The sequence below is a fragment of the Phytobacter sp. SCO41 genome (assembly GCF_003073275.1).
In the GTDB taxonomy this organism is placed as follows: domain Bacteria; phylum Pseudomonadota; class Gammaproteobacteria; order Enterobacterales; family Enterobacteriaceae; genus Phytobacter; species Phytobacter diazotrophicus.
In genome coordinates this window covers 4542575-4657917 of sequence record NZ_CP027225.1, presented here as the reverse complement: position 1 = coordinate 4657917, position 115343 = coordinate 4542575, and the positions used below count along the sequence as shown (strand labels likewise).

The 115343-nt window shown below is 52.6% G+C and carries 95 protein-coding genes, 4 tRNA genes, 3 rRNA genes and 2 pseudogenes (1 of these 104 cut by a window edge); 71 read left to right on the top strand and 33 right to left on the bottom strand.

The window, feature by feature from the left end:
- From panC to thpR, 8 genes are all read right to left on the bottom strand, one after another.
- Window positions 1-32: the 5' portion of a pantoate--beta-alanine ligase gene (gene panC, locus C5523_RS22680; protein WP_108702020.1), read on the bottom strand. The gene continues 823 nt to the left of window position 1, outside the view; the window shows 32 of its 855 coding nt (coding positions 1-32); the start codon lies at window positions 30-32; the stop codon falls past the left edge of the window.
- Window positions 33-43: 11 nt separating this feature from the next.
- Window positions 44-835 carry a 3-methyl-2-oxobutanoate hydroxymethyltransferase gene (panB, locus tag C5523_RS22675; RefSeq protein ID WP_108702019.1) on the bottom strand — a complete coding sequence of 264 codons (792 nt, stop codon included), beginning with the start codon at window positions 833-835 and terminating at the stop codon, window positions 44-46.
- Window positions 836-952: 117 nt separating this feature from the next.
- Window positions 953-1438, bottom strand: coding sequence for a 2-amino-4-hydroxy-6-hydroxymethyldihydropteridine diphosphokinase (gene folK, locus C5523_RS22670; RefSeq protein ID WP_108702018.1), 486 nt, complete (start codon window positions 1436-1438; stop codon window positions 953-955).
- 68 nt (window positions 1439-1506) lie between these two features.
- Window positions 1507-2904 (bottom strand): polynucleotide adenylyltransferase PcnB, encoded by a 1398-nt coding sequence (pcnB, locus tag C5523_RS22665; protein WP_222557120.1) that lies wholly within the window; start codon window positions 2902-2904, stop codon window positions 1507-1509.
- 69 nt (window positions 2905-2973) lie between these two features.
- A complete protein-coding gene (gluQRS, locus tag C5523_RS22660; protein ID WP_079497231.1) occupies window positions 2974-3870 on the bottom strand; it encodes a tRNA glutamyl-Q(34) synthetase GluQRS in 897 nt (298 codons plus the stop codon).
- Between the two features lie 125 nt (window positions 3871-3995).
- Window positions 3996-4451 carry an RNA polymerase-binding protein DksA gene (gene dksA / locus C5523_RS22655; RefSeq protein WP_001155227.1) on the bottom strand — a complete coding sequence of 152 codons (456 nt, stop codon included), beginning with the start codon at window positions 4449-4451 and terminating at the stop codon, window positions 3996-3998.
- Between the two features lie 180 nt (window positions 4452-4631).
- Entirely contained in the window at window positions 4632-5336 is a 705-nt protein-coding gene (sfsA, locus tag C5523_RS22645; protein WP_039078412.1) for a DNA/RNA nuclease SfsA, read from the bottom strand.
- Between the two features lie 12 nt (window positions 5337-5348).
- Window positions 5349-5879, bottom strand: coding sequence for an RNA 2',3'-cyclic phosphodiesterase (gene thpR / locus C5523_RS22640; protein WP_108702017.1), 531 nt, complete (start codon window positions 5877-5879; stop codon window positions 5349-5351).
- A gap of 136 nt (window positions 5880-6015) precedes the next feature.
- Here thpR and hrpB point away from each other — a divergent pair, with 136 nt between their 5' ends.
- From hrpB to fhuB, 6 genes are all read left to right on the top strand, one after another.
- Window positions 6016-8445 (top strand): ATP-dependent helicase HrpB, encoded by a 2430-nt coding sequence (gene hrpB / locus C5523_RS22635; protein WP_108702016.1) that lies wholly within the window; start codon window positions 6016-6018, stop codon window positions 8443-8445.
- Window positions 8446-8623: 178 nt separating this feature from the next.
- Window positions 8624-11161 carry a bifunctional glycosyl transferase/transpeptidase gene (gene mrcB / locus C5523_RS22630; RefSeq protein ID WP_108702015.1) on the top strand — a complete coding sequence of 846 codons (2538 nt, stop codon included), beginning with the start codon at window positions 8624-8626 and terminating at the stop codon, window positions 11159-11161.
- A gap of 250 nt (window positions 11162-11411) precedes the next feature.
- Window positions 11412-13661 (top strand): ferrichrome porin FhuA, encoded by a 2250-nt coding sequence (gene fhuA / locus C5523_RS22625; protein ID WP_108702014.1) that lies wholly within the window; start codon window positions 11412-11414, stop codon window positions 13659-13661.
- A 47-nt stretch (window positions 13662-13708) separates the two neighbouring features.
- Window positions 13709-14506, top strand: coding sequence for a Fe3+-hydroxamate ABC transporter ATP-binding protein FhuC (gene fhuC / locus C5523_RS22620; RefSeq protein ID WP_039078417.1), 798 nt, complete (start codon window positions 13709-13711; stop codon window positions 14504-14506).
- Complete coding sequence (gene fhuD, locus C5523_RS22615) at window positions 14506-15396, top strand: Fe(3+)-hydroxamate ABC transporter substrate-binding protein FhuD (RefSeq protein ID WP_039078418.1); 891 nt, start codon at window positions 14506-14508, stop codon at window positions 15394-15396. The genes fhuC and fhuD overlap by 1 nt, the downstream gene beginning before the upstream one ends.
- Window positions 15393-17375 (top strand): Fe(3+)-hydroxamate ABC transporter permease FhuB, encoded by a 1983-nt coding sequence (gene fhuB, locus C5523_RS22610; protein WP_108702013.1) that lies wholly within the window; start codon window positions 15393-15395, stop codon window positions 17373-17375. The genes fhuD and fhuB overlap by 4 nt, the downstream gene beginning before the upstream one ends.
- Window positions 17376-17524: 149 nt before the next feature.
- Here the strand turns inward: fhuB and hemL are convergent, their stop codons facing one another.
- Window positions 17525-18805: a glutamate-1-semialdehyde 2,1-aminomutase gene (gene hemL / locus C5523_RS22605; protein ID WP_108702012.1), complete on the bottom strand. Its 1281-nt coding sequence runs from the start codon at window positions 18803-18805 to the stop codon at window positions 17525-17527.
- Between the two features lie 193 nt (window positions 18806-18998).
- On the opposite strand from hemL, the gene erpA reads away from it, so the two are divergent.
- On the top strand, window positions 18999-19343 hold the full coding sequence (gene erpA / locus C5523_RS22600; protein ID WP_039078421.1) for an iron-sulfur cluster insertion protein ErpA: 345 nt from the start codon (window positions 18999-19001) through the stop codon (window positions 19341-19343).
- Between the two features lie 48 nt (window positions 19344-19391).
- Here the strand turns inward: erpA and C5523_RS22595 are convergent, their stop codons facing one another.
- The 3 genes from C5523_RS22595 to mtnN are packed head-to-tail and all read right to left on the bottom strand — an operon-like array spanning window position 19392 to window position 21521.
- Window positions 19392-20015 (bottom strand): TRIC cation channel family protein, encoded by a 624-nt coding sequence (locus C5523_RS22595; RefSeq protein ID WP_108702011.1) that lies wholly within the window; start codon window positions 20013-20015, stop codon window positions 19392-19394.
- A gap of 14 nt (window positions 20016-20029) precedes the next feature.
- Complete coding sequence (gene btuF, locus C5523_RS22590; RefSeq protein ID WP_039078423.1) at window positions 20030-20830, bottom strand: vitamin B12 ABC transporter substrate-binding protein BtuF; 801 nt, start codon at window positions 20828-20830, stop codon at window positions 20030-20032.
- Window positions 20823-21521 (bottom strand): 5'-methylthioadenosine/S-adenosylhomocysteine nucleosidase, encoded by a 699-nt coding sequence (mtnN, locus tag C5523_RS22585; RefSeq protein ID WP_071193676.1) that lies wholly within the window; start codon window positions 21519-21521, stop codon window positions 20823-20825. Before mtnN ends, btuF begins: the two co-directional genes overlap by 8 nt.
- Window positions 21522-21629: 108 nt before the next feature.
- Between mtnN and dgt the strand changes: the two genes are divergently transcribed.
- From dgt to cdaR, 3 genes are all read left to right on the top strand, one after another.
- Window positions 21630-23144 carry a dGTPase gene (gene dgt, locus C5523_RS22580; RefSeq protein WP_039078425.1) on the top strand — a complete coding sequence of 505 codons (1515 nt, stop codon included), beginning with the start codon at window positions 21630-21632 and terminating at the stop codon, window positions 23142-23144.
- Between the two features lie 135 nt (window positions 23145-23279).
- Window positions 23280-24728 carry a serine endoprotease DegP gene (degP, locus tag C5523_RS22570; protein WP_039078426.1) on the top strand — a complete coding sequence of 483 codons (1449 nt, stop codon included), beginning with the start codon at window positions 23280-23282 and terminating at the stop codon, window positions 24726-24728.
- A gap of 162 nt (window positions 24729-24890) precedes the next feature.
- Window positions 24891-26048: a DNA-binding transcriptional regulator CdaR gene (gene cdaR, locus C5523_RS22565; RefSeq protein ID WP_039078427.1), complete on the top strand. Its 1158-nt coding sequence runs from the start codon at window positions 24891-24893 to the stop codon at window positions 26046-26048.
- A 100-nt stretch (window positions 26049-26148) separates the two neighbouring features.
- Here cdaR and C5523_RS22560 read toward each other — a convergent pair whose 3' ends face one another.
- The 4 genes from C5523_RS22560 to map form a co-directional block, all read right to left on the bottom strand.
- Complete coding sequence (locus C5523_RS22560; RefSeq protein ID WP_039078428.1) at window positions 26149-26538, bottom strand: DUF3461 family protein; 390 nt, start codon at window positions 26536-26538, stop codon at window positions 26149-26151.
- 121 nt (window positions 26539-26659) lie between these two features.
- A complete protein-coding gene (gene dapD / locus C5523_RS22555) occupies window positions 26660-27484 on the bottom strand; it encodes a 2,3,4,5-tetrahydropyridine-2,6-dicarboxylate N-succinyltransferase (RefSeq protein WP_108702010.1) in 825 nt (274 codons plus the stop codon).
- Window positions 27485-27514: 30 nt separating this feature from the next.
- Window positions 27515-30190 (bottom strand): bifunctional uridylyltransferase/uridylyl-removing protein GlnD, encoded by a 2676-nt coding sequence (glnD, locus tag C5523_RS22550; RefSeq protein ID WP_039078430.1) that lies wholly within the window; start codon window positions 30188-30190, stop codon window positions 27515-27517.
- 183 nt (window positions 30191-30373) lie between these two features.
- Window positions 30374-31165 (bottom strand): type I methionyl aminopeptidase, encoded by a 792-nt coding sequence (gene map, locus C5523_RS22545; protein ID WP_108702009.1) that lies wholly within the window; start codon window positions 31163-31165, stop codon window positions 30374-30376.
- 377 nt (window positions 31166-31542) lie between these two features.
- Here map and rpsB point away from each other — a divergent pair, with 377 nt between their 5' ends.
- The 20 genes from rpsB (at window position 31543) to tilS (ending at window position 55021) form a co-directional block, all read left to right on the top strand.
- Window positions 31543-32268: a 30S ribosomal protein S2 gene (gene rpsB, locus C5523_RS22540; RefSeq protein WP_039078432.1), complete on the top strand. Its 726-nt coding sequence runs from the start codon at window positions 31543-31545 to the stop codon at window positions 32266-32268.
- A gap of 139 nt (window positions 32269-32407) precedes the next feature.
- Window positions 32408-33259, top strand: a complete 852-nt coding sequence (tsf, locus tag C5523_RS22535; RefSeq protein ID WP_039078433.1) for a translation elongation factor Ts — start codon at window positions 32408-32410, stop codon at window positions 33257-33259.
- Window positions 33260-33405: 146 nt separating this feature from the next.
- Complete coding sequence (gene pyrH, locus C5523_RS22530; protein WP_039078434.1) at window positions 33406-34131, top strand: UMP kinase; 726 nt, start codon at window positions 33406-33408, stop codon at window positions 34129-34131.
- 152 nt (window positions 34132-34283) lie between these two features.
- Complete coding sequence (gene frr / locus C5523_RS22525; RefSeq protein ID WP_039078435.1) at window positions 34284-34841, top strand: ribosome recycling factor; 558 nt, start codon at window positions 34284-34286, stop codon at window positions 34839-34841.
- A 95-nt stretch (window positions 34842-34936) separates the two neighbouring features.
- Window positions 34937-36136: a 1-deoxy-D-xylulose-5-phosphate reductoisomerase gene (gene ispC / locus C5523_RS22520; protein ID WP_108702008.1), complete on the top strand. Its 1200-nt coding sequence runs from the start codon at window positions 34937-34939 to the stop codon at window positions 36134-36136.
- A gap of 183 nt (window positions 36137-36319) precedes the next feature.
- A complete protein-coding gene (ispU, locus tag C5523_RS22515; RefSeq protein WP_039078437.1) occupies window positions 36320-37078 on the top strand; it encodes a (2E,6E)-farnesyl-diphosphate-specific ditrans,polycis-undecaprenyl-diphosphate synthase in 759 nt (252 codons plus the stop codon).
- Between the two features lie 12 nt (window positions 37079-37090).
- Window positions 37091-37948 (top strand): phosphatidate cytidylyltransferase, encoded by an 858-nt coding sequence (cdsA, locus tag C5523_RS22510; protein WP_039078438.1) that lies wholly within the window; start codon window positions 37091-37093, stop codon window positions 37946-37948.
- Window positions 37949-37959: 11 nt separating this feature from the next.
- On the top strand, window positions 37960-39309 hold the full coding sequence (rseP, locus tag C5523_RS22505; protein WP_039078439.1) for a sigma E protease regulator RseP: 1350 nt from the start codon (window positions 37960-37962) through the stop codon (window positions 39307-39309).
- A 31-nt stretch (window positions 39310-39340) separates the two neighbouring features.
- Window positions 39341-41755 carry an outer membrane protein assembly factor BamA gene (gene bamA, locus C5523_RS22500; protein WP_071193679.1) on the top strand — a complete coding sequence of 805 codons (2415 nt, stop codon included), beginning with the start codon at window positions 39341-39343 and terminating at the stop codon, window positions 41753-41755.
- A 119-nt stretch (window positions 41756-41874) separates the two neighbouring features.
- On the top strand, window positions 41875-42369 hold the full coding sequence (gene skp / locus C5523_RS22495) for a molecular chaperone Skp (RefSeq protein ID WP_039078473.1): 495 nt from the start codon (window positions 41875-41877) through the stop codon (window positions 42367-42369).
- Between the two features lie 3 nt (window positions 42370-42372).
- Window positions 42373-43398 (top strand): UDP-3-O-(3-hydroxymyristoyl)glucosamine N-acyltransferase, encoded by a 1026-nt coding sequence (lpxD, locus tag C5523_RS22490; RefSeq protein ID WP_108702007.1) that lies wholly within the window; start codon window positions 42373-42375, stop codon window positions 43396-43398.
- Between the two features lie 104 nt (window positions 43399-43502).
- The gene (gene fabZ / locus C5523_RS22485; RefSeq protein ID WP_004145858.1) at window positions 43503-43958 is read left to right on the top strand and encodes a 3-hydroxyacyl-ACP dehydratase FabZ; all 456 of its coding nucleotides are present in this window, start codon (window positions 43503-43505) and stop codon (window positions 43956-43958) included.
- A 3-nt stretch (window positions 43959-43961) separates the two neighbouring features.
- A complete protein-coding gene (gene lpxA, locus C5523_RS22480; RefSeq protein ID WP_039078442.1) occupies window positions 43962-44750 on the top strand; it encodes an acyl-ACP--UDP-N-acetylglucosamine O-acyltransferase in 789 nt (262 codons plus the stop codon).
- Window positions 44750-45898, top strand: coding sequence for a lipid-A-disaccharide synthase (gene lpxB / locus C5523_RS22475; protein WP_108702006.1), 1149 nt, complete (start codon window positions 44750-44752; stop codon window positions 45896-45898). The genes lpxA and lpxB overlap by 1 nt, the downstream gene beginning before the upstream one ends.
- Complete coding sequence (gene rnhB / locus C5523_RS22470; protein ID WP_039078444.1) at window positions 45895-46491, top strand: ribonuclease HII; 597 nt, start codon at window positions 45895-45897, stop codon at window positions 46489-46491. The genes lpxB and rnhB overlap by 4 nt, the downstream gene beginning before the upstream one ends.
- A 25-nt stretch (window positions 46492-46516) precedes the next feature.
- Complete coding sequence (gene dnaE, locus C5523_RS22465) at window positions 46517-49999, top strand: DNA polymerase III subunit alpha (RefSeq protein ID WP_108702005.1); 3483 nt, start codon at window positions 46517-46519, stop codon at window positions 49997-49999.
- Between the two features lie 12 nt (window positions 50000-50011).
- A complete protein-coding gene (accA, locus tag C5523_RS22460; RefSeq protein ID WP_039078446.1) occupies window positions 50012-50971 on the top strand; it encodes an acetyl-CoA carboxylase carboxyl transferase subunit alpha in 960 nt (319 codons plus the stop codon).
- 106 nt (window positions 50972-51077) lie between these two features.
- Window positions 51078-53216, top strand: coding sequence for a lysine decarboxylase LdcC (locus C5523_RS22455; RefSeq protein ID WP_039078447.1), 2139 nt, complete (start codon window positions 51078-51080; stop codon window positions 53214-53216).
- A gap of 56 nt (window positions 53217-53272) precedes the next feature.
- Window positions 53273-53662 carry a VOC family protein gene (locus tag C5523_RS22450; RefSeq protein WP_039078448.1) on the top strand — a complete coding sequence of 130 codons (390 nt, stop codon included), beginning with the start codon at window positions 53273-53275 and terminating at the stop codon, window positions 53660-53662.
- Between the two features lie 69 nt (window positions 53663-53731).
- A complete protein-coding gene (tilS, locus tag C5523_RS22445; RefSeq protein WP_071193696.1) occupies window positions 53732-55021 on the top strand; it encodes a tRNA lysidine(34) synthetase TilS in 1290 nt (429 codons plus the stop codon).
- Between the two features lie 29 nt (window positions 55022-55050).
- On the opposite strand, the gene rof is transcribed toward tilS, so the two are convergent.
- Together rof and C5523_RS22435 are read right to left on the bottom strand one after the other, a co-directional pair.
- The gene (rof, locus tag C5523_RS22440; protein WP_039078449.1) at window positions 55051-55311 is read right to left on the bottom strand and encodes a Rho-binding antiterminator; all 261 of its coding nucleotides are present in this window, start codon (window positions 55309-55311) and stop codon (window positions 55051-55053) included.
- A complete protein-coding gene (locus C5523_RS22435; protein WP_039078450.1) occupies window positions 55298-55498 on the bottom strand; it encodes a YaeP family protein in 201 nt (66 codons plus the stop codon). Before C5523_RS22435 ends, rof begins: the two co-directional genes overlap by 14 nt.
- A gap of 193 nt (window positions 55499-55691) precedes the next feature.
- On the opposite strand from C5523_RS22435, the gene C5523_RS22430 reads away from it, so the two are divergent.
- Genes C5523_RS22430 through nlpE form a run of 3 tightly spaced genes read left to right on the top strand, consistent with a single transcriptional unit; the run spans window position 55692 to window position 57390 of the window.
- Window positions 55692-56237, top strand: coding sequence for a YaeQ family protein (locus tag C5523_RS22430; RefSeq protein WP_079497214.1), 546 nt, complete (start codon window positions 55692-55694; stop codon window positions 56235-56237).
- A complete protein-coding gene (arfB, locus tag C5523_RS22425; protein ID WP_039078452.1) occupies window positions 56234-56656 on the top strand; it encodes an alternative ribosome rescue aminoacyl-tRNA hydrolase ArfB in 423 nt (140 codons plus the stop codon). Before C5523_RS22430 ends, arfB begins: the two co-directional genes overlap by 4 nt.
- 35 nt (window positions 56657-56691) lie before the next feature.
- Complete coding sequence (nlpE, locus tag C5523_RS22420) at window positions 56692-57390, top strand: envelope stress response activation lipoprotein NlpE (protein ID WP_108702004.1); 699 nt, start codon at window positions 56692-56694, stop codon at window positions 57388-57390.
- Between the two features lie 32 nt (window positions 57391-57422).
- On the opposite strand, the gene proS is transcribed toward nlpE, so the two are convergent.
- The 6 genes from proS to metN all read right to left on the bottom strand — a co-directional run bounded on the left by proS (window position 57423) and on the right by metN (window position 63006).
- Window positions 57423-59141 carry a proline--tRNA ligase gene (gene proS / locus C5523_RS22415; protein WP_079497212.1) on the bottom strand — a complete coding sequence of 573 codons (1719 nt, stop codon included), beginning with the start codon at window positions 59139-59141 and terminating at the stop codon, window positions 57423-57425.
- A gap of 112 nt (window positions 59142-59253) precedes the next feature.
- Window positions 59254-59961, bottom strand: a complete 708-nt coding sequence (tsaA, locus tag C5523_RS22410) for a tRNA (N6-threonylcarbamoyladenosine(37)-N6)-methyltransferase TrmO (RefSeq protein ID WP_108702003.1) — start codon at window positions 59959-59961, stop codon at window positions 59254-59256.
- Window positions 59958-60362, bottom strand: coding sequence for an Rcs stress response system protein RcsF (gene rcsF / locus C5523_RS22405; protein WP_039078456.1), 405 nt, complete (start codon window positions 60360-60362; stop codon window positions 59958-59960). The genes tsaA and rcsF overlap by 4 nt, the downstream gene beginning before the upstream one ends.
- A 107-nt stretch (window positions 60363-60469) precedes the next feature.
- Entirely contained in the window at window positions 60470-61285 is an 816-nt protein-coding gene (metQ, locus tag C5523_RS22400; protein ID WP_108702002.1) for a methionine ABC transporter substrate-binding lipoprotein MetQ, read from the bottom strand.
- Window positions 61286-61328: 43 nt separating this feature from the next.
- The gene (locus C5523_RS22395) at window positions 61329-61982 is read right to left on the bottom strand and encodes a methionine ABC transporter permease MetI (RefSeq protein WP_039078458.1); all 654 of its coding nucleotides are present in this window, start codon (window positions 61980-61982) and stop codon (window positions 61329-61331) included.
- Entirely contained in the window at window positions 61975-63006 is a 1032-nt protein-coding gene (gene metN, locus C5523_RS22390; RefSeq protein WP_039078459.1) for a methionine ABC transporter ATP-binding protein MetN, read from the bottom strand. Before metN ends, C5523_RS22395 begins: the two co-directional genes overlap by 8 nt.
- Window positions 63007-63194: 188 nt before the next feature.
- On the opposite strand from metN, the gene gmhB reads away from it, so the two are divergent.
- The 7 genes from gmhB to C5523_RS22350 all read left to right on the top strand — a co-directional run bounded on the left by gmhB (window position 63195) and on the right by C5523_RS22350 (window position 69821).
- Window positions 63195-63761 carry a D-glycero-beta-D-manno-heptose 1,7-bisphosphate 7-phosphatase gene (gmhB, locus tag C5523_RS22385; protein ID WP_039078460.1) on the top strand — a complete coding sequence of 189 codons (567 nt, stop codon included), beginning with the start codon at window positions 63195-63197 and terminating at the stop codon, window positions 63759-63761.
- 372 nt (window positions 63762-64133) lie between these two features.
- Window positions 64134-65673, top strand: a 16S ribosomal RNA gene (locus tag C5523_RS22375).
- Between the two features lie 70 nt (window positions 65674-65743).
- A tRNA-Ile gene (locus C5523_RS22370) sits at window positions 65744-65820 on the top strand.
- A gap of 108 nt (window positions 65821-65928) precedes the next feature.
- Window positions 65929-66004, top strand: a tRNA-Ala gene (locus tag C5523_RS22365).
- A 333-nt stretch (window positions 66005-66337) separates the two neighbouring features.
- Window positions 66338-69239: ribosomal RNA gene (locus tag C5523_RS22360) — 23S ribosomal RNA — on the top strand.
- A gap of 197 nt (window positions 69240-69436) precedes the next feature.
- Window positions 69437-69552 (top strand): 5S ribosomal RNA (gene rrf, locus C5523_RS22355).
- Together the 16S, 23S and 5S rRNA genes with 3 tRNA genes alongside form the textbook arrangement of a ribosomal RNA operon.
- A gap of 192 nt (window positions 69553-69744) precedes the next feature.
- Window positions 69745-69821, top strand: a tRNA-Asp gene (locus C5523_RS22350).
- Window positions 69822-69922: 101 nt separating this feature from the next.
- Here the strand turns inward: C5523_RS22350 and fabF are convergent.
- The 5 genes from fabF to yafC all read right to left on the bottom strand — a co-directional run bounded on the left by fabF (window position 69923) and on the right by yafC (window position 75398).
- Complete coding sequence (fabF, locus tag C5523_RS22345; RefSeq protein ID WP_108702001.1) at window positions 69923-71206, bottom strand: beta-ketoacyl-ACP synthase II; 1284 nt, start codon at window positions 71204-71206, stop codon at window positions 69923-69925.
- Window positions 71207-71229: 23 nt separating this feature from the next.
- A complete protein-coding gene (locus C5523_RS22340) occupies window positions 71230-72789 on the bottom strand; it encodes a DHA2 family efflux MFS transporter permease subunit (RefSeq protein WP_108702000.1) in 1560 nt (519 codons plus the stop codon).
- On the bottom strand, window positions 72786-73829 hold the full coding sequence (locus C5523_RS22335; protein ID WP_079498869.1) for an HlyD family secretion protein: 1044 nt from the start codon (window positions 73827-73829) through the stop codon (window positions 72786-72788). The genes C5523_RS22340 and C5523_RS22335 overlap by 4 nt, the downstream gene beginning before the upstream one ends.
- On the bottom strand, window positions 73813-74370 hold the full coding sequence (locus C5523_RS22330; protein ID WP_039076785.1) for a helix-turn-helix domain-containing protein: 558 nt from the start codon (window positions 74368-74370) through the stop codon (window positions 73813-73815). The genes C5523_RS22335 and C5523_RS22330 overlap by 17 nt, the downstream gene beginning before the upstream one ends.
- Before the next feature lie 143 nt (window positions 74371-74513).
- Entirely contained in the window at window positions 74514-75398 is an 885-nt protein-coding gene (gene yafC / locus C5523_RS22325) for a DNA-binding transcriptional regulator YafC (protein ID WP_039076786.1), read from the bottom strand.
- Between the two features lie 229 nt (window positions 75399-75627).
- On the opposite strand from yafC, the gene C5523_RS22320 reads away from it, so the two are divergent.
- A complete protein-coding gene (locus C5523_RS22320; protein ID WP_107224682.1) occupies window positions 75628-76428 on the top strand; it encodes an endonuclease/exonuclease/phosphatase family protein in 801 nt (266 codons plus the stop codon).
- Between the two features lie 78 nt (window positions 76429-76506).
- Window positions 76507-77277, top strand: coding sequence for a class I SAM-dependent methyltransferase (locus C5523_RS22315; RefSeq protein WP_108701999.1), 771 nt, complete (start codon window positions 76507-76509; stop codon window positions 77275-77277).
- Between the two features lie 46 nt (window positions 77278-77323).
- Here C5523_RS22315 and mltD read toward each other — a convergent pair whose 3' ends face one another.
- Window positions 77324-78691 (bottom strand): murein transglycosylase D, encoded by a 1368-nt coding sequence (gene mltD / locus C5523_RS22310; protein WP_071195939.1) that lies wholly within the window; start codon window positions 78689-78691, stop codon window positions 77324-77326.
- A 71-nt stretch (window positions 78692-78762) separates the two neighbouring features.
- On the bottom strand, window positions 78763-79518 hold the full coding sequence (gloB, locus tag C5523_RS22305) for a hydroxyacylglutathione hydrolase (RefSeq protein WP_108701998.1): 756 nt from the start codon (window positions 79516-79518) through the stop codon (window positions 78763-78765).
- A gap of 32 nt (window positions 79519-79550) precedes the next feature.
- On the opposite strand from gloB, the gene C5523_RS22300 reads away from it, so the two are divergent.
- A complete protein-coding gene (locus tag C5523_RS22300; protein WP_039076791.1) occupies window positions 79551-80267 on the top strand; it encodes a class I SAM-dependent methyltransferase in 717 nt (238 codons plus the stop codon).
- Here the strand turns inward: C5523_RS22300 and rnhA are convergent.
- Window positions 80258-80728 carry a ribonuclease HI gene (rnhA, locus tag C5523_RS22295; protein ID WP_039076792.1) on the bottom strand — a complete coding sequence of 157 codons (471 nt, stop codon included), beginning with the start codon at window positions 80726-80728 and terminating at the stop codon, window positions 80258-80260. The two genes, C5523_RS22300 and rnhA, sit on opposite strands and share 10 nt — an antisense overlap.
- A gap of 65 nt (window positions 80729-80793) precedes the next feature.
- Between rnhA and dnaQ the strand changes: the two genes are divergently transcribed.
- The 26 genes and pseudogenes from dnaQ (at window position 80794) to C5523_RS22155 (ending at window position 112177) form a co-directional block, all read left to right on the top strand.
- Window positions 80794-81525, top strand: coding sequence for a DNA polymerase III subunit epsilon (dnaQ, locus tag C5523_RS22290; RefSeq protein ID WP_039076793.1), 732 nt, complete (start codon window positions 80794-80796; stop codon window positions 81523-81525).
- A gap of 132 nt (window positions 81526-81657) precedes the next feature.
- Window positions 81658-81734, top strand: a tRNA-Asp gene (locus C5523_RS22285).
- A 603-nt stretch (window positions 81735-82337) separates the two neighbouring features.
- Entirely contained in the window at window positions 82338-82829 is a 492-nt protein-coding gene (gene tssB / locus C5523_RS22280) for a type VI secretion system contractile sheath small subunit (protein ID WP_108701997.1), read from the top strand.
- Window positions 82830-82890: 61 nt separating this feature from the next.
- Window positions 82891-84423, top strand: a complete 1533-nt coding sequence (gene tssC / locus C5523_RS22275) for a type VI secretion system contractile sheath large subunit (RefSeq protein ID WP_172960910.1) — start codon at window positions 82891-82893, stop codon at window positions 84421-84423.
- Window positions 84424-84442: 19 nt separating this feature from the next.
- A complete protein-coding gene (gene tssK, locus C5523_RS22270) occupies window positions 84443-85783 on the top strand; it encodes a type VI secretion system baseplate subunit TssK (RefSeq protein ID WP_108701995.1) in 1341 nt (446 codons plus the stop codon).
- The gene (tssL, locus tag C5523_RS22265) at window positions 85780-86445 is read left to right on the top strand and encodes a type VI secretion system protein TssL, short form (protein ID WP_108701994.1); all 666 of its coding nucleotides are present in this window, start codon (window positions 85780-85782) and stop codon (window positions 86443-86445) included. Before tssK ends, tssL begins: the two co-directional genes overlap by 4 nt.
- A gap of 11 nt (window positions 86446-86456) precedes the next feature.
- Window positions 86457-88157: an OmpA family protein gene (locus C5523_RS22260; protein WP_108701993.1), complete on the top strand. Its 1701-nt coding sequence runs from the start codon at window positions 86457-86459 to the stop codon at window positions 88155-88157.
- Between the two features lie 5 nt (window positions 88158-88162).
- Window positions 88163-88654, top strand: coding sequence for an Hcp family type VI secretion system effector (locus C5523_RS22255; protein ID WP_039076799.1), 492 nt, complete (start codon window positions 88163-88165; stop codon window positions 88652-88654).
- A gap of 189 nt (window positions 88655-88843) precedes the next feature.
- The gene (gene tssH / locus C5523_RS22250; RefSeq protein ID WP_108701992.1) at window positions 88844-91510 is read left to right on the top strand and encodes a type VI secretion system ATPase TssH; all 2667 of its coding nucleotides are present in this window, start codon (window positions 88844-88846) and stop codon (window positions 91508-91510) included.
- Entirely contained in the window at window positions 91507-93996 is a 2490-nt protein-coding gene (locus C5523_RS22245) for a type VI secretion system Vgr family protein (protein WP_108701991.1), read from the top strand. The genes tssH and C5523_RS22245 overlap by 4 nt, the downstream gene beginning before the upstream one ends.
- 100 nt (window positions 93997-94096) lie before the next feature.
- On the top strand, window positions 94097-94987 hold the full coding sequence (locus tag C5523_RS22240; RefSeq protein ID WP_108701990.1) for a hypothetical protein: 891 nt from the start codon (window positions 94097-94099) through the stop codon (window positions 94985-94987).
- Between the two features lie 12 nt (window positions 94988-94999).
- A complete protein-coding gene (locus C5523_RS22235) occupies window positions 95000-95650 on the top strand; it encodes a hypothetical protein (RefSeq protein WP_223878737.1) in 651 nt (216 codons plus the stop codon).
- A gap of 801 nt (window positions 95651-96451) precedes the next feature.
- Window positions 96452-96820: pseudogene (locus C5523_RS22225) on the top strand (hypothetical protein); the annotation flags it as partial.
- Window positions 96798-97904 (top strand): T6SS immunity protein Tli4 family protein, encoded by a 1107-nt coding sequence (locus C5523_RS22220; RefSeq protein WP_108701988.1) that lies wholly within the window; start codon window positions 96798-96800, stop codon window positions 97902-97904. The pseudogene C5523_RS22225 and the gene C5523_RS22220, both read left to right, overlap by 23 nt.
- Before the next feature lie 96 nt (window positions 97905-98000).
- Window positions 98001-99119 carry a T6SS immunity protein Tli4 family protein gene (locus C5523_RS22215; RefSeq protein ID WP_108701987.1) on the top strand — a complete coding sequence of 373 codons (1119 nt, stop codon included), beginning with the start codon at window positions 98001-98003 and terminating at the stop codon, window positions 99117-99119.
- Window positions 99120-99375: 256 nt separating this feature from the next.
- Window positions 99376-99636, top strand: a complete 261-nt coding sequence (locus C5523_RS22210) for a PAAR domain-containing protein (RefSeq protein ID WP_075203660.1) — start codon at window positions 99376-99378, stop codon at window positions 99634-99636.
- Window position 99637: 1 nt separating this feature from the next.
- Window positions 99638-100534 carry a hypothetical protein gene (locus C5523_RS22205; RefSeq protein ID WP_223878736.1) on the top strand — a complete coding sequence of 299 codons (897 nt, stop codon included), beginning with the start codon at window positions 99638-99640 and terminating at the stop codon, window positions 100532-100534.
- Between the two features lie 250 nt (window positions 100535-100784).
- On the top strand, window positions 100785-104111 hold the full coding sequence (locus C5523_RS22200; protein WP_108701986.1) for an ImcF-related family protein: 3327 nt from the start codon (window positions 100785-100787) through the stop codon (window positions 104109-104111).
- A complete protein-coding gene (gene tssA / locus C5523_RS22195; RefSeq protein WP_108701985.1) occupies window positions 104104-105720 on the top strand; it encodes a type VI secretion system protein TssA in 1617 nt (538 codons plus the stop codon). Before C5523_RS22200 ends, tssA begins: the two co-directional genes overlap by 8 nt.
- A gap of 5 nt (window positions 105721-105725) precedes the next feature.
- Window positions 105726-106034 (top strand): annotated as a pseudogene (locus tag C5523_RS22190) (PAAR domain-containing protein); the annotation flags it as partial.
- 77 nt (window positions 106035-106111) lie between these two features.
- Window positions 106112-106435: a hypothetical protein gene (locus tag C5523_RS22185; protein ID WP_108701984.1), complete on the top strand. Its 324-nt coding sequence runs from the start codon at window positions 106112-106114 to the stop codon at window positions 106433-106435.
- 891 nt (window positions 106436-107326) lie between these two features.
- On the top strand, window positions 107327-109087 hold the full coding sequence (gene tssF, locus C5523_RS22175; RefSeq protein ID WP_108701982.1) for a type VI secretion system baseplate subunit TssF: 1761 nt from the start codon (window positions 107327-107329) through the stop codon (window positions 109085-109087).
- Window positions 109051-110133: a type VI secretion system baseplate subunit TssG gene (gene tssG, locus C5523_RS22170; RefSeq protein WP_108701981.1), complete on the top strand. Its 1083-nt coding sequence runs from the start codon at window positions 109051-109053 to the stop codon at window positions 110131-110133. Before tssF ends, tssG begins: the two co-directional genes overlap by 37 nt.
- Window positions 110114-110650, top strand: coding sequence for a type VI secretion system lipoprotein TssJ (gene tssJ, locus C5523_RS22165; RefSeq protein WP_041852649.1), 537 nt, complete (start codon window positions 110114-110116; stop codon window positions 110648-110650). Before tssG ends, tssJ begins: the two co-directional genes overlap by 20 nt.
- Window positions 110651-110653: 3 nt before the next feature.
- Window positions 110654-111079 (top strand): type VI secretion system baseplate subunit TssE, encoded by a 426-nt coding sequence (gene tssE / locus C5523_RS22160; RefSeq protein ID WP_108701980.1) that lies wholly within the window; start codon window positions 110654-110656, stop codon window positions 111077-111079.
- A gap of 3 nt (window positions 111080-111082) precedes the next feature.
- Window positions 111083-112177 carry a VasL domain-containing protein gene (locus C5523_RS22155; protein WP_108701979.1) on the top strand — a complete coding sequence of 365 codons (1095 nt, stop codon included), beginning with the start codon at window positions 111083-111085 and terminating at the stop codon, window positions 112175-112177.
- A gap of 71 nt (window positions 112178-112248) precedes the next feature.
- Here C5523_RS22155 and C5523_RS22150 read toward each other — a convergent pair whose 3' ends face one another.
- Window positions 112249-113721 (bottom strand): NCS1 family nucleobase:cation symporter-1, encoded by a 1473-nt coding sequence (locus C5523_RS22150; protein WP_041852646.1) that lies wholly within the window; start codon window positions 113719-113721, stop codon window positions 112249-112251.
- A 146-nt stretch (window positions 113722-113867) separates the two neighbouring features.
- Between C5523_RS22150 and C5523_RS22145 the strand changes: the two genes are divergently transcribed.
- Window positions 113868-114587: a GntR family transcriptional regulator gene (locus C5523_RS22145; protein ID WP_041852645.1), complete on the top strand. Its 720-nt coding sequence runs from the start codon at window positions 113868-113870 to the stop codon at window positions 114585-114587.
- Entirely contained in the window at window positions 114584-115321 is a 738-nt protein-coding gene (locus tag C5523_RS22140; RefSeq protein ID WP_079497627.1) for an aspartate/glutamate racemase family protein, read from the top strand. The genes C5523_RS22145 and C5523_RS22140 overlap by 4 nt, the downstream gene beginning before the upstream one ends.
- The last annotated feature ends 22 nt before the right edge of the window (window positions 115322-115343 follow it).

The window sequence follows — 115343 nt, the reverse complement described above, 5'->3', positions numbered from 1 at the left end:
CGCAGTAACGGCAGGGTTTCGATAATCAACACAACGGCACTCCTTAATGGAAACTGTGTTCTTCGCCCGGATAGACCCCGGACTCAACGTCGGCAATATACTGGCGCACGGCAGCGCGCATGTCGCCTGCCTCGCTCAGAAAGTTTTTCGCAAATTTGGGGATATGACCACCGGTAATGCCGAACGCGTCGTGCATCACCAGAATCTGGCCGTCTGTGACGTTACCTGCGCCGATACCAATGACCGGAATGGTCAGCGCGTCCGTGACACGCTTTGCCAGCTCAACCGGCACACACTCCAGCACCAGCAACTGCGCACCAGCGGCTTCCAGCGCCAGCGCGTCGTCCAGCAGCGTTTGTCCGGCATCGCCGCGCCCCTGAACTTTGTAGCCACCGAAGATATTTACGGACTGTGGCGTTAACCCCAGGTGCCCGCACACTGGCACAGCGCGTTCGGTGAGCATTTTCACCGTATCACTCAACCAGCGACCGCCTTCGATTTTTACCATATTGGCCCCGGCGCGCATCACGGCGGCGGCGTTTTCAAAGGCCTGCTCCGGTGTGGAATACGCCATAAACGGCAGGTCGGCCAGTAGCAAACAATGAGGGGCGCCACGGCGCACCGCGCGCGCGTGATAGGCAATGTCGTCTACCGTCACGGGCAGGGTGGAATCATGACCTTGTACCGTCATCCCTAACGAGTCGCCAACCAACATCACATTGATGCCTTCTTCGGCGAACAGTTTAGCGAAGCTGTAATCGTAGGCTGTGATGGTAGCGAAGCGTTTTTTTTCCTGTTTGCACTTAAGCAGCCAGGAGATGGTGGTGGGTTTCATAACGTTTCCTGATGGCTAAAAACGAATTCTGGCGCATTCTAACAGCAACATTCAGGTGAACAATGATTTTAGGCAATCGTTTAACACCGATCACATCAGAAGCGCCAGAAAAGCGTTTTACCACAAGGCAGGTTTGTCCGCTGCGCATTCTGTGAGGGCGGCGCTCAGCGTCATACCATCAGGGAATCGCAGGGCAGGGGCAATTTCAAATAACGGCCACAGCATAAAGCCGCGATTTTTCATGTCGTAATGGGGAACGGTGAGACGCGGCGTCTGAATAACCTGATCGCCAAACAGCATGATATCCAGGTCCAGCGTGCGTGGCCCCCAGCGCTCGGCTTTACGCACGCGCCCTTGCTGCAGTTCAATGCGCTGGGTGTGGTCAAGCAGCGCTTCGGCCTCAAGGGTCGTTTCCAGCGCGACGGCGGCGTTGAGATAGTCAGGCTGATCCTGCGGGCCAAGCGGAGGCGTGCGGTAGAACGAGGAGACGGTGACCACGCGGCTTTGCGGGATCTCCCCAATGGCGTCCAGCGCTGCCTTTACCTGCTCCAGAGGCGATGCGAGATTACTGCCGATGGCGATATAGCAAAGGATCGGGGACATACAGGCTCCTGCGTTTTTCATTCTCTATAGCATCAGGCCTGCGCGTGGCAGGCCTGAAAGGGATAACATTATGCGCTGCCTTCACGGCGCGGCGCGCGTTTGCGCGGGCGGCGATGGCGACGGCGAACGGCGGGTTCATCGCCCAAGTCGTCAAGCATATCTTTCTGCTCCGGCGGTGCGGAAACCTGAAATTCTCCCCACCATTTCACCAGCCGCTGCAGTTCGCCGTTGTTTTCAACCTCGGCACGCAGGGCCAGCAGATCGTAAGCTGCGCGGAATTTCGGATGCTCCATCAGTTTCCACGCGCGTTTACCCTGACGACGGGACATACGCAGTTGTAGCTGCCAGATATCGCGAATCAGCGAGGTGATGCGTTTCGGGATGGCCAGTGAACGGCAGGCTTCATCCAGCACATCGTTCATGGCAAGCGCAAAGGCGTCGTAATATGCCAGACCGCCTTCCTGAGTAATGCGCTGCGCGGTTTCCAGCAGCGGATACCAGAACATAGCCGCAAACAAAAACGCCGGGTTAACCCGCATATCGTTGTGAAGGCGGGTATCGGTGTTTTTCAGCACCTGCGCAATGATGCGTTCCATCGGGCTGTCACCGTTTTCGGTGAAGAAGCGACTGATGGTAGGGAACAGAGGCTGGAAGAGGTTGTATTCGCGCAGCAGCATGTAGGTATCGAAACCATAGCCCGCTTGCAATAATTTCAGCGACTCTTCAAACAGGCGCGCAGGGGGGACGTCATTAATCAGGGCGGCCAGACGAGGAATCGGTTCGGCCGTTTCAGCGCTGATGTTCATACCCAGCTTGGCGGCGAAACGCACCGCGCGCAGCATACGTACCGGGTCTTCGCGATAGCGGGTTTCCGGGTTGCCAATCAGGCGAATGACGCCCTCATCCAGATCGCGCATGCCGCCGACATAATCACGCACGGTGAAGTCAGCAACGCTGTAATAAAGGCTGTTAATGGTGAAATCGCGACGCTGAGCATCTTCTTCGATAGAACCGAAAATATTGTCGCGCAGCAACATGCCATTCTGGCCACGCTGAGACGTGGTGCGGTCGGCTTCGGTATCTTCGTGATGACCGCGAAAGGTGGCGACTTCAATGATTTCCGGCCCGAACATGACGTGGGCCAGGCGGAAACGGCGACCCACCAGGCGGCAGTTGCGAAATAATTTACGCACCTGGTCCGGCGTGGCGTTCGTCGTGACGTCGAAATCTTTTGGTTTTTTGCCCAGCAATAAATCACGCACGCCACCACCGACGAGATAAGCCTCGTAACCGGCTTTGTTCAGGCGGTAGAGGACTTTGAGCGCATTTTCACTGATATCTTTGCGAGAAATAGCGTGCTGTTCACGCGGGATAACCGTCATCTGAGGTTGTACGCTAGCCTCAACGACCATGCTCTCTTCGCGACTTAGCACCTTACGGCAAAAATTAGCGACTCGGGTAAAAATAGTGCACCTCGGTAGTGTCAAACGTCAGGACAAAAAAATAAGGACAAAAAAATAGCGGCTAATCATAGCTCAGCGCGAGGCGTTTGAGAATGCCGTATTCACATCCACTGCAATGGGCACGTTAGCGAGCGTCCAGTTTGCCACCGCATTTTTCAACAAATCGTCGACGCTGAGATCCTGCCACTCATTTGTTGCGCTCTGGTTTAAGAATTGTAACGCCCTGATTATTATGGGGCGCGGATCGCCACCGGGCAAGGCTGGCGCATGGTTTTGCTTGGAGAGTTTATTCCCTTGCGCATTGAGCGCCAGCGGCAGATGGACATACTGTGGCACTGGCCAGCCAAATTGTCGGTAGAGCGAAATTTGCCTGACCGTGGGTTCAATTAAATCTGCGCCGCGCACAATTTCCGTGATGCCCTGAAAATGGTCGTCAACCACGACGGCGAGGTTATAGGCAAACAGGCCATCCCGGCGGTGGATAATAAAATCCTCGCGCGCCAGTTTTTCATCCGCATAGAGTTCGCCGCGTAGCCTGTCGTGAAAATGGAGCACCGGATGTTGCTGCACCAGACGTACAGCCGCATTTTCCGGGCCATTATTAGCGCTACGGCAGTGGCCGTCATAGGTGCCGCCCACGCTCTGAATGCGCGCCCGCGTACAGGTACAGTAGTAACTCAGCCCACGGGTATGAAGCCAGGCCAGCGCGTCGCGGTAGGCCTCATGACGTTGTGATTGCCAGAGTACATCGCCATCCCAGTGCAGGCCGTAATGCTCAAGCTGGCGCAAGATGGTGTCTGCGGCACCGGGAACTTCACGCGGGGGATCAATGTCTTCGATACGCACTCGCCAGGTACCCTGCTGCGCGCGCGCCTGCAGGTAGCTGCCAAGTGCAGCAATGAGCGAGCCAAAATGGAGTTCACCGGACGGTGACGGCGCAAAGCGCCCAATATAGTGAGAGTCAGACATAAAGACAGGAAACGCCGACAATACGGGAAATTTTCCCCGACTATAGCACAGCCTGATTTGAAGGCGCAGGCTGGAATCAGCGCTGCGCCGTCTGAGGGGTTGACCGGCTGTCGGTCAGAGGCGAATTAACCCGCCATCTGTTTTTCGCGAATTTCCGCCAGTGTTTTGCAATCGATGCACAGGTCAGCGGTCGGACGCGCTTCCAGGCGGCGAATGCCGATTTCAACACCGCAGGATTCGCAGTAGCCGAAATCTTCGTCTTCAACTTTTTTCAGCGTTTTCTCGATCTTTTTGATCAGTTTACGCTCGCGGTCACGGTTACGCAGTTCGAGGCTGAACTCTTCTTCCTGTGCGGCACGGTCTACCGGGTCCGGGAAGTTAGCTGCTTCATCCTGCATATGGGTGACGGTGCGATCGACTTCATCCCTGAGTTGATTACGCCACGCTTCAAGAATACGCCTGAAGTGCGCCAGCTGGGCTTCATTCATATACTCTTCGCCCGGTTTCTCTTGATACGGCTCCACCCCAGCGATGGCGAGAATACTCAGGGACGATGTTTTACGGTTTTGCCCTTCTTGCATGTTGCTTCTCCTTAACACGCACTATCGATCCCCGTGTTGGGGGAAAATCAGGCCGCTATAAATAGCAGATGCTTTTCCGGATGGCAAATATCTAAACGTAACACTTGACAAGCCTGTGAGGAAAAGCGTATTTGCGCACGCGACCAGAACACTTATTAGTCAATTTAGTCAATCGCTGCCCTATATCGTGAAAGGCAGCGGCAATCTCAGAGTCATATTTGTAGCAGAAAGTTCCGCTTTTACCGCCAGAATTTCTACTCCCTGACCTTGTGCTTCCTTTAACAATCGTGCGTATTTCTCATCAATATGGCGCGCTGGAGAAAAATGTTCAACGGCTGAATGCAGCACGGCAAACAGAATAACCGCGCGGTCGCCGCTGGCCGCTACGCTCATTAACTCACGCAGATGCTTTTGTCCGCGTAGCGTAACTGCATCAGGGAAAAAACCGCATTCCCGCTCGGCGAGCGTTACTGATTTCACTTCAATATAGCAGTTGCGTCGGCCATCCGCCTGTAACAGAAAATCAATTCTGCTGCCTTCGGCACCATATTTCACTTCACTTTTCAGTGCACTGTAACCCGACAGTCCTGGCAAACGGTTTTGCTGTATTGCTTCTTTCGTTAACGTATTAGCGCGAAGCGTATTAACGCAAATAAAAGCGCCCTGTTGGGTTTGCGTTAATTCCCAGGTATGCGGATATTTGCGTTTAGTATTTTCTGATGTGGAATACCAAACCGTGTCGCCAGGCGTGGCGCAACCGGTCATTGCGCCGGTATTGGGACAATGGATTGTCAATGTTTCGCCTTCTGGCGTGATCACATCGGCAAGAAACCGCTTATAGCGCTGAATAAGCGTGGCGGATCGGAGGGGCGGAGAAAATTCCATGACATATCCTTTTTATGTTTTTAGCGTCCAGCGGTTTAACGCCTTGTAGCGCAGACGTCCTCCGGCAAACTGCGATTCATATAAGACAAATTCTGTTACAGGAAAAGTCCAGTGAAAACCCGGCGGCGGTATCGTGACCGCATGACTGGCATCGCGTAGCAGGGTGATATGAGGATGAAACGGCGTTGGACTTTGCCAGCATCCGCTGCGTGCAGCCTGAGCGCGCAGCATATCCGCCAGTTGCAACAGCCCGCGTGGCGACTGGCGACAGCCAAGCCAGACGACGCGCGAACGCAACCATTGCCCGGCATCATCGAGTTGTAACGTAAAGCCTGGCTGACGAATGCGACCGGCCAGCGTTTCCAGCGCCCGTTGTTTTTCCGCGCTCACTTCCCCCAAAAACGCCAGTGTCAGATGTAAGTTTGCTGCCGCAACCGGTCGTCCGGCATCTTGCGGGAAATGTTCCGCCCGCCAGCGCACCACCGCCTGTCGGGTGGCGTCGGGCAATTCGATGGCAAAAAACAGCCTTTTCGATTCAGACATGGCAGGCACTCAGTTAGGATTTGTCGCGATGCTACAATGGCAGGCGGATGCTCGCAAATCCTTCGGCGCTCCAAAGCGCCGTAGTTCATGTACAATTGGCCCCGTCCTTATCAATGTGAATCCTCTGGAGCCTTGAGTGTCCTCACTGCCGGTTGCTGCCGTATTGCCCGACCTTCTCAATGCGTTACAACACGCTCCCCAGGTACTGCTAACTGCCCCGACAGGCGCGGGGAAGTCAACCTGGCTGCCGCTGCAATTGTTGCAGCAGGGCGGTATTGACGGGCGTATTTTACTGCTTGAACCGCGCAGGCTGGCTGCCCGTAACGTGGCGCAACGGCTGGCGGAACTGCTCAATGAGCAGCCTGGTGACACGGTCGGCTACCGGATGAGAGCCCAAACTTGTGTTGGGCCGAATACGCGTCTGGAAGTGGTGACTGAGGGGATCCTGACGCGAATGATCCAGCACGATCCCGAGCTGAACGGCGTTGGTCTGGTGATCCTTGATGAATTCCACGAACGTAGCCTGCAGGCCGATCTGGCGCTGGCGCTATTGCTGGATGTCCAGCAGGGACTGCGTGACGACCTGAAACTGCTGGTCATGTCAGCCACCCTTGATAACAGCCGCCTGCAGACCCTGTTGCCGGATGCGCCGCTGATTGTTTCCGAGGGGCGTATGCACCCGGTCGAGCGGCGCTATCAGGCCTTAAACAGCCATCAGCGCTTTGACGAGGCGGTCGCGGTGGCGACAGCCGATTTGCTGCGTTCGCAAACGGGGTCGTTGTTACTGTTTTTGCCGGGAGTCGGGGAGATCCAGCGTGTGCAGGAACAACTGGCCAGCCGGGTCGCTGACGATGTATTGCTCTGTCCGCTGTATGGGGCGTTGTCGCTCAATGAACAACGCAAAGCCATTTTTCCGCCGCCTGCCGGGCAACGAAAGGTGGTGCTGGCGACCAATATCGCCGAGACCAGCCTGACCATAGAAGGCATTCGCCTGGTAGTGGACAGCGCCCAGGAGCGGGTGGCCCGTTTCGATTCGCGAACAGGGTTAACACGGCTTGTCACTCAGCGCGTGAGCCAGGCATCGATGACGCAGCGTGCCGGACGTGCCGGGCGCCTTGAACCAGGTATTTGTTTGCATTTGATCGGCAAAGAACAGGCCGAAAGGGCGGCGGCTCAGAGCGAGCCAGAGATTTTGCAAAGCGATTTGTCTGGCCTGTTGATGGAGTTGTTACAGTGGGGATGCCAGGATCCCGTGCAGCTTAGCTGGCTGGATTTACCGCCAGCGACTAACCTTGCCGCAGCGAAGCGGTTGTTGACGCAACTGCGGGCGCTGGAAGGCGAACGCCTCTCTGCGTTCGGGAAAAAAATGGCATCGCTGGGTAACGATCCGCGCCTGGCCGCGATGTTAGCGAGCGCCAGCGGTGCGAATGAGGTGGCAACGGCGGCGAAGCTGGCAGCCATTCTTGAAGAGCCGCCGCGCGGCGGTAATACCGATTTGAGCGTTGCCTTTTCCCGCAATCAGCCCCAGTGGCAGCAGCGTGCCCGACAGTTGATCCGGCGGTTGAAAAGTGCGGAAGGGGAGCCGGATAGCGATCTGTTGGCGCCGTTGCTTGCCAGCGCTTTTGCCGACCGCATTGCGCGCAGGCGTGGCCAGGACGGGCGTTATCAACTGGCAAACGGAATGGGCGCAATGCTTGACGCGGATGACGCGCTTAATCGCCATGAATGGCTGCTCGCGCCACTGCTGTTACAAGGGAGCCAGTCGCCGGATGCCCGCATTTTGCTGGCGCTGCCGCTGGACATTGATCGGTTAATGGCAGCTTGTCCGCACATTGTTGAGCCGTCTGACTCTGTGGAATGGGATGAAGCGCTGGGAACCTTAAAGGCATTTCGCCGTAGCCGGATTGGTCAATTGACGGTGAAGGTTCAGCCGCTGGCGAAGCTTCCGGAAGAAGAACTACACCAGGCGATGCTCAACGGCATTCGTGATAAAGGGCTGGATGTCCTTAACTGGACGCCCGAGGCGAAACAGCTTCGTCTGCGTTTACATTGCGCGGCGAAATGGCTGCCGGAAGAGGCATGGCCTGCGGTAGATGACGCTTCGCTGCTGGCTTCTCTGGAAAGCTGGCTGTTACCGCAAATGGGGGGCGTACATTCGCTTCGCGCGTTGAAAGCGCTGGACGTGGGCGAAGCATTAAAAGCTTTCTTACCTTGGCCTTTGCGTCAACGTCTGGATAGTGAACTGCCTGGGCATTACACTGTGCCGACGGGAAGTCGGATTGCCATTCGTTATCATGAGGATAATCCGCCTGCTCTGGCGGTGCGTATGCAGGAGATGTTTGGTGAGGCCACAACGCCTGTTATCGCTCAGGGGCGCATTGCGCTGGTACTGGAACTGCTTTCCCCGGCTCAGCGTCCGCTGCAAATTACGCGCGATTTAGCGGCGTTCTGGCAGGGGGCGTACCGTGAAGTGCAAAAAGAGATGAAAGGGCGTTACCCGAAACATGTCTGGCCTGACGATCCGGCGAATGCCGCACCGACGCGGCGCACGAAAAAGTATTCGTAGTTATGGGCGGGGCAGATTGATGCCCTCACCCCAGCCCTCTCCCACAGGGAGAGGGTGCAGACACTAAGATTTTCTCGTTGAGAAAATCTGCTGTTTATTTTGAGAGATTTCTTCTTCTGCCTGGAGGCGGAAGAACTGAGAATCAGGCCCTTGCGCCTGAATGTTGCGGAGAGAGAGCATGGCGGGGAATGACCGCGAGCCAATTGGACGTAAGAGCAGACCTTCACGTCCGGCAAAAGAGAAAGTAAGTCGTCGTCGAGTCAGAGAAGAGGAATACGACGATTACGAAGATGATGATGGCGATGAGCAGGACTCAGCGCCGCGCAAAGGGAAAGGTAAAGGCGGTAAACCTCGCGGTAAGCGCCGTTGGTTCTGGCTGCTGTTGAAAATTTGTATCGTGGGTGCGGTGCTGCTGGCCATTTATGGCGTGTACCTGGATCAGAAGATCCGCAGCCGTATCGATGGCAAAGTGTGGCAACTGCCGGCTGCCGTCTATGGCCGTATGGTCAACCTTGAGCCGGATATGCCCATCAGCAAAAACGAGATGGTCAAACTGCTGGAAGCCACACAGTACCGTCAGGTGACGAAGATGACGCGTCCTGGCGAGTTTACCGTGCAGGCGAAAAGCATTGAGATGATCCGCCGCCCGTTTGACTTCCCTGATAGCAAAGAAGGGCAGGTCCGGGCTCGTCTGACGTTTGATGGCGACCGACTCGATAGCATTGAGAACATGGACAGCAACCGTCAGTTCGGTTTCTTCCGTCTCGATCCGCGTTTGATCACCATGCTTTCCTCGCCTAACGGCGAACAGCGTCTGTTTGTCCCGCGCAGTGGCTTCCCGGATCTGCTGGTGGATACGCTGCTGGCGACCGAAGACCGTCATTTCTACGAGCATGATGGTATCAGTTTTTACTCGATTGGCCGTGCGGTGCTGGCGAACCTGACCGCCGGACGTACGGTGCAGGGGGCGAGTACGCTGACCCAGCAATTGGTAAAAAACCTGTTCCTGAGCAGCGAGCGTTCCTACTGGCGTAAGGCTAACGAAGCCTATATGGCGCTGATCGTCGATGCCCGTTACAGCAAGGATCGTATCCTTGAACTGTACATGAACGAAGTGTACCTCGGGCAGAGCGGTGATAACGAAATCCGTGGTTTCCCGTTGGCAAGCCTTTACTACTTTGGCCGTCCGGTGGAAGAGCTGAGTCTCGACCAGCAGGCGATGTTGGTCGGGATGGTGAAAGGGGCGTCAATCTACAACCCGTGGCGTAACCCAAAACTGGCCCTGGAGCGACGTAACCTTGTCCTGCGCCTGATGCAAGAGCAGAAGGTGATTGACCAGGAGCTTTACGACATGCTCAGCGCTCGTCCACTTGGTGTGCAGCCGCGTGGTGGCGTGATTTCGCCGCAGCCTGCGTTTATGCAGATGGTCCGTCAGGAGCTTCAGGCTAAACTCGGCGATGACAAAATGAAGGACTTGTCGGGCGTGAAGATTTTCACCACCTTTGATTCTGTTGCGCAGGACGCGGCAGAAAAAGCGGCGGTGGAAGGTATTCCGGCCTTGATCAAGCAGCGTAAACTGGACGACCTGGAAACCGCGATGGTGGTTGTGGATCGCTTCAGTGGCGAAGTCCGTGCAATGGTCGGCGGGGCGACGCCGCAATTTGCGGGCTATAACCGTGCAATGCAGGCGCGCCGCTCTATCGGCTCGTTGGCAAAACCGGCGACCTACCTGACAGCGCTAAGCCAGCCGGATAAATTCCGTCTGAATACCTCCATTGCCGATGCGCCGATTTCACTGCGCCTGTCGAATGGTCAGGTCTGGGCACCGCAAAACGACGACCACCGTTTTAGCGGTCAGGTGATGCTGGTGGATGCGTTAACGCGCTCCATGAACGTGCCGACAGTTAACCTCGGGATGGCAATGGGGCTGCCTGCGGTGACCGACACCTGGTTGAAATTAGGTGCGCCTAAAGATCAGTTAACGGCTAACCCGTCCATGCTGTTGGGGGCGCTCAACCTGACGCCGATTGAAGTCGCGCAAGCGTTCCAGACCATCGCCAGCGGCGGTAACCGCGCAACGTTGTCTGCGCTGCGTTCAGTCATTGCAGAGGATGGTACGGTGCTGTACCAGAGTTATCCGCAGTCTGAGCGTGCGGTACCTGCACAGGCGGCCTATCTGACCCTGTGGACCATGCAGCAGGTTATTCAGCGCGGTACCGGGCGCCAGCTCGGCGCAAAATATCCGGGGCTGCATCTGGCAGGGAAAACCGGTACCACCAACAATAACGTCGATACCTGGTTTGCCGGGATTGACGGGCGTGAAGTGACGATTACCTGGGTTGGGCGTGATAATAACCAGCCGACCAAGCTGTATGGTGCGAGCGGGGCGATGGCTATCTATCAGCGCTATCTGGCAAACCAGTCGCCAATTCCGCTGGATCTGACGCCGCCGGAAGATATCACCACCATGAGCGTGGATGATATGGGCAACTTCATTTGCGGCGGTGGCGGTGTGCGTTCACTGCCGGTCTGGACGACCAGCCCGGAAACGCTGTGCCAGCAAAATCCGATGATGCAGCAGCCGCAGCAGGGTAATCCGTTCGATCAGTCAACCCCGCCGCCGCAACAGCAGCAGCCTCAGCAACAGCCACCGCAGCAGCAAGAGAAGAGCGACGGTGTTGCAGGCTGGATTAAAGATATGTTCGGTAGTAACTAATGCTCAAACCCCCAGTCGCCCGGCTGGGGGTTTTTGATTTAGGCATGGCTGGAACATCTCTTTAACCTCGTTTTAAATCCTTTTTAATTCCTTTTTAACGCCATCCTTTTTACCTGGTTGTTTATTAATCCCTCACACCGAGCAGGGCCGCTTAGCGCTTGCTATGCGGTCGGCGCTTCGCATATTATGCTGCCGTCATAATAATAATTATCGTTTACGTTATCATTCACTCATTGTCAGAGAACAAACAATGGCGCGTCTAAAAACTGCTCAGCCAGTCAACACCTCACTGCGTAAACTCGCAGTAGTTGTAGCCACAGCGGTTAGCGGCATGTCTGTCTATGCACAGGCTGCAACGACCCAACCTGAAGAAACCGTTACCGTAACCTCCAGCAGCACGGCGGGGCAGGAAAATGCCTGGGGCCCGGCGGCAACGATTGCCGCGCGCCACTCTGCGACGGGGACCAAGACCGACACCCCGATTGAGAAGACCCCGCAGTCTATCTCCGTGGTAACCAGCGAAGAGATGGCCCTGCATCAGCCGAAGTCCGTGAAGGAAGCGCTGAGTTACACGCCGGGTGTCGCCGTGGGGACGCGTGGCGCATCCAACACCTATGACTATCTTGTCATTCGTGGTTTTGCCGCAGATGGTCAGAGCCAGAATAACTACCTCGACGGTATGAAGATGCAGGGCAACTTCTACAACGACGCGGTGATTGATCCTTACATGCTCGAACGTGCTGAAATCCTGCGCGGCCCGGCTTCTGTGCTGTACGGTAAGAGCAGCCCGGGTGGGTTACTGAACATGGTCAGCAAACGTCCGACAACGACGCCGCTGTATGAAGTGCAGTTCAAGATGGGCACCGATAACCTGTACCAGACAGGTTTTGATTTTAGCGACGCGCTGGATGATGACGGCGTTTATTCTTATCGTTTGACCGGTCTGGCGCGCTCCGCTAACGCCCAACAGGAAGGGGCAAAAGAGCAGCGCTACACCATTGCGCCGTCTTTCAGTTGGCGTCCTGATGACAAAACGAACTTCACATTCCTCTCTTATTTCCAGAACGAACCGGATACCGGTTATTACGGCTGGTTACCGAAAGAGGGGACCGTTCAGCCGCTGCCAAATGGCTCCCGTCTGCCGACCGACTTCAACGAAGGCGCGAAGAACAACACCTATTCCCGTAATGAGAAAATGGTGGGTTACAGCTTCGAACATGGCTTTAACGATACCTTCACGCTGCGCCAGAACCTGCGTTACGCGGAAAACAAAGTCGCGCAGAATAGCGTCTATGGTTACGGCGTCTGCTCAGATTCAGCCAATGGTTTTAACGCTAGCTGTAATGCGCTCTCTGCAGCGGATAAAGGCCACTATCTGGCACGTAAATACGTTGTTGATAGCGAACGCCTGCAGACGTTCACTGTGGATACTCAGTTGCAGAGCAAATTCGCCACTGGCGATGTAGATCATACCCTGCTGACTGGCGTTGACTTTATGCGTATGCGTAATGATATCGACTCCTGGTTTGGTTATGACAACTCTGTTCCGTTGCTGGATCTCTACAACCCTGTCTCTTCTGATTTCGATTTCGGTACCAAAGATCTGACTAACTCAGGTCCTTATCAGGTGCTGAACAAACAGAAACAGACCGGTGTGTATGCGCAGGATCAGGCGCAGTGGGACAAAGTGCTGGTCACCCTCGGGGGGCGTTATGACTGGGCGAAGCAGGAAACCCTGACCCGTACCACTGGCATACAAACCACCCGCGACGATAAGCAGTTCACCTGGCGCGGTGGCGTTAACTACCTGTTCGACAATGGTGTAACACCATACTTTAGCTATAGTGAATCCTTCGAACCGGCATCCACGACGGGCCAGAATGGCAAGATTTTCGCACCGTCTAAAGGTAAGCAGTACGAAGCGGGCGTGAAATACGTACCAAAAGATCGTCCGATTGTGCTGACTGGTGCAGTGTATCAGTTGACCAAAACCAACAACCTGATGGGCGATCCGGCGGGATCTTTCTACTCGGTTGAAGGCGGCGAAATCCGTGCGCGCGGCGTTGAGCTTGAAGCGAAAGCGGCACTCTCTGCCAGCGTCAATGTGGTCGGTTCTTATACCTATACCGACGCTGAGTACACTACCGATACCAAATACAAAGGCAACACGCCTGCCCAGGTGCCAAAACACATGGCATCTCTGTGGGGCGATTACACCATCTTTGATGGCGCGCTCTCTGGTCTGACGCTGGGTACCGGCGCTCGCTTTACCGGTTCCAGCCAGGGCGATCCGGCGAACTCTTTCAAAGTGGGGAGCTACACGTTAGTTGACGCACTGGTGCGTTACGATCTGGCGCGTGTAGGCCTGGCGGGCTCTAATGTGGCGTTACACGTGAACAACCTGTTCGATCGCGAGTATGTCGCAAGCTGCTTTAATACCTATGGTTGCTTCTGGGGGGCTGAGCGCCAGGTGGTGGCGACAGCAACCTTCCGCTTCTAATCTCTCTTCGGGCACGGTTCGCCGTGCCCTTTTAAAAGTTGGCACTCATGCAGGAAAACAACGCGCTTCCCGATACCACGTTTCAACTCACCGACGTCACATTCAGTGTGCCTGGCCGCACGCTGCTGCATCCCCTTTCTCTGACCTTTCCGGTTGGCAAAGTCACTGGCCTTATCGGGCATAACGGTTCAGGGAAATCCACACTGCTGAAAATGCTGGGGCGTCATCAACCGCCTTCGCAGGGAGATGTTCTGCTCGACGGACAGCCGCTGGCAAGTTGGAGCAGTAAATCCTTTGCCCGTAAGGTGGCCTATCTGCCGCAGCAGTTGCCGCAGGCAGAAGGGATGACGGTACGTGAACTGGTGGCGATTGGTCGGTATCCGTGGCATGGCGCGCTGGGCCGTTTTGGTGTGGCTGACAGAGAGAAAGTGGAAGAGGCGATAGCGCTGGTTGGACTCAAACCACTGGCGCATCGTCTGGTTGATAGCCTGTCCGGCGGCGAACGTCAGCGTGCATGGATTGCCATGCTGGTGGCACAGGATAGCCGTTGTCTGCTTTTGGATGAACCAACCTCGGCGCTGGATATCGCTCATCAGGTGGACGTGCTGGCGCTGGTGCATCGTTTAAGCCAGCAGCGCGGGCTGACGGTAATTGCCGTGTTACACGATATCAATATGGCGGCGCGCTATTGCGATTACCTTGTGGCATTACGCGGCGGTGAAATGATTGCCCAGGGGACCCCGGATACACTCATGCGCGCGGAGACTCTCGAACAAATTTACGGTATCCCGATGGGGATTCTTCCTCACCCGTCAGGTGCTGCCCCGGTGAGCTTTGTCTATTGATGGATGGCCTGAACCTGATTAGCCGTCGTCGCCTGTTGACGATGATGGCGCTCTCTCCTTTGCTGTGGCAGATGCGCAGCGCGCAGGCCGCGGAAATCGACACGCAGCGGATTGTCGGTCTGGAGTGGCTGCCGGTCGAACTGCTGCTGGCGCTGGGGATTAAACCTTACGGCATTGCCGATATTCCCAATTACAATCTGTGGGTAAATGAGCCTGCGCTCCCCGCCGGGGTGATTGACGTTGGGCTGCGCACGGAGCCCAATCTGGAACTGCTTACGCAGATGAAACCTTCTTTCCTGGTCTGGTCTGCCGGCTATGGCCCCTCTGCCGATGTACTGGCGAGAATCGCGCCGGGGCAGGGGTTCAATTTTAGCGACGGTAAGAAACCGCTGGCGACGGCACGAAAATCCCTCAACGAGATGGCACAGCTATTCCATATGGAAGCGGCGGCAAAAGCGCATCTGGATACCTTCGATAGCTTTATTGCCGACAGAAAACCGCACTTCAGACCGCGTGGCGAACGCCCGCTGCTGATGATGACGCTGCTGGATGCACGCCACATGCTGGTCTTTACCCGCAACTGCCTGTTCCAGGAAGTCCTGGATGAGTTTGGTATTCAAAACGCCTGGCAGGGGGAAACCTCGTTCTGGGGAAGCACCGCCGTGGGGATTGATCGCCTGGCGATGTATAAAGACGTCGATGTTCTCTGTTTTGACCACGGTAATGATGCTGATATGCGTAAATTGATGGCGACCCCGCTGTGGCAGGCGATGCCATTTGTTCGCGCGGGCCGATTCCAGCGCGTACCTGCCGTCTGGTTCTATGGCGCGACGCTCTCTGCCATGCACTTTGTGCGTGTTCTGGATAACGCACTCGGGGGCAAAGCATGAGAAGACCGTTTGCGTTACTGCCGGGCCTGCTACTGGCGGTGTTATTGATTGCTGGTGCCTGGCTAACCTGGCTGAATTTGAATGCCGCACTTCCCCGTGCACAGTGGGGGCAGGCGCTTTTTTCGCCCAACGTTGATGTGATTGAACAGATGCTGTTCCATTACAGCCTGCTGCCACGACTGGTGATTTCGCTGTTAGTCGGGGCTGGCCTGGGGCTGGTGGGGGTACTGTTCCAGCAGGTCTTACGTAACCCGCTGGCAGAACCTACAACGCTTGGGGTCTCTACCGGCGCGCAACTGGGCATCACCATCGTCACGCTCTGGGCGCTTCCGGGCGCGTTGACCACGCAGTTTGCCGCGCTGGCCGGCGCCTGTGTGGTTGGCGCGCTGGTGTTTGGGGTTGCCTGGGGCAAACGGCTTTCTCCGGTGACGCTTATTCTGGCAGGGCTGGTGGTGAGCCTCTACTGCGGGGCGGTCAACCAGTTGTTGGTGATTTTCCACCACGATGCGCTGCAAAGCATGTTCCTGTGGAGCACCGGTACGCTTACCCAGACCGACTGGAGCGGCGTGCAGCGCCTGTGGCCGCAGCTAATCGGCGGCGTGGTGCTCACCCTGCTGTTGCTGCGACCATTAACGTTGATGGGGCTGGATGATGGCGTTGCCCGCAATCTTGGTCTCGCGTTATCAATGGCGCGTCTGGCCGCGCTTACGCTTGCGATCGTACTCAGCGCACTGCTGGTGAATGCGGTCGGGATTATCGGCTTTATCGGCCTGTTTGCACCTTTGTTGGCGAAAATGCTCGGTGCGCGGCGTCTGCTGGCGCGTCTGATGCTTGCCCCCCTGATTGGCGCCCTGATTCTTTGGCTATCTGACCAGCTTATCCTGTGGCTCGCCCGCGTATGGAGAGAGGTCTCCACAGGATCTATGACGGCGCTGATTGGCGCGCCGCTGTTACTGTGGCTGCTGCCGCGTTTGCGCAGCATGAGCGCGCCTTCGATGGATGTCGGGGACAATGTCCCCACGGAACGGCAAAACGTGCAATGGTTTGCGCTGGTCGGGCTGGTTGTATTGCTACTGGGCGTACTGGTGGCTCTTTCGTTCGGACGCGACGCGGAAGGCTGGCGCTGGATTAGCGGTACGATGCTCGACGATCTAATGCAGTGGCGTTTGCCGCGGATTATCGCCGCGCTGACCGCCGGGATCATGCTGGCGGTAGCCGGGTGTATTATTCAGCGCCTGACGGGGAACCCGATGGCAAGCCCGGAAGTGCTGGGGATCAGCGCCGGAGCGGCCTTCGGTGTTGTGGTCATGCTGTTCTTCGTGCCGGGGAATGCGTTTGGCTGGCTGATGCCAGCCGGCAGTCTCGGTGCGGCCATTACGCTGCTGATCATTCTGATTGCCGCCGGTCGCGGGGGCTTTTCGCCGCACCGTATGCTACTGGCCGGGATGGCGCTCAGTACCGCGTTCACCATGCTGTTGATGATGTTGCAGGCAAGCGGTGATCCGCGTATGGCGAAGATCCTGACGTGGATTTCCGGTTCGACCTATCACGCGACCTTTGAGCAGGTGATGCGTACGGGCCTGATGATGGTCGTGCTCCTGGCGCTGGTGCCGTTCTGTCGTCGCTGGCTGACGGTATTGCCACTGGGCGGTGATACGGCGCGTTCGGTGGGGATGGCGTTGACCACATCACGTATCGGGCTATTGCTGCTGGTGGCGGCGTTAACGGCAACCGCAACGATGACCATTGGCCCGCTGAGTTTTATCGGCCTGATGGCACCGCATATCGCGCGTATGATGGGTTTTCGCCGTACCATGCCGCATATCGTTATGTCTGCGCTGACGGGTGGGCTTCTGTTGGTGTTTGCCGACTGGTGCGGGCGGATGATGATGTTTCCCTACCAGGTCCCGGCAGGACTGCTGTCGACCTTTATCGGCGCGCCGTATTTTATCTATTTACTGAGAAAGCAGAGCCGATAAGCGGTGGAGCGCCGATGCGGCCCTGATTTGTAGCCCTGGTAAGCGTTGCGCCACCAGGGCGTGTCCCGGATGACGGCGCAAGCGCCTTATCCGGGATACGATTCTGGCTGAACAGGTGCCACGCAAGGCGACACCTGTCTCGTCAGAAATTACAGCTTCGCAAACACGCGGCGTGCTGCATCAACCGTATTGCGGATATCTTCTTCGCTATGCGCGATGGACATAAAACCTGCTTCGAAAGCTGATGGCGCAAAATAGACACCCTCTTCAAGCATCAGATGGAAGAAGCGCTTAAAGCGTTCCACATCGCAGGCCACCACATTCTGATAACAGGTCACTTCCGGCGCATCGGTAAAGAACAGACCGAACATGCCGCCTACGTGGTTGACCACCAGTGGAATACCCTGGCCGCGCGCTGCATCAATCAGGCCATCTGCCAGCAATGCCGTCAGATCATTGAGGGTTTCATGCACGCCCACCTGCGACACTTCGGTCAGGCAGGCATAACCAGCGGCCATGGCAATGGGGTTGCCGGAAAGTGTACCGGCCTGATAGACCGGGCCTGTCGGCGCCAGGGCTTCCATAATGTCGCGGCGGCCACCAAATGCGCCCACCGGCATTCCGCCGCCGATGATTTTACCCAGGCAAGTCAGGTCCGGCGTGACGTCATAGTAAGATTGCGCACCCGCCAGCGCGACGCGGAAGCCGGTCATCACTTCGTCGATAATCAGCAACGCGCCGAACTCATCACAGAGCGCGCGCAGGCCCGGCAGGAAGTCATCTTTCGGCGGAATACAGTTCATGTTACCCGCGACCGGCTCAACGATGATACAGGCGATATCCTGCGGATATTGCTCGAAAGCGTCGCGGACGCTCGACAGATCGTTATAGGTGCAGGTCAGGGTATGTTTGGCGAAGTCCGCCGGCACGCCCGGAGAGTTTGGCTGGCCCAGCGTCAATGCGCCGGATCCCGCTTTGACCAGCAGGCAGTCTGCGTGGCCGTGGTAGCAGCCTTCAAATTTGATGATTTTGTCGCGACCGGTAAAACCGCGAGCCAGACGAATCGCACTCATGGTGGCTTCGGTACCGGAGTTCACCATACGCACCATATCCATGGTCGGTACCAGTTGAGTCACCAGTTCGGCCATTTTCACTTCCATCTCGGTCGGCGCGCCAAAACTCAGACCGCGCTGGGCGGCTTCAATTACCGCATTGCGAATAGCCGGATGGTTGTGACCGAGCACCATCGGACCCCAGGAGCCGACGTAATCAATGTAAGCTTTGCCATCGGCGTCGTAGAGGTAAGCGCCGTCAGCGCGCTCAATAAACAGCGGCGTGCCTCCTACGCCGGTGAAGGCGCGTACCGGCGAGTTAACGCCGCCGGGGATAAGTTCGCGTGCGGCGCTGTAGAGGTTTTCTGACTTACTCATGAAATCGTTCCTGGTTTGTTAAAAACAATGGGGCTTATTCTAAGGGATTCCTGGAAGAGGATAAAAGTATTGCGCACGGAAAGGATAGCCACCTCAGAGGGAGAATACTTGAACGAATAACCAGGGTAATAGATAATAGCCAAAATGATCGGGTTATTATTTGCCCAGATCGCAGTATGAATGGGAGCGAAAAATGAGTGACGATGTAGCGCTGCCGCTGCAGTTTACCGACGCAGCAGCCAGTAAAGTGAAAAACCTGATTGCGGATGAAGACAATCCGAACCTGAAACTGCGTGTCTACATTACGGGCGGCGGTTGCAGTGGCTTCCAGTATGGCTTCACGTTTGACGACCAGATCAACGATGGCGACATGACCATTGAGAAACAGGGCGTAGGCCTTGTTGTTGACCCGATGAGCCTGCAATATCTGGTGGGTGGTTCGGTTGATTATACCGAAGGTCTGGAAGGTTCCCGTTTTGTGGTAACCAACCCGAACGCAACAAGCACCTGCGGTTGCGGATCCTCATTCAGCATCTGATCCCTTTCGGATGCCACAAAAAAGCCGTGTCAGTGACACGGCTTTTTGCTATCTGCCATTCTCATCCAGCGCGAATGTCGGCAGCTTGAGATGCCAGCGTATGGCGGCAAGGCGAATGCCCAATGTGACCACCATTCCAAGCATCGCGGCGTTTTCCAGCGGCACATCAAAAGAGTAAGCCGCTGTTGAATGGACAATGCCGCCAACGATACAAGCGGTGGCGTAGATTTCTGTTCGCAGGATCATCGGTACTTCGCGTGCCAGCACATCACGAATAATCCCACCGCCAACACCGGTCAGCACCCCCATACCCGTTGCGACCAACGGCCCGGTGCCAGCCATAAACGCTTTGTTTACCCCAATACCGACAAACACGGCCAGCCCGACGGCATCAAGCACTGGCAGCACCCACTTCGGCAGACGCCTTGGCTGGCGAACCAGCACAATCGTCAGCATACAGGTGACCATTGCCACCACCAGGTCGGTTGGATCTTTCACCCAGAATACAGGGCCATGGGCGAGCGCCATATCGCGGATCGTGCCGCCTCCAACGGCGGTTACCACGCCTAATACCAGCACACCAAAAGGATCCATCCGGAGTTTTCCGGCAAGCAGCACACCTGAGATGGCAAAAACAGCGGTACCGACAATATCCAGCCAGTAGACGAGCATGGTTTAATCCCCGGTTATTTCACCTGCGCCAGGGCAGGGCAGAGTTGTTGAGCGGCGAGGATAATACGCGGACCGGCGCGCTCAAACCAGTCGCTGGTTAGCGGAATGACCGGAATATCGAGCTGTTTGTGCCAGAATTGTTCGATTTTAGGAATTTCGCTCACATTTCCTGCTACCACGATCGCATGAGGCTCGCGCGCCAGCACTTGCTCACGACTCACCTGGGGCCAGGGAACCCGGCTGGCGGCAAAGATATTCTCGCCCCCGCACAGTTCCAGCACTTCGTTTTGCAGCGAGCCTTTACCGCTGGTGAAAAGCGGTTCTCCGCCAAACTGCAGAAACACCCGTTTTTTCGTCTGCCCGGCATACTGTTTTTTCAGCGCCTGATACTGGGCCAGCAGCTCAGTTGAGGCCTGCTGTGCTTGTTTGGGGTGTGGGCTGTATTGTGCGAGCCCGGCTAAAGATTCTGCGACTTGTTCGATGGTTACCGAATCCAGCCACAGCACCTTGATACCCAGCCGTTCCAGTTGATCGACCTGACGTTCCGCATTGCCGCCGCGCCAGGCAAGGACGACGTCGGGTTTTAACGCCACAATCCGCTCGATGTTCAGCCCTTGCCAGGTGGCAACCTGCTCGATTTTTTTCGCCTCAGGGGGAAAGTCTGAATAGCTGCTGACGCCCACAGGCGTGATGCCAGCGGCAAAGGCCATTTCCGTATTCGCAGGAGAGAGGGAGATCACGCGCGGCGCGGCGCAAAGCCACGCCGAAGCAAAAATAAGCAGGGCGGCCAGCGCCCTGAACAAATATTTAGCCACGTGCCAGGTTCTGCACCAGTGTCTCAACCATCAGGCTGGACTGTTTCGCAGCAACCACGAGGAACTCATCAAAGCTCAGGTGGGATTGCTGGTCGGCCACGTCGGAGATGGCGCGCACCACCACAAAGGGTACGCCAAAGTTATGGCAGACATGCGCAATGGCGGTTGCTTCCATTTCAACGGCTACGGCTTGCGGGAAGTTATGGCGAATTTTGGCCAGACCCACGGAGCCGTTAATAAAGGCATCACCGCTGACAATCAGACCGCGAACCGCGTTCAGATTGAGCTGTTTAATGCAGCTTTCTGCCGCAGTAACCAGTTTTTCATCTGCTTTAAAGCCCGCCGGGCAACCGGGCAACTGGCCGAACTCGTAGCCAAATGCTGTGACGTCCGCGTCGTGATAGCGTGCTTCGTCAGAGACCACGATATCGCCGACTGTCAGGGTTGACGCCAGACCACCAGCGGAACCTGTATTGATAATCACATCCGGCTTGCAGCGTTCCAGCAGCAGTGTTGCGCCCATTGCGGCGGCCACTTTGCCGATGCCAGATTTCAGCAGGGCGACTTCTGTACCATTCAGCGTACCGGTGTAAATTTCACAGCCGCCAATGGTCAGCGTCTGACGATTTTCGATTTTGTCACGCAACAGCGTAACTTCTTCTTCCATTGCACCAATAATGCCAATTTTCATGGAGATACTCGCTAATGTGATAAGACAGGGATACGTTTACAGGGCATAGTCTATCATGGCATACACAATTGCATGATACCCCGTGACGCCTCGCTGACAGGAGAGGAAATGGCTGAGATCGATTTTCGCAAAAAAATAAACTGGCATCGTCGCTACCGTTCGCCACAAGGCGTGAAAACTGAGCGCGAAATCCTGCGCATTTTTGAAAGCGATCGCGGGCGGATAATCAACTCGGCGGCGATTCGCCGTCTGCAGCAAAAAACGCAGGTCTTCCCCCTGGAACGTAACGCGGCGGTGCGCACGCGGTTGACCCATTCGCTGGAAGTGCAGCAGGTTGGGCGTTACATCGCCAAAGAGGTGTTAAGCCGCCTGAAAGAGCTTCGTCTGCTTGAAACCTATGGCCTGGATGAACTTACCGGGCCTTTTGAAAGCATTGTTGAGATGGCGTGCCTGATGCACGACATTGGTAATCCGCCATTTGGTCATTTTGGCGAGGCGGCAATCAATGACTGGTTTCGTCAGCGCCTGGCGCCAGAGGATGCTGCCAGCCAGCCTCTGACGGACGATCGCTGCGAAGTGGTGGCGCTGCGTCTGCGGGAGGGGGAAGATGCTCTCAATGCGCTACGCCGTAAGGTGCGCCAGGATCTCAGCCATTTTGAAGGAAATGCGCAGGGTATTCGTCTGGTTCACACCCTGATGCGCATGAATCTGACCTGGGCACAGGTGGGCTGTATTTTAAAATATACCCGGCCTGCCTGGTGGAGTGGTCCACCGCCATCCACCCACAGTTATTTAATGAAAAAGCCGGGTTTTTATTTTTCCGAAGAGACGTATGTCGCCCGGCTGCGTAAAGAACTTGAGCTCGATACTTACAGTCGTTTCCCACTGACCTGGATAATGGAAGCCGCTGATGATATTTCCTATTGCGTAGCTGACCTTGAAGATGCGGTGGAAAAGCGCATTTTTACCGCAGAGCAACTCTATCAGCATCTCTATGACGCCTGGGGTGAACACAGTAAAGGTTCTTTGTTCTCTCAGGTAGTGGAGAACGCCTGGGAGAAATCCCGCGCAAATTCATTAAGCCGCAGCGCCGAAGATCAGTTCTTTATGTATTTACGTGTAAATACCTTAAATAAACTTGTGCCTTATGCCGCGCAGCGATTTATTGAAAACCTACCGCAAATATTCAGCGGAGAATTCAATCACGCCCTGCTGGAAGATGACAGCGATTATAGCCAGCTCCTTGAACTTTATAAAAATGTCGCCATTAAAGAGGTGTTTAGTCATCCCGATGTTGAACAACTGGAGTTACAGGGATATCGCGTAATCAGTGGGCTTCTGGAGATTTATCGTCCGCTACTGCAATTATCGCTGGCGGATTTTTCAGAGCTTGTGGAAAAAGATCGCGTGCGACGTTTGCCGATTGAATCACGCTTGTTCCAGAAGTTATCAACGCGCCATCGACTGGCTTACGTTGAAGCTGTGAGCAAATTATCCCCGGAAGGGAGCGACTTCGCGATATTGGAATATTATCACCGTTGTCGGCTCATCCAGGACTATATCAGCGGAATGACAGATTTATATGCATGGGATGAATACCGCCGCTTGATGGCGGTGGAATAATCGGTTGGGAATTGTAAAGACGGACAATAAATTTTTACTTTTTCCAAAAACTTAATCCCGGAACTTCACGCTATAAAGCGACTCTGAGTGATACATACACAGCCGTTTGCGTTACCAGTAAAGAGATTGAGAGACATGAAAAAAACGACTTTAGCAATGAGTGCACTGGCGTTGGCTTTAAGCCTGGCGCTGTCCCCTGTTTCCGTGATGGCTGCTGAAACCGCCTCATCGGTGTCGACTTCGCAGCAGATGCCAAGCCTGGCACCCATGCTGGAACAGGTCATGCCATCCGTTGTAAGTATTAACGTAGAAGGCAGCACCACGGTTAATACGCCGCGTATGCCGCGTAATTTCCAGCAGTTCTTCGGTGATAATTCCCCGTTCTGCCAGGACGGTTCTCCCTTCCAGAGTTCGCCTTTCTGTCAGGGCGGTGGTGCTCCGGGCGGGCAAGGTGGCCCCGGGGGGGATGGCGCTCAGCAACAGAAATTTATGGCTCTGGGTTCCGGTGTCATCATTGACGCAGCTAAAGGCTATGTCGTGACAAACAACCACGTGGTGGATAATGCGACCTCTATTAAAGTTCAGTTGAGCGATGGCCGTAAATTCGATGCCAAAATCGTTGGTAAAGACCCGCGTTCCGATATCGCACTGGTGCAAATTCAGGATCCGAAAAACCTGACGGCTATTAAGCTGGCTGACTCTGACGCTCTGCGCGTCGGTGATTATACCGTGGCTATCGGTAACCCGTTTGGCCTGGGTGAAACCGTGACCTCAGGTATTGTCTCTGCACTGGGTCGCAGCGGCCTGAATGCGGAAAACTATGAAAACTTTATCCAGACCGATGCGGCGATCAACCGGGGTAACTCCGGCGGTGCGCTGGTTAACCTGAATGGTGAACTGATCGGTATCAATACCGCCATCCTCGCTCCGGATGGCGGCAACATCGGTATCGGCTTTGCTATCCCAAGTAATATGGTGAAAAACCTGACGGCGCAGATGGTGCAGTATGGCCAGGTACGTCGTGGCGAGCTGGGAATCATGGGGACTGAACTGAACTCTGAGCTGGCGAAAGCGATGAAAGTCGATGCTCAGCGCGGTGCCTTTGTCAGCCAGGTCATGCCAAATTCTGCGGCTGCGAAAGCAGGTGTGAAAGCCGGTGATGTGATTACTTCGCTGAATGGCAAACCAATCAGCAGCTTCGCCGCGCTGCGTGCGGAAGTGGGTTCTATGCCTATCGGCAGCAAAGTGCAACTGGGTCTGGTTCGCGACGGTAAACCGGTGAATGTGAGCCTTGAACTGCAGCAGAGCAGCCAAAATCAGGTCGAGTCCGGCAATATTTTCAGCGGCATTGAAGGCGCTGAAATGAGCAACAATGGTAAAGATGAGGGCGTTGTCGTGAACGTGGTGAAAGCCAACACGCCTGCTGCGCGCATTGGTCTTAAGAAAGGGGATATCATCGTGGGGGCTAACCAGCAACCGGTGAAAAACCTTGGCGAGTTGCGCAAAATCATCGACAGCAAGCCTTCGGTCCTTGCTTTGAATATTCAGCGTGGTGATACTTCAATCTATCTGCTGATGCAGTAACCCGCTTAAGCCCTCTTCTTCCATTCGGGAGAAGAGGGCGCTCTCCTCAGATTTTGTGAGGCCTTCCACAACTCCATACTTCCACCGCCTGCTTTGTGCATTTGCACAGTGCGCCCCGTAATTATCTCCCATATGCTTGTGCTCTGCTCACGGGAGGGTTACATGGCTGGCTGGCATCTTGATACTAAAATGGCGCAGGATATCGTGGCGCGCACTATGCGCATCATAGATACAAACATTAACGTGATGGATGCTCGTGGCCGCATTATTGGTAGCGGCGATCGCGAGCGAATTGGGGAATTGCACGAAGGCGCGTTGCTTGTGCTGGCGCAAGGGCGCGTGGTGGATATCGATGATGCGGTGGCCCGTCACCTTCATGGGGTCCGTCAGGGCATCAACTTGCCGTTGCGTCTGGAAGGGGAAATCGTCGGCGTTATTGGCCTGACGGGTGAGCCTGAGTCGTTGCGCAAATATGGCGAGCTGGTGTGCATGACCGCCGAAATGATGCTGGAACAATCCCGGCTGATGCACCTGCTGGCTCAGGACAGTCGTCTGCGTGAAGAATTGGTAATGAACCTGATTCAGGCAGAAGAGCATACCCCAGCACTTACCGAATGGGCACAGCGTCTGGGCATCGATTTAAATCAGCCGCGTGTGGTTGCCGTGGTGGAGGTCGATAGCGGGCAGTTGGGGGTGGACAGCGCGATGGCGGAACTCCAGCAACTGCAAAATGCCCTGACCACGCCTGAGCGTAATAACCTTATTGCGATTGTCTCGTTGACCGAAATGGTGGTGCTTAAACCGGCACTGAATCAGTTTGGTCGCTGGGATGCCGAAGATCATCGTAAGCGCGTTGAACAACTGATTCAGCGCATGAAAGAGAACGGTCAGTTGCGTTTTCGCGTTGCGCTGGGTAACTACTTTACCGGGCCGGGCAGTATCGCTCGTTCCTACCGTACTGCGCGCACCACTATGATGGTGGGGAAACAGCGCATGCCGGAAAGCCGTAGTTACTTCTATCAGGATTTGATGCTGCCGGTGCTGCTCGACAGTTTACGCGGCGGCTGGCAGGCGAATGAGCTTTCCCGCCCGCTGCAGCGTCTTAAAGCGATGGATAATAATGGCCTTTTGCGCCGTACGCTTTCCGCATGGTTCCGCCACAATGTTCAGCCGCTGGCGACGTCAAAGGCGTTATTTATTCATCGCAATACGCTGGAATATCGTCTGAACCGTATTTCTGAACTCACCGGGTTGGATCTGGGGAACTTTGACGACAGGTTGCTGCTCTATGTGGCGCTGCAACTGGATGAACAGCGGTAAATGAAAGCAAAAAGGCAACCTGGGTTGCCTTTTTAATGTTTGCGCCCTCTCCAGCCAGGAGAGGGACGGGGTGAGGACATCAGAATGCGTCACTCCCGCATTATTTATTGCGCGTCAGTTTTTCCAGATCGGATTCAATTTCGCTGATCTTATTCGCGACAACGCTTTCCAGATGGCGGAGATCGTCCAGGATCTTCCGTTTCAGATCCACATCTGTCCGATCACGCTGACAGATTTGATCTAACTCGTCGATCACGTAGCGCAGGTTTGGACTGATCTCCTGCACCTCTTTGTATCCCTGACCGATACCATCCGCGACCACCGTTTTGCGCTGACGAGGATATTTAAACTTTACGCTTTTCGCAAAAAACTCGCCTTTGTCCTTGTGGAAATAGATTTTCAGAATGTCGTTGTTTGCTTCCTGACGAAGGCTGTAGCGATCGATTTCATCAGGATTGGTGATGCCTAAACTTTTCAGATTATCGTACATAGCGGTACCCTTAAGCTCAACATAACCTATGAATAATTAACGAAAAAATCTATTTTCGCCACCTGGAAATGCAAAAAAGGCGGGATATGTCACCCTCTCCCGAATCAGGAGAGGGTATGACTTAGTCGATGGTGCGCAGCAGTTCGTTGATGCCGACTTTACCACGCGTTTTGGCATCGACTTTTTTCACGATGACAGCGCAGTACAGGCTGTATTTACCGTCTTTAGACGGCAGGTTGCCTGAAACAACAACGGAACCCGCTGGTACGCAGCCATAGTGAACTTCGCCCGTTTCGCGGTCATAAATACGCGTACTCTGTCCAATGTACACGCCCATGGAGATCACGGAACCTTCTTCAACGATAACACCTTCTACTACCTCGGAACGTGCGCCGATAAAGCAATTATCTTCGATAATGGTCGGATTCGCCTGTAATGGCTCCAGAACACCACCAATCCCGACACCGCCAGAGAGGTGAACGTTTTTACCGATCTGCGCGCATGAACCGACAGTCGCCCATGTATCGACCATGGTGCCTTCGTCGACGTAAGCGCCGATATTCACATAAGACGGCATCAGCACGGTGTTACGGGCAATGAACGCGCCCTGGCGCACCGCCGCGGGTGGCACGACGCGGAAGCCTTCTTTCTGGAAACGCGCTTCGTCGTAGTCGGCGAACTTCATCGGTACCTTATCGAAGTAGCGGCTTTCCGCACCTTCGATAACTTTATTATCGTTAATGCGGAAAGAGAGCAGTACGGCTTTCTTCAGCCATTGGTGAGTGACCCACTGACCATCAATTTTCTCTGCGACGCGCAGCGCGCCGGAATCTAACAGGGCAATAACCTGGTTAACCGCTTCACGGGTAACGGTATCTGCGTTTGCCGGGGTGATCTCTGCGCGACGCTCGAAAGCGGCTTCAATAACGTTCTGTAACTGCTGCATTGTTAAACTCTTTCCATATAAAAAAACACGTCACCCTTTATCGTTTGGATTGAGGGCCTCTGTCAACCGTTGTTGTACCTCCTTTTGCAGCTCATTATTAAGGCCACGCCGGTCGGCAGTCGCGATTATAAATAAATCTTCTACTCGCTCACCAATTGTCGTAATTCTCGCCCCGTGCAGCGAAATGCCAAGGTCCGCAAACACTTTGCCCACGCGGGCCAGCAGCCCTGGCTGATCCAGCGCGATGAGCTCCAGGAAACTTTTTCGGTCTGTATGCGTCGGCAGGAAATTCACTTCCGTATCGACGGTAAAGTGGCGCAACTTGGCTGGTTGACGACGCGGCTGCGGTGCCTGCCAACTGGGCTGTGTAATCGCCTGTTCCAGGCCAAAGCCGATGGCGTCATGACGATCCGGCGACAGTGGGCTACCGTCTGGTTCCAGGACGATAAATGTATCCATCGCCATGCCATCACGGGTCGTGAAAATCTGTGCGTCGTGCACGCTCAGGTTGCGCCGGTCCAGCTCGGCGCAGACGGCGGCAAACAAATAAGGCCTGTCCGGACTCCAGATAAAAATCTCGGTACCGCCGCGCGTGGCCTGCGGGCTGAGCAGGATCAATGGCTTACTCAGGTCGTGTTGCAACAGATGCCGCGCGTGCCAGGCAAGCTGATTTGGACTGTGGCGGACGAAGTAGTTGGCGCGACAGCGTCCCCAAATCTGATGCAGTTGCTCTTCATTTATATTGTCCATCCGCAGCAGCGCCAGCGCCTGGAGCTGATGGTGCCGCACGCGTTCGCGCATATCCGGCGTGTTTTGCATGCCGCGACGCAATTGTTTTTCCGTAGCGAAATAGAGTTCGCGTAGCAGGCTTTGCTTCCAGCTATTCCACAGGGTTTCATTAGTGGCGCAAATATCAGCCACTGTCAGGCACACCAGGAAGCGCAGACGGTTTTCTGTTTGCACTTCTTCGGCGAACTGTTTGATCACCTCCGGATCCTGGATATCACGGCGTTGTGCGGTGACAGACATCAGCAAGTGGTGGCGCACCAGCCAGGCAACCAGTTGTGTTTCCCTGGAGTTGAGACCGTGTAATTCGGCGAATTTCAGCACATCCTGTGCGCCAAGCACGGAGTGGTCGCCCCCGCGTCCTTTGGCGATATCGTGGAACAACGCAGCGATCAGGATAAGCTCGGGATGCGTCAGGCGCGGCCACAGTTCCACGCAAAGCGGATGGCGCTGACGCGTCTCTTCACTGGCGAAACTTTCCAGTTTCAGCATTACCCGGATGGTGTGCTCGTCTACGGTATAGGCATGGAACAGGTCGAACTGCATTTGCCCGACAATGTGCGACCACTGCGGCATATAAGCCCACAAAACGCTATGGCGATGCATTGGCAGCAGGCCACGCTTCACGGCTCCGGGATGACGGAGCATGCTAAGAAATATTGACCGCGCTTCGGGGATATAGCACAACGGCTGCGTCAGGTGGCGTCGCGCATGGCGTAAATGGCGCAAGGTGGTCGAATAGATACCGGTGATACTGCTGTTACGCACCATGATGTAGAACATACGCAGGATGGCCTGCGGCTCGCGGATAAACAGATTGTCATCGCGCAGGTCAATCAGCGTGCCGCGTAGTTGGAATTCATCATCAATGGCGCGCGGCTTTTCATCTTCGGTGAGCGCCAAAATCGCTTCATCAAAGAGTTGTAACAGCATATGGTTCAGTTCGGTCACGCGACGAGTGACGCGGAAGAAATCCTTCATCATATGCTCGACCGGTTGATTCCCCTCACCGACGTAATTCAGGCGTTGAGCAACGCTGAGCTGGCGGTCAAATAGCAGACGGTTGTCATAGCGGTTGAGTTCAAGGTGCAGGGCGAAGCGAATACGCCAGAGCAGGTGCAAACACTCGTTAAGTTCGTTGCGTTCGGCTTCGGTTAAAAAGCCAAACCCAACCATCTCATCCAGGGACGTTGCGCCAAAGTGGCGACGTGCGACCCATTGCAGGGTGTGGATATCGCGCAGGCCGCCAGGGCTGCTTTTGATATCGGGCTCCAGATTGTAGCTGGTGCCGTGATAACGCTGGTGGCGCTCATTTTGTTCGGCCACTTTTGCCGGGAAGAATTTTTCCGATGGCCAGAAATCTTCGCTGAAAATATGCTTTTGCAGTTCAAGAAACAGGGCAACATCGCCAATTAACAGGCGGGATTCAATCAGATTGGTGGCGACCGTTAAATCGGAAAGCCCTTCCTGTAGACACTCGCTTAGCGTACGCACGCTGTGGCCGACTTCCAGCTTCACATCCCATAAGAGCGTGAGCAGTTCACCGATTTTTTGTGCCTGCTCGTCAGGCAATTTTGTGCGGCTCAAAATAAGGAGGTCGATATCCGACAGCGGGTGCAGTTCACCGCGACCGTAGCCCCCCACGGCAACCAGCGCGGTATCGCCGATGTCGCCGAAACCATACTCCAGCCACAGGCGTTGCAGGAGTTGATCGATAAATTCCGTGCGGGCTTCTATCAGTTGTTCGGCAGAAAGGCCGGCGTCAAAAACATGCCCCAGCCATTGCTGAAATGTATCGATATGCGCCTTGATGGCGGCGCAATTCAGTTCGTCCTGTGGCCAGTTCCCGGGATAGTCCGGTTGGCCCGGAAGGGTGGGTTTCACCGTACTGATGAATTGTTCAGAAAATGTATTGCTCATTAACAGGCCACCCATAAGTTGAAGGCAGGACGCGACATTGCCGAACCAGAGAGCGTTCGGGATGCAAAGACATATGCGACAAATTAGAAGAGATAACGAGAAATGAAAAGTCGTTTATATCTATGACGTAGAGCGGGGCGGGGGGAGAAAACAACGGCCCGCGACGCGGACCGTTAAATACTATCAAGCGGCGGTTAACACAGCGTCGATAGTGTCATCTTTACGCAGGGTGAGAATTTCGCACCCTGTGTCGGTAACCACAATCGTGTGCTCGTATTGCGCGGAAAGGCTGCGGTCTTTGGTTTTTACCGTCCAGCCATCTTTCATAGTACGAATACGGTAATCGCCTGCGTTCACCATCGGTTCAATGGTGAAGGTCATACCGGCCTGCAGCACTACGCCACCGTCATCCGCATCGTAGTGCAGCACCTGCGGCTCTTCGTGGAAAACGCGACCAATACCGTGGCCGCAATATTCACGGACGACAGAGAAACCTTCCGCTTCCACGAATTTCTGAATGGCTGCACCAAGGGTACGCAGACGGATGCCCGGTTTCACCATTCTCAACGCCAGGTAGAGGCTCTCCTGAGTGATACGGCACAGACGCTCGCCCAAAATAGTAGGTTTGCCGACGATAAACATTTTCGACGTATCGCCATGGTACTCATCTTTAATCACCGTCACGTCGATGTTGACGATATCGCCATCTTTGAGCTGTTTTTCATCGTCCGGAATGCCGTGACAAACCACTTCATTAATAGAGATGCAAACGGATTTCGGGAAGCCGTGATAGCCAAGGCAGGCGGAGATGGCGTGCTGTTCGTTAACGATATAGTCATTACAGATACGATCCAGCTCACCGGTGCTTATGCCGGGCTTAATGTACGGTTCGATCATTTCCAGCACTTCGGCGGCGAGACGGCCGGCGATGCGCATTTTTTCAATTTCTTCTGGAGTCTTTATTGAGATAGCCATGAATTCTGTCCATCAGCGTCGAATTTTTCGACAATACTAGTCTAAGTGCTGTCAATGGTAACAGTCTGACGAGTCCTGTGCCAAATTGAGAATCATTCTGAACTTCGTCTTTCGTGCCGCCCGTGTACTGCTATGCCTCCTGTAACAGGAAATTCATCGTTCAGTACCGTGCGTAACGCCAACAATTATTGGAGTCTGACGCCTGTTTATGGTATAAAGCGCGCCGGACTTCCGTTCCTCTTCGGAACTGAGGCGACCAAATCTCACTTTGTGTAATAACACACACGTATCGGCACATATTCCGGGGTGCCCTTCGGGGTCGGTAATATGGGATACGTGGAGGCTTAACCCCAACTTTATCTATAGAGGTTTTTACCATGGCAACTGTTTCCATGCGCGACATGCTCAAGGCTGGTGTTCACTTCGGTCACCAGACCCGTTACTGGAACCCGAAAATGAAGCCTTTCATCTTCGGCGCGCGTAACAAAGTTCACATCATCAACCTTGAGAAAACTGTACCGATGTTCAACGAAGCTCTGGCTGAACTGAACAAGATCTCTTCTCGTAAAGGTAAAATCCTTTTCGTTGGTACTAAACGCGCTGCAAGCGAAGCGGTAAAAGAAGCTGCAAACAGCTGCGATCAGTTCTTCGTGAACCATCGCTGGTTGGGCGGCATGCTGACTAACTGGAAAACCGTTCGTCAGTCCATCAAACGTCTGAAAGACCTGGAAACTCAGTCTCAGGACGGTACTTTCGACAAGCTGACCAAGAAAGAAGCGCTGATGCGTACTCGCGAGCTTGAGAAACTGGAAAACAGCCTGGGCGGTATCAAAGACATGGGCGGCCTGCCGGACGCACTGTTCGTTATCGATGCTGACCATGAGCACATTGCTATCAAAGAAGCGAACAACCTGGGTATCCCGGTATTCTCTATCGTTGATACCAACTCTGATCCAGATGGCGTTGATTTCGTTATCCCGGGTAACGACGATGCAATCCGTGCTGTGACCCTGTACCTGAATGCTGTTGCTGCGACCGTCCGTGAAGGCCGTTCTCAGGATCTGGCTACCCAAGCGGAAGAAAGCTTCGTAGAAGCTGAATAATAAGGTTTGCTCTTTTAGAGCCCTTATTAACCAGGTAGTTACAAGTTTGGTTAGGGGGCCTGTCTCAGGCCCCTTTTTTACTTTCATATCTGTGCGGTTCTTCGAACCGGGCAGGTCAAATTCTCCCGAGGAATAAAGAATGGCTGAAATTACCGCATCCCTGGTAAAAGAGCTGCGTGAACGTACTGGCGCAGGCATGATGGATTGCAAAAAAGCACTGACTGAAGCTAACGGCGACATCGAGCTGGCAATCGAAAACATGCGTAAATCTGGTGCAATCAAAGCTGCGAAAAAAGCAGGCAACGTTGCTGCTGACGGCGTGATCATCACCAAGATCGACGGCACCTACGGTATCATTCTGGAAGTTAACTGCCAGACTGACTTCGTTGCGAAAGACGGTGGTTTCCAGGCATTTGCTAACAAAGTTCTGGACGCAGCTGTTGCAGGCAAAATCACTGACGTTGAAGTTCTGAAAGCACAGTTCGAAGAAGAACGTGTAGCGCTGGTTGCTAAAATCGGTGAGAACATCAACATCCGTCGTGTTGCTTCCCTGGAAGGCGAAGTGCTGGGTTCTTACCTGCACGGCGCACGTATCGGTGTTCTGGTTGCGGCTAAAGGCGCAGACGAAGAGCTGGTTAAACAGCTGGCTATGCACATCGCTGCAAGCAAACCAGAATTCGTTAAGCCGGAAGATGTATCTGCTGAAGTGGTAGAAAAAGAGTACCAGGTTCAGTTGGACATCGCCATGCAGTCTGGCAAACCGAAAGAAATCGCTGAGAAAATGGTTGAAGGCCGCATGAAGAAATTCACCGGCGAAGTTTCTCTGACGGGTCAGCCTTTCGTTATGGATCCGAGCAAAACCGTTGGCCAACTGCTGAAAGAGCAGGGCGCTGATGTGACTAACTTCATCCGCTTCGAAGTGGGCGAAGGTATCGAGAAAGTTGAGACTGACTTCGCAGCAGAAGTTGCTGCAATGTCCAAGCAGTCTTAATTATTAAAGCAGCCGCCTGAGGGCGGCTTCTTTTTGTTCCCGTCAGAGTAAAATCAGCCAATCGCTATAGTGTTTGCGCTGACAGGCGACGTATCATATCGCCGGATTTAAACCCGTCTAATTGTTGACAGTCTCAGGAAAGAAACATGGCTACCAATGCAAAACCCGTCTATAAACGCATTCTGCTTAAGCTGAGCGGCGAAGCCCTGCAGGGTTCCGAAGGTTTCGGTATTGATGCGAGCATCCTTGACCGCATGGCGCAAGAAATCAAAGAACTTGTTGAACTGGGTGTTCAGGTTGGGGTGGTAATTGGTGGCGGTAACTTGTTCCGTGGGGCTGGCCTGGCGAAAGCGGGTATGAACCGCGTGGTGGGTGACCACATGGGCATGCTGGCTACGGTCATGAATGGCCTGGCAATGCGCGACGCGCTGCATCGCGCCTATGTGAATGCCCGCCTGATGTCCGCATTTCCGCTGAACGGCGTGTGTGACAATTACAGCTGGGCTGAGGCGATCAGTCTGCTGCGTAACAATCGTGTTGTGATCTTTAGTGCCGGTACGGGTAACCCGTTCTTTACGACTGATTCCGCTGCCTGCCTGCGCGGCATTGAGATAGAAGCGGATGTCGTACTGAAAGCCACCAAGGTTGATGGCGTGTTTACTGCCGATCCGGCAAAAGATCCGGCTGCGACCATGTACGATCAGCTCAGTTATACCGAAGTTCTTGATAAAGAACTGAAAGTAATGGATCTTGCCGCCTTTACCCTGGCCCGCGACCATAAATTACCTATCCGCGTGTTCAACATGAACAAGCCGGGCGCGTTGCGTCGTGTGGTAATGGGCGAAAATGAAGGCACTTTGATTACGGAATAATTCCCGTAAGCAACAAATAAGGGTAAGATTCCGCCTTAATTTATTTAGCAGTTCTGTCAGGCATCTTCACGGTGCCTTGTACTGAACGAGACTATACTAACCACTCAAGTGGCGTATGGTTTGCCTGAGACAAGATTTCAAGGATTCGTAACGTGATTAGCGATATCAGAAAAGATGCTGAAGTGCGCATGGAAAAATGCGTAGAATCATTCAAAACCCAAATCAGCAAAGTGCGCACTGGCCGTGCTTCCCCGAGCCTTCTGGATGGTATCGTCGTTGAGTATTATGGTACTCCGACGCCGCTGCGCCAGCTGGCGAACGTAACGGTAGAAGACTCCCGTACGCTGAAAATCAACGTGTTCGATCGTTCTATGGGCCCGGCCGTTGAGAAAGCCATCATGGCGTCCGACCTCGGTCTGAACCCAAGCTCCGCCGGGACCGACATTCGTGTTCCGCTGCCGCCGCTGACTGAAGAACGTCGTAAAGACCTGACCAAAATTGTTCGTGGCGAAGCTGAACAAGCGCGCGTTGCTGTTCGTAACGTACGTCGTGATGCGAACGATAAGGTCAAAGCGCTGCTGAAAGATAAAGAAATCAGTGAAGATGATGACCGTCGTTCTCAGGAAGACGTGCAGAAACTGACTGACGCTGCAATCAAAAAAGTCGATGCGGCGCTGGCGGATAAAGAAGCAGAACTGATGCAGTTCTGATTCGAAAACCGACGAAAAACGCCGTACAGAGAGCCGCCAAGGGGGCTTTGCTGGCGGCGTTTTGCTTTTAATCTGCACAATATTGTGAGCGTTTCATGAAGCATTTAACCCTTCTGGGCTCAACAGGTTCTATTGGTTGCAGCACGCTCGATGTGGTTCGCCACAATCCCGATCGCTTTTCCATTACTGCCCTGGTTGCGGGTAAAAATGTTACCCGTATGGTGGAACAATGCCTGGAATTCACCCCGCGTTTTGCGGTGATGGACGATGAAGCCAGTGCGCGTCAGCTAAAAGCTGAATTACAGCAACAGGGCTGCCCGACGCAGGTCATGAGTGGTCAGCAGGCGGCCTGTGAGATGGCTGCGCTCGATGAGGTCGACCAGGTGATGGCGGCGATTGTTGGCGCTGCTGGCCTTGTGCCTACGCTTGCGGCTATCCGCGCGGGTAAAACCGTGCTGCTTGCCAATAAAGAGTCGCTGGTGACCTGCGGACGTCTTTTTATGGACGCAGTGAAAGAGAGCGGGGCGCAGCTCCTCCCGGTGGATAGCGAACATAACGCTATTTTTCAGAGTTTACCGGAAACAATCCAACAAAACCTGGGGTACGCTGATTTAGAGCAGAATGGCGTTTCGTCTATTCTGCTTACCGGGTCTGGTGGCCCGTTCCGTGAAACGCCTATGTCCGAACTGGCCTCAATGACGCCGGATCAGGCATGTCGTCATCCGAACTGGTCGATGGGGAGAAAGATCTCCGTTGATTCCGCCACCATGATGAACAAAGGTCTGGAATACATTGAAGCGCGCTGGTTATTCAACGCTTCTGCCCGCCAGATGGAAGTGCTTATTCACCCGCAATCGGTGATCCACTCCATGGTGCGTTATCAGGACGGCAGTGTTTTAGCGCAGCTTGGTGAACCGGATATGCGTACACCGATTGCACATACTATGGCCTGGCCTGAACGTGTGCCCTCCGGCGCCAATGCCCTCGATTTTTGTAAATTGAGCGCGTTGAGTTTTGCCGCACCTGATTATAACCGCTACCCTTGCCTGAAACTGGCGATAGATGCGTTTGCACAGGGGCAGGCAGCGACCACGGCGCTGAATGCGGCTAATGAGGTAACGGTGTCGGCATTTCTGGCTTCCGCTATCCGTTTTACGGATATTGCTGCGCTGAATCTGTCTGTTCTGGAACAGATGGTATTAAGCGAACCACAAAGTATTGATGATGTATTGGCTGTAGATCGGCTTGCACGTGACGTAGCGCAAAAACAAGTGACGCGCTTCGCAAGCTGGTGATAATCCAGCCACTAACAGTCATGCTATTTGTTAGCGTTGGGCTTCGGTGATATAGTCTGCGCCATCCATCAGCCTGTTTAATGTCGGGCTGTCAGGGGAAGCCGTGGTTGACACGGCTTTTTTGCGTAAAGGCTTTTGTATTCCTGAGTACCGCTAAATCCTTTTCAGGGACTAAAACGCGTTATGTTGTCTGCGAATCAACCAATGAGCGAAAATTTGCCAGCACATGGCTGTCGCCATGTAGCAATCATTATGGACGGCAATGGTCGCTGGGCGAAAAGACAAGGAAAGATACGGGCATTTGGACACAGAGCGGGTGCGAAATCAGTCCGCCGGGCCGTTTCTTTTGCTGCCAACAGCGGGATTGATGCGTTAACGCTTTACGCGTTCAGTAGTGAGAACTGGAATCGTCCAGCGCAGGAAGTCAGTGCGTTAATGGAATTATTTGTGTGGGCGCTGGACAGTGAAGTGAAGAGCCTGCACCGACATAATGTGCGTTTGCGCATTATTGGTGATACCAGCCGTTTCAACGCGCGTCTGCAAGAGCGTATTCGTAAAGCGGAAGCGTTGACTGCCCAGAATACGGGGCTGACGCTAAATATCGCGGCGAATTATGGCGGACGCTGGGATATCGTACAGGGAGTACGGCAATTGGCCGTTCAGGTTCAGGAAGGGGTATTGCATCCTGACCAAATTGATGAAGATTTGCTGAGCCAGCAAATCTGTATGCATGAACTGGCACCTGTAGATTTAGTGATTAGGACGGGTGGGGAACATCGCATAAGTAACTTTTTACTTTGGCAAATTGCCTATGCCGAACTTTACTTTACGGATGTTCTTTGGCCCGATTTTGATGAACAAGACTTTGAAGGTGCGCTGCATGCCTTTGCCAATCGAGAGCGTCGTTTCGGCGGCACCGAGCCAGGTGGCGACAAAGCCTGATGGGGGTAGCTTTTGCTGAAGTATCGCCTGATTTCTGCGTTTGTATTAATACCCATTGTCATTGCTGCATTGTTCTTATTGCCGCCTGTGGGTTTTGCGATTGTTACGCTTGCCGTTTGCATGCTGGCTGCATGGGAATGGGGACAACTGAGCGGTTTTACGTCACGGACACAGCGTGTCTGGCTGGCAGTATTATGCGGGCTGGTGTTGGCACTGATGTTGTTTATGCTGCCGGAGTACCATCATAATATTCATCAGCCAGTCGTCGAGGTTTCACTTTGGGCTTCGCTTGTCTGGTGGGTTATCGCTCTGGTGCTGGTGCTGGGTTATCCTGCATCTGCAGCAATTTGGCGTAATTCGAAACCTATACGGTTGATTTTCGGCATTCTCACAATTATTCCTTTTTTCTGGGGTATGCTGGCGCTGCGGTCATGGCATTACGCTGATAATCACTACAGCGGGGCGTTATGGTTGCTGTATATCATGATCCTGGTATGGGGCGCAGATTCAGGTGCGTATATGTTTGGCAAACTGTTTGGCAAACATAAGCTGGCACCGAAGGTGTCACCGGGAAAAACCTGGCAAGGCTTTATTGGCGGCTTGTTTACCGCAGGAATTATTTCCTGGGGATATGGTGCGTGGGCAAATCTCGAAGTTGCGCCATCAACATTATTACTCTGTTCTGTGATCGCGGCGCTGGCCTCGGTGCTGGGTGATCTGACGGAAAGCATGTTTAAGCGTGAAGCCGGTATTAAAGACAGTGGTCATTTAATCCCCGGTCACGGTGGTATACTTGACCGCATCGACAGCCTGACGGCGGCGGTTCCTGTATTTGCCTGTCTGCTGTTACTGGTTTTCAGGACGATTTAACGGACGGTTTTATGCTGAGCTTTCTCTGGGATTTGGCGTCGTTCATTGTTGCGCTTGGTGTTCTAATCACCGTGCATGAATTTGGCCATTTCTGGGTTGCTCGCCGTTGCGGCGTGAGAGTCGAGCGTTTTTCCATTGGTTTCGGCAAAGCGCTCTGGCGTCGCAAGGACAAGCAAGGTACGGAATTCGTTATTGCCGTCATTCCGCTTGGTGGTTACGTCAAAATGCTGGATGAGCGTGTTGAACCGGTGACGCCGGAAATGCGCCATTACGCCTTCAACAATAAAACCGTTGGCCAGCGTGCTGCGGTTATCGCGGCGGGACCGATCGCCAATTTCCTCTTTGCTATCGTGGCTTACTGGCTGGTGTTTATCATCGGTGTACCGGGTGTTCGCCCGGTTATTGGTGAAATTGCGCCCAATTCCATCGCGGCAAATGCGCAAATTACGCCAGGAACGGAACTTAAAGCGATTGATGGCATCGAAACGCCTGATTGGGACGCAGTGCGTTTGCAGCTGATCGCCAAAATTGGCGACAAGCAAACCACACTCAGCGTGGCTCCGTTTGGGAGCAATAACCGCCAGGACAAAGTTCTCGATTTACAACAGTGGAATTTTGCACCTGATAAAGACGACCCGGTCGCGTCATTAGGGATTCGTCCTCGCGGTGCGCAGATTGAACCGGTATTAGCTGAGGTACAATTAGGCTCGGCTGCAAGCAAAGCAGGTTTGCAAGCTGGCGACAGGATCGTTAAAGTCGATGGTCAGCAACTAACGCAGTGGATGACGTTTGTCACCCTGGTGCGCGATAATCCGGGCACACCGTTAGCACTGGACATTGAAAGGCATGGGAGTCCCTTGTCTTTAACGCTAATACCGGATGCGAAACCCGGTAACAAGGCGGAGGGTTTTGCCGGCGTTGTGCCGAAAATTATCCCGCTGCCGGATGAATATAAGACAGTACGCCAGTACGGGCCATTTAGCGCCATCGCTGAAGCTACGGACAAAACGTGGCAATTGATGAAGCTGACGGTCAGTATGTTGGGGAAATTGATAACCGGTGACGTAAAACTGAACAACCTCAGTGGGCCGATCTCGATCGCTCAGGGGGCTGGGATGTCAGCAGAGTTCGGGTTGATTTACTACCTGATGTTCCTCGCGTTGATAAGCGTGAACTTAGGTATCATCAATCTGTTCCCATTACCTGTCCTCGACGGGGGGCATCTGCTGTTTTTAGCGATTGAGAAGCTGAAAGGCGGACCGGTATCCGAGCGGGTTCAAGACTTTAGTTATCGCATTGGCTCGATTTTGCTGGTGTTGTTAATGGGGCTTGCACTTTTCAATGATTTCTCTCGGTTGTAAGAGAGTTTGTTAGGAAGAACGCATAATAACGATGGCGATGAAAAAGTTGCTCATAGCGTCGCTGCTGTTTAGCAGCGCCACCGTATACGGTGCTGACGGGTTCGTAGTGAAGGACATTCATTTCGAAGGCCTGCAGCGTGTCGCCGTTGGTGCGGCCCTCCTCAGTATGCCGGTTCGCCCAGGCGACACGGTGAATGATGAAGACATCAGTAACACCATCCGCGCCCTGTTTGCCACTGGTAACTTCGAGGATGTTCGCGTACTCCGCGACGGTGATACCCTTCTCGTTCAGGTAAAAGAACGTCCGACAATCGCCAGTATCACTTTCTCCGGCAACAAGTCGGTGAAAGATGACATGCTCAAGCAGAACCTTGAAGCTTCAGGCGTACGTGTTGGTGAATCTCTGGATCGCACTACACTGTCTGATATCGAAAAAGGTCTGGAAGATTTCTATTACAGTGTCGGTAAATACAGTGCCAGCGTGAAGGCGGTCGTTACGCCTCTGCCACGTAACCGTGTTGACCTTAAACTGGTCTTCCAGGAAGGCGTATCAGCCCAGATCCAACAGATCAACATCGTCGGGAACCATGCGTTTACGACCGAAGAGCTGATCTCTACCTTCCAGTTGCGCGATGAAGTGCCATGGTGGAACGTGGTGGGCGATCGCAAGTACCAGAAACAGAAACTGGCGGGCGATCTTGAAACCCTGCGTAGTTACTATCTGGATCGCGGTTATGCGCGTTTTAATATTGATTCCACGCAGGTGAGTCTGACGCCGGATAAAAAAGGTATCTACATCACCGTCAACGTGACCGAAGGGGATCAGTACAAACTCTCTGGTGTTGAAGTCAGCGGCAATCTGGCGGGTCACTCCGCGGAGATTGAAAGCCTGACCAAAATCCAGCCGGGCGAGCTGTATAACGGCACCAAAGTGACCAAAATGGAAGATGACATTAAAAAACTTCTTGGTCGCTATGGTTATGCCTACCCGCGCGTTCAGTCGCAGCCGGAAATCAACGATACGGATAAAACCGTTAAGCTGCATGTAAACGTCGATGCGGGTAACCGTTATTACGTGCGTAAAATTCGCTTCGAAGGTAACGATACTTCGAAAGATGCCGTTCTGCGCCGCGAGATGCGTCAGATGGAAGGTGCCTGGCTGGGCAGCGACCTTGTAGATCAGGGTAAAGAGCGTCTGAACCGTCTGGGTTACTTCGAAACGGTAGATACCGATACGCAGCGTGTGCCGGGCAGCCCGGACCAGGTTGACGTCGTGTACAAAGTTAAAGAGCGTAACACCGGTAGCTTCAACTTCGGTGTTGGCTACGGTACAGAGAGCGGTGTGAGCTTCCAGGTGGGTGTCCAGCAGGACAACTGGCTGGGTACTGGCTACTCCGTGGGTATCAACGGTACGAAGAACGACTACCAGACCTATTCCGAATTCTCGGTGACCAACCCGTACTTTACGGTGGATGGTGTGAGTCTCGGCGGGCGTATCTTCTACAATGACTTTAAAGCTGACGATGCTGATCTGTCTTCCTACACCAACAAAAGTTATGGTCTGGATGGCACGTTAGGTTTCCCGGTTAACGAATACAATACCCTGCGTGTGGGCTTAGGCTATGTCCATAACGATCTGTCTAAGATGGAACCGCAGGTGGCGATGTGGCGTTATCTGGACTCCATTGGTCAAAGCGCCAGTAAAACCGACGATAATAACGGTTTCACGGCAAACGACTTCACCTTCAACTATGGTTGGACATACAACAACCTTGACCGGGGTTACTTCCCGACCAAGGGCTCACGTGTCAACCTGAACGGTAAGGTGACGATTCCGGGTTCCGATAACGAGTTCTACAAAGTTACAATTGATACGGCTTCCTACTTCCCGATCGATGACGATCATAAATGGGTTGTTCTGGGACGTACACGTTGGGGTTATGGTGACGGCTTAAGTGGTAAAGAACTGCCGTTCTATGAGAACTTCTATGCTGGTGGTTCCAGCAGCGTTCGTGGTTTCCAATCCAACAACATTGGTCCGAAAGCCGTTTATTACGGTGCGAAGGGGCTGGATAACTGTGATTCGACGACTAAGAAATACTGTAGTTCTAATGACGCCGTGGGCGGTAACGCAATGGGCGTGGCAAGCGTAGAGTTCATCACGCCGACGCCATTTATTAGTGAGAAGTATGCGAATTCTGTGCGCACATCGTTCTTCTGGGATGCAGGTACCGTTTGGGATACCAACTGGCAAAACACTGCTGATATGAAAGCGTTAGGCATACCGGATTACAGTGACCCGAGCAATATCCGTATGTCCGCGGGTATCGCCTTACAATGGATGTCCCCATTGGGGCCGTTGGTTTTCTCCTACGCCCAGCCGTTTAAGAAATACGATGGAGACAAGGCAGAACAGTTCCAGTTTAACATTGGTAAAACCTGGTAACTTGCCGCAGCGAAGGAATGCATAAGTAGTGTCGTGATGGTGAGGCAGTGCGCTTCGTACTGCCTGCCAACGCAAAGAACGGTACCTTCGGGTACAAACGGGATGGTGAGGAGTTAATTGTGAAAAAGTGGTTATTAGCTGCAGGTGTAGGTTTGGCAATGGCAACGTCTGCTCAGGCGGCCGATAAAATTGCGGTCGTAGACATGAACAGCCTGTTCCAACAGGTTGCGCAGACTTCTGGCGTTTCTCAGACAATGAAAAACGAATTCAGTGGCCGTGCCAGCGAACTGCAGCGTATGGAATCTGACCTGCAGACTAAAATGCAGCGCTATCAGCGTGACGGTTCCACAATGAAAGCGGCCGATCGTACTAAGCTGGAAAAAGATATCCAGGCTCAGCGTCAGGATCTGGCACAGAAAGGTCAGGCTTTCGAGCAGGATCAGGCTCGTCGTTCTAACGAAGAACGTGGCAAGCTGATGACCAAAATTCAGGCTGCTGTGAAGAAAGTTGCTTCCGATCAGGGCGTGGATCTGGTTATTCCTTCTAACGCCGCTATCTACAACAGCAATGACGTTAAAGACATCACTGCTGATGTACTGAAACAGGTTAAATAAGTAATGCCTTCAATTCGACTGTCTGATTTAGCTCAACAGTTGGATGCAGAGTTACACGGTGATGGCGATATCGTCATCACCGGCGTTGCGTCCATGCAATCCGCTAAAGCAGGGCAAATCACCTTCATGGTAAATCCAAAGTACCGTGAAAGCTTAGCTGCCTGTCAGGCGTCTGCTGTCGTCATGACGCAGGACGATCTTCCTTTTGCCACGAGTGCGGCTCTGGTAGTGAAAAACCCCTACCTGACATACGCACGCATGGCCCAAATTCTTGATACCACGCCGCAACCGGCTCAGAAAATCGCCCCTGGGGCGGTGATCGATCCTGATGCGACGCTGGGAAACAACGTGGCGATTGGCGCAAACGCAGTCATCGAATCCGGCGTGACGCTTGGCGACAATGTTGTCATTGGCCCCGGCTGCTTCGTTGGGAAAAATACGAAAATTGGTGCGGGCTCCCGTTTATGGGCCAATGTGACCATTTACCATGAAATCGAGATCGGTGAGAATTGCCTGATTCAATCGGGCACCGTGATCGGTTCTGATGGTTTTGGTTATGCTAACGATCGCGGCACCTGGGTTAAGATCCCACAACTTGGTCGTGTCATCATCGGCGATCGTGTTGAAATTGGTGCATGTACCACTATCGATCGCGGTGCGCTGGATGATACCCGCATTGGTAACGGTGTCATCATTGATAACCAGTGCCAGATTGCACATAACGTCGTGATTGGCGACAATACCGCGGTTGCTGGTGGCGTCATCATGGCGGGTAGTTTGAAAATTGGCCGTTATTGCATGATTGGCGGTGCCAGCGTTATCAACGGGCATATGGAAATCTGCGATAAAGTCACCGTGACGGGAATGGGGATGGTGATGCGTCCTATCACCGAGCCAGGAATTTATTCCTCCGGCATCCCGCTACAGCCGAACAAGGTGTGGCGTAAAACCGCAGCCCTGGTGATGAACATTGATGACATGAGCAAGCGCCTCAAAGCTATTGAGCGTAAAGTCAATAAAGAAGACTAATAGCTCGCTCGCTACGTTTAAACTTCCCGGCCTGTCGGCATTCTTACGATTGCCGCGGGCCGTGTTATTATGGCCTTTTAGTATATTTAGACAGGAAGAGTATTTTGACTACTGACACTCATACTCTGCACATTGAAGAGATTCTGGAGCTTCTGCCGCACCGTTACCCGTTTTTGCTGGTAGACCGTGTGCTGGACTTTGAAGAAGGTCGTTTTCTGCGCGCAGTTAAAAATGTTTCGGTAAATGAGCCGTTTTTCCAGGGGCATTTCCCAGGCAAACCGATTTTACCTGGCGTGTTGATTCTGGAAGCGATGGCGCAGGCAACCGGTATTCTGGCGTTCAAAAGCGTCGGTAAACTGGAACCAGGCGAGCTCTACTACTTCGCAGGTATCGATGAAGCGCGCTTTAAGCGTCCGGTTGTGCCAGGCGATCAAATGATCATGGAAGTAACTTTCGAAAAAACGCGCCGTGGCCTGACTCGCTTCAAGGGTGTCGCGCTGGTAGACGGTAAAGTTGTTTGTGAAGCTACTATGATGTGTGCACGTAGCCGGGAGGCCTGATACGTGATTGATAAAACCGCCTTTATTCATCCTTCTGCCATTGTTGAAGACGGTGCCGTTATTGGTGCTAACGCTCACATTGGTCCGTTTTGTATTGTTGGCGCTAACGTCGAAATCGGCGAAGGCACCGTACTGAAGTCTCATGTTGTTATTAATGGCCATACCAAAATTGGTCGCGATAACGAGATTTATCAGTTCGCTTCCATCGGCGAGGTTAACCAGGATCTGAAATATGCTGGTGAACCGACCCGCGTGGAAATTGGCGATCGCAACCGCATCCGCGAAAGCGTCACCATTCACCGTGGCACGGTACAAGGCGGTGGGTTGACGAAGGTGGGCAGTGACAACCTGCTGATGGTCAATGCGCACGTTGCGCATGATTGCACCGTTGGCAGCCGCTGCATTCTGGCGAATAACGCCACACTGGCAGGCCACGTTTCCGTTGATGATTTCGCGATCATCGGCGGTATGACCGCGGTGCACCAGTTCTGCATTATCGGTGCGCACGTTATGGTTGGCGGCTGTTCTGGTGTCGCACAGGACGTTCCACCGTTCGTGATTGCTCAGGGTAACCACGCCACTCCGTTTGGTGTGAATATTGAAGGTCTTAAGCGTCGTGGCTTTAGCCGCGAAGCGATCACCGCAATCCGTAACGCGTATAAACTGCTGTACCGCAGCGGCAAAACGCTGGATGAAGCGAAACCTGAAATCGCCGAGCTGGCAGAACAGCATCCGGAAGTGAAAACGTTCATGGCGTTTTTTGAACGTTCCACGCGTGGTTTAATTCGGTAATGGTTGAACGTCGTCCGTTAACGATTGCCCTCGTCGCCGGAGAAACCTCCGGCGATATTCTTGGTGCGGGTCTCATCCGCGCACTGAGAGCGCGTATGCCCGATGCGCGTTTCGTCGGTGTTGCCGGGCCGCGTATGCAGGCCGAAGGCTGCGAGGCCTGGTACGAAATGGAAGAGCTGGCGGTGATGGGGATTGTCGAGGTGCTTGGTCGCCTGCGACGTCTGCTGCATATCCGTGCCGACCTCACGCGTCGCTTTAGCGAGCTTAAACCCGATGTCTTTGTCGGCATTGATGCACCCGATTTCAATATTACCCTTGAGGGGAACCTGAAAAAGAAGGGCATCAGGACCATTCATTATGTCAGCCCTTCGGTATGGGCCTGGCGCCAGAAACGCGTTTTCAAAATAGGCAGAGCCACCGACCTGGTGCTCGCATTTCTGCCTTTCGAAAAAGCGTTTTACGATAGATTCAATGTTCCCTGCCGTTTTATCGGTCATACCATGGCGGATGCGATGCCGCTGGATCCGGATAAAAATGCGGCGCGGGACACATTAGGCATTCCCCATGACGCGCACTGCCTTGCGTTACTTCCGGGCAGCCGTGGCGCAGAGGTTGAGATGCTGAGCGCTGACTTTTTGCATACGGCGCAGCTGTTGCGTAAGCATTATCCGGACCTGGAAGTTGTGGTTCCGTTGGTGAATGCAAAGCGTCGCGAGCAGTTTGAACGCATCAAAGCGGATGTGGCCCCTGAGCTGCGCGTGCATATGCTGGATGGCCTGGCGCGGGAAGCGATGATCGCCAGTGATGCAGCATTGCTGGCATCCGGCACAGCCGCGCTGGAGTGTATGCTGGCGAAATGCCCGATGGTGGTGGGTTATCGGATGAAGCCGTTTACCTTCTGGCTGGCGAAGCGTCTGGTTAAAACCGATTACGTTTCGCTGCCCAATTTACTGGCGGGCCGTGAGCTTGTTAAAGAGCTGCTGCAGGATGACTGTCAGCCTCAGGCGCTGGCTGATGCGTTACTTCCCCTGTTGGCAAAGGGCAAAACCAGCCACGCGATGCACGATATTTTCCGGGAGCTGCATCTGCAGATCCGCTGTAATGCCGATGAGCAGGCCGCAGATGCCGTACTGGAGTTGGCACAATGATGGAATTTATTTACCCCCATACACACCTGGTTGCCGGTGTGGATGAAGTTGGACGCGGCCCGTTGGTTGGCGCAGTGGTGACTGCTGCTGTTATCCTCGATCCGGCGCGTCCTATTATCGGTCTTAATGACTCGAAAAAATTATCTGAGAAACGCCGTCTGGCATTGTTTGACGAGATCAAAGAGAAGGCGCTGGCCTGGAGTCTGGGCCGTGCAGAGCCGCACGAAATCGACGAGTTAAATATTCTGCATGCCACGATGCTGGCGATGCAGCGTGCGGTCGCTGGTTTGGGTATTATTCCGGAGTATGTTCTCATTGATGGCAACCGTTGCCCCAAACTGCCGATGCCTTCGCTGGCGGTTGTAAAAGGTGACAGTCGGGTGCCTGAAATCAGCGCCGCCTCCATTCTGGCGAAGGTCACCCGCGATGCAGAAATGGCCACGCTCGATCTGACTTTTCCTCAATACGGTTTCGCGCAGCATAAAGGCTATCCAACCGCTTTCCATCTGGAAAAACTGGCTGAGCATGGCGCAACGGAACATCATCGGCGCAGCTTTGCGCCCGTCAAACGCGTGCTGGGCCTTGTGTCCTGATTCTGTGACGTGAAGAGATCTGAAAATGGCTGAACCACGTTTCGTACACCTGCGGGTGCATAGCGACTACTCCATGATAGACGGGCTGGCGAAAACCGGGCCGCTGGTGAAAAAGGCGGCCGCGCTCGGCATGCCAGCGCTGGCGATCACCGATTTTACCAACCTGTGTGGCCTGGTGAAGTTCTACGGAACGGCCCATGGCGCGGGGTTAAAACCGATTGTGGGGGCCGATTTTCATGTTCAGAGCGAACTACTCGCGGACGAACTGACGCAGCTCACTGTACTGGCAGCAAACAACGTCGGCTATCAAAACCTGACGCTGCTAATTTCTCGTGCCTATCAGCGTGGGTACGGGGCGGCGGGGCCATGGATTGACCGCGACTGGCTGGTTGAGCTGAAAGACGGGCTGATCCTGTTGTCTGGTGCCCGGATGGGGGATGTTGGTAAAAGCCTGATGCGCGGTAATAGCGCGCTGGTCGAGCAGTGCGTGGCGTTTTACGAAGAGCATTTCCCCAACAACTATTATCTCGAACTGATTCGTACCGGTCGCGCGGACGAAGAGAACTATTTGCATGCGGCGGTACGGCTCGCCGAAGAACGCGGTCTGCCTGTTGTGGCGACCAATGACGTGCGTTTTATCGATGCGGGCGACTTTGATGCCCATGAAATCCGTGTCGCGATTCACGACGGCTTTACCCTTGATGACCCCAAGCGTCCGCGTAATTACTCTGCGCAGCAATATATGCGCAGCGAAGACGAGATGTGTGAGCTTTTCTCTGACATCCCGGAAGCGCTCGAAAACACGGTAGAAATCGCCAAACGTTGTAACGTCACGGTGCGTCTGGGCGAGTACTTCCTGCCCCAGTTCCCGACCGGGGATATGACCACCGAAGATTTTCTTGTCGCGAAGTCGAAAGAGGGCCTGGAAGAGCGTCTGGCATTCCTTTTCCCGGATGAGACGGTCCGTAAAGAGAAACGCCCTGAGTATGATGAACGTCTGGATATTGAACTCCAGGTTATTAACCAGATGGGGTTCCCGGGCTACTTCCTTATCGTTATGGAATTTATCCAGTGGTCGAAAGATAACGGCGTGCCGGTAGGGCCGGGCCGTGGTTCGGGTGCAGGATCGCTTGTGGCGTACGCGCTGAAAATTACCGACCTCGATCCGCTGGAATTCGACCTGCTGTTCGAACGTTTCCTTAACCCGGAACGTGTCTCCATGCCCGACTTCGACGTTGACTTCTGTATGGAAAAACGCGATCAGGTTATCGAGCATGTAGCAGATATGTACGGGCGTGATGCGGTATCGCAGATTATTACCTTCGGTACGATGGCGGCGAAAGCGGTTATCCGCGACGTGGGCCGCGTGCTGGGGCATCCGTACGGTTTTGTTGATCGTATCTCTAAGCTGGTGCCGCCCGATCCTGGTATGACGTTGGCGAAAGCCTTTGAAGCGGAACCGCAACTGCCAGAAATCTACGAGGCTGACGAGGAAGTCAGAGCGCTAATTGATATGGCGCGTAAGCTGGAAGGCGTCACGCGTAACGCCGGTAAACACGCCGGTGGTGTGGTTATCGCGCCGACCAAAATCACCGATTTTGCACCGCTCTATTGTGATGAGGCGGGGCAACATCCGGTCACCCAGTTTGATAAGAACGACGTGGAATACGCGGGTCTCGTGAAGTTCGACTTCCTGGGGCTGCGTACGCTCACCATCATCAACTGGGCGCTGGAGATGATCAACGCCCGTCGTGAGAAGAACGGCGAGCCACCGCTTGATATCGCCGCTATCCCGCTTGATGACAAGAAAAGCTTCGACATGCTGCAGCGCTCGGAAACCACAGCGGTATTCCAGCTTGAATCCCGCGGCATGAAAGACTTGATCAAGCGTCTGCAGCCTGACTGCTTCGAAGATATGATAGCCCTGGTGGCCCTGTTCCGTCCGGGCCCACTGCAGTCGGGAATGGTGGATAACTTTATCGACCGTAAGCACGGGCGCGAAGAGATTTCCTACCCGGACGTACAGTGGCAGCATGAGAGCCTGAAACCGGTACTGGAGCCGACCTACGGCATCATCTTGTATCAGGAACAGGTGATGCAGATAGCCCAGGTGCTGTCTGGCTATACCCTCGGCGGCGCGGACATGCTGCGTCGTGCGATGGGTAAGAAAAAGCCGGAGGAGATGGCCAAGCAGCGCGGGACCTTCGAAGAAGGGGCGAAGAAAAACGGCGTTGACGGCGAGCTGGCGATGAAAATCTTCGACCTGGTGGAGAAATTCGCCGGGTACGGATTTAACAAATCGCACTCTGCTGCCTATGCTTTAGTCTCATACCAGACGCTGTGGCTGAAAGCGCACTATCCGGCAGAGTTTATGGCGGCGGTAATGACCGCCGATATGGACAACACCGAGAAGGTGGTAGGCCTGGTGGACGAATGCTGGCGCATGGGGCTCAAGATCCTGCCGCCGGATATCAACTCTGGTCTGTACCATTTCCACGTGAATGACGACGGTGAAATTGTTTACGGCATTGGGGCTATCAAAGGCGTGGGTGAAGGCCCGATTGAAGCGATCCTCGAGGCTCGTAATAACGGCGGCTATTTCCGGGAACTGTTTGATCTCTGTGCCCGTACCGACACCAAAAAACTCAATCGCCGGGTGCTGGAAAAACTGATAATGTCCGGGGCGTTTGACCGCCTTGGGCCGCATCGCGCCGCGCTGATGAATTCCCTCGGCGACGCCCTGAAAGCGGCAGATCAGCATGCGAAAGCGGAAGCCATTGGTCAGGCGGATATGTTCGGTGTCCTGGCAGAAGAGCCCGAACAGGTGGAACAGTCTTACGCCAGTTGCCAGCCGTGGCCAGAGCAGGTGGTGCTGGACGGTGAACGTGAAACCCTGGGGCTGTACCTGACCGGGCATCCGATCACCCAGTATTTAAAAGAGATCGATCGTTACGTCGGTGGCTACCGACTAAAAGACATGCACCCGACCGAACGTGGCAAGGTCACTACGGCGGCGGGGCTGGTGATTGCTGCGCGGGTTATGGTCACCAAGCGCGGCAATCGTATTGGCATCTGTACTTTGGATGACCGTTCCGGGCGCCTGGAAGTGATGTTGTTCACGGACGCCCTGGACAAATATCAGCAACTGCTGGAAAAAGACCGCATACTGATCGTCAGCGGACAGGTCAGCTTTGATGACTTCAGCGGGGGGCTTAAAATGACCGCCCGCGAAGTGATGGACATTGACGAAGCTCGTGAAAAATATGCGCGCGGGCTTGCTATCTCGCTGACGGACAGGCAAATTGATGACCAGCTTTTGAACCGACTCCGTCAGTCTCTGGAACCCCATCGCTCGGGGACCATTCCAGTACATCTCTACTATCAGAGGGCGGATGCACGTGCACGATTACGTTTCGGCGCAACGTGGCGTGTCTCTCCGAGCGATCGTTTATTAAACGATCTCCGTGGCCTCATTGGTTCGGAGCAGGTGGAACTGGAGTTTGACTAATACAGGAATACTATGAGTCTGAATTTCCTTGATTTCGAACAGCCGATTGCCGAGCTGGAAGCGAAAATCGATTCTCTGACGTCAGTAAGTCGTCAGGATGAAAAACTGGATATTAACATCGATGAAGAAGTGCATCGTCTGCGTGAAAAAAGCGTAGAGCTGACGCGCAAAATCTTTGCCGATCTTGGTGCATGGCAAGTCGCTCAGTTGGCACGCCATCCGCTGCGTCCATACACCCTGGATTATGTCCGCCTCGCATTTGATGAATTCGACGAGCTGGCTGGCGACCGTGCTTATGCGGACGACAAAGCCATCGTCGGTGGTATCGCTCGCCTTGACGGTCGCCCGGTGATGATCATCGGCCACCAGAAAGGACGTGAAACCAAAGAAAAAATTCGCCGTAATTTTGGTATGCCGGCACCGGAAGGGTATCGCAAAGCGCTGCGCCTGATGGAAATGGCTGAACGTTTCAATATGCCGATCATTACCTTTATCGACACCCCAGGCGCATACCCTGGCGTGGGCGCGGAAGAGCGTGGTCAGTCTGAGGCGATCGCGCGTAACCTGCGTGAAATGTCCCGTCTGAGCGTACCGGTCATTTGTACCGTTATCGGTGAAGGCGGTTCTGGCGGTGCGCTGGCCATTGGCGTGGGTGACAAAGTGAATATGCTGCAATACAGCACCTATTCGGTTATCTCGCCGGAAGGCTGTGCGTCCATTCTGTGGAAAAGCGCAGACAAGGCACCATTGGCTGCCGACGCAATGGGTATCATTGCACCGCGTCTGAAAGAGTTGAAACTGATCGACTCGATCATTCCGGAACCGTTAGGTGGCGCACACCGTAACCCGGAAGCCATCGCGGCCTCTCTGAAAGCGCAGTTGATTGCAGATCTGGCGGATCTGGACGTGCTGAGCAAAGACGATCTGCGTAATCGCCGTTACCAGCGTCTGATGAGCTACGGTTACGCCTGATAAGCATTGAAAGATCATTCTGAAAAGCCACACAGTGTTGTGGCTTTTTTTATACCCCCTGTTTACCTCAGCTATGATTAACTTAGGTTTTTTTCAGGAGGTAACCGTGAATATTATTGCCATCATGGGGCCGCACGGCGTCTTTTACAAAGATGAGCCGATCAAGGAGCTTGAGAAGGCGCTCCAGGCGCAAGGGTTTCAGATAATCTGGCCACAAAACAGCAGCGACCTGCTGAAATTCATCGAACACAATCCGCGTATCTGCGGCGTCATTTTCGACTGGGACGAGTACACGCTCGATTTATGCAGCGATATCAACCAGCTTAACGAATATCTTCCCCTTTATGCCTTTATTAACACCCATTCGACGCTGGATGTCAGCGCACAAGATATGCGGATGGCGCTGTGGTTTTTTGAATATGCCCTGGGGATGGCCGATGACATTGCAACACGTATCGGGCAGTACACAAAAGAGTATCTCGATAACATCACGCCGCCCTTTACCAAAGCGCTCTTTACCTATGTGAAAGAAGGAAAATACACCTTCTGCACGCCAGGCCACATGGCGGGTACGGCCTACCTGAAAAGCCCGGTTGGCTGCCTGTTTTATGATTTCTTCGGCGGCAACACACTAAAAGCGGATGTGTCTATCTCGGTCACTGAACTGGGCTCGCTTCTGGACCATAGCGGGCCGCATCTGGAAGCCGAGGAGTATATCGCCCGCACCTTTGGCGCTGAGCAAAGTTATATGGTCACCAACGGCACCTCCACCTCCAATAAAATTGTGGGTATGTACGCCGCACCGGTGGGTAGTACGCTGCTGATTGATCGCAATTGCCACAAGTCACTGGCCCATCTGTTAATGATGAGCGACGTTACGCCGCTGTGGTTAAAACCGGGACGTAACGCGCTGGGGATTCTGGGTGGTATTCCGCGCCGGGAATTCACTCATGCCAGCATTGAACAAAAGATTGCTGCAACCGCAGGTGCAACCTGGCCGGTGCATGCGGTAATCACCAATTCCACTTACGATGGGCTGCTATACAACACTGACTGGATTAAAAAAACGCTGGATGTGCCTTCTATTCATTTCGATTCCGCCTGGGTGCCGTACACCAACTTTCATCCCATTTATGCCGGGAAGAGCGGCATGAGCGGTGAGCGGGTACCAGGGAAAGTGATTTTCGAAACGCAATCGACGCACAAAATGCTGGCGGCGTTTTCGCAGGCCTCGCTTATCCATGTGAAAGGTGAGTATGACGAAGATACCTTTAACGAAGCCTTTATGATGCACACCTCTACCTCGCCAAGCTATCCGCTGGTGGCCTCCATTGAGACCGCGGCGGCAATGTTGCGCGGTAACCCCGGTAAACGGCTGATTAACCGTTCGGTTGAGCGCGCTTTGCATTTCCGCAAAGAGGTGCAGCGGTTAAAAGATGAAGCCGATGGCTGGTTCTTTGATATCTGGCAGCCCGAGGAGATCAATGAGGCCGATTGCTGGCCGGTAGCGCCGGGAGAAAGCTGGCACGGCTTCCGCGATGCTGACGAAGACCACATGTTCCTCGACCCGGTCAAGGTGACTATTCTGACGCCGGGTATGGATGAACAAGGCAATATGAGTGAAGAGGGGATCCCGGCGGCGCTGGTGGCGAAGTTTCTTGATGAGCGCGGCGTGGTAGTTGAAAAAACGGGTCCTTACAATCTGTTGTTCCTGTTCAGTATCGGGATCGACAAAACCCGTGCCATGGGCCTGCTGCGTGGGTTAATGGAGTTCAAGCGTGCCTACGATCTCAATTTACGCGTGAAGAACATGCTGCCGGATCTGTATGCCGAAGATCCCGACTTCTACCGCAATATGCGGATCCAGGATCTTGCGCAGGGCATCCATAAATTGATCCGCCAGCACGATCTGCCGCAACTGATGCTGCGGGCGTTTGATGTGTTGCCGGAAATGAAGCTGACTCCGCATCAGGCGTGGCAGCAGCAAATCCGTGGAGATGTTGAAACTATTGAACTGGAAAGGCTTACGGGACGTATCTCCGCCAATATGATCTTACCTTACCCACCGGGCGTGCCGTTACTGATGCCAGGGGAGATGATCACCGAAGCGAGCCGCTCGGTTTTGGATTTCCTGTTAATGCTCTGTGCGATAGGGCGGCACTATCCGGGTTTTGAAACGGATATCCATGGCGCGAAGCGGGGAGAAGATGGCGTCTATTGGGTACGTGTCTTAAAAAGACCGTAGCCTCTTGCGGGTTACCTGTCACAACGGTAACGTGCGCAAAGACAAAAGGAGACATTATGCTGGGTTTAAAACAGGTACATCACATCGCCATCATCGCAACGGATTATGTAAAGAGTAAAGCGTTCTATTGCGATATCCTGGGTTTTACGCTGCAAAGCGAAGTTTATCGTGAAGAGCGTGACTCCTGGAAAGGAGACCTGGCGCTGAATGGCCAGTATGTCATTGAGTTGTTTTCGTTTCCCTTTCCGCCCGCACGTCCGAGTGGGCCGGAAGCCTGCGGATTACGTCATCTGGCCTTTAGCGTTGTGGATATCGATCAGGCGGTTGCTCACCTGCAAGCGCACAATGTCTCGTGCGAAGCGATTCGTGTTGACCCTTACACCGGTAAGCGCTTTACCTTTTTTAAAGATCCTGACAATCTTCCGCTGGAACTCTATCAGCAGTAAGCCTTGCCAGTCACAGGAATGCCCGGTAACGTGCCGGGCATGATTTCCGTTTCGGTTAATGCCATGATCATGCCCTTACTTTCTCGCTTTCCTGCCCATCAACGCCAGTTTTTGGTGGCGTTTAGCGGCGGGCTCGATTCGACAGTACTGTTGCACCGTCTGGTGCAGTGGCGTCATCAGCAGCCGGACATTTCCCTGCGCGCGATTCATATTCACCACGGATTAAGCCCCAATGCGGATGCCTGGGCTGCTCATTGTCAGCAGGTCTGCGATGGCTGGCTGGTACCGCTTGTTGTTCATCGGGTACAACTGGTGGATGAAGGCAATGGAATTGAAGCGCAGGCGAGAAAAGCCCGTTATGCCGCCTTTACTCAAGCGTTAGTCCCCGGAGAATTGCTGCTCACCGCCCAGCATCTTGACGACCAGTGCGAAACGTTTTTACTGGCGCTTAAACGGGGGAGTGGTCCGGCCGGTCTTGCGGGTATGCCGGAAACGCTGCCGTTTGCCGACACTATGCTCCTCAGACCGTTGTTGAACGAAACACGTGAAGCCCTTCTTCGCTGGGCTCAGCAGCATGGCTTGTCATGGATTGAAGACGAGAGTAATGCTGATGATGCCTATGACCGCAACTTCCTGCGTTTACGCGTTCTGCCTGCATTGAATGCCCGCTGGCCGCATTTTGCCGATGCGGTCGCCCGGAGTGCGGCCTTGTGCGGCGAGCAGGAGCAATTGCTGGATGAACTGCTGGCAGACGAGCTTGCGGCGGCGACACACCGTGACGGTGGGTTGTCGATTGCGGCGCTGGAAACGTTAAGTGCGGCACGGCGTGCCGCTATCTTACGACGTTGGCTTTCCGCGCAGCAGGCGCCGATGCCTTCCCGGGAAATGTTGCTACGGGTCTGGCAAGAGGTGGCGTTAGCCAGAGAGGATGCAGTGCCATGCTTGCGCCTTGGCGATCATGATATCCGCCGTTATCAGGGTTATTTGTGGTGGGTTAAGGCGCTTGCGGGTCAGCGCGAAAAAGTTCTGCAATGGACGGATCCTTTTTTGCCGCTGACGTTGCCGGATGGGCTTGGCGTTCTGCGGCTTGTGCCGGGCGAGGAGCTGCGTCCACCGGGCGCTGACGAAGTGGTATCGGTACGCTTTCAGGCGACGGGAACTTTGCACATCCAGGGGCGTAACGGTGGCCGTAAACTTAAAAAGATCTGGCAGGAGTTGGGCGTGGCACCCTGGCGTCGGGATACAACACCACTACTGTTTTACGGTGAGTCGCTGATTGCTGCGGCAGGCGTGTTTGTCACGCAGGAGGGCAAAGCAGAAAATGGGCAGCCTGGCGTACGGCTAATGTGGCAGAAGTAACGGGCAGTCAGCGCTGCCCGAAAGTGCTGTCAGGATTCGCTCACCACGACGGTGCCGATTTCCGGATGACTAAAGCTGGCAATTTTGTCGAGACGCAGTTCGCGCGTTGTTCCTGCAATTTCAACAACCAAATATTCCACATTTTTGCGAGATACTAAATCGCTGGCCTTTGCCTGCAAAGTTTCGCCATCTTTGAGCTCGAGCGTCAGTAGGAGATGATGCTGACAGGCGAGTTCCAGGTTGTCATAGTCGTCGCAATTGATGGGTTGATAGGTATCATTCATTGACATAATCGCTCACCAGTAAGTTCGCGGCAGCATACGCCGCCTTTTCCCTGACCGACTCTGAAACGGCATCGTCCGAAGCCACTTCATTCAAAACTTTCAATACGCACCCCAACGCATCCGGGATATACCCTAAGTCTCCGCTGGCAATTTCCGCATACCGCTGGCGTATTAACTCACAATAATTTCCCACACGTCCTCCTGTCAGCACCCTGGCTTTACTGTGAGATACCATTAAGCCTACGAAGATTAACTCTGTTTAGCAAGGTGACTATACCATACCCGACGGGTCATTATCAGAGTGATGAATTAACCGCAGATTAAGAGATAACAGCACGTTATATCTTTATTCGCTACAATAGCCGCTGTTATGCAAAGGAGGCGGTATGGCGCTCAAAGCAACCATTTATAAAGCTACTGTGAATGTGGCGGATTTAGACCGGAATCAATTTCTCGATGCCACATTGACGCTTGCCCGTCATCCTTCCGAGACGCAGGAGCGCATGATGCTGCGCCTGTTGGCATGGATTAAATTCGCCGATGAACGGCTACAGTTCACCCGTGGGCTGTGTGCGGATGACGAGCCCGAAGTGTGGCTGCGCAACGATCATCTGGGTATCGATCTGTGGATCGAACTCGGATTGCCGGACGAACGGCGCATCAAGAAAGCCTGTTCGCAGTCGAAAGAGGTGGCGCTATTCACCTATAACTCGCGTGCGGCACAAATCTGGTGGCAGCAGAACCAGAGCAAACTCGCTGGATTTAAAAATCTGAGTATCTGGTACCTGGATGATGAGCAACTGGCGATGCTGAGTGGGCTGGCGGAGCGGACAATGTCACTGCAGGCTACTCTCCAGGAAGGAACTATCTGGCTGAGCGACACTCAAACCAATCTGGAAATCCACCTGGCAACCTGGCAACAGCACGCATGATTGAGATATCCCGCCAGGTCAGCATTCCTGATGAAGAATTGGAGATTACGGCGATTCGCGCGCAAGGGGCGGGCGGGCAGCATGTAAATAAAGCCTCTACGGCGATCCATCTGCGTTTTGATATTCGTGCATCCAGTTTGCCCGAGTTTTATAAAGAGAAGCTGCTGGCAGCGACACATCATCTCTTAACGGCCGACGGGGTCGTTATCATCAAGGCGCAGGAGTACCGCAGCCAGGATATGAATCGCGAAGCGGCGATTGCCCGGCTGGTGGCGTTAATCAGGGAACTGACGGTGGTGCAAAAAAGCCGTCGGGCCACCCGTCCAACACGGGCATCGAAAGAGCGGCGTCTGGCAGGAAAAGCGCAAAAATCTTCTGTAAAAGCGCTACGAGGGAAGGTTCGTCGCCCACAGGAGTGACGGACGAGATAAGAACTGTTCATAAGGAAGAAAGAGTGAATAAAGCGATTGTATCTTTAGCTGTGGCAATGACACTCTTTGCGCTGATGGGGTGCAACAATCGGGGAGAGGTGGAAACCGTCTCCCCCGTGCGAGCTGAAAAGCTCAAGCCAATGCAACAGAGCTGGCGCGGTATTCTGCCGTGCGCAGATTGTGAAGGCATCGAAACCTCACTGTTCCTTGAAAAAGATGGCACCTGGGTGATGAATCAGGGCTATCAGGGTGGCAAAGCGCCATCAAATTTTGCCTCTTACGGGCAATGGGCACGCACTGCGGACAAGCTGGTGCTGACAGATGCAAGTGGCGAGAAACTTTACTTCCGCGCGAAAGGCAGTGCGCTGGAAATGCTGGATCGTGAAGGGAACCCGATTCGCTCACAGCTAAATTATGTCTTGCAGCCTGTCACGGCGGCCTTACCGACAACGCCGATGGCGATGCGTGGCATGTATTCGCGTACTGGTGGTATGGCAGAGTTCGCTGATTGTATGACGGGCAAACGGATTGCGGTCAGCAATGATGTGCGGCTCGAACAGCAATATAAAGCAGCGGCAGGTCAGGCTTCGCAGCCGGTATTGCTGGAGGTGGAAGGACATTTCGCGCTACAGCCGAAAACGGATAACGGTGCGATGGAAAAGACGCTGGTGGCGGATAAAAACGCGAAATTTATAGCCGGAAAAGATTGTAATCACCAATAAAAAAAGCCTCGCATTTGCGAGGCTTTTTACTGTTAGCCCTTGATGGCGCTGACAAGGTAATTAAGGATATCACCCGTCTTGATCATCTGTTTTTCGCCAGTGCGACGGTATTTGTATTCGATATCGTCGTTGTCGAGGTTACGGTCGCCCAGCACGATGGTGTGCGGAATACCGATCAGCTCCATATCAGCGAACATCACACCCGGACGCTCTTTACGGTCGTCCATCAGCACGTCGATACCCTGTGCGCGCAGTTCGTTATAGAGCTTCTCTGCCAGTTCCTGAACACGGTAAGATTTGTGCATGTTCATGGGCAGAATGGCCACCTGGAACGGTGCAATCGCTTCTGGCCATACAATACCGCGGTCATCGAAGTTCTGTTCAATCGCCGCAGCCACAACACGCGTTACCCCGATACCGTAGCAGCCCATGGTCAGGATCTGGTTACGACCATCTTCACCCTGAACGGACGCTTTCAGCGCTTCAGAGTATTTGGTACCTAGCTGGAAAATGTGACCCACTTCGATACCGCGTTTGATCAGAAGCGTCCCCTGACCGTCCGGGCTTGGGTCGCCGGCAACCACGTTACGGATATCGGCGATTTCCGGGGTTGCTACATCACGGTCCCAGTTGATACCGAAGTAGTGCTTACCATCAATGTTAGCGCCAGCGGCAAAATCGCTCATTGCCGCAACGGTACGGTCGATAACGACAGGAATCGGCATGTTTACCGGCCCCAGCGAACCCGGACCCGCATTTACCACGGCGCGAATTTCAGCTTCGGTCGCGAAAGTCAGCGGGCTGGCAACCTGCGCCAGTTTTTCGGCTTTTACTTCGTTCAGTTCGTGATCGCCACGTACCAGCAGGGCGACCAGCGGGTAGCTGCTTCCTTCAACCGCTTTGACCAGCAGGGTCTTAACGGTTTTCTCAATCGGCAGGTTGAACTGTTCAACCAGCTCGGCGATGGTTTTCGCGTTCGGCGTATCAACCAGCGTCATCTCCTGAGTTGCCGCCGCACGCGGTGCTTTCGGCGCCACAGCTTCTGCCAGTTCGATGTTGGCGGCATAGTCAGAGGTATCAGAGAAAACGATGTCATCTTCACCGCTTTGCGCCAGTACCTGGAACTCATGAGACGCGCTACCACCGATAGAGCCGGTATCTGCCTGAACCGGGCGGAACTCCAGCCCGATGCGGGTAAAGATTTTGCTGTAGGCGGCATACATCGCGTCGTAGGTTTCCTGCAGCGATTCCTGAGAAGTATGGAAAGAGTAGGCATCTTTCATCAGGAATTCACGGGAACGCATCACGCCGAAACGCGGACGTACTTCGTCACGGAACTTGGTCTGGATCTGGAAGAAATTCAGCGGTAGCTGTTTGTAAGAGCTGAGCTCGTTACGAATCAGATCGGTGATCACTTCTTCGTGAGTCGGGCCGAGTACGAACGGACGCTCGCCACGGTCAGAAATACGCAGCAGTTCCGGGCCGTACTGCTCCCAACGACCACTCTCTTGCCACAGTTCAGAAGGCTGAACGACCGGCATTAACACCTCAATCGCACCGGCGTTGTTCATCTCTTCACGCACGATGTTTTCGACTTTTTTCAGGACGCGCACGCCGGTCGGCAGCCAGGTATACAACCCGGAGGCCAGCTTGCGAATCATCCCGGCGCGCAACATCAACTGATGGCTGATGACTTCGGCGTCGGCAGGTGTCTCCTTCAGAGTGGAGAGCAGGTATTGGCTAGTACGCATGTTGTTACGGTTCCATTTGGACGATTGGAACAGACTCAAAAGGAGCCTGATTCAAAAAAAGTGATTCAGTTTACCAGCGAGAAAGAGATGCCAAAAGTAGAGGGAGGATAAATTAACGGCCTTCCAGCGCAAACACTTCAAAACCTGCAGTGGTCACGCGCCAGCGCACGTTGAAATCCAGCAACAAGACCGCGTACGTTTTCCCCATTTCCTCATCTTTACGGTATGCCGGGCGCGGGTCCTGCGCCAGGACGTCAATAATAAACGATCTTAGCTGCGGGTAACGCTTTTCTAACTGTGGAAATGCCGCTTCGAGCTCCGGCGTGAAGCACACCGCCATCTCCGCGACGGGGGCCTGCTGCGCATAACTGGCGCTGGCATGCGGCAGAGCCTCAGCAAAGGGTAAATAGGGTTTGATATCCACGACGGGCGTGCCGTCGACGAGATCAAGACTGCCCAGTTGCAAAATGACACGCTCTTTCTCGCAGTGAATGCCTTTAAGCTCCACCAAAGACATGCCAATCGGATTAGGACGGAAGGTTGAACGCGTGGCAAAAACCCCCATCCGCGCATTCCCCCCGAGCCGGGGAGGGCGTACCGTAGGACGCCAGCCGCCAGCCATCGTCTGGTGGAAAATGAACACAATCCAGAGATGGCTGAACGCCTCAAGCCCGCGTACGGCTTCGGCCTGATTATAGGGAGGCAGCAGATGCAGTTCGCCGCCTCCATGTTTAACCAGACCAGGCTGGCGGGGAACGGCAAACTTTTCTTTATAGGGGGAGCGGATGACGCCTATCTGCTCGATGGCAAATGTGGTCATTTCGCCGTGACGTTCAGCGCTGAACCTACGCATACAGCCTGACGGTAGCAACCCGGCGTGCCGCTGGTGATTTCACAGCTGTGGAGCAGAACCGCATTCGCTTTCATTTTTGATGCGTTGATTTGCATGCGCTTACGGGCGGTCGGGATGTTCGGTGGGGAATCCTGATTGGTTGCCTGGCAAGAGTCACCGGTCACTTCACCTAAATCACGGAACGGTTTACCCACCAAATCTTCAGCATTGGTAATGATTCGAACCGGCGTCGGACGCGGCGGTTTCGGTTTTGCTGGTTCTGTTTTAGGCGGGGTTGCTGTGCTTTGAACAGGTTCGACAGGAGATCTGCTTAGCATTGAACAGCCGCTCAGCATGAGTGCTAAAAAACAGATCGGTAAAGCACGCATAATATATCCTCAAAAAATGATCTTAACGCCGCTTATTGAATCAGGAGCTTGCACAAATGACAAGACGGGCATGAGCCCGTCCTGAAGGATATTGCTGACGGGCCGGATTACCAGCCTTTCACCGCACCGCCATTGAAGACTTTGTTCGCTGCTTCGTAGACTTCGTCAGACTGATAGGCCTGAACGAATTTCTTCACGTTTTCTGCGTCTTTGTTGTCTTCGCGGGTAACGATCAGGTTAACGTACGGAGAGTCTTTATCTTCGACAAAGATACCATCTTTTGCTGGCGTCAGATTGATCTGGCTGGCGTAGGTGGTGTTAATAACGGCCAGCGCGATTTGTGCATCGTCCAGCGAGCGCGGCAGTTGTGGGGCTTCCAGCTCAACAATTTTCAGGTTTTTCGGGTTCTCTGTAATATCCAGAGCGGTTGGCAGCAGGCCAACACCATCTTTCAGTTTGATCAGGCCCTGTTTCTGCAACAGCAGCAGGGAACGGCCGAGGTTAGTCGGATCGTTCGGTACAGCGACCTGAGCGCCTTCCTGCAATTCATTGATAGATTTAATTTTTTTGGAGTAGCCTGCGATCGGGTAAACAAAGGTATTGCCAACAGCAACCAGTTTATAGCCACGATCTTTGATCTGCTGATCCAGGTACGGTTTGTGCTGGAAGGCGTTCGCATCGATGTCGCCTTTGCTCAGCGCTTCGTTCGGCAGAACGTAGTCATTAAAGGTTACCAGCTCAACGTCCAGACCGTATTTCTCTTTCGCGACTTTCTGTGCAACTTCGGCAACCTGCTGTTCAGCACCGACGATGACGCCGACTTTAATGTGGTTCGGATTCTTTTCGTCCTGACCACAACCTACCAGAGCCAGAGAACCAATCAGGGCACCCACTGCCGCAAAGGTCTTGAATTTAAAAGCCATGTGTTTTTTCCTTTCTTTCAGAGTCGTTGTGTTGTGAGCAACGTTATTTATGCGTAACAGAGCGAACGATACGATCGCCTGCAAACTGAATTAAGTAAACCAGAATCACCAGCAGTGCCAGGACGGTATTCATCACAATGGCGTTATAGCCAATATAACCGTACTGGTAGCCAATCTGCCCCAGACCGCCTGCGCCCACGGCTCCACCCATTGCGGAATAACCCACCAGGGTAATCAGGGTAATTGTTGCTGCATTGACCAGACCCGGCAGTGCTTCCGGCAGTAGTACCTTACGGATGATCTGCATCGGGGTTGCGCCCATTGCACGGGAGGCTTCAATCAGGCCGGTTGGGATTTCCAACAGGGCGTTTTCCACCATACGGGCAATAAAAGGTGCTGCACCGACGGTCAGAGGCACAATCGCTGCCTGCAGGCCGATGGAAGTCCCCACGATAATACGGGTGAACGGGATCATCCAGACCAGTAAGATAATGAACGGGATCGAACGGAAAATATTCACCAGCGCCGAAATGGTACGGTAGAGTTTTGCATTCTCCGAAATTTGTCCAGGACGCGAGACATACAGCAGCACGCCAACCGGAAGACCCAGCACAAAGCCGAAGAAACCGGATACGAAGGTCATTGCCAGCGTTTCCCAGACGCCACGCGCCAGTAACCACATCATTGCCTCAGACATAACCCAGCACCTCTACTTTCACATGGTGTTCCTTAAGCCAGGCAATAGCGGCTTGCGTATCCTGCGGCTCGCCGTGCATTTCTGTCAGCATAATGCCGAATTTCACGCCACCGGCGTAATCCATCTGCGCACTGATAATATTGTTGTTCACGTTATAGCGGCGTGCGGTCTCAGAAAGCAGGGGGGCATCGACCGATTGACCGGTGAATTCCATGCGTAACATCGGCACGCTACCTGCCAGTGGCTGATCTTTCAGGCGCTGCTGGTAATCCTCAGGGATATCCAGGTGCAACGTTGACTGAATAAACTGCTGTGCCAGCGGCGTTTTGGGATGAGAGAACACTTCACTTACAGTGTCCTGTTCGATCAGTTCACCATTACTGATAACGGCAACGCAGTCGCAAATGCGTTTTACGACATCCATTTCGTGGGTAATGAGCAGAATCGTCAGGCCCAGACGACGGTTGATGTCTTTCAATAACTCCAGAATGGAACGCGTAGTTGCCGGGTCCAGTGCGCTGGTGGCTTCATCGCACAGCAGTACTTTCGGGTTGCTCGCCAGTGCGCGGGCAATGGCCACACGCTGCTTTTGACCACCGGACAGATTCGCCGGATAGCTGTCGTGTTTGTCGCCCAGTCCAACCAGATCCAGCAATTCTTTGACGCGACGGTTAATCTCTTCGCGCGGCGTGTTATCCAGCTCAAGTGGCAATGCGACGTTACCAAACACGGTGCGGGAAGAGAGTAAATTAAAGTGCTGGAAGATCATGCCAATCTGGCGGCGAGCTTTAGTGAGTTGTGCTTCTGAAAGGGCTGTCAGCTCCTGGCCGTCAACCTGGACGCTGCCCTGGGACGGGCGCTCAAGCAGGTTAACGCAGCGAATAAGCGTACTTTTACCGGCGCCAGAGGCACCAATGACGCCATAAATTTGCCCGGCAGGAACATGCAGGCTGACATTGTTCAACGCCTGAATGGTGCGAGTTCCCTGCTGGAATACTTTGGTTATATTGGAAAGTTTAATCATCAGATTATTTTTATCGTATGAGAGTTAGCCGTGGCATTTTGTTCTGCCTGTTACGGGTGATGACCGTAAACAAGGCGGATGTTAAGGCATCCAGACGTCTAAATCAATCGAACCCTGCGCGATGAGCACTTTCCTGTGCGGTGAAACATGAGATACTACGCCCACATGCCTTTTTCAGGAGCAACCCGGTGGCAAAATCAGTACCCGCAATTTTCCTCGACCGTGATGGCACTATTAATGTCGACCACGGTTATGTGCACGAAATTGATAACTTCGAATTTATAGACGGTGTCATTGACGCCATGCGCGAACTGAAAGCCATGGGCTTCGCGCTGGTGGTGGTGACCAATCAGTCCGGTATCGCGCGCGGTAAATTCACCGAAGCGCAATTTGAAACGCTCACCGAATGGATGGACTGGTCGCTGGCCGATCGCGATGTCGAGCTGGATGGTATCTACTATTGCCCGCACCACCCTCAGGGGACGGTAGAAGAGTTCCGCCAGGTGTGTGACTGCCGTAAGCCACATCCGGGCATGCTCATTTCTGCTCGAGACTATCTGCACATTGATATGTCTGCTTCTTATATGGTGGGTGACAAACTCGAAGATATGCAGGCGGCTACCGCTGCTGATGTGGGAACGAAAGTATTGGTGCGTACCGGCAAGCCCGTTACACCAGAGGCGGAAAATGCGGCAGATTGGGTGATTAATAGCCTTGCGGACCTACCTGCGGCTATCAAAAAGCAACAAAAGTAACCGTTATGATGAAAAGATGAGCGGTTGAAATAAAAATGCATTTTTTCGCTTGTCATTCATCGTGGGCTGCCTATAATGCGCCTCCATCGACACGGCGGATGTGAATCACTTCACACAAACAGCCGGGTCGGTTGAAGAGAAAAATCCTGAAATAACGGGTTGACTCTGAAAGAGGAAAGCGTAATATACGCCACCTCGCAACGGTGAGCGAAAGCCGCGTTGCACTGCTCTTTAACAATTTATCAGACAATCTGTGTGGGCACTCAAAGTGACATGGATTCTTAATGTCTTCGGACACTAAATGAATACCAAGTCTCATAGAGTGAACACGTAATTCATTACGAAGTTTAATTCTACGAGCATCAAACTTTTAAATTGAAGAGTTTGATCATGGCTCAGATTGAACGCTGGCGGCAGGCCTAACACATGCAAGTCGAACGGTAGCACAGAGAGCTTGCTCTCGGGTGACGAGTGGCGGACGGGTGAGTAATGTCTGGGAAACTGCCCGATGGAGGGGGATAACTACTGGAAACGGTAGCTAATACCGCATAATGTCGCAAGACCAAAGAGGGGGACCTTCGGGCCTCTTGCCATCGGATGTGCCCAGATGGGATTAGCTTGTTGGTGAGGTAATGGCTCACCAAGGCGACGATCCCTAGCTGGTCTGAGAGGATGACCAGCCACACTGGAACTGAGACACGGTCCAGACTCCTACGGGAGGCAGCAGTGGGGAATATTGCACAATGGGCGCAAGCCTGATGCAGCCATGCCGCGTGTGTGAAGAAGGCCTTCGGGTTGTAAAGCACTTTCAGCGGGGAGGAAGGCAATACGGTTAATAACCGTGTTGATTGACGTTACCCGCAGAAGAAGCACCGGCTAACTCCGTGCCAGCAGCCGCGGTAATACGGAGGGTGCAAGCGTTAATCGGAATTACTGGGCGTAAAGCGCACGCAGGCGGTCTGTCAAGTCGGATGTGAAATCCCCGGGCTCAACCTGGGAACTGCATTCGAAACTGGCAGGCTTGAGTCTTGTAGAGGGGGGTAGAATTCCAGGTGTAGCGGTGAAATGCGTAGAGATCTGGAGGAATACCGGTGGCGAAGGCGGCCCCCTGGACAAAGACTGACGCTCAGGTGCGAAAGCGTGGGGAGCAAACAGGATTAGATACCCTGGTAGTCCACGCCGTAAACGATGTCGACTTGGAGGTTGTGCCCTTGAGGCGTGGCTTCCGGAGCTAACGCGTTAAGTCGACCGCCTGGGGAGTACGGCCGCAAGGTTAAAACTCAAATGAATTGACGGGGGCCCGCACAAGCGGTGGAGCATGTGGTTTAATTCGATGCAACGCGAAGAACCTTACCTGGTCTTGACATCCACGGAATTTGGCAGAGATGCCTTAGTGCCTTCGGGAACCGTGAGACAGGTGCTGCATGGCTGTCGTCAGCTCGTGTTGTGAAATGTTGGGTTAAGTCCCGCAACGAGCGCAACCCTTATCCTTTGTTGCCAGCGGTCCGGCCGGGAACTCAAAGGAGACTGCCAGTGATAAACTGGAGGAAGGTGGGGATGACGTCAAGTCATCATGGCCCTTACGACCAGGGCTACACACGTGCTACAATGGCATATACAAAGAGAAGCGACCTCGCGAGAGCAAGCGGACCTCATAAAGTATGTCGTAGTCCGGATTGGAGTCTGCAACTCGACTCCATGAAGTCGGAATCGCTAGTAATCGTGGATCAGAATGCCACGGTGAATACGTTCCCGGGCCTTGTACACACCGCCCGTCACACCATGGGAGTGGGTTGCAAAAGAAGTAGGTAGCTTAACCTTCGGGAGGGCGCTTACCACTTTGTGATTCATGACTGGGGTGAAGTCGTAACAAGGTAACCGTAGGGGAACCTGCGGTTGGATCACCTCCTTACCTTAAAGAACCTGCCTTTGTAGTGCTCACACAGATTGTCTGATGAAATAGAGCAGTAAAAAATCTCTGCAGGCTTGTAGCTCAGGTGGTTAGAGCGCACCCCTGATAAGGGTGAGGTCGGTGGTTCAAGTCCACTCAGGCCTACCAAATTCCTGCTGATGCTGCGTTGCGGCGACACTCACATACATTAAGTATGCTTCGTGTCACCACGCCTTGCCTCAACAGTAATTAAGGTTGGTGAGATTTAACTACGATGGGGCTATAGCTCAGCTGGGAGAGCGCCTGCTTTGCACGCAGGAGGTCTGCGGTTCGATCCCGCATAGCTCCACCATCTTTTACTGCGAACACAAGAAAACTTCAGAGTGAACCTGAAAAGGTGCACTGCGAAGTTTTGCTCTTTAAAAATCTGGATCAAGCTGAAAATTGAAACGACACACAGTGTCTGTTCTCCGTAATAAGAACAGATGACGGTGTGTTCGAGTCTCTCAAATTATCGCAATCAGAAGATGACACTGTAAAAGGTGACGTGAGCGATGTGAAGACAAGGCGTACCGCACGCAGCGAGCGGAGTGGACTTGATGTCCATGAGCATCGCGAGTACGGAACAACGCAGTATTCACAGCGCGCAACAAACCGGACAGAACAAGACATCTTCGGGTTGTGAGGTTAAGCGACTAAGCGTACACGGTGGATGCCCTGGCAGTCAGAGGCGATGAAGGACGTGCTAATCTGCGAAAAGCGCCGGCGAGGTGATATGAACCTTTGACCCGGCGATGTCCGAATGGGGAAACCCAGTGCAATCCGTTGCACTATCGTTTGATGAATACATAGTCAAACGAGGCGAACCGGGGGAACTGAAACATCTAAGTACCCCGAGGAAAAGAAATCAACCGAGATTCCCCCAGTAGCGGCGAGCGAACGGGGAGCAGCCCAGAGCCTGAATCAGCTTGTGTGTTAGTGGAACGGTCTGGAAAGTCCGGCGATACAGGGTGACAGCCCCGTACACGAAAGCACACAGGTTGTGAGCTCGATGAGTAGGGCGGGACACGTGGTATCCTGTCTGAATATGGGGGGACCATCCTCCAAGGCTAAATACTCCTGACTGACCGATAGTGAACCAGTACCGTGAGGGAAAGGCGAAAAGAACCCCGGCGAGGGGAGTGAAAAAGAACCTGAAACCGTGTACGTACAAGCAGTGGGAGCCTCTTAATGGGGTGACTGCGTACCTTTTGTATAATGGGTCAGCGACTTATATTCTGTAGCAAGGTTAACCGAATAGGGGAGCCGAAGGGAAACCGAGTCTTAACTGGGCGTTAAGTTGCAGGGTATAGACCCGAAACCCGGTGATCTAGCCATGGGCAGGTTGAAGGTTGGGTAACACTAACTGGAGGACCGAACCGACTAATGTTGAAAAATTAGCGGATGACTTGTGGCTGGGGGTGAAAGGCCAATCAAACCGGGAGATAGCTGGTTCTCCCCGAAAGCTATTTAGGTAGCGCCTCGTGAATTCATCTCCGGGGGTAGAGCACTGTTTCGGCTAGGGGGCCATCCCGGCTTACCAACCCGATGCAAACTACGAATACCGGAGAATGTTATCACGGGAGACACACGGCGGGTGCTAACGTCCGTCGTGAAGAGGGAAACAACCCAGACCGCCAGCTAAGGTCCCAAAGTCATGGTTAAGTGGGAAACGATGTGGGAAGGCACAGACAGCCAGGATGTTGGCTTAGAAGCAGCCATCATTTAAAGAAAGCGTAATAGCTCACTGGTCGAGTCGGCCTGCGCGGAAGATGTAACGGGGCTAAACCATGCACCGAAGCTGCGGCAGCGACACTAAGTGTTGTTGGGTAGGGGAGCGTTCTGTAAGCCTGTGAAGGTGTGCTGTGAGGCATGCTGGAGGTATCAGAAGTGCGAATGCTGACATAAGTAACGATAAAGCGGGTGAAAAGCCCGCTCGCCGGAAGACCAAGGGTTCCTGTCCAACGTTAATCGGGGCAGGGTGAGTCGACCCCTAAGGCGAGGCCGAAAGGCGTAGTCGATGGGAAACAGGTTAATATTCCTGTACTTGGTGTTACTGCGAAGGGGGGACGGAGAAGGCTATGTTAGCCGGGCGACGGTTGTCCCGGTTTAAGCATGTAGGCTGGTTATCCAGGCAAATCCGGATAATCAAGGCTGAGGTGTGATGACGAGTCACTACGGTGATGAAGTAACAAATGCCCTGCTTCCAGGAAAAGCCTCTAAGCATCAGGTAACACGAAATCGTACCCCAAACCGACACAGGTGGTCAGGTAGAGAATACCAAGGCGCTTGAGAGAACTCGGGTGAAGGAACTAGGCAAAATGGTGCCGTAACTTCGGGAGAAGGCACGCTGATATGTAGGTGAAGCCCCTGCGGGTGGAGCTGAAATCAGTCGAAGATACCAGCTGGCTGCAACTGTTTATTAAAAACACAGCACTGTGCAAACACGAAAGTGGACGTATACGGTGTGACGCCTGCCCGGTGCCGGAAGGTTAATTGATGGGGTTATCCGTAAGGAGAAGCTCTTGATCGAAGCCCCGGTAAACGGCGGCCGTAACTATAACGGTCCTAAGGTAGCGAAATTCCTTGTCGGGTAAGTTCCGACCTGCACGAATGGCGTAATGATGGCCAGGCTGTCTCCACCCGAGACTCAGTGAAATTGAACTCGCTGTGAAGATGCAGTGTACCCGCGGCAAGACGGAAAGACCCCGTGAACCTTTACTATAGCTTGACACTGAACATTGAGCCTTGATGTGTAGGATAGGTGGGAGGCTTTGAAGTGTGGACGCCAGTCTGCATGGAGCCAACCTTGAAATACCACCCTTTAATGTTTGATGTTCTAACGTGGACCCGTGATCCGGGTTGCGGACAGTGTCTGGTGGGTAGTTTGACTGGGGCGGTCTCCTCCCAAAGAGTAACGGAGGAGCACGAAGGTTGGCTAATCCTGGTCGGACATCAGGAGGTTAGTGCAATGGCATAAGCCAGCTTGACTGCGAGCGTGACGGCGCGAGCAGGTGCGAAAGCAGGTCATAGTGATCCGGTGGTTCTGAATGGAAGGGCCATCGCTCAACGGATAAAAGGTACTCCGGGGATAACAGGCTGATACCGCCCAAGAGTTCATATCGACGGCGGTGTTTGGCACCTCGATGTCGGCTCATCACATCCTGGGGCTGAAGTAGGTCCCAAGGGTATGGCTGTTCGCCATTTAAAGTGGTACGCGAGCTGGGTTTAGAACGTCGTGAGACAGTTCGGTCCCTATCTGCCGTGGGCGCTGGAGAATTGAGGGGGGCTGCTCCTAGTACGAGAGGACCGGAGTGGACGCATCACTGGTGTTCGGGTTGTCATGCCAATGGCACTGCCCGGTAGCTACATGCGGAAGAGATAAGTGCTGAAAGCATCTAAGCACGAAACTTGCCCCGAGATGAGTTCTCCCTTGTCCTTTAAGGACACTAAAGGAACGTTGAAGACGACGACGTTGATAGGCCGGGTGTGTAAGCGCAGCGATGCGTTGAGCTAACCGGTACTAATGAACCGTGAGGCTTAACCTTACAACGCCGAAGATGTTTTGGCGGATTGAGAAGATTTTCAGCTTAGATTCAGAGTTGAGTACGCAATAATTTGCGCAGCAGCAAGGCGGCAAATGAAGCGACGGAAGGAGCATACAAAAAGTATGTGACTGACGTTCGCAAATGCAGCCAACGCGGCTGATGCGATAAAGAATTGCGTACTGAGCACAAAGAATTTGCCTGGCGGCTTTAGCGCGGTGGTCCCACCTGACCCCATGCCGAACTCAGAAGTGAAACGCCGTAGCGCCGATGGTAGTGTGGGGTCTCCCCATGTGAGAGTAGGGAACTGCCAGGCATCAAATTAAAAGACCTGCACCCGTCTTCGGGGCAGTTCGCTACCCGACAGAGAGTAGGACAAAAGCGAGCGCTTTTGAACGTTGCGCAGCAACGGCCCGAAGGGTGAATCACAACGTGATTCATAAACTGCCAGGCATAAAATTAAGAAGTAAGCCGGTGCATTAATCCGGTGGTTACAGAAGTATTCGGTGGAGCGGTAGTTCAGTCGGTTAGAATACCTGCCTGTCACGCAGGGGGTCGCGGGTTCGAGTCCCGTCCGTTCCGCCACTTATTAAGAGCCGCATCTCAAACGAGATGCGGTTTTTTTTCGTCTGCTATTTATCACTAAAGCAGGCAAAACAAAGGGCACACAGCCCTTTATTTCATTATTACTGCAAGTCTTCCCATCGTTTTAGCAGCAGGCTGGCATTCACGCCGCCAAAACCAAACCCGTTTGAAAGCGCGTATTCCATCGTTAGCGGCTGTGCAGTGAGCGCTACAAGGCGCATACCCGCTGCAGCAATATCCGGATTATGCAGGTTCAGGGTAGGTGGGGCTATTTGATCACGTAATGCCTGAATGGTGAAGATCGCTTCAATACCGCCTGCCGCACCCAGCAAATGTCCGGTGGCAGATTTTGTTGATGTGATGGCAACCGGATGTTCAGCAAACAGTGCGCGTATTGCCGCCAGCTCGCCTTTATCTCCAACCTGAGTTGAAGTGGCGTGTGCATTGATATGCTGCACTTGCTCTGATGAAATCCCGGCCTGTTGTAATGCGGCTTCCATTGCGCGTCGTGCGCCATTGCCATCTTCCGGTCCTGCCGTAAGGTGGTAAGCATCTGCACTGGTGCCATAGCCCACCAGTTCTGCCAGCGGCGTCGCTCCACGGGCCAGCGCATGTTCGAGCGATTCAATCACCAGAAGACCAGCCCCTTCTCCCATTACGAAACCATCTCTGTCCTGGTCAAATGGTCGTGACGCCTCCGTTGGATTATCGTTAAATCCACTCGAAAGCGCCCTGGCCGCCGCAAAACCAGCCAGACTGACTCGATGGATTGCGGCTTCACTGCCTCCACACAGTGCAATGTCTGCTTCACCGGCCCGGATTAACCTTGCCGCATCCCCGATAGCCTGCGCTCCGGCTGCACAGGCGGTCACCGGCGCGCCAATGGGGCCGCGAAAACCATGCGCGATAGAAACATGGCCTGCCGCCAGGTTTGCCAGAAAAGAAGGGATCGTGAAGGGGGATAACTTGCGTGGACCGCGGTGCTCGGTTGTCTGGACTGCCTCGGCGATTTGATTAAAGCCACCAATACCTGTCGCAATGATGGTCGCAGTACGATCTTTTAACGCCTGCTCTTGCGGAAACCATTTTGCCTGATGAAGCGCTTCCTGTGCCGCTACCAGCGCAAATTCAATGAAACGATCCATCTTCTTGCGCTCTTTTGCCGGAATGACGGATAGTGGATCAAAACCGTGTTGGGGATCCTCTTCAATTCCTGGAACCTGCCCCGCCACTTTGCAGGCGATATCTTCGACAATCGATTCAGGCAGCGGCCGGATACCCGACTTTCCTGCCAGTAACGATTGCCAGACATGTTGGACGCCGCAACCCAGCGGGCTGACAATACCCATCCCTGTTACGACAATGCGTCTTTGTAGACTGCTCATAAAACTCTCCTGATGTTGTCATGCTAGGCCTGCGGTTTCTTCATAAAAGGAACCAGCGCAGCGGCAATTAAGAATCCGATCATGATCAAATAGAACGCGTCGGCAAATGCCTGCGTCCTTGCTTCTCTTAGTGCTAATGCGGCCAGATTTTTCAGGCCGGCTGTCTGTGCCGAACTGGCGTCCATCCCCTGAGCCATTAATGCCGCGGCGCGGGTCTGAACAAAATCGCTTAAATTGAGGTTTGTGCCATTAAGATGATCGGCAAGGCGGCTGTAGTGAAGATTTGTACGATCATTGATGACGGTGCCGCAAAGCGCGATACCGATGGCACCCCCCAAATTACGCATCAAATTAAACAGTCCTGATGCTAGTTTTAGACGTGCGGGCGGCAAACTGCCAAGCGTAAGCGTGACAGTCGGGGCAACGGCGAATTGCTGTGCGAGACCGCGAAACGCCTGCGGTAAAAGGAGTTCTTTCGATCCCCAGTCGTGGGTGAGCGGAATAAAACTATACATCGAGAAGGCGAATCCCAGCAGCCCGACCATGAGCAACCAACGCAAGTCCACTTTGTTGGCAAGCCAGGAGTAAAAAGGGATCGAAAGCACCTGAAACAAGCCAGTTGAGAATATAGCAAGGCCGATATCCAGCGCGCTAAAACCGCGGACCGTACCCAGAAAAAGGGGCGTCAGATAGATAGTTGAGAAGATCCCGACCCCGGCCATAAATGAAAAGTAACAGCCCAGAGTAAATGTACGATCGGAAAGCGCGCGTAGATCCATGACCGGCTGAGAATGGCGCAATGTCCGTATGACAAACGCTATCCCACACAGTAAAGCCAGCCACCCCGTGATGGTCAGCGTGCCGTCATCAAACCAGCCCCAACGCGGTCCTTCCTCAAGTGTATATTCCAGGCAACCGAGCGATATAGCCAAAAGCACGATGCTAAGGTAGTCCGCGCCGCGCAATAACCCTGGGCTGGGCGCATCAATATTGACCAGCAAAGGTACCGTTACCGCAATATAAATGCCTGGCAAGATATTGATAAAAAACAGCCAGTGCCAGCTAAAATTTTCCGTGATCCAGCCCCCTACCGTAGGGCCCAGCGTCGGTGCCAGCGAAGCAAGACCACCAATCGTAGCTGCGGCGATAACGCGCTGTTTACCCTGAAAAAAGGCAAATGCAGTCGTAAACACCAGCGGGATCATTGAGCCCCCGGCCAGCCCTTGCAATGCGCGAAAAGCAATCATGCTCTGAATATTCCACGCCCATCCACACAGCAGACTCATCAGCGTAAAACCGGCAGCCGACGCGGCGAAAAGCCAGCGGGTCGACATCACCCTGGCAAGCCATCCCGACAGGGGAATGATAATGATCTCCGCGATCAGATAGCTGGTTTGCACCCAGACCGTTTCATCATCGCCAGCAGAAAGGCCCCCGCCGATATCACGTAGCGATGCCGATACGATCTGAATATCCAGCAGTGCAATGAACATTCCCAGGCACATTGTGGCGAAAGCAAAGAGCTTTTGGTTCATCGGCAGCGCCGTACCCTGTAGCTGCGCTGGGGCTGTTGCGCTACTCATTGGCGACTCTTTTCATCCACTGTGACAGCGACAGACAAACCGGGGCGCAAAAGTCCTAATGTTGACGCTTCGCCATCCAGAGCGATGCGAACCGGGATGCGTTGAACAATTTTGGTGAAGTTACCGGTCGCGTTTTCAGCAGGGAGAAGACTGAAGCGTGAACCGGTTGCCGGTGAGAGGCTCATGACATGGCCGGTAAAAGTGCGTCCTGGCATAACATCCGCAATCACTGTTGCTGCTTGACCGGGGCGCATATTCGCCAGCTGGTTTTCTTTGAAGTTGGCGTCTACCCACAAATCGTGACTGGGGACCAGAGAAAGCAATTGCGTACCGCTACTAACGAATGAGCCAGACCATGCGCGCCGGTTGCCAACAACGCCATCAAAAGGGGCGCGGATCTCTGTATAACTAAGATTGAGACGGGCCATATCCAGCCCTGCCTGCGCCTGAGCGAGGGCCGCGCGGATTTGTTTTTCCCGCGCATCAAGCACCAGTAACTGGCGTTCGGCAACCGCTTTATCTGCCCGGGCTTTGCCTTCTTCTGCCCTGGCTCGATGGTAATCTGCCTCAGCGTTTTCTCGCACCTGTGCCGAAATAGCGACCGTCTGCGCCAGCGCATTATAGCGGCGACTGTCGCCCGCCGTTTTTAACGTGGTAGCCTGTGCGGCTCCGAGGCTGGCCGCCGAGCCTTCGATGGTCGCCAGTTGTAATTGTCGGGTAGCAATAAGGTCAGCCATCGCCGCTTGTTGAGCGGCAACTTCACCTTCCGCTTTTGCCAGCGCCGCCTGATAGTCCCTTGCATCAAGGCGAACAAGTAGCTCGCCTTTTTTCACGGGCATATTGTCTTTTATGGCGATCTCCTGAATATAACCAGAGACTTTCGCCGAAATGGCGCTGATATCCCCGCCGACGTAGGCATCGTCCGTCGATTGCAAAAAACGCGCATTTGTATACCACCAGGCACCATAACCTACGGCACCTAATACAGCGATACCGGATAACAATAAGGTAAGGGTGCGTTTTTTACTCTTGAGATTCATGATGCTGATCCAGATGTAATTGCGGTGCGAATTTTTGCGTGTTATCGCCCGCACGCTTGCGTTGCAGATAGTCGTGGCGATAACGAATCATGGGGGAGGCGGCAGGGCCGGGAACCAAAGCGTATTTCTCGGGTGTCAGGGGATGGCCGGTTTCGGCATCAACCATCATGGCGTGCACCAGACGCTGAGTCTCTTTCTCGACCAACTGAATCTGACGGCCTTCAGTTGCAAAATGACGATTACCCCATTCGGCAAGCGCGATGATCACCGGGCGGAAATCACGTCCACGCTCAGTTAAATGGTACTCATAGCGGGGGGGCGTACTGCTGTAACAGACTTTTTCCAGTAAACCGTCATCCACCAACTCTTTCAGGCGTCGTGAAAGAATATTGGGTGCCACGTTTGCGCTTTTTTGAAATTCATCGAAACGGGTAAAGCCTGCGAAAGCATCACGCAGAATTATTATGCTCCAGCTATCACCAATGCGGCCAAGGCTTCTGGCGATGGGGCAAGGAGCTTCGCACAGCGGTTCGTTTTTCACTTTTTTCTCTCCAGAACTTATCTGGAAAGCACATTCGCATAGTAACTATCAAAATGCAAGTCACTATGGTTGAGCCGATTTATTCTGACAAAGAGGAACGAGGTAGAGCGTTTGAAAGCACGCACAAGGCGTACCGGAGGAGATCAGGAGAGATATTCGCTAATGAAATCAATAAACGCACGTATACGCGTACTAACGGCTCTGTCGCTGTAATAAACCGCGCTGAATGGCGTTTCAACCGGTAGACGCTTGCTTGCCAGAACTTCCACCAGTTCACCGCTTTCCAGCTCTTTTGCGATCATAAAATCAGACAGGCTGGCGATACCGTTGCCGTTCAGGCAGAGATGTTTAAGCGTCTCACCGCTGTTAGAAGAAATATCGCAGTCGATTTCATAGAGCTGGCCATCCTGGGCGGCGACGGGCCAGGTATTGAGCGAGACCGGCTCGGTAAAACCGAGACAGGTATGATTTTTGAGATCTTCTGCGGTTTCGGGTACACCGTAGCGGGCGAGATAATCTGGTGATGCAATCAGTTTGCGGTAGCTGGTAAAAATTGGCCTGGCCCGTAGGCTGGAGTCGGTCAGCTTACCCACGCGGATCGCGACATCTACTTTACGCTCAATTAAATTGATAAAGGTTTCACTGGAAACCAGCGACAATGTAATTTCCGGGTAGCGTTCGCGAAAAGGCTTAATCATCGGCATCACAAAATGTAGCATCACAGGCGTTGCGGCATCGATACGTAAAACGCCGCGAGGTGTCAGTTTGGCCTCCATTACCTCGGTCTCTGCAGCGGCCATCTCCTGCAGCACACCCTGAATGCGACGAAAATAGCGCTCACCTTCTTCCGTAAGACTCAACTGACGAGTTGTGCGATTAAGCAGGTTAACCCCCAGTTTACTCTCCAGTTTTTTTATCGCCCGGCTGATGGCTGAATTAGCCTGACCCAGGCGCTCTGCGGCACGGCTAAAGCTGCCGCTTTCCACGACGGCGACAAATATCATCATTTCTTCTGAGGTGGCTTTCATTCTTGCGCCTGTAGCAATAGTTGATATCGATTATGATCGTTTGGCTATTTAATCATCCCGCCAGCTTACCTGCCATACTCTCTTCACTCATTATGGTTATTGAGTGCTTACTAACTTTTACTTGAGGCTTTTCTGCCCATTGCCGTTGAAACTCTGCGCTAAAATCCCTATAACTGAATGACCCCTTTTGTTGTTCCGGGGCTTAAAACGAAGAGGTTTAAAACCGAAAGTGCCCAAAAATACCTATGCCATGCGATATGTTGCCGGACAGCCTGCGGAGCGCATTATGCCGCCGGGGTCCTTCGCGAGTATTGGTAAGGCATTGCCAGCCGGTGTCCCCCTGAGTAGTGATGACAAAATTCGGGTTCTGGTATGGAATATCTTCAAACAGCAGCGCGCTGAGTGGCTCTCCGTTTTGCAGAGTTTTGGCAAAGACGCGCATTTGGTCTTATTGCAGGAAGCGCAAACTACGCCAGAGCTGGTCAGGTTTGCGACCACTAACTATCTCGCCGCCGATCAGGTTCCCGCGTTTGTTTTGCCTCAGCATCCATCTGGTGTGATGACGCTCTCTTCTGCTCATCCGGTCTATTGCTGCCCGTTGCGAGAACGGGAACCGATCCTGCGCCTTGCCAAATCAGCGCTGGTGACGGTCTATCCGCTGCCGGATATGCGAAACCTGATGGTAGTGAATGTGCATGCGGTGAATTTCAGCCTTGGTGTCGATGTTTACAGTAAACAGCTTCTGCCCATTGGTGATCAGATCATGCGCCACAATGGCCCTGTTATCATGGCCGGCGATTTCAACGCCTGGAGTCGTCCACGTATGAATGCGCTTTATCGCTTCTCGCGTGAGATGTCGCTGCGCCAGGTACGCTTTACCGATGACAATCGCCGCCGGGCGTTTGGTCGTCCTCTTGATTTCGTCTTCTATCGTGGTCTGAACGTGCAGGAAGCCTCCGTGCTGGTTACGCGCGCGTCCGACCACAACCCGCTACTAGTAGAATTCAGTCCCGGCAAACCTGATCAATAATGGTTGTGTCAGGTCTGCCGTGGGGCAGGCCTGATCCGAGGTGCTGCCCTTTATTTCAACTCAATTAAGGACAACACGATGACCACAGGTTCCCATCATGACAACGTCGAAAAGCAGTTTGGTGCACAAGCCAGTGCTTATTTAACCAGTGCAGTACATGCTTCTGGCCGTGATTTACAACGGCTGGCGGAACGGCTTAGCGCATTTCCAGAAGCCCATGTGCTGGATTTAGGCTGTGGAGCAGGGCATGCCAGTTTTGTGGCCGCAGGGCAGGTTGCACAGGTCACGGCATATGACCTTTCCAGCCAGATGTTGGACGTAGTGGCCAAAGCAGCAAAAGAACGCGGCCTGAACAATGTGACGACACGTCAGGGGTATGCTGAGAGTCTGCCTTTTGATGACAGCGCGTTTGATGTAGTGATCAGCCGTTACTCTGCTCACCACTGGCATGATGTTGGGCAGGCGCTGCGCGAAGTAAAGCGTGTGCTTAAGCCCGGTGGAACGGTCATCATTATGGATGTGATGTCTCCGGGTCATCCGGTGCGGGATATCTGGCTGCAGACGGTTGAAGCGTTACGCGATACGTCACACGTACGTAATTATTCCAGCGGTGAGTGGCTCTCTCTGTTTAATGACGCTGGCCTGACGACGCGTAATCTGATCACCGATCGTTTGCCATTAGAATACAGTTCGTGGATTGCCCGTATGCGTACGCCGCAGACGCCTAGCGAAGCCATCAGGCTGTATCAGCAAAGTGCATCGCAGGAGGTGAAACGCTACTTCGAATTAACAGAGGATGGCTCTTTTACCAGCGACACTATCATGGCAGAAGCGCAGAAAAGCGCATAACAAAAAAGGCACCGGGGGAAACGGTGCCTTTTTATATTTCTTGCTGTCAGGAGTCTGGCGACGCGCTGTTTTTCACAAACAACGTTAGCTGATCGCCAGGCTTCAGATTGTCGGTATCACTGTTCCAGCGCATGACGTCACGGATATTAACGCCGTGGCGTTTAGCGATGCTGGAGAGTGAATCGCCTTTGCGTACGCGATAGGTAATGCTATCGCTATTATTCGCAAGGCGCGATGCACTGCTACCTGCTCCAACCGTCAAGTTCTGGCCCACTTTCAGGTTAGCTCCGCGCAGGTTATTCCACTGCTGGAGATCTTTTGTCGTCACGCCAAGACGCGACGCAATGCCTGAAATAGTATCACCTGAGCGCACTTTGTAGCTGCGACTGGCAAGCGGCGTTGTGTCCGCAACCAGCGTTGGCTGAACGGCAGCGATTTCACCTGATGCCAGAGACTCACGCAGTTGGTCGGCGTGTTTCTGAGGCACCATGACATATTGCGGCCCGCTTTCACCTAAGGTTGAACCTTTAACGCCTGCGTTGAAGGTCTTAAGTTTGCTAACCGAAATACCCGCCATGTCCGCCAGTTGATCCAGTTCTACCGGATTGCTCAACCTGACACGCGCCAGCGCACGGCTTTCGTCTGACGTTGGCAGACTAACGCCGTACCGTTTGCTGTTCTTGAGTATGTCACTCAATGCCAGCATTTTTGGCACGTAAATTTTGGTTTCCTGTGGCAGTGAAAGTGACCAGAAGTCCGTGGGTTTACCCCGCGCCTTATTCACTTTCATTGCCTTCAGTACTCGCCCTTCACCGCTGTTATAGGCGGCAACGGTTAATAACCAGTCCCCGTCAAACATACGGTTCAGACGCTGCATCATGTCGAGGGCAGCCGTTGTGGATGCAACCACGTCACGACGCGCATCGTAGCTGCGAGTCTGTTTTAAACCATAGTTACGACCCGTGCTTGGAATGATCTGCCAAATGCCTGCGGCATTGCGACCAGACGTTGCATGTGGGTCAAAAGCGCTCTCCACTATGGGTAGTAGTACCAGTTCCATGGGCATGTTACGTTTTTTAACTTGCCCTGCTATCCAGTACATATACGGCTCTGCCCGTAAAGTTACATCGTGGAGATAGCTCTTATTGCTTAAATACTTTAGTTTCTGTTCGCGAATCCGGGTATTTTCCGGAATTCCCATCTTTAGCTCGTCGCTTATGGAAGCCCACAAGTCTTGTTCCTGCCCGGAGAATGTTCCATCGTCCATCCACCGCGCCTGACTTGTAAACTTCCCTGCTTCCCCTTGACCAGCTGCAGAAAGGCTCTGTGCGTGCTGTTGTACGGTGCCGTCGTGCTTAGACGCCTGGCACCCCACAAGCAGGACAGAGGCGAATAATATCGCTTTTGCCTTCATGTGTGTGTCAATAGTTGCTTAAAAGACGAGCGATCATAACGGCGAAGTTTTAAAAAGGCAACCCGCAATTGTCAGAAGTTATCTTTCTTTGACCTTAACCAGGCAAAACGCGCACTAGCTTGTTGCAACGTTGTTTCTTTATTTATTATTTCAATTAAATCAGCAACTTGTGTGCGTAAAAAAACATTAATGCGACGCTCATTTTTCAGAGTTGTGGGGAGTGTTTTTTGGTTTTTTGCACGTAACTCATTAACTTTACGATAATATTCGTTAAGGTCAGGATCCTGAGGTAAAAGGCTAAGAGCAAACTTAATATTTCCTAAAGTATACTCATGTGCGCAACAAATCAGCGTATCTTCGGGAAGCGCATCAATCTTACAAAAAGAGTCAAACATCTGATCTGCCGTGCCTTCGAAGAGTCTTCCGCAACCGCCAGAAAACATCGTATCGCCACAAAAAAGATAAGGCGCGCTAAAGTAACAGATATGTCCTAAAGTGTGACCTGGCGTGTGAAATACGCTGAATTCATGACCCAGAATCTGCAACCGATCCCCTTCACCGACGATTTTTGTCGCTCCCTTATGTTGTGTCTCTGCCGGTCCGTAAACCACAACATTCGGATATTTCTGGCTCAGTTCCTGCACGCCGCCAACGTGATCATTATGGTGATGAGTAAGCAGGATCGCAGTCGGCTGCCAGTTATTCTCTTCAATAGCGTTTAAAACGGGGGCAGCCTCGCCGGGATCGACGATCAGGCAGCGGCCGTCATCTTCACTTAACACCCAGATGTAATTGTCCTGAAATGCGGGAATACTGGTAAGATTCATAGTTACCTCTCAAAGCGTAATGGAAGGTTGTGATGAAACCGGCAAGGACTCCCCGTAAGTACATAGCACCGACGCATTGGGCTGAGTTGCCTAAGGGCGAGTATTACCGCGAAGCACTGGAGCAGGAGCTCAAGCCGTGGTTTGCAAAAATGTATGGATTTCATCTGCTTAAGATTGGCAATCTCAGCGCAGAAATCAATGCCGAAAGTTGCGCTATTTCACATCAGGTTAATGTTTCACTCACCGGCGACCCTGTTCACGTTCGCGCAGATCCGTTGCATCTTCCCTTTGCGGCAAAATCTGTCGATGCCTGTCTGCTGGGCCACACGCTACCCTGGTGCCCGGATCCGCATCGTCTGTTGCAGGAAGTCGATCGCGTGCTGATCGATGATGGCTGGCTGGTGATCAGCGGTTTTAATCCAGTCAGTCTGCTGGGAATAGGCAAAGCTATTCCGTTTTTACGCCGTTCGCCTGCAATCAGCAGCCGTATGTTTACCCTGATGCGCCAGCTTGACTGGCTATCGCTGCTGAATTTTGAGGTGCTTCATTATAGTCGTTTTCGGGTCATTCCCTGGACGAAGCAGGGGGGGAAACTGTTAAACACCCACCTGCCCGCACTGGGTTGCATGCAATTGATTGTGGCGCGTAAACGTACGATCCCGTTAACGCTCAATCCGATGAAGATGCGCCGGGCAAAACCCAGCGTACGGCAAACCGTCAGCGCAACCCGCCAGACACGTCAGCCCTGATCGGCCAGATAGCCGATATCCTCCTGCGTTGGCTTCGATGCCGCAGCGCGTGCGAGTTCATCGCAGCGTTCGTTTTCCGGATGCCCGGCGTGGCCTTTTACCCATTCCCAGCGGATTTTATGCTCGCCGAGGGCAGCATCCAGGCGTTGCCAGAGATCGACATTTTTCACCGGTTTTTTTTCTGCCGTTTTCCAGCCACGTTTTTTCCAGTTGTGGATCCACTGGGTGATCCCCTGGCGAACATACTGGCTGTCGGTGCTAAGAATCACTTCGCAATGTTCTTTGAGGGCTTCCAGTGCGACAATCGCGGCCATCAGCTCCATCCGGTTGTTGGTGGTCAGGCGATAGCCTTCGCTGAATGTTTTTTCGTGGCCGCGAAAGCGTAAAATCGCGCCATAGCCCCCGGGCCCTGGGTTACCCAGGCAAGAGCCATCGGTGAAAATTTCTACCTGCTTGAGCATCTCTGGTAGACTTCCTGTAATTGAAATCGAACTGTAAAACGACAAGTCTGACATAAATGACCGCTATGAGCACTGCAATTACTCGACAGATCGTCCTCGATACCGAAACCACCGGTATGAACCAGATCGGCGCACACTATGAAGGGCACAAAATCATTGAGATCGGTGCCGTGGAAGTGATTAATCGTCGTCTGACGGGGAATAACTTCCACATCTATCTTAAGCCCGATCGTCTGGTGGACCCGGAAGCCTTTGGCGTCCACGGTATTGCTGATGAATTTTTGCTCGATAAGCCCACGTTTGGCGATATCGCCGATGAGTTTATTGAATATGTGCGCGGCGCTGAGCTTGTCATCCATAACGCATCGTTCGATATCGGCTTTCTTGATTACGAATTCAGCAAACTAAATCGCGGCATTCCGAAGACCGAGACGTTTTGCAAGATCACAGATAGTCTGGCGCTGGCACGACGGATGTTCCCCGGTAAGCGTAATAGTCTTGATGCGCTTTGTTCACGTTACGAGATAGATAACAGCAAACGTACGCTGCACGGAGCATTACTCGATTCCCAGATTCTGGCCGATGTGTATCTGCTGATGACCGGTGGCCAGACGTCCATGGCTTTTTCGATGGAAGGCGAGGGGCAACAGCAACAAGGCGAGGCCGGTATTCAGCGGGTTGTCCGTCAGGCAAGTAAGTTACGGGTTGTTTTAGCCAGTGATGCAGAGCTGGCGGAGCATGAGTCACGTCTGGATCTGGTGCAAAAGAAGGGCGGAAGCTGCCTCTGGCGCGCGTAACCCCTTAACTTTTGATGATAAAATGGCTCTTTGGGTGATTTTTGCAGCAAACGATACAAATCATCAGAAAAAGCGTTGACGGCTCTAAGCACAATCCGTAATATGCGCCTCGTTCCCCAACGGGAACATCGCGGAGCGGTAGTTCAGTCGGTTAGAATACCTGCCTGTCACGCAGGGGGTCGCGGGTTCGAGTCCCGTCCGTTCCGCCAACATTCAGTTCAGGTGTTTATGACATCTGATAAGTAAGAAAACCGCAACGTTGCAAAACGGATGCGGTTTTTTTTCGTCCTTTGATATCCTCCCTCCTGAACCAGACTGAGAATTTTATATAATCTTTTTGAATAATATTCATATTGCTTTGTGTCATAAAAACCCGCGACGATTAGCTCAATCTATTCTGTTTTATCGATCTATGAAATATGCCTGATACGTTAAATACTGACGTTTATCAGCAGTCAATAAGAATATTTCGTGTAGATATAAAATTATTATCGTTGTTTTTTAACCATAACTTAAATATAACTTATTTATATGAGTGACTTTGAAAGTTGTGACGTCTTTATCCTAAAGTCTTTATTCTGTGAGTCTCGTTAAATTTCTGGATTTTTTAATGACAGCGTTAACGACAACCCGTAATAGCGATTAAGCCTTACAGGGGCGTGTCTTTATGATTGTTATTGTTGTTATCCGGCTGTTTTTTGTATTTTTCCGTACCTTGCGTTTTAACGGTTGAGAGTGATAGCTTTAAAAATGATTACTACGCTACATCATGTAATTAATTTAAGGGAAGTATTAACCCAGGGAGAGAGAAAATGGCAGACAGTTTTCAAAATGAAGTTCCACCCGCTCGCGTCAATATTAAGCTTGATCTTCATACCGGAAATACAAAAAAGAAAGTTGAACTACCGCTCAAGTTGCTCGCCGTTGGTGATTACAGTAATGGCAAAGAGCAACGACCGCTCTCAGAAAGAAGCCGAATCAACATTGATAAAAACAACTTCAATGGCGTCATGGCTGAACTGGCACCAGAAGTAAATTTTACCGTTGAAAATACGATAGCCGTAGAGGGAAGCGAGGAGCGAATCAGGCTTAGTTTCTCTGATATCAAAGATTTCGAGCCTGAGCAGGTCGCCCGCAATATCCCTCAACTTCGCGCGTTGATTGCCATGCGCAATTTATTACGCGATCTCAAATCCAACCTTCTGGATAACACGGAATTCCGCCGCGAGCTGGAGAAAATCCTCAAAGATACTGAGCTGAGTAATGAGCTTCGGGCAGAGCTGACGGCACTGGTGCCTGAGTAATACATCTATTCAGTCGTATTCAGAAAGGACAATAAATAAGGACTTTAAGAAGGGAATGTTAATGTCTGTACAGGAAACCGCTTCACCGGGCGCATCAACGCAAACCGTCACAAAAGAGAATATCTACCAGTCGTTGTTTGAAAAAATTCACTTAACGCCCGTCACATCGTTAAAAGAAATTGGGGAATGGCAAAGTAATGAAGCGATGGCTGAAGCCAGCACCGATGAACGTGTCTCAGCTGCTATTCAGGTTCTACTTTCTTGCGTTGCCTCATCCGGGAAAAATATAGAGAAGTTGGATAAATCACTGCTGGATTTTCATATCAGTGAGCTTGACCGAAAAATTAGCGCGCAGCTCGATGTTGTCATGCATCATCCTGAATTTAAAAAGGTTGAATCCCTGTGGCGCGGGACGTGGTCGATGGTTAGCGGTATCGATTTTCGTAAAAACGTCAAAGTTGAATTGCTGGATGTCAGTAAACAGCATCTGCGCGAAGATTTTGACGATGCGCCAGAAATCATTCAGAGCGGGTTTTATCGGCACACCTACATTGAAGAATATGACACGCCAGGCGGCGAACCCATCGCGTCTGTCATTTCGAGCTACGAGTTTGACAATAGCCCACAAGATATTGCCTTACTGCGCAATATTTCCCGTGTAGCCGCGGCATCTCACATGCCGTTTATCGGGGCCGTCGGGCCGGCATTTTTCCTCAAAAACTCAATGGAAGAGGTTGCCGCGATTAAGGACATCGGCAACTATTTTGATCGTGCCGAATATATCAAATGGAAGGCATTCCGCGACACTGATGACGCGCGTTATATCGGCCTGACCATGCCGAATGTGCTGGGTCGTCTGCCTTATGGGCCAGATACCGTACCTGTTCGTAGCTTTAACTATGTTGAGGCAGTCAAAGGGCCGGATCACGATAAATATCTGTGGACCAGCGCTGCATTTGCGTTTGCCACTAACATGGCAAAAAGCTTCATTAACAACGGCTGGTGTGTGCAAATTCGCGGGCCACAGGCTGGTGGTGCCGTCACCGATTTACCAATCCATCTGTATGATTTAGGCACGGGTAATCAGGTCAAAATCCCGACCGAAGTGATGATTCCAGAAACACGCGAGTTTGAATTTGCGAACCTGGGCTTTATCCCGCTTTCTTACTATAAGAATCGCGATTATGCCTGTTTCTTCTCCGCAAACTCCACCCAAAAACCTGCGCTTTACGATACTGCGGATGCCACAGCCAATAGCCGTATCAACGCCCGTCTGCCTTATGTTTTCTTGCTGTCGCGCATTGCCCACTACCTCAAAATTATTCAGAGAGAAAACATCGGTACAACCAAAGATCGTCGTTTACTGGAACTGGAATTAAACACCTGGATCCGCAATCTGGTAACGGAAATGACCGATCCTGGCGACGAGTTGCAGGCTTCCCATCCGCTGCGTGATGGAAAAGTGGTGGTAGAGGATATCGAAGATAACCCTGGTTTCTTCCGTATCAGACTTTATGCGGTGCCGCACTTTCAGATTGAAGGGATGGACATCAACCTGTCGCTGGTTTCTCAGATGCCGAAAGCAAAAGCCTGATCTACCGGTGGTATGATTTATGAAGATTTATCGTCCACTATGGGCTGAGGGGACATTCCTGTCCTCTCAGCAGTTTCAACAGCAGGCCCGCTGGGAAACATTCAGTAATTACAGCATTGCGCATATTGGTGCTCGCCATCCATGGGGCGTTGCTTGCGTTGAATTTGACGAAAGTGCCTTAGCCCTGGGAAAACTCAAAGCGCAATCATTGCGTGTCCGTTTTCCTGATGGCGTGCTGGTGGATACCGCCGTATCGGATGTGCTGCCACCTGCCTGCGATTTGACCAACGTTGCCGGAATAAATGCGCTTACAGTATTGCTGGCATTACCGCTGGAGCATAGCAATGGCGGCAATCTGGGGCAGGATGCGTTAACGGACAGGCCGCTTCGCTATCGTCAGGAATGGCAAACTGTACAGGATATCTATGGCAGCGACAGCGAAGACATCGCCGTTGAACGCTATGCGTTGTCATTGCGTTTTGCACATGACAACAATGCCGATTATGTCACCTGTCCGCTGGCGCGCCTGATTCGGGATAGTCAGGGCAACTGGGCGCTTGATGACAGCTATGTCCCGCCGTTACTGGCGTTTAACGCGCACCAGGCCGGGATGCAATGTCTGGAAATGCTGCAACTGCAATTACAGGCCAAAAGCCGTCGCCTGATGGCGATGCACCGGGAGAGCAACCAGCGCATGGCGGATTTTGCCGTAGCGGATGTGTCCCTGTTCTGGTTATTAAATGCGCTGAACTCCGTCGAACCTATCCTGGCTGATTTCCTGCGCTACCCCGCCGTTCATCCTGAGCTTGTATGGCGTGAACTGGCACGCCTTGCCGGATCGTTATTAACCTTTTCACTGGATCACTCAGTCAGCGCGATACCTGCTTACATCCATGATTCACCATCGCAGACGTTTCCACCTTTGTTTACCTTGCTTAACACCTTACTTGAAGCCAGTCTTCCGTCGCGCGTGATCGCACTGGAACTGGACGCGCTACCTGGCAACCGTTGGAAGGCCGATCTACATGATCCGCGCTTGCGTGAAGAGGCTGATTTCTACCTGTCGGTACGTTCTTCACTCGCCGCGCATCTGGTGATAAATCAGCTACCACGGGTGTGCAAAATTGGCGCACCGGATGATGTCACCCATCTTATCAATGTGGCGCTGAACGGCGTCCCGATCGTGCCTCTGACCCAGGTGCCTGCTGCACTCCCGTTGCGGCTGGAAAATCACTATTTCGCTCTGGATATGCACTGTGCACCTGCCAAAGCCATGCTGGAGTCCGGGTGCTGCATGATTTACGTGCCTGGCACCATGGGTGATTTAAAACCCGAACTTTTTGCGGTATTGCGCGCATGAAAAACGATACGGAAATCAACATAGACGTACTGCTCCGTGATACCTGGCTAACGGTTGTTGAGCTACGACAGGGGACACATGCCCGACGGGGCGTGGCGTTATATCACCACTGTCAGCAACAGGTTGAGTGGGTTCGTCAGACGTTGCTCAATGCAGGGTTCAGCCAGCAGGACGCAGAACATATTACCTATGCCCAGTGTGCGCTGTTGGATGAAACAGTACTAAGCCGGGAGACGCCGGACGACGGGCAAAAGGTCTGGCTGGAAACCCCTCTCCAGGCGCATTTCTTCAATACTCTTCAGGCGGGCGAGTTGCTGTATGAGCGCATACGGCAGGTTCTGCATGAGCCTGCTCCTGTTCCTGCCGTGTTGACCTGTTTTCATCGGGTATTGCTGCTGGGGTTTCGTGGACGTTATCAGGATCCGGTATCGACGGATCGTGAAAAACTGATTGCGATGCTGAGTGAGCGCGTCACCCCGTTTCGAGTTTCGCCGGAGACCGCGTTACTCAATGCGGCGCGACCCACGCGAAAATCACGCGTGTGGTACTCGCCTCTGTTCTGGTTAAGCACGGCTGTGATTGTTCTTGTTGGTGTGTGGTGGGGGCTTGATAGCTGGCTCGACATGCTGGTGGATGAACTTTTGCCGCCCAGGCAGCGTTGAGGGAATGCCGAGTGAAAAACACGCACAAACAGGCTGCTCTGCTATGGGGATTGTTGTTGCTTCTCGCGCTGTGGACCGTTTTTTCTCCCGTTTCAACGGCAGTGAAATACAGCCTGGTGGCCGTGGTTGTCATCGGTGCTGCTATCGTCTGGTTCTTCTGGCGGCAGAAAACGCCACAAAAAGGGGGCGATGATAAGTGGTTGGCCTGTCTGCCAGCGGAGGGTTACCAAAAGCCCGTCGTGCTGGTCTGTGGTGACGGGGCGAGGCAACTTTTCGCTGACAGCCCGCTGCGGCAGGTTCCTGTCGGGCTCTATCTGCATATCGCTGATGAAGAACAGCTTGTTTCATTAACGGAATCCCTGTTGTCCCGTCGCCCGGCATGGAGTTCACAGATCTGCGTGGCCCGCACGGTGATACCAGTTCAGCATCAGGACATCGCCGTCCTTGCCGGGCAACTGCAGCGTTTTTCCCGAACTCTGGTGCAATTACGGCGCAGGGTGGGCGCGAAGGTGCCACTGATCCTCTGGAGTTATCAGATCGAACCTGCAATAGAGGAATCTTCGCCATGGTTGATCTGTACCGGACGTGATGCCCTGGTCATGACATCGGACCATGAGAACGCGCCGTCTGAGTGGATTGCTCAGGGCAGTATAGCGACAGGCAGTCAACGGCTGGGCCAGGTACTTCGGGCTGAGAATCTGCTGCTTTGGATGAAGCAAATTGTGATGCCAGCGCTAAACAGGCAGGAGAGCGCAAGTTTACCGCTGGCGGTGGGGGCTGGCTTTGCACCTTCTCTAGCGGAAAAGGACGGCAATCTATGGCAGCAATGGATAACTGACAAAACGTGCCTGACGCCAGACATATCGCAACAAACCGATGCCAGAGACGCGTTGCGCTTTCCGGACGCGATGTTGCCGTTACTGCCGCGTCAGTCGGGGCCAGGATCCGTGCGGCGAGTATGGACGGCCTGGCTGGCAATGACTACCGTCGCCGGGCTTATCGCGCTTTGCCTGTCGGCAATGTCAAACCGCAATTTACTGCGTCAGGTCAGCGATGATCTGCACAAATACACCATTACCCCGATGTCCGACTCGGTGGCCAAAAGCCGTTATTTGTTGGTGCTAAAAGAAGACGCACAGCGGCTGGATGACTATTACCGCGAAGGAGAACCGCTGCGTCTTGGCTTTGGGCTTTACCCTGGCGAACGTCTACGCCAGCCAGTGCTGCAGGCGATACGTGGCTACCGCCCGCCGGAACCAAAGGGAAAAATTGTATCTGGCGGAGCGGTTCAGACTGTGCGCCTGGACAGTATGGCGCTGTTTGATGTGGGGCAGTCGAGGTTAAAAATCGGCTCGACAAAAGTACTGGTTGAGGCGCTGGTCAATATCAAAGCGAAGCCTGGATGGTTGATCCTGGTTGCTGGTTATACCGATTCCACCGGCGATGAAAAATCCAACCAACAGTTGTCGTTGCGGCGTGCCGAAGCGGTGCGTGACTGGATGTTGCAAACCAGCGATATCCCGTTCACCTGTTTTGCCGTGCAGGGGCTGGGCGAAAGCCAGCCTGCGGCGACGAACGATACGCCAGAAGGCAGGGCAACCAACCGGCGTGTCGAAATCAGTCTGGTTCCGCGTTCAGACGCCTGTCAGGACGCGAAACAGCAAATACCGCCGGAGTTGGCGGTGTCTCAATTCAATCAACAAGGAGAGTAATTCTCATGGCTATTCCAGTTTATCTCTGGCTGAAAGATGACGGTGGCGCGGATATCAAAGGGTCCGTCGATGTTCAGGGGCGTGAAGGCAGCATCGAAGTCGTTGCGCAGGAACATACGCTCTACATCCCAACCGATAACAACACAGGCAAACTGACGGGCACCCGTATTCATACCCCGTTTCTTTTCACCAAAGAGATCGATTCGTCCAGCCCCTATCTGTACAAGGCCGTTACCACCGGTCAGACCTTGAAAACCGCTGAGTTCAAATGGTATCGCATCAATGATGCGGGCCAGGAAGTGGAGTATTTCAACACCACGCTTGAGAACGTCAAACTGGTGAAAGTCGCTCCGCTGATGCATGACATCAAAGATCCGGCGAAAGAGAAGCACAACCACCTGGAACGCATTGAATTGCGCTACGAAAAAATCACCTGGACCTACAAAGACGGCAACATCATTCATTCCGATTCCTGGAATGAGCGCCCCTCCGCCTGATAACTGCGGCAGACAGGAAACTGTCTGCCTTCTTACTACGTTTGCTGAATGCCGGATGGAGTCGGCACTGAGCAAACCCTGTCAATCCGCTGATGAAACCAGATGGGCCTGTGGTGATGGCTACGGGCGGTAGCATGGGGAAACGGCGGTTGCAGGAACTGAACATGAATACGTCAAGAAGGGACATCTATGACCGTAAACCACCCCGCGGCGCTGCTGCGCCGTCTTAACCCTTTTTGCGCACATGCGCTGGAAGCGGCCGCATCACTCTGCCAGACCCGTGCGCACGCAGAGATCACCATTGAGCACTTACTGCTGAAACTCCTGGAGCAAGGGGAAGGTGATCTCACCGTTATCTCCCGGCGTTATGAATGGGACCTGGACAGTGCCTGGCAGTCTCTACTGGCGCATCTGGCAACCCTTCCGCGCTCTGTTCATACTCGTCCACGATTATCTGATCAACTCATCACACTGCTGACTCAGGCATGGCTAATTGCCTCTCTTGAGGTTGATGCTCCGCAAATCCGCAGCCAGCACCTGCTGATGGCGCTGACAGAAAAACCTGCGTTACTGGCGGCCAATGATCTGTGGATCCTGCTCAGCCTCGGGCGTATGCAACTGGAACGGCTACGTCCCTTGCTTGATGCGCAATCGGAAGAAAACCCGGGGCGGCAACGCCAGGTCAATGAACCGCTTATGGCTGATTTACCCGGCATTGCTGCGAATGAGCCAGGTTTAACCGAAAACGGAAGCAGTGCTAAACACGACGATCAACACCGCGTCGTTCTGGATCGCTTCACGGAGAATCTCACGCAGAAAGCGCGTGATGGTCGCATCGACCCGGTATTTGGCCGCGACACGGAGATCCGCCAGATGGTCGATATTCTCTCCCGACGCCGCAAGAACAACCCCATCCTGGTTGGCGAACCCGGCGTGGGCAAAACGGCGCTGGTGGAGGGACTTGCGCTGCGTATTGCAGAAGGCAATGTGCCGGAGAGTCTGAGAAAGGTCCACATCCATACTTTGGATCTGGGTCTGTTGCAGGCAGGAGCTGGCGTCAAAGGTGAATTTGAACAGCGGCTAAAAAACGTTATTGATGCGGTACAAAAATCACCGGAACCTGTGCTGCTGTTTATCGACGAAGCGCATACCCTCATTGGCGCGGGGAATCAGGCGGGCGGCGCAGATGCGGCGAACCTGTTGAAACCTGCATTGGCCCGGGGCGAGCTGCGTACCATTGCGGCTACCACCTGGAGTGAATACAAGCAGTACTTTGAACGCGACGCCGCACTGGAGCGTCGTTTCCAGATGGTGAAAGTGGACGAACCGGACGACGCTACCGCCAGTCTCATGCTCCGTGGCCTGAAAGCGCGCTACGCGCAACATCATGGTGTGCACATCACGGACGACGCGGTTCGTGCGGCGGTAACACTTTCCCGACGTTATCTCACCGGACGCCAGTTGCCGGACAAAGCTGTCGATCTGCTGGATACGGCTTCCGCCCGCGTGCGTATGAGCCTTGATACATTACCGGAACCCTTAACGCATATTCGTGCTTCACTCACCGCACTGGCCTTGGAAAAACAGGCGTTACAGGACGATAGCACGGTGGGAGACTATTCTTGTGGTGAACGGCTTGCGGCTATCGAGCGGGAAGAGAACGCATTGATCGTGCAACTCGATACCCTTGAAACCCAGTATCAACAAGAGCAAGAACTTACCCGACAACTGCTGGCCTGTCGCAGCGACCTCTCGCGTCAGGCGGATATTGTCGCTTTACAGTCACAGCTTCACCTTGTGCAACATGCCAGCCCGCTGCTGGGGCTGGACGTTGATGCCCGAACCGTTGCCACAGTGATTGCTGACTGGACAGGGGTTCCGCTCTCGTCATTGCTGAAAGATGAGCAGACGGCGCTGTTAAGCCTGGAAGAGAATCTCGCAACACGGGTCGTGGGCCAGGATGCCGCGCTGGGTGCTATTGCCCGGCGATTACGTGCCGCGAAAACCGGTCTTACGCCAGAAAACGGTCCGCAGGGGGTATTCCTGCTGACGGGGCCAAGTGGTACAGGTAAAACGGAAACCGCGCTTGCCCTTGCGGACACCCTCTTCGGCGGCGAGAAATCGCTCATAACTATCAACCTTTCCGAATATCAGGAACCCCATACTGTCTCTCAACTTAAAGGTTCTCCCCCCGGTTATGTGGGGTATGGGCAGGGTGGTGTACTGACCGAGGCTGTCAGAAAGCGTCCCTACAGTGTGGTGTTGTTGGACGAAGTAGAAAAAGCGCACCGCGACGTAATAAACCTGTTCTATCAGGTTTTTGACCGGGGATTTATGCGCGACGGTGAAGGGCGTGAAATTGATTTTCGCAATACGGTCATTCTGATGACCGCCAATCTCGGCAGCGAGCATGTGATGCAGTTGCTGGAAGAGCAGCCTGATGCCACGGAAAGCGAGATGCAGGCATTGCTCCATCCTCTCCTGCGCGACCATTTCCAGCCCGCATTGCAGGCGCGTTTCCAGACGATCATTTATCGCCCGCTCGGCCCTGCCGCGATGCGTGTCATTGTGATGATGAAGCTTGAACAGGTTATTTGTCGCCTGCGTGAACACTACGGCATGGAAACCGAGGTGAGTGAAGACCTCTATGACCAGCTCACCAGTGTATGTTTGCTGCCTGAGAGCGGCGCGCGCAATATCGATAGCCTGCTCAATCAACAAATTTTACCAGTACTGAGCCAGCAGTTGCTGGCACATCAGGCCGCGCAGCAGAAACCTTTACATTTGAGACTGGGCTGGAATGACGATGAGGGTATTTCCCTTGAGTTTGACCAGGACACAGGAGACACCGCATGAACGCGCTCAGTTTTGACCACTCCCACCACAAATTAAAAATTCGAGGCCTGAGCAGCCCGCCTGATGTGCTCTCCTTTGAAGGCCGCGAGCACCTGAGCCAGCCATTCTGCTACGACATCCAGTTCACCAGCCGTGATAAAACCCTGGAGCCGGAAGCGGTGCTGATGCAGGACGGCGCGCTCAGCCTCTGCGCCCCGCCGGTTCAGGGGATGCCGGTACAGGTGCCGCTGCGCACCCTGTATGGCGTCATCACTGGCTTTAAACAGCTTTCCACCTCGCGCGATGAAACACGCTATGAAGTGCGCCTTGAGCCCCGGCTGGCGCTGCTCGCCCGCAGCCATCAGAACGCCATCTACCAGAACCAGAGCGTGCCGCAGATTGTCGAGAAAATCCTGCGTGAGCGCCACGGGATGCTCGGCCAGGACTTCGTTTTCACCCTGACGGGGGAATATCCGTCGCGCGAACAGGTGATGCAGTTCGGCGAGGACGACCTGACGTTTATCTCCCGGCTGCTGTCGGAGGTGGGGATCTGGTTCCGGTTCAGTACCGACGTGCGGCTGAAAATCGAAGTCATTGAGTTTTATGACGACCAGAGCGGCTATGAACGGGGCCTGATGCTGCCAATGCGCCACCCTTCTGGGCTGAGCGACAGCGGCACTGAATCTGTCTGGGGGCTGAACACGGCATATCATGTGGTGGAAAAAAGCGTCACCACGCGGGACTACAACTACCGTGACGCGACCGCCGATATGACGTCGGCGTTTGATGCGACGGGCGGGGACAGCACCACCTGTGGCGAAGCCTGTCATTATGCGGACAACTTCCTGACGGCAGGCGACCCGGACACACCGGAAAGCGGGGCGTTTTACGCGCGTATCCGCCACGAACGTTACCTTAATGGCCGGGCCATTCTGCAGGGGCTGAGCACCAGCGCCCTGCTGATGCCGGGGCTGGAGATAAAGGTACCGGATGAAGACGCCCCGGCGGTGTTCCGCAGGGGCGCATTGATAACCGGGCTGACCGCCAGCGCGGCGCGAGACCGCAGTTATGAACTGACGTTTACGGCCATCCCGTATTCGGAACGCTACAGCTTTCGCCCGGCGCGCATCGCGAAGCCGGTGATGGCCGGAACGCTGCCCGCGCGGGTGACCAGCACAACGGCAAACGACATCTACGCCCATATCGATAAAGACGGGCGCTACCGGGTGAACCTCGATTTTGACCGCGAAGCCTGGAAGCCGGGTTACGAGAGCCTGTGGGTACGGCAGTCCCGCCCTTATGCAGGTGATACTTACGGACTGCACCTGCCGCTGCTGGCGGGCACGGAGGTCAGCATTGCGTTTGAGGGAGGCAACCCGGACCGGCCCTATATCGCCGGCGTGAAGCATGATTCCGCCCACCCCGACCACGTGACGATTCAGAACTACAGACGCAACGTGTTGCGTACCCCGGCAAACAACAAGCTGCGCCTCGATGACGAGCGCGGCAAAGAGCATATCAAAATCAGTACGGAGTACGGCGGCAAGAGCCAGCTCAATCTCGGCCATCTGGTGGATGCGGGAAAACAGCAGCGCGGGGAAGGTTTTGAGCTGCGCACGGACATGTGGGGTGCCATCCGGGCGAAAAAGGGGATATTCATCAGCGCCGACGGTCAGGAGCGGGCGCAGGGGCAGGTGCGGGAGATGGCGGCGGCGCTGAGCGAACTGCAGTGCGCACAGTCGCTGGTGGAGGCCCTGCGCAGTGCGGCAGAGGTGGCGAAAGCAGAACTGGCGGATGTACAGACGCAGCAGGTGCTGCTGGCAGAAAGCCTGACGGAGCTGAAACAGGCTGCACTGCTGCTGAGTGCCCCTGAGGGGATAGCGCAGGTCACCCCCAAAAGTATCCAGCTGTCGGCCGGGGAAAACCTTGTCAGCACTGGTGGGCAGCATGCGGATTTCAGCGTCCTGAAAAAGTTTACCGTGGCTGCCGGGGAAGCGATCAGCCTGTTTGCACAGAAGCTGGGGATAAAAATCTTTGCCGGAAAGGGCAAAGTGGAAATCCAGGCGCAGAGTGACGAAATGACACTGGATGCACTGAAAGATATCCGCATAAGCAGCAGTGAAGGAAAGATCCTTATTTGTGCAGAGAAAGAGATCATTCTGACCTGCGGCGGAGGTTATATCCGTATTGCGGACGGCACAGTGGAATGTGCGGCACCGGACAAAATTATAGAACGTGGCGCGGTCTGGCAGAAATTCGGCGGGCAGAGTATGGATCCGGAGAAATTGAAAGCGAAATTGATGACATTTCCTGTGATAAATACTGAGGAGTTTAATGTGCAGTTCCACTTTGTAGATGAAAATAATGAACCCTATGCAAATACTAAATATATTGCATATTTTCCTGGTGGGATAAATAAGGAAGGTAAAACAAATAATGCAGGGTATACAGAAACGTTTCTCAGTGAAAAAGAAAATGATGAAATTCGAATTCATTTGTTCTTATGATTTCTAAAGGATTGGTTTCATTTTTTTGAATATTGTGGTTGTTTTTTTGTAGTCAAGCGCCCCCTATTTTGTGGTGGTTGGAAATAATATGGAGTATGTTATGAAAGATATTGTCAAAACAACGAGTGGGTATACTTCTAAGAATGAAAAAAACATAAAAGAGCAAAAAATTACAAGGGTGAAGTCTAGTGTTGAATATCATATATATCACAATGGGGTTATAGGTTATAAATTAATTGATGATACTGGGAATGGAACTAAGAAAACTGAGAGAGTGCTAAAAAACTCACGAAATAAAGCTAAGTATATTTATCACGATTCATTAGGGACTCAGCATGAAATTGGTACCTATACTATTGTAGTAACTGAGAATACATTTTCTAATTATAAAGATAAACTTGGTGGCGATAAAATTTATCTTATTAACATAAGTGATAATGTAAGCAGTTATTCAAGTGGTGACGTAGGGTTTACATTAACAAGTAATACTACACGGCCTTATGCAAATGATCTTACTACTGCTTCGTTATTAGGTGCCATGTTAAATACTGGTTATACAGATTTTACTTTTAATGGAGGTAGTAACAATAAAGGTGAGTCACCGTCTCCTAGCAAAACTCATAAAAATGGGACAAACTTGGATTTACGTTATTTAAGGAAAGATGAATCAGGAGGCTCAGTTTATCTTGACAAGAATGATGAGACTGGTGAACCTTGTGGTTGGAAAGGTTTAGATGTTGAAAGACAGAATAAATTCAATGAGGCATTGGTTTTATTTGGTTGGAAAAGTATTAAAGCGTGGGAATATTGGGACAGTATTAATAGCCCTACAACAGGAAAAGTATGGAATGAGTGGTATAGTGAATGGCAGAAAGCACACCCATCTGTTATTGATAAACCAGTATTAAAAAATGTTGAACACCTAGTGAACCATAATCACCATATACATCTTCAGAAATATAACCCGACTTTAGAGTTATTAAAAATATAAACCTGAAAAACTATGCGTAGATATTTTTTTATTAAAATGAAATGTTTTTTTTGTATTGTTTTAATCGTTGGTTGTAATGCGATGGAAAATGAAGGGGTGGTATTGCCTTTAGATATTACTCAATTGAAGTACAGACAACAGGGATTAGATATGAAAACATTGTTTGATGATTGTTCATCTGTTGCCGCCCCCCCCAAAAAATACATGCGAAGACTTAATAATTTTAATCAACAAGAAGTCAGCATTCCAGTTAAAGGCGATAATTTTGGTTCGCCAAATATGGAAGTAGGTGTGCCTTATTATGCTATTGGTAGTTTTGGTTATGATCATAATACTTTTAAATTGATCATTTATAATAAAATAGGGGAAGCAGATACCCCATTGCTTAATGTGCAACTCAATAGTTATGGCCAGGATGGTAATTTAGTCGATGCTTTATTGTTGGATAGTATTTTTTGCTATGAAGATATCGTCCGATTTTCTGATTTTGTTATAAATGCTGATTATACGGTAAATATTGATAGCAATGTCCTTTATAGGTATGAGGATGATATGATGGTGAAAAACAAAAAATCATTTAACCAAGTTTATCTAAAAGAAAAATATATAATAAAAAATGGTCGATTTAAATTAATAAGTAGGCTGAAAAGAAAGGTGGAGTAGTGCTATATACCTTTGATTAATATCTTGTGTATTTAATAAGGTTGCAGGAAAACGATAATTATTGTTATTCTGGATTGGATACTTTAGTCGATATCAAATATTTTATGAGGTAATATGATTTAAATGGAAGGATGGAGAGGGGGTTAATATAAGAACAAAACTAGTTACTGAGAATAACTATTGTAAGGTATTTTTAAGTGTATTCAATTTAACTTCGTTTCATAAATTTATTGGGAAGGCTTGCGAGTATTTTTTTTGCAGTAATGATTATTCTCATTGATTTTTTAATTTTCTCGTTGGATTGCCGGTATTATCGTGGGGATCTAGACTATTATGATGCTGCTAGTAATGGGGATGTTGAATATTACTTGAGCTCACTGTTGTGGTTCGATTTTTTGATTGTTATTTTTAATACAGCACTGCTGTTTTCTAGTTCTCGGTTTTTAATGAATGGTGGTTATCTTGATAGGAAAATTAATTTTTATATTTTGTATGTGATTTATTTATTCAATATTGTAAATGGTTTATTGTTTTCTGTTAAAAATTACATAAGAAATTATACTGAAGTTTTTGAATTAAATGTGTTCTCGTTCTTGATCATGGAATATGGTGTAGTTGTTAATTTTATTTATATCTTACTCTTTAGTAATGTCTATGGCGGCTTTTGTTATATTAATTTACCTTACAAAAATAGTTGTGCCTTTTACTAAAGTAGGCTTAAGGGAGGGGCGTGTTGTTTATCCCGATGCAGTTGCTGGCATCTTTTTCAGCCTGTTTACCCTTAATATGAAAAGTTACTAAATGGGGGAGACGCCACCAGAGCCAAAAATGAATGATGGTCGCCTTTATTTAAGTGAAGTCAGTGCCAATAGAACGGTGAAAGATGAGCTTTCTCCAGAAGAGCAGGCATGGGAATTAAAGGGCGATAACAATGTGATATACGGTTGGGTAGGACAACGTTTTACATTACGTGATGCCTGTGAAAATGGCGACGGTACGGTACCTCTGCGTGCCGGGAAAATCATTCATAAGAATATTCAGGAACGTCTGGCGGTGCAGGTTCTTCACGAAGCGGCTTATCGCAATGACGTTAGTCAGGCTTTTACCTTACGCTCTATTATAAAAATCGCCCAGCAGGTCAATAACGATGAAAAAATGGCATTTACTTAATGGCCCGTGCCGCCTGAGAAACAGCATATTGCTGGCGGCGTTGATATTAATAGCGGGATGGCTGGCACTTAAACCCGGCGCATATCATTATTCATTAAGTGACAGGGAGAAAGAGATGGTCACTTCATTATTGCAACACCCCGAAACGCGGTATTTTGGTTTTTATTCTGTTGAGCTTCCGGCTGAATTTGTGCCAACAGGAATGGTGATGTTTATACAGGGTTCAGATATGACCACAGTGGAAACGAAACTGCAATATTATCCTCCGTTTCAGCAATTTTTGCTGCGGCATGAAGAAGAACTCAGAAATATGCCTGTAACAGATCCTCGTGATGCACCTTATCTTAAGAAGGTTTATCGACTGGAACAGCCACTAAAAGGAACTATTTTTGAATGTAATGAAGAGTCTTTTACTCCGGACTTTGCAAGAGTGCTGGATGCCCGTAAGTGGGAGGATGGCGTTACGTTTTCAATAAAAATGAAGGTTACAGATAGGCGAGCGGGTCGTTATGATGGGGATCGAGAGGGTTCTCCGGGCATCTATGGATATGATGTCCCGCAGAAAAAAGCACAATTACTGGCTATTTTGTCAGGATTACAACCCCGTAAAGACAATCAGCGCCCGTCAGAAAATCAGTTAGCTATTCAGTATGGACAGGTTGATGCCTCACTACTCGGGCAATATGAAGCCTCTGTAAGTTATCAAAACAGCAAAAAAGTCACTATCACAGTAAAGACAGATAACCATAGTTATACCGGCACACCGCTGCTGGAGAAAGACGCTCGGGTGATGGAAACAGAATACGGAGAAACCCTGTACAAGGGAAAACGTAAGGTCAACGGCCTTGTGATTTCAGAATGGTGGACGAAACAGAATGATAGTTATTATGCAAAACCAGCCATAATTTATGATTTTGAACTGGTTATACATCAAGATAAGAACGGAGGGAATAAACTACTCGAGTTGTCGATGGATTACAGTATTGATCTCTTACAAGCTGAGAACGCATTAACTGAACATGAACTGGTGGCACTGTGGGAAAGTATAACCGGGACAATTGAATATCATCCCACGCAGTGGTGAAGGTCGATAATCAGAAACAGCCTGATTAACGGGGCCTCTTCAGCAAATCCCTTGCATTGTACGCTATTATAAAAATTGCCCGGCAGGTCAATAACGATGAAAAAATGGCATTTACTTAATGGCCCGCACTGCCTGAGAAACAGCATACTGCTGGCGACGTTGATAGTAATAACCGGGTGGCTGGTATTCAAACCCGGCGCGTATCATTATTCGTTAAGTGACAGGGAGAAAGAGATGGTCACCTCATTATTACAACACCCCGAAACGCGGTATTTTTGTTTTTATTCTGTAGCACTTCCGACTGAATTTACGCCAACGGGAATGGTGATGTTTATACAGGGTTCAGATATGACCCCAGTGGAAACAAAACTGCAATATCACCCTCCGTTTCAGCAATTTTTGTTGCGGTATGAGGAAGAACTCAGAAATATGCCCGTCGTCGATCCGCAGGATGCCCCCTATCTGAAGGGGATTTATCCACTAACCTCACCAATGAACGGGGTCATTTTTGAGCGGATGGAGGCTGAATATACTCCAGATATGGCAAGGATATTAGATGCGTGGAAATGGGCAGATGGCATCACGTTTTCAGTTAAAATGAAAGCACGGGACGAACGGGCTGCCCGTTACGATGGTTACTGGTATGGTAAAAGTAAAGAAATTTCTGATACCTTTCGATATAATGTCCCGAAGAAGAAAGCACAATTACTGGCTATTTTGTCAGGATTACAACCCCGTAAAGACAATCAGCGCCCGTCAGAAAATCAGTTAGCTATTCTGTATGGACAGGTTGATGCCTCACTACTCGGGCAATATGAAGCCTCTGTAAGTTATCAAAACAGCAAAAAAGTCACTATAACATTAAAGACGGATAACGACAGTTATACTAGCACATTGCTGCTGGATAACGACGCCCGTGTGATGGAAACAGAATATGGTGAAACGTTATATAAAGGAAAACGTAAGGTCAACGGCCTTGAGGTTTCAGAGTGGTGGACTAAACAGAATGATAATTATAGTTCAGAACCAGCCATAAACTATGATTTTGAACTGGTTATACATGAAGACAAGAAAGGAGGAAATAAGCTACTTAAGTTGTCAATGGATTACAGTATTGACCTCTTACACGCTGACAATGCATTAACTGAACATGAACTGGTGGCGCTGTGGGAAAGTATAACCGGGACAATTAAATATCATCCCTCGCAGTGGTAAAGGCAGATAATCAGAAACAGCCTGATTAAGGGTTTGGCCCAGCAGGTCAACAGCGTTGATCTGCTAAATTTGGAGCAATCATTAACTAAAAATACATTGGTTGCTCTATAGCAGCATATTACTGAAACTACAAATATTACAAACCTCGGTAATAAAAGACCAAAAATAATCATTTGGTTAATGCCACCATAGTTAGTCTCCAACATTATATTTCACAGTTAGATATTTTTACCAATAATTAAACAGGATAGAAAATATGCCGAGACTTGTTTGTTTAGGAGATGTTACTACTCATGGGGGTAAGGTCATAACTGCATCTTCAACCATGTTTATTAATGGCGTTCAGGTTGCATTGGTAGGCGATTTGGTTTCTTGCCCTAAACATGGTGTTAATCCTATACAGGAAGGTGACCCAACAGCGATGGAACAAGGTAAAAATATTGTTGTGAACAATTGCCAGTGCGCGTGTGGGTGTTGTGTTATAAGCTCTCAACCTGAAAATAGCATAGAGTCATAATATGGGATGGATGATACCCGTTATACCGGAAAAAAGCCCCATTCCCAAACCAAATTATCGGCGCTGGATTATATTATTACTTTCCATGTTAACACTGAACGGCATTTTGGGGCTTTTTGCTCTTAATGTTGCCACATATGGTGACATGTTGATATATGGCATATTGCCAGCGCTATTTCTCTGGTTATGCCTTATGGGTGTCATGATAAATAGATATGAACAATCTATTGCCTCCTGCCTGGCCTGTAATATCGAAAAGGAACAAGTAAAAAAACACTGGCAGCAATGGAGTCAAAAGCAATTGGCAATAGTTGGCAATATTATTTACACGCCAGATGGAGAAGGGGTCGATTCATTGCTGGGGCCGCTTGAGGATATCCCTGCATATCCACGAAAGGCCAGGCCGCTCTCTTTTACATTCCGTAACTCTCTCTCTGCAATAACCAGTGATATCCACCAGAATCTGGAGCGTCAATATCCAAATTATCGTAACCACTTGCATACGATTTATATATTGCTGCCTGAAAGTAAAGAATGCGAAACAGCAAAGCAATTTATTCTCTTGCAGTGGGATCTAGTCCCAGAAATAGCCCGCTCTATTGAGTGTATTGAGTCGCTCTATGATAATGAAAATTTCGACGGTTTGGTTTTAGTTATTTGCTTGCAAAACTGGCAGGGAAATATCACTGAAAAATACAGCGAATTAGTGTCTGCGCAGTTAATATCTTCATATTCATTTGCAAAACGACATTCAATACCAGTTATTGCTGGCATGGGACGAATCATGGTATTAGAACCAGAGGGGCTGGAATATAGTTTAAATTCACTGTTTGAATATAACAGGTTAAATAAAAAAATTTACAACATGTCTGGGTTTCTAATGTTAACAATGAAATAGTAGAAAATATTATTCAGTATGCCACCCAGTATGAGTGGGAACTACCAAGGAGGCAACCGCTGCACTCAATTGACTATTCCTTTGGCCCCGGAGGGGAGTTGGCTTTTCCATTATCATTGGCAATATTATCTGAAGCCACCAGAAAAACCGGAAAAGAACAATTGGTTATTTGTCAGGCATCACAACAAATTCAATCAAAGCGACTTTGTCTAATTACACAGGGTCACTATTTTGAGCGTGAGGGAACATGATGCATACTGCGCGTTATGGCTTCTGGGGCTATTTTCTTCTGGTTATAGGGATGGCAGGGATCTGTGCCTTATTAATTTTCATTAATCAGGATGTGCTGGTAAAAAAAGGAATATCCGTCCAACAGGCGTGGTCAATCTGGGGGGGAATATTTGCAGCCCTGTTATTCGGGATGGTGTGTTCACCATTCTGGTGGCGTTGGAAACAGAGAAAAATACATCTGCAATACAGGCCAGAGGCTACAACGGTACAACATAAACCGGAGTTACATAACCCTCTTACCAATCTCCGATCCTATTTACGCACCCGCTACGGCTTCTTCTGGCGCTATAAAATCCGTCTGCTCCTGATTATCGGTGAGTCCGCCGAAGTGGAATCCATCGCACCGGGTTTAACAGAACAGCACTGGCTTGAAGGCGACGGTATCGTACTGATCCATGGCGGCAGAGCGTTAGCCGAACCGGAGGCCGAACTGTTGGCGTCATTGCGAAAACTGCGCCGCCACCGCCCACTGGATGGGGTTGTCTGGCCGCTGACGGCGAAACAGAGCCAGCAGAGTGCGCAAATGGATAAGGCCTGGCGCGGGCTGACCGACAGCGGAAAACGACTCGGGTTTCAGGCCCCGCTCTATTTATGGCAGATCTGCGACGATGGCGGTTATCAGACCGAACGCACCACACAGGCGGTGGGATGCCTGCTGCCTGAACATTGCACGGCAGAACATCTGGCTTCCATGCTGGAAGCGCAAACCCCACAACTAACAGAGCAGGGGATGCAGCAGTTACTGCGCGATAATCGCCACGATTTCCTGTTGCGCCTGGCACATTCCCTGCAAAAAGAGGGCGTTGCTCACTGGCAAAACACATTGAAACCTCTGTTGTCGGGTGGAGCATATTCCCTCTCATTGCGTGGCCTGATGTTCAGTCCGAAGCATGTGGCCAGAGCAGATACCGCGCCTCACGCCTGGCTTCCCTCTCCGGTATGGGTGGGTATTACGGATGATAAGGTCCGGGGGCGTAAGGTGGGATTCCCGTGGGCACATGCAATGATGGCAATGCTGGGCATAATGGTGATGGTGTGGGGAACCGGGCTTCTGACGTCTTTTCTGACCAACCGCATGCTGATTCAGGATACCGCCGCGCAGACAGCGCACGCACTGAACACTCGCCTGCCGCTTTCAGAACAACTGATAGCACTGCATACATTACAGAGCGAACTGGAGCGCCTGCAATACCGCGTTCGTCACGGTGCGCCGTGGTATCAGCGTTTCGGACTGGAGCGTAACACGCAATTGCTTGATGCGGCATTTCCCGGTTATGCGCAGGCTGCCAGCCGTCTGGTGCGCGATGTGGCGCTCTCACATCTGCAACAGCAGCTAAACACCTTTGTCGCCCTGCCTCCTGACAGCCCTCAGCGGACGGCAACAAGTGAGCAGCGATATAAACAGCTTAAAGCGCTGCTGATGATGTCCCGTCCGGAAAAAGCGGATGCGGCCTTTTTCAGCGCCACGCTGATGGCCGATGGTCTGCGCTATCCAGGGGTGGCGGAAGGTCTCTCGCAGAGTATCGTCCCTTCGCTACTTGCCTTCTGGGGCACGAATCTGGCTGAACATCCGCAATGGAAGGTGGCGTTGCAACCTGAACTGACCGCCACCGTGCGAAAAATCCTGCTGCGCCAGATTGGCGTACGCAATGCGGTAAACACGCTCTACCAGAATGTGCTGAAACAGGTTTCCCGAAACTATGCAGATATGACTCTGACGGATATGACCAGCGACACCCAGGCCGATGCGCTTTTTAGTACTGAGCAGATCGTACCGGGGATGTTCACCCGCCAGGCGTGGGAAGGGCAGGTAAAAGAGGCGATAGAGCAAGTTGTGGCGGCCCGACGCGAAGAAATTGACTGGGTGCTCAGTGATCGCGATAAGGGCGCGTCATCCGATGTATCGCCGGAGACGCTACGCGCCCGACTCACAGAGCGTTACTTCACCGACTTTGCCGGAAGCTGGCTCTCTTTTCTTAACAGCCTTCGCTGGAAAAAGGAAGGCACGCTGTCCGGTGTACTCGATCAACTGACACTCATGGCTGATGCTCACCAGTCGCCGCTCATTGCCCTGATGGATACGCTGGCGTGGCAGGCGGCAACGGGGCGACCGAACCGTGGATTGTCGGATTCATTGACGACATCGGCAAAGGCACTCTTTAACGGCGAAGAACAAGGCCGTCAGGACGAAACGCCTCCCGGCCCGCTGGATAAAACCTTTGCCCCGCTGCTGCGGCTGACGGGGGAACGCGCTGCCGGTAGCGGAGACGCGACGCTCAATCTGCAGACTTATCTGACGCGCGTTAGCCGTGTGCGGCTCAAGCTGCAACAAGTCATCAACGCCCCGGATCCGCAGGAAATGACGCAACAACTGGCGCAGACGGTGTTTCAGGGTAAAACCGTCGATCTTACTGATACCCGCGACTATGGTCGTCTGGTTGCCGCCAGCCTCGGAGATGCATGGAGCGGCTTTGGTCAGGCGCTGTTTGTTCGCCCGGTTGAGCAGGCATGGCGACAGGTGCTGACACCCGCGGCGGAGAGTCTCAATCGGCAGTGGCAGCGTGCCATTGTCAGCCAGTGGGAACAGGATTTCGCGGGGCGCTACCCCTTTAGTGCCACGCAGAATGATGCCTCGTTGCCTTTGCTGGCGCAGTACCTGCGCGACGGTGGCCGCATCCATCAATATCTCGCCATGCACCTTGGTGGCGTGCTGAGACGCGAAGGGCGAGACTGGGTGACCGATGCCACGAACACACAGGGTTTGGTAGTAAATCCGGCGTTTTTGCGTTCCCTGAATCAGCTTGGCGATATCACGGATGCCGCCTTTGCCAGCGGAGATGCCGGAATACATTTTGATCTGCGAGCCAAACCCGCGCGCGATGTGATGAAAACGCAACTGACGGTTGACGGGCAAATACTGGAATATTTCAACCAGAAGGAGCGCTGGCAGCGCTTTACCTGGCCTGGTGAGCAGTGGCACCCCGGTGCGTCGCTGAGCTGGACCAGCACGCAGAACAGCGAGCGTATTTTGGCAGATTACCGGGGAAGCTGGAGCCTCATCCGCTTACTGGAACAAGCGGAAGTTACACAACTGGACAGCAGCAGCTACAAAGTGCTGTGGCGCGCCCCGGACGGCCTCCCGTTGCATTACCTGATGCGCGTTGAGCAGGGAAAAGGGCCGATGGCACTGCTGGCACTGAGAAATTTTCGCCTGCCACAGCAGATCTTCCTGACCGGGAACGTCATGGCAGAGTCGCAAGAACAGGGAGAGCACGAGGATGAGTGAGTTGCTACAGCAGTTAACCCGTAGCTGTTTTAGCGATGGCGATGTCCTGCAGGCCGCGCGCGAGCAGACCGCGTTATGGCAGAAATGGTTATTGCCAGTAAAAGAAGACGCACCCGTTGGCGAAGACCCGGGCTATCACGACGATTTTCTGCTTATGCGCGATGAGATGAACAAGCTGTCGGGCGCAGACACCGCATTGATTTGTACGCTGGCGGAATCCCTCATTCTGACACAGGCAAAAGATCTGCGTATCGTGACCTATTACATCTGGGCACGGCTACATCGCGACGGCGAGCGTGGCTTAGCTGAGGGGCTGGCGTTGCTGGCCGGGCTGGTTGAACGCTTTGGTACCGCGCTACTACCCTCCCGCCCGTCGAGCCGAAAACTGGTGCTTGAGTGGCTGGCCGGAGACAAAATTCTTGATAGCCTGGCGCGATTTCCGGAAGTGGCAAAGGCGGATTTTTCCAGGATCGTCGCCGCGCTGAATTTGCTATCAGTATCATTTGCAGCATGGACAGAAGACCAACAGCCGCCTTCGCTGATGCCGCTTATTCACGCGTTGGAGTCACGTCTGGCGCAATCGGGCGGGATGAATGCCGTTGTACCTCAAAATAGCGCGGCCCTCTCGCCGCCTGTCGCTTCTTCCCTTATCGACTCGCCGTCGTTGCAGGTTATTCATTCCGGACGCGATTTGCTGGATCAGGCCAAAACGCTGTCCCGTTACCTCAATGAACAGCCCCGCGGCTGGCTGGCGGCACATCGCCTGATGAAAACCCTGCGTTGGGACACCGTTCATGAGCTTCCGCCCGATGTCGACGGCAAAACGCGGCTGTCTCCACCGCGCACGGAATCGCGTAATCAACTTAAGCGATTGTATACACAGCAGAACTGGACAGAACTCCTGGAACAAGCCGACCGGATGTTCGGCGAAGGTGTATGTCACTTCTGGCTGGATATTCAGTGGTATCTGCACCAGGCGCTAGGCAAGGCAGGGCCGCCGTGGGACAGGTGGACATCTGTTGTCCGTCAGGATCTGGCGTTGTTGCTGGAACGGTTGGCTGGGCTGGAGCAGCTTGCATGGAGTGACGGTAGCCCGTTTGCGGATGACGTAACGCGAAACTGGATTGCACAGCAGGTTATACCGCGGGATGAAGGGGCATGGCTGGCAGGCGGGGCGGCTCTCTCTGGCGAATCCTCCCTCGATGATCTTTTGGCGCTGGAACCCGAAGCGCAGGAGCGTGCCGACAGTGAAGGGGTCGACGCCGCGATGGGCTGGCTCCAGTCACGTCCGGGGATTGTTACCGCGCGACAGCATCTGCAATTGCGTTTACTCATGGCCCGGATCGCGGAGCAATACGGCAAAACAGAGATGGCGCTGTTGCTGTTAGATGAACTGGACGGGAGTTCGCAGGGGCTGACGCTGGCCCAATGGGAACCCGAGCTGATCTTCGAGATCAAAGCCCGGCAGTTGAAGCTGCTGCGTTTAAGGGCATATCGCTATGCGGATAAAGCGCTGCTGGCGCGAAAAATGGAAACCCTGCTCGGCACGCTGGTGGCGATAGATCCCGCACGTGCTGCCGTATTGTGCGATTCGCAACATGAGGATTGAAGACGATGGGACGAGGCTATTTTCTGGTCAGAGGTGATATAACCACCTGTGGCGGCAGGATCATTGAAGGCGCGGATGACCATACCATTATGGGTATACCTCAGGCACGCGATATGGATAGAGTGACCTGTGGCAGATATCCAGGAATGTTTATTATCGTAGGAGGCGTTCCGCAGACAGATATTCACGGCCGGCTGATGGCAGGAACTCTGGACAGTAAAAGCTCCTGCCCATGTCAGTCGCGATTTATCGCGTCGATGATGAATGATGTTTATGAGACGGATGTGAAGGACGGAATAATAGAAGTAAAACAGCCCAAACCATTAACCGAAGAATATCATTACGCACAGCCTATGATATGTATGATGACAAGCTGGATTCATTTCCAAACATGTCAAGGTTAGATATATTAAGATATTTGATTACAGATGAAGGAGCGGTTCACTTTGCTGCCTTGATGATCAAAAAAGCGAAAGATATTATGAGTGGTTATATAATTGATTTACCTCAAAGAAAGCAGGAAGCCATTTTAGTGACATATTTTAAACAAGGGGACAAATATCGCAGGAAATTTATATCAATATCACTGAAAAATAACCCGGAAGCCAGGATAAAATCTGGGGAAGGCTGCAGGACTTGTTTTCAGAGGAAAAAAATATCCGATGCTATTGGTGTGAAAATTAAAGATTTTAACGTAACGCAGAAAGCATCATAATTTTATTCTATTAGAAATAATATGATTAATGATATTTTGCTATTTTTTAAGGTTTTTTCTTTTTAATGATAATGAATGTCAATTAAAGAGTAATATTATGTTGGTCCTTCGAATTGTATCTGGTGTGGTTTCTTGGATTGTAGTTAGCATAGTATTCAATGTATTATTCATGTTTCATGGTTATAATATGGCATATATTTCATTGGTTATGGCGCCCGGAATCCTCCCTTTTATACCATTTTTTTATCTAAGCCACATTATGGATATCGATGGGTTTATATATTATTAGGTGTTGTGATTCAAGTCTTATTTAATTTCTGTGATTTGTTATGGGGTAATATTGAAGTGTTACTTATTGGTGTTGTAGGTATATCACTTTTTTATTATTCATTCTTTGTGAGTGTTTCCAGGTCTGCCTCAGTAATCTACTGCGTTGTGATTTTTAATTTTCTATTTATTTTTCTTTTGGCCCAGCACTTTTACATTTATAATGAATTTCGCTCAAAAAATATATGCTTTATATCTGAGTGGTATTGTGGGTCTGAATGTTATAAAGATTATATTCAGATTTCATGTAAAACCAAGGAGTGGCAATCGGAAGTTTTTCATGGATTACCGGGTAGTACTTATAATTTTGGAATGAAAGATAATAATATTTTTGTAAAATTTGAAGATCACCATAAGAAGCGTGTGTTTATTTTAAAGGATGGGCGGTTCGAAGAACATTAAGATCTGAATTTTTTATTATTAGATCTCTCCGGTTGATTGTACAAGATTATTAGTCAAGCATATATTTTAAAATGGACTACCTGCAATATTATCAATAATCCCCAAGCCTGCTCTTAACAACTCACTCCACTTTAATCATTACCTATTTACCACAGGATTTTCATGGACGATTTAACCCAACGCTACTACGAAGCCGAAATGCGCTACCTGCGCGAAGCCGGTAAAGAATTCGCGCAGGCATATCCCGACCGCGCGGCAATGCTGAACCTTGACAAACCTGGTGCTCGCGATCCGTATGTGGAGCGCCTGTTTGAGGGTTTCGCATTCTTAATGGGGCGGCTGCGTGAAAAATTGGATGACGATTTGCCGGAGCTCACCGAAGGGCTGGTCAGTCTGCTCTGGCCGCACTATCTGCGCACCATTCCCTCACTGTCTATTATTGAGCTGGCAACCGATTTTCGGCTGATGAAGCAGAGCGAAACGCTCAGCCAGTTTCAGGTGTTGTCACGCCCGATTGGTGAGCGAAAAACCCGCTGTCGCTACACCGCCACGCGCGATGTCACGCTCTATCCGCTGGCTTTGCCTGACGTGTCACTGCAGTACGAGCCGGACGGACGTTCTGTCATTCGCCTGCGTTTCGAATGCAGCCCGCTGGTCGGCGACTGGTCGCAAATTGATTTATCACTACTACCGTTGTATCTGAATGCCGACAGCCCGATAGCCTGTGCCTTACACCGGGCGCTAACGCTGGGAACGCAACAGATCTGGCTGCGTTTGCCGGGGCAGGAGCGGCGTGTGCTGGAGGGCCATTTTTCTGCGCAGGGATTGGGCGATGATGACAGACTGTGGCCTAAAGGAGAATCCGCATTTAGCGGCTATCAGCTCTTACTTGAATATTTCACTTTCCGTGAAAAATTTATGTTTGTAGCGCTTCATGGGCTGGAAAACATCGCCTGGCCGGAAGGAATAAAAGGTTTTGAGCTGGATGTTGTGCTGGTGGAAAGTTGGTCCCACGATTTGCCGTTCAATGCCGACACTATCCGCCTGCATTGTGTTCCGGTTATCAACCTGTTCCCACTAGAGGCTGACCCGCTGCATCTCTCTCCGCTGGAAAACGAATATCTCCTGCGCCCCATGCGTATCCAGGATGGTCATACTGAAATCTATTCTGTTGATCGAATCGTCTCCTCACGCCACACCGGCAATCAGGCGTATGTCCCGTTTTCCAGTTTTCGCCATCGGGGCGGCATGTTGCGTCACGATGCCCCCGAACGCTATTACCACACGCGGGTGAAGCGTGGCCCCTCTGGGCTGCATGATAGCTGGTTGATTTTGGGGGGCGATGGGTTTGACGCGGACAGGCTTCTGGAAGATGAAACCTTGTCACTGAGCCTGACGGGCACCAACGGCCAGCTTCCGCGCAAGGCGTTGCAAAGCACGCTTCTGGACACCCCCCTCCATGCGGCGCAAAACAATCTGCGGGTCCGTAATCTCTGCGCGCCGACGCAGCCTTGTTATCCCCCTTCGCGTGACCGTTTCCACTGGCGGGTACTCAGTCATCTTGGCTCAAACTTTCTGTCGATGATGGATAACGCGGAGATCCTGCGCGGCACGCTGGCGCTCTATGACTGGACGGAGAGCGAGATGAATCGCCGTCGTCTTGAGGCGATTGTTGATGTTCAACACCATCTCATTCAGCGTTTCGAAAAAGGCTTTCTGCTGCGCGGAGTGGACATTCAGGTCACCCTCGACAGCAAAGGTTTCGCCGGGGAGGGGGATATCACCCTGTTTGGTGAACTCCTTCATCGCTTCTTCGCGCTCTATGCCGATATCCATCTTTTCACACAACTCACCGTAATATTGCAACCCACAGGGAAGTGCCTGCAATGGACCGAACACCACAGCCAGCGCGTACCGGGCTGATACATCGACTGACGCCGCACATTTCGCGGATTAATTTTTACCGTTTTTGCCAGTATCTGGCACAAGCTGCGCCACACGCCCCGCCGTTAGGCAGTAGCGCGAACCCTGCTGATGATCCCGTGCGCTTTCGCCCTCATCCGGGGATGGGATTCCCTGCAAGCGAACTTAAAGCGGTCGAGCACCATTCGCAGCAGCCTGACGCGCCAGTGACAGTACGCACCACTTTTCTGGGGCTTTACGGCGTCGATTCCCCTCTGCCGACGGCTTACCTGGACGACATCGCACAGGGAAAGGACGGGCATGAAGCGGTAATGGCGTTTCTGGATATCTTCAACCACCGTTTTACCACGCAGTACTACCGCATCTGGCGCAAATACAACTACCCGGCGTCGTTTGAACCGGGGGCAAGGGATGCGATTTCACATTGCCTGCTGGGGCTCATTGGTTTGGGCATTCCCGGTAGCGAAAACCATATCGCCACGCCCGTTTCGCGTTTTCTGGCACTGTTGAGCGTGATGCGGCTGCCAACGCGTACAGCGGAAGGCGTGACAGCGTTAGTGGCACTGCTTGCGCCAAAGACCCTGGCAACGGTGACACCACACGATCCGCAGTCTGTTGTACTGCAAACGCGGGTCTGCCTGTCCCGAACGTCCCGCGTTGACCTGACAACGCGCGCTCTGTTGGGGCGAACCGGCACGGACGTTAACAGTCAACTGTTACTGCAACTCTATACCGAAGAGGCTGACGAAGTGCGCGGATGGCTGCCGGGAGGGCAGTTGCATACCGATCTTCTGGTGCTGCTGCGTGTATATCTTGGCTGGCGTTGCCAGGCGCGGCTACAGCTCACGCTTCCGGTCAGCCTGCTGCCGGCGGCACAGCTAGGGAAACAGCGCGTTCAGATTGGCCTAACCGGCATTTTACGAGCCTCAGGTTCCGCGCCAGACACCGGGACTGTAACGGTGAAACTTGGCCGCTATCAGGGACTCATGCCAGGTTCAACACGATGGGACAGGGAGAGAATCACGCATGTTCATTATCCACTGTAAGCGCCGGGCGTTGGCCTGCGCGATGGCGTTGTCAGTTTTCCTGACAGGCTGCGGGCTGGGGCAAAAGGTGATTGAGGGCTCGAAAAGTATGGCGAGCGCTATCTTCTATAAACAGATCCATACCTTGCATCTGGATTTCATCTCGCGTGGCGCGCTCAACACGGACGCGCAAGACACGCCGCTTTCCACCATGGTGCATGTCTGGCAACTCAAATCGCGCACCCGCTTTGATAAAGCAGATTACGACACCTTGCTCATGCAGGAAGAGTCGGCACTCAACGGCGATGTTCTGGCGGAACATTCAGTCTGGATTAAACCCGAGGGTGCGGTTTCGCTGGATGTGCCGCTCGATAAAGAGACGCAGTTTATTGCCATTGCCGGGCAGTTTTATCAGCCGGATGAAACGCGTAATAGCTGGCGTTTGATCCTGAAACGGGACGAGTTGGATGCGGATAAACCCCGCACTATCGAGCTTTTGCGCAGCCAGTTAACGCTGCTTCCTGTGCAGGACAATTAATCCATGCCGACGCCTTCTTTATACGAAATGTTGATGTCTGGCTTCAGTAGCGAATTACCGCTGGAACAGGTCGGCGAGCGGGACCAACTTATCCTTTCCGTGATGGACAACATGCAGCGCATTATCAATTGCCGGGCGGGTACGCTGGCGCACCTGCCGGATTACGGGTTACCGGATCTTAGCGTGATACATCAGGGAATGACGGCGGGTATTCACGGGTTAATACACCAGATTGAGGAGACGCTGCGCCGTTATGAACCTCGCCTGAGTCAGCTCCGCGTGGAGCTACTGCCGCAACCGCGTCCCGGACATCTGAATTACCTGATTCATGCCGAACTTCCCGCCAGGGGATGGATCCGTTTTGACGGGGTCTTCTCGCCGGAAGGGCGGATAGTCCTGCGTCATCTTAAGCAACAGGAGCGTGCATAACCTATGACGGACCATTCGTTATTTATCAGCCAGTTTCGTGTGGGTGGCGCTCCCTGTACCTTTCGCGAAGCGGGCGAATTACAGGCCGAAATGGGTAAACTCACCCATCCGGCGCGCCCGGACGTGGACTGGCGTCGGGTCGAATCGTTGTGTCTGGCGTTGTTCAGACAAAATGGCGTGGAACTGCAAACACTGGTCTGTTACATCCTGGCCAGAACAAAGCAGCAGGGGCTGGTGGGTATGACCGAAGGGCTGGAGGCGTTACAGACACTGATGACGCGCCACTGGGGCGATTTCTGGCCCGTGCAGGTACATTCAAGAGTCACTCTGCTCAGTTGGCTGGCGGAAAAGATACAGCAGTCGCTACGGACAATGGAGGTTCAGTATCAAGCGTTGGCGCGGGTCTATCGCTGTGAGCAATACCTGGCTGAACTTGAAAAAGTACTGCGTCAGTGTGAACTCTGGCATCTGACCCGAATGGATATCGTTGCCGGTCAGTTGCGTAATGTCGCGCTGCGACTGGAGCGGCTCACGCCGCAGGAGACAGAAGCAGGCGTAACGCCGATAACCGCAAGCGCCATAGCGCCCTCCGAACCAGAAGAGATTGCGCCACGTGTCGCACCGCCAGCGCGGCAGACAACGGTCACACCATCCCGACGTTCATGGCCGATGTTTTTTGCCGGAATGATGACCGCAGTGTGTTTGAGCGGTATCGGGGTTGGGGGATGGACATTTCTGAATCAACCTGATTTACGGGAACGAGAGCGCAATGCGCTGCCGGTTTCTGAGCTGTCTCATTACATGCAGGCACAGAAGCAGTTGCAGCGTCTTTCTCAGCAACTGGATGCCCTTGATGAACGTAAAGGGAAATATTTAACCGCATCGGAACTGAAATCAGCCGTTTTCGCGATTCGCCAATCCCTGCAAACGCCACCGCTGGAAGAACTGCTTCGGCAACTGGATGAACAGACACGATCGGGGGAGGTGGCGCCTGCGTTGATCGTACAAATCGAGACCCGATTTCAACAATTGCTCAACCGCTATGCCCTGTTAAGCAACCCTCGTGCGAACAACGCAGGGGAGGATAAGACGCCGTAGACGTTGCCTGTTTTCTTCTTAATCTTCTGTCAGCAACAGGCCCGGACCACCCCAGTCCGGGCCTGATGCGTTTACTCTTTCGCCGTTGCGCGACGCGGAGCAAACCCTTCGCTAACCCCTTCACGATCGTGGCGTGCAATCCAGCGGTAGCTGCCTGCGCCCAGGAACACACCGATAAACCAGCTAAAGTTCGCCACTTCGTGCAGTGACGGAATAAAGCTGATTACCAGGCACACGGCGACCGATGGTACCAGTGCGGCAACCGCTTTCGGGTTGATGCCGTTTTTGTACCAGTAGCGCCCATTCGGGGAGACGGTAAACAGATCATCGACAAACACTTTCCCGCGTTTAATGAGGTAGAAGTCCGCCAAGAGAATACCGAACAGTGGCCCGATAAAGGAGCCCAGCACATCCAGCGTGTAGTGGATCAGTTCCGGTGACTGGAACAGGTTCCACGGCGTCAGCAGCACGGAACCAACGGCGGCGATCATCCCGCCGGTGCGGAAGCTGATCTTCTGCGGCGAGCAGTTTGAGAAATCGAACGCCGGGGAGACGAAGTTAGCCACAATGTTGATCCCAATGGTGGCGATAATCATGGTCAGCAAACCAATTGCCATGGCCAGGCTATTGCCCACGTGGCTGACGGTTTCGATAGGATCAGTGATCATTTTGCCGAACAGCGACTGTGTACCCGACACGATCACCACGGTCACGATGGAGAACAGCAGGAAGTTAAACGGCAGACCCCAGCGGTTGCCGCGACGAATTTCCTGCATGCTTTTGCCGTAGCGAGAGAAGTCGCCAAAGTTCAGCAGTGGGCCGGAGAAGTAAGAAACCACCAGCGCCGTTGCGGTAATCATCTGCCAGGTTTGCTCGCCTGCGGTCAGCTCTTTGCTGGCAAGGGTAAACGAGATACCGCTAAAGCCGGTTTGCGACAGGATCCACACCGCCAGCGCCAGCATCACCACGTAGACAGCCGGGCCTGCGATATCGATAAAGCGTTTAATCGCGCTCATCCCGTGCCAGAACACCAGTGCCTGCAATACCCACATAATGCCGAAGCAGACCCAGCCCAAATGCGACAGACCAAGGAAATGCCCTTCGGTCATCGGGGCCAGAGAAGGCCAGAATTTCAACATCACCAGCATTAACGCGTTAGCGGCCAGATAGGTTTGTATACCGTACCAGGCAAAGGCGATAAGACCACGGATGACGGCCGGAATATTGGCACCGAACACGCCAAATGCCTGGCGACAGATAACCGCATAGGGCACGCCAGCCATTTGGCTTGGTTTGGCAACAAGGTTTGCGCACAACTGCACAATACAAATTCCCAGCAACAGGCACAGTAATACCTGCCAACTGGCAAGGCCGAGCGCAAAGAAGCTGGCCGCGACCACGTATCCGCCCATGCTATGAACGTCGGACATCCAGAAAGAGAAGATGTTGTACCACGTCCAGTTCTGGTCGCGCGTCGGGGCCAAATCGTTGTTAGTGAGTCGTGGGCTGTAACTGTCTTTGTAATTTGGTTCAAGGTTTGGCATGGAATCTGCTCCTCTGAATACAGATTGTGACGTTATGTCTGCCATCCTGTATTGCATGAACCAGGCCAGGTTTTAATTTTATGTATACAAAATATTTTAATGATGTATACAAAAAGATAAGAACCAGGTAACAAAGGAATTTCCCAATGAAGCAGCCAACGGGGCTACAGACCCCAGCAGATCTGGAAGATAAAGAAAATTTCATCTGGCAGTCGCTGATGACCGCCATTGTCGAACATCAATTACCGCCCGGCAGCAAATTACCCGAAGAAGCCCTGGCCGAAGTGTTTGGCGTTAGCCGCACGGGGATCCGCAAGGTCCTGACGCGCCTTGCGACGGTGCAAATGGTCACGATGACGCCCAGACGTGGTGCATTCGTTGCCAAACCGGATATCGATGAATCGAAAGCGATCTTCTCTACCCGCAAAATGATCGAGTGTGCCAACCTGCCGCAGGTTCTTGAGCATCTACAGCCGCCACATATTGCTGGGCTCGAGAAAATCATCGCGCAGGAAGAAGAGGCGCATCAGAACCACGATGGCGCGGCGGCGATTCGTTATTCCGCGGCATTTCATATCCAGTTGCAGGCTATCTCTGGCAATGCCGTAGTGACCGATATTGTGACCACGCTGGCGCAACGTTCGTCGCTGGTGATTGCCGCCTGGGGCGCCCCCTGGCAGCGCGGGTGCCGCTGCGACGACCACGACAGGCTCATCGAACTGCTGCGTAAGAAAGATGGCGCGGCGCTGAGCCATGCTATGGCCCACCACTTCGATCATATTGTCTCAAGCCTCAGCTTTGAGCGCGGCGGCGACATCCTCCCCGATTTTGCCCGCCTGTTTGGCGCGCCAGGAGAACAGGCATGACACAATTCTGTATACAGGTGATCAACCCCAATACCAGCCCGGAAATGACGCACACCATTGCCAGTGCTGCCCGCAGTGTCGCCGCACCGGGTACGACGATCCTCGCCAGTTGTCCGACCCAGGGCGTGGCATCAATTGAAGGGCATTTTGATGAGGCGATTGCCGCCATTGGCGTGCTGGAACAGATAAAAAAAGGCATGGCGCAGGGGGCGCAAGGCCATGTGATTGCCTGCTTTGGCGATCCGGGGCTGCTGGCCGCCCGCGAGCTGGCAAGCGGGCCGGTCGTGGGAATTGCCGAAGCGGCGATGCATGTCGCCACGCTGGTCGCGACGCGTTTTTCCATCGTCACCACGTTGCCGCGCACGCTGATCATCGCCCGTCATTTACTGCAGCAATATGGCTTTGGGCATCACTGCGCCGCACTGCATGCGATCGATTTACCGGTACTGGCGTTAGAAGATGGCACGGGTCTTGCTCAGCAGAAAGTACGCGAGCGTTGTATACAAGCCAAACGGGAAGATAATAGCGGCGCTATTGTTCTCGGCTGTGGCGGGATGGCGAACCTTGCCAGTGAGCTGACGCAGGAGCTGGGTATTCCGGTGATCGATGGCGTCACGGCAGCGGTGAAAATGGTGGAATCCCTCCTGGCTCTGGGGCTTGGTACCAGCAAGTACGGCGATCTGGCGTATCCCAATAAAAAGCCGCTTTCAGGATGCTTTGAAATGCTGAGCTGAAAGCGGCCCCAAAATGAGGTCG

What these genes read in the sequence shown, in the direction of transcription:
- panB (WP_108702019.1), bottom strand. Translation starts at nt 835, where the DNA reads ATGAAACCCACCACCATCTCCTGGCTGCTTAAGTGCAAACAGGAAAAA.
- folK (WP_108702018.1), bottom strand. Translation starts at nt 1,438, where the DNA reads ATGTCCCCGATCCTTTGCTATATCGCCATCGGCAGTAATCTCGCATCG.
- gluQRS (WP_079497231.1), bottom strand. Translation starts at nt 3,870, where the DNA reads ATGTCTGACTCTCACTATATTGGGCGCTTTGCGCCGTCACCGTCCGGT.
- dksA (WP_001155227.1), bottom strand. Translation starts at nt 4,451, where the DNA reads ATGCAAGAAGGGCAAAACCGTAAAACATCGTCCCTGAGTATTCTCGCC.
- sfsA (WP_039078412.1), bottom strand. Translation starts at nt 5,336, where the DNA reads ATGGAATTTTCTCCGCCCCTCCGATCCGCCACGCTTATTCAGCGCTAT.
- thpR (WP_108702017.1), bottom strand. Translation starts at nt 5,879, where the DNA reads ATGTCTGAATCGAAAAGGCTGTTTTTTGCCATCGAATTGCCCGACGCC.
- mrcB (WP_108702015.1), top strand. Translation starts at nt 8,624, where the DNA reads ATGGCGGGGAATGACCGCGAGCCAATTGGACGTAAGAGCAGACCTTCA.
- fhuA (WP_108702014.1), top strand. Translation starts at nt 11,412, where the DNA reads ATGGCGCGTCTAAAAACTGCTCAGCCAGTCAACACCTCACTGCGTAAA.
- fhuC (WP_039078417.1), top strand. Translation starts at nt 13,709, where the DNA reads ATGCAGGAAAACAACGCGCTTCCCGATACCACGTTTCAACTCACCGAC.
- fhuD (WP_039078418.1), top strand. Translation starts at nt 14,506, where the DNA reads ATGGATGGCCTGAACCTGATTAGCCGTCGTCGCCTGTTGACGATGATG.
- fhuB (WP_108702013.1), top strand. Translation starts at nt 15,393, where the DNA reads ATGAGAAGACCGTTTGCGTTACTGCCGGGCCTGCTACTGGCGGTGTTA.
- hemL (WP_108702012.1), bottom strand. Translation starts at nt 18,805, where the DNA reads ATGAGTAAGTCAGAAAACCTCTACAGCGCCGCACGCGAACTTATCCCC.
- erpA (WP_039078421.1), top strand. Translation starts at nt 18,999, where the DNA reads ATGAGTGACGATGTAGCGCTGCCGCTGCAGTTTACCGACGCAGCAGCC.
- C5523_RS22595 (WP_108702011.1), bottom strand. Translation starts at nt 20,015, where the DNA reads ATGCTCGTCTACTGGCTGGATATTGTCGGTACCGCTGTTTTTGCCATC.
- mtnN (WP_071193676.1), bottom strand. Translation starts at nt 21,521, where the DNA reads ATGAAAATTGGCATTATTGGTGCAATGGAAGAAGAAGTTACGCTGTTG.
- dgt (WP_039078425.1), top strand. Translation starts at nt 21,630, where the DNA reads ATGGCTGAGATCGATTTTCGCAAAAAAATAAACTGGCATCGTCGCTAC.
- degP (WP_039078426.1), top strand. Translation starts at nt 23,280, where the DNA reads ATGAAAAAAACGACTTTAGCAATGAGTGCACTGGCGTTGGCTTTAAGC.
- cdaR (WP_039078427.1), top strand. Translation starts at nt 24,891, where the DNA reads ATGGCTGGCTGGCATCTTGATACTAAAATGGCGCAGGATATCGTGGCG.
- C5523_RS22560 (WP_039078428.1), bottom strand. Translation starts at nt 26,538, where the DNA reads ATGTACGATAATCTGAAAAGTTTAGGCATCACCAATCCTGATGAAATC.
- dapD (WP_108702010.1), bottom strand. Translation starts at nt 27,484, where the DNA reads ATGCAGCAGTTACAGAACGTTATTGAAGCCGCTTTCGAGCGTCGCGCA.
- glnD (WP_039078430.1), bottom strand. Translation starts at nt 30,190, where the DNA reads ATGAGCAATACATTTTCTGAACAATTCATCAGTACGGTGAAACCCACC.
- map (WP_108702009.1), bottom strand. Translation starts at nt 31,165, where the DNA reads ATGGCTATCTCAATAAAGACTCCAGAAGAAATTGAAAAAATGCGCATC.
- rpsB (WP_039078432.1), top strand. Translation starts at nt 31,543, where the DNA reads ATGGCAACTGTTTCCATGCGCGACATGCTCAAGGCTGGTGTTCACTTC.
- tsf (WP_039078433.1), top strand. Translation starts at nt 32,408, where the DNA reads ATGGCTGAAATTACCGCATCCCTGGTAAAAGAGCTGCGTGAACGTACT.
- pyrH (WP_039078434.1), top strand. Translation starts at nt 33,406, where the DNA reads ATGGCTACCAATGCAAAACCCGTCTATAAACGCATTCTGCTTAAGCTG.
- ispC (WP_108702008.1), top strand. Translation starts at nt 34,937, where the DNA reads ATGAAGCATTTAACCCTTCTGGGCTCAACAGGTTCTATTGGTTGCAGC.
- ispU (WP_039078437.1), top strand. Translation starts at nt 36,320, where the DNA reads ATGTTGTCTGCGAATCAACCAATGAGCGAAAATTTGCCAGCACATGGC.
- rseP (WP_039078439.1), top strand. Translation starts at nt 37,960, where the DNA reads ATGCTGAGCTTTCTCTGGGATTTGGCGTCGTTCATTGTTGCGCTTGGT.
- bamA (WP_071193679.1), top strand. Translation starts at nt 39,341, where the DNA reads ATGGCGATGAAAAAGTTGCTCATAGCGTCGCTGCTGTTTAGCAGCGCC.
- lpxD (WP_108702007.1), top strand. Translation starts at nt 42,373, where the DNA reads ATGCCTTCAATTCGACTGTCTGATTTAGCTCAACAGTTGGATGCAGAG.
- lpxB (WP_108702006.1), top strand. Translation starts at nt 44,750, where the DNA reads ATGGTTGAACGTCGTCCGTTAACGATTGCCCTCGTCGCCGGAGAAACC.
- rnhB (WP_039078444.1), top strand. Translation starts at nt 45,895, where the DNA reads ATGATGGAATTTATTTACCCCCATACACACCTGGTTGCCGGTGTGGAT.
- dnaE (WP_108702005.1), top strand. Translation starts at nt 46,517, where the DNA reads ATGGCTGAACCACGTTTCGTACACCTGCGGGTGCATAGCGACTACTCC.
- accA (WP_039078446.1), top strand. Translation starts at nt 50,012, where the DNA reads ATGAGTCTGAATTTCCTTGATTTCGAACAGCCGATTGCCGAGCTGGAA.
- C5523_RS22450 (WP_039078448.1), top strand. Translation starts at nt 53,273, where the DNA reads ATGCTGGGTTTAAAACAGGTACATCACATCGCCATCATCGCAACGGAT.
- tilS (WP_071193696.1), top strand. Translation starts at nt 53,732, where the DNA reads ATGCCCTTACTTTCTCGCTTTCCTGCCCATCAACGCCAGTTTTTGGTG.
- rof (WP_039078449.1), bottom strand. Translation starts at nt 55,311, where the DNA reads ATGTCAATGAATGATACCTATCAACCCATCAATTGCGACGACTATGAC.
- C5523_RS22430 (WP_079497214.1), top strand. Translation starts at nt 55,692, where the DNA reads ATGGCGCTCAAAGCAACCATTTATAAAGCTACTGTGAATGTGGCGGAT.
- arfB (WP_039078452.1), top strand. Translation starts at nt 56,234, where the DNA reads ATGATTGAGATATCCCGCCAGGTCAGCATTCCTGATGAAGAATTGGAG.
- proS (WP_079497212.1), bottom strand. Translation starts at nt 59,141, where the DNA reads ATGCGTACTAGCCAATACCTGCTCTCCACTCTGAAGGAGACACCTGCC.
- tsaA (WP_108702003.1), bottom strand. Translation starts at nt 59,961, where the DNA reads ATGACCACATTTGCCATCGAGCAGATAGGCGTCATCCGCTCCCCCTAT.
- rcsF (WP_039078456.1), bottom strand. Translation starts at nt 60,362, where the DNA reads ATGCGTGCTTTACCGATCTGTTTTTTAGCACTCATGCTGAGCGGCTGT.
- metQ (WP_108702002.1), bottom strand. Translation starts at nt 61,285, where the DNA reads ATGGCTTTTAAATTCAAGACCTTTGCGGCAGTGGGTGCCCTGATTGGT.
- C5523_RS22395 (WP_039078458.1), bottom strand. Translation starts at nt 61,982, where the DNA reads ATGTCTGAGGCAATGATGTGGTTACTGGCGCGTGGCGTCTGGGAAACG.
- metN (WP_039078459.1), bottom strand. Translation starts at nt 63,006, where the DNA reads ATGATTAAACTTTCCAATATAACCAAAGTATTCCAGCAGGGAACTCGC.
- fabF (WP_108702001.1), bottom strand. Translation starts at nt 71,206, where the DNA reads ATGAGCAGTCTACAAAGACGCATTGTCGTAACAGGGATGGGTATTGTC.
- C5523_RS22340 (WP_108702000.1), bottom strand. Translation starts at nt 72,789, where the DNA reads ATGAGTAGCGCAACAGCCCCAGCGCAGCTACAGGGTACGGCGCTGCCG.
- C5523_RS22335 (WP_079498869.1), bottom strand. Translation starts at nt 73,829, where the DNA reads ATGAATCTCAAGAGTAAAAAACGCACCCTTACCTTATTGTTATCCGGT.
- yafC (WP_039076786.1), bottom strand. Translation starts at nt 75,398, where the DNA reads ATGAAAGCCACCTCAGAAGAAATGATGATATTTGTCGCCGTCGTGGAA.
- C5523_RS22315 (WP_108701999.1), top strand. Translation starts at nt 76,507, where the DNA reads ATGACCACAGGTTCCCATCATGACAACGTCGAAAAGCAGTTTGGTGCA.
- mltD (WP_071195939.1), bottom strand. Translation starts at nt 78,691, where the DNA reads ATGAAGGCAAAAGCGATATTATTCGCCTCTGTCCTGCTTGTGGGGTGC.
- gloB (WP_108701998.1), bottom strand. Translation starts at nt 79,518, where the DNA reads ATGAATCTTACCAGTATTCCCGCATTTCAGGACAATTACATCTGGGTG.
- C5523_RS22300 (WP_039076791.1), top strand. Translation starts at nt 79,551, where the DNA reads ATGAAACCGGCAAGGACTCCCCGTAAGTACATAGCACCGACGCATTGG.
- rnhA (WP_039076792.1), bottom strand. Translation starts at nt 80,728, where the DNA reads ATGCTCAAGCAGGTAGAAATTTTCACCGATGGCTCTTGCCTGGGTAAC.
- dnaQ (WP_039076793.1), top strand. Translation starts at nt 80,794, where the DNA reads ATGAGCACTGCAATTACTCGACAGATCGTCCTCGATACCGAAACCACC.
- tssB (WP_108701997.1), top strand. Translation starts at nt 82,338, where the DNA reads ATGGCAGACAGTTTTCAAAATGAAGTTCCACCCGCTCGCGTCAATATT.
- tssC (WP_172960910.1), top strand. Translation starts at nt 82,891, where the DNA reads ATGTCTGTACAGGAAACCGCTTCACCGGGCGCATCAACGCAAACCGTC.
- tssK (WP_108701995.1), top strand. Translation starts at nt 84,443, where the DNA reads ATGAAGATTTATCGTCCACTATGGGCTGAGGGGACATTCCTGTCCTCT.
- tssL (WP_108701994.1), top strand. Translation starts at nt 85,780, where the DNA reads ATGAAAAACGATACGGAAATCAACATAGACGTACTGCTCCGTGATACC.
- C5523_RS22255 (WP_039076799.1), top strand. Translation starts at nt 88,163, where the DNA reads ATGGCTATTCCAGTTTATCTCTGGCTGAAAGATGACGGTGGCGCGGAT.
- tssH (WP_108701992.1), top strand. Translation starts at nt 88,844, where the DNA reads ATGACCGTAAACCACCCCGCGGCGCTGCTGCGCCGTCTTAACCCTTTT.
- C5523_RS22245 (WP_108701991.1), top strand. Translation starts at nt 91,507, where the DNA reads ATGAACGCGCTCAGTTTTGACCACTCCCACCACAAATTAAAAATTCGA.
- C5523_RS22240 (WP_108701990.1), top strand. Translation starts at nt 94,097, where the DNA reads ATGAAAGATATTGTCAAAACAACGAGTGGGTATACTTCTAAGAATGAA.
- C5523_RS22235 (WP_223878737.1), top strand. Translation starts at nt 95,000, where the DNA reads ATGCGTAGATATTTTTTTATTAAAATGAAATGTTTTTTTTGTATTGTT.
- C5523_RS22220 (WP_108701988.1), top strand. Translation starts at nt 96,798, where the DNA reads ATGAAAAAATGGCATTTACTTAATGGCCCGTGCCGCCTGAGAAACAGC.
- C5523_RS22215 (WP_108701987.1), top strand. Translation starts at nt 98,001, where the DNA reads ATGAAAAAATGGCATTTACTTAATGGCCCGCACTGCCTGAGAAACAGC.
- C5523_RS22210 (WP_075203660.1), top strand. Translation starts at nt 99,376, where the DNA reads ATGCCGAGACTTGTTTGTTTAGGAGATGTTACTACTCATGGGGGTAAG.
- C5523_RS22205 (WP_223878736.1), top strand. Translation starts at nt 99,638, where the DNA reads ATGGGATGGATGATACCCGTTATACCGGAAAAAAGCCCCATTCCCAAA.
- C5523_RS22200 (WP_108701986.1), top strand. Translation starts at nt 100,785, where the DNA reads ATGCATACTGCGCGTTATGGCTTCTGGGGCTATTTTCTTCTGGTTATA.
- tssA (WP_108701985.1), top strand. Translation starts at nt 104,104, where the DNA reads ATGAGTGAGTTGCTACAGCAGTTAACCCGTAGCTGTTTTAGCGATGGC.
- C5523_RS22185 (WP_108701984.1), top strand. Translation starts at nt 106,112, where the DNA reads ATGTCAAGGTTAGATATATTAAGATATTTGATTACAGATGAAGGAGCG.
- tssF (WP_108701982.1), top strand. Translation starts at nt 107,327, where the DNA reads ATGGACGATTTAACCCAACGCTACTACGAAGCCGAAATGCGCTACCTG.
- tssG (WP_108701981.1), top strand. Translation starts at nt 109,051, where the DNA reads ATGGACCGAACACCACAGCCAGCGCGTACCGGGCTGATACATCGACTG.
- tssJ (WP_041852649.1), top strand. Translation starts at nt 110,114, where the DNA reads ATGTTCATTATCCACTGTAAGCGCCGGGCGTTGGCCTGCGCGATGGCG.
- tssE (WP_108701980.1), top strand. Translation starts at nt 110,654, where the DNA reads ATGCCGACGCCTTCTTTATACGAAATGTTGATGTCTGGCTTCAGTAGC.
- C5523_RS22155 (WP_108701979.1), top strand. Translation starts at nt 111,083, where the DNA reads ATGACGGACCATTCGTTATTTATCAGCCAGTTTCGTGTGGGTGGCGCT.
- C5523_RS22150 (WP_041852646.1), bottom strand. Translation starts at nt 113,721, where the DNA reads ATGCCAAACCTTGAACCAAATTACAAAGACAGTTACAGCCCACGACTC.
- C5523_RS22145 (WP_041852645.1), top strand. Translation starts at nt 113,868, where the DNA reads ATGAAGCAGCCAACGGGGCTACAGACCCCAGCAGATCTGGAAGATAAA.
- C5523_RS22140 (WP_079497627.1), top strand. Translation starts at nt 114,584, where the DNA reads ATGACACAATTCTGTATACAGGTGATCAACCCCAATACCAGCCCGGAA.